Origin of the sequence: Lentzea californiensis (assembly GCF_024648825.1) — a bacterium.
Taxonomy (GTDB): Bacteria; Actinomycetota; Actinomycetes; order Mycobacteriales; family Pseudonocardiaceae; genus Lentzea; species Lentzea californiensis.
The window spans coordinates 1-115343 of record NZ_JANBBE010000007.1 but is presented as its reverse complement, the minus strand read 5'-3'; the positions used below and the strand labels follow the sequence as shown (position 1 = coordinate 115343).

The 115343-nt window shown below is 70.8% G+C and carries 80 protein-coding genes and 3 pseudogenes (1 of these 83 running past the window's edge); 48 read left to right on the top strand and 35 right to left on the bottom strand.

Features of this window, described 5'->3' with window-relative positions; genetic code table 11:
• Both prcB and prcA read left to right on the top strand, forming a co-directional pair.
• A protein-coding gene (gene prcB / locus LX88_RS24960; protein ID WP_258950246.1) for a proteasome subunit beta crosses the window boundary here: on the top strand, positions 1-202 show its final stretch. The gene continues 647 nt to the left of window position 1, outside the view; 202 of the gene's 849 nt are visible here — the last part of the coding sequence; the start codon falls outside the window, past its left edge; its stop codon occupies positions 200-202.
• A gap of 34 nt (positions 203-236) precedes the next feature.
• Positions 237-1007 (top strand): proteasome subunit alpha, encoded by a 771-nt coding sequence (prcA, locus tag LX88_RS24955; RefSeq protein WP_258950245.1) that lies wholly within the window; start codon positions 237-239, stop codon positions 1005-1007.
• 408 nt (positions 1008-1415) lie between these two features.
• On the opposite strand, the gene LX88_RS24950 is transcribed toward prcA, so the two are convergent.
• Complete coding sequence (locus LX88_RS24950) at positions 1416-2048, bottom strand: alpha/beta hydrolase (protein WP_258950244.1); 633 nt, start codon at positions 2046-2048, stop codon at positions 1416-1418.
• 288 nt (positions 2049-2336) lie between these two features.
• On the opposite strand from LX88_RS24950, the gene LX88_RS24945 reads away from it, so the two are divergent.
• Positions 2337-2879, top strand: a complete 543-nt coding sequence (locus LX88_RS24945) for a GNAT family N-acetyltransferase (RefSeq protein WP_258950243.1) — start codon at positions 2337-2339, stop codon at positions 2877-2879.
• Here LX88_RS24945 and LX88_RS24940 read toward each other — a convergent pair.
• On the bottom strand, positions 2869-3477 hold the full coding sequence (locus LX88_RS24940; protein ID WP_258950242.1) for a maleylpyruvate isomerase family mycothiol-dependent enzyme: 609 nt from the start codon (positions 3475-3477) through the stop codon (positions 2869-2871). The two genes, LX88_RS24945 and LX88_RS24940, sit on opposite strands and share 11 nt — an antisense overlap.
• Positions 3478-3555: 78 nt before the next feature.
• Here LX88_RS24940 and LX88_RS24935 point away from each other — a divergent pair, with 78 nt between their 5' ends.
• Both LX88_RS24935 and LX88_RS24930 read left to right on the top strand, forming a co-directional pair.
• Entirely contained in the window at positions 3556-3975 is a 420-nt protein-coding gene (locus tag LX88_RS24935; RefSeq protein ID WP_258950241.1) for a MarR family winged helix-turn-helix transcriptional regulator, read from the top strand.
• Positions 3976-3980: 5 nt separating this feature from the next.
• Positions 3981-4808: a hypothetical protein gene (locus tag LX88_RS24930; protein ID WP_258950240.1), complete on the top strand. Its 828-nt coding sequence runs from the start codon at positions 3981-3983 to the stop codon at positions 4806-4808.
• Here LX88_RS24930 and LX88_RS24925 read toward each other — a convergent pair.
• Genes LX88_RS24925 through LX88_RS24910 form a run of 4 tightly spaced genes read right to left on the bottom strand, consistent with a single transcriptional unit; the run spans position 4805 to position 10001 of the window.
• The gene (locus tag LX88_RS24925) at positions 4805-6325 is read right to left on the bottom strand and encodes a glycerol-3-phosphate dehydrogenase/oxidase (RefSeq protein WP_258950239.1); all 1521 of its coding nucleotides are present in this window, start codon (positions 6323-6325) and stop codon (positions 4805-4807) included. The two genes, LX88_RS24930 and LX88_RS24925, sit on opposite strands and share 4 nt — an antisense overlap.
• Positions 6318-7793: a glycerol kinase GlpK gene (gene glpK, locus LX88_RS24920; RefSeq protein ID WP_372511413.1), complete on the bottom strand. Its 1476-nt coding sequence runs from the start codon at positions 7791-7793 to the stop codon at positions 6318-6320. Before glpK ends, LX88_RS24925 begins: the two co-directional genes overlap by 8 nt.
• 44 nt (positions 7794-7837) lie before the next feature.
• Positions 7838-8596, bottom strand: coding sequence for an IclR family transcriptional regulator (locus LX88_RS44375; RefSeq protein ID WP_258950237.1), 759 nt, complete (start codon positions 8594-8596; stop codon positions 7838-7840).
• A gap of 40 nt (positions 8597-8636) precedes the next feature.
• On the bottom strand, positions 8637-10001 hold the full coding sequence (locus tag LX88_RS24910; RefSeq protein ID WP_258950548.1) for a bifunctional phosphatase PAP2/diacylglycerol kinase family protein: 1365 nt from the start codon (positions 9999-10001) through the stop codon (positions 8637-8639).
• Positions 10002-10117: 116 nt separating this feature from the next.
• Between LX88_RS24910 and pafA the strand changes: the two genes are divergently transcribed.
• From pafA to LX88_RS24840, 14 genes are all read left to right on the top strand, one after another.
• Complete coding sequence (pafA, locus tag LX88_RS24905; RefSeq protein WP_090070241.1) at positions 10118-11476, top strand: Pup--protein ligase; 1359 nt, start codon at positions 10118-10120, stop codon at positions 11474-11476.
• Positions 11477-11570: 94 nt separating this feature from the next.
• A complete protein-coding gene (locus LX88_RS24900; RefSeq protein ID WP_258950236.1) occupies positions 11571-12572 on the top strand; it encodes a beta propeller repeat protein in 1002 nt (333 codons plus the stop codon).
• A gap of 13 nt (positions 12573-12585) precedes the next feature.
• Positions 12586-13224 (top strand): uridine kinase family protein, encoded by a 639-nt coding sequence (locus tag LX88_RS24895; protein ID WP_258950235.1) that lies wholly within the window; start codon positions 12586-12588, stop codon positions 13222-13224.
• Between the two features lie 58 nt (positions 13225-13282).
• The gene (locus tag LX88_RS24890; RefSeq protein ID WP_307791079.1) at positions 13283-14134 is read left to right on the top strand and encodes an alpha/beta fold hydrolase; all 852 of its coding nucleotides are present in this window, start codon (positions 13283-13285) and stop codon (positions 14132-14134) included.
• 61 nt (positions 14135-14195) lie between these two features.
• Positions 14196-15161: a helix-turn-helix transcriptional regulator gene (locus tag LX88_RS24885; RefSeq protein ID WP_258950234.1), complete on the top strand. Its 966-nt coding sequence runs from the start codon at positions 14196-14198 to the stop codon at positions 15159-15161.
• Positions 15158-16138 (top strand): helix-turn-helix transcriptional regulator, encoded by a 981-nt coding sequence (locus LX88_RS24880; protein ID WP_258950233.1) that lies wholly within the window; start codon positions 15158-15160, stop codon positions 16136-16138. The genes LX88_RS24885 and LX88_RS24880 overlap by 4 nt, the downstream gene beginning before the upstream one ends.
• Positions 16139-16147: 9 nt before the next feature.
• Positions 16148-16420 (top strand): bacteriophage holin, encoded by a 273-nt coding sequence (locus LX88_RS24875; protein WP_258950232.1) that lies wholly within the window; start codon positions 16148-16150, stop codon positions 16418-16420.
• A complete protein-coding gene (tatA, locus tag LX88_RS24870) occupies positions 16413-16703 on the top strand; it encodes a Sec-independent protein translocase subunit TatA (RefSeq protein ID WP_258950231.1) in 291 nt (96 codons plus the stop codon). The genes LX88_RS24875 and tatA overlap by 8 nt, the downstream gene beginning before the upstream one ends.
• A gap of 112 nt (positions 16704-16815) precedes the next feature.
• Positions 16816-17724 (top strand): twin-arginine translocase subunit TatC, encoded by a 909-nt coding sequence (tatC, locus tag LX88_RS24865; RefSeq protein ID WP_258950546.1) that lies wholly within the window; start codon positions 16816-16818, stop codon positions 17722-17724.
• Entirely contained in the window at positions 17721-18581 is an 861-nt protein-coding gene (locus tag LX88_RS24860) for a diacylglycerol/lipid kinase family protein (RefSeq protein ID WP_258950230.1), read from the top strand. The genes tatC and LX88_RS24860 overlap by 4 nt, the downstream gene beginning before the upstream one ends.
• A gap of 45 nt (positions 18582-18626) precedes the next feature.
• Complete coding sequence (gene htpG, locus LX88_RS24855) at positions 18627-20471, top strand: molecular chaperone HtpG (protein WP_258950229.1); 1845 nt, start codon at positions 18627-18629, stop codon at positions 20469-20471.
• Between the two features lie 515 nt (positions 20472-20986).
• Positions 20987-23728, top strand: coding sequence for a DEAD/DEAH box helicase (locus tag LX88_RS24850; protein ID WP_258950228.1), 2742 nt, complete (start codon positions 20987-20989; stop codon positions 23726-23728).
• 109 nt (positions 23729-23837) lie between these two features.
• Positions 23838-24545, top strand: a complete 708-nt coding sequence (locus LX88_RS24845) for a DUF4333 domain-containing protein (RefSeq protein ID WP_258950227.1) — start codon at positions 23838-23840, stop codon at positions 24543-24545.
• A 107-nt stretch (positions 24546-24652) separates the two neighbouring features.
• Positions 24653-25822, top strand: a complete 1170-nt coding sequence (locus LX88_RS24840; protein ID WP_258950226.1) for a GNAT family N-acetyltransferase — start codon at positions 24653-24655, stop codon at positions 25820-25822.
• Here LX88_RS24840 and LX88_RS24835 read toward each other — a convergent pair.
• Positions 25819-26763 (bottom strand): 5'-3' exonuclease, encoded by a 945-nt coding sequence (locus tag LX88_RS24835; RefSeq protein WP_258950225.1) that lies wholly within the window; start codon positions 26761-26763, stop codon positions 25819-25821. The two genes, LX88_RS24840 and LX88_RS24835, sit on opposite strands and share 4 nt — an antisense overlap.
• A gap of 150 nt (positions 26764-26913) precedes the next feature.
• On the opposite strand from LX88_RS24835, the gene LX88_RS24830 reads away from it, so the two are divergent.
• Complete coding sequence (locus tag LX88_RS24830) at positions 26914-28035, top strand: M24 family metallopeptidase (protein WP_258950224.1); 1122 nt, start codon at positions 26914-26916, stop codon at positions 28033-28035.
• Positions 28032-28478 (top strand): Lrp/AsnC family transcriptional regulator, encoded by a 447-nt coding sequence (locus LX88_RS24825; protein WP_258950223.1) that lies wholly within the window; start codon positions 28032-28034, stop codon positions 28476-28478. Before LX88_RS24830 ends, LX88_RS24825 begins: the two co-directional genes overlap by 4 nt.
• Before the next feature lie 55 nt (positions 28479-28533).
• Here LX88_RS24825 and LX88_RS24820 read toward each other — a convergent pair whose 3' ends face one another.
• From LX88_RS24820 to LX88_RS24770, 11 genes are read right to left on the bottom strand one after another with little or no spacing between them, the layout of a single operon-like run.
• Positions 28534-29130, bottom strand: coding sequence for an ATP-binding cassette domain-containing protein (locus LX88_RS24820; RefSeq protein ID WP_258950545.1), 597 nt, complete (start codon positions 29128-29130; stop codon positions 28534-28536).
• Entirely contained in the window at positions 29127-29702 is a 576-nt protein-coding gene (locus LX88_RS24815; protein WP_258950222.1) for an ATP-binding cassette domain-containing protein, read from the bottom strand. Before LX88_RS24815 ends, LX88_RS24820 begins: the two co-directional genes overlap by 4 nt.
• A 20-nt stretch (positions 29703-29722) precedes the next feature.
• Positions 29723-32167: an ABC transporter permease gene (locus LX88_RS24810; protein WP_258950221.1), complete on the bottom strand. Its 2445-nt coding sequence runs from the start codon at positions 32165-32167 to the stop codon at positions 29723-29725.
• A gap of 39 nt (positions 32168-32206) precedes the next feature.
• Positions 32207-32851, bottom strand: coding sequence for a VOC family protein (locus LX88_RS24805; protein WP_258950220.1), 645 nt, complete (start codon positions 32849-32851; stop codon positions 32207-32209).
• Positions 32848-33717, bottom strand: a complete 870-nt coding sequence (locus LX88_RS24800; RefSeq protein ID WP_258950219.1) for a hypothetical protein — start codon at positions 33715-33717, stop codon at positions 32848-32850. The genes LX88_RS24805 and LX88_RS24800 overlap by 4 nt, the downstream gene beginning before the upstream one ends.
• Positions 33718-33752: 35 nt before the next feature.
• A complete protein-coding gene (locus tag LX88_RS24795; RefSeq protein WP_258950218.1) occupies positions 33753-34745 on the bottom strand; it encodes a proline racemase family protein in 993 nt (330 codons plus the stop codon).
• A complete protein-coding gene (locus LX88_RS24790; protein WP_258950217.1) occupies positions 34742-35635 on the bottom strand; it encodes a dihydrodipicolinate synthase family protein in 894 nt (297 codons plus the stop codon). Before LX88_RS24790 ends, LX88_RS24795 begins: the two co-directional genes overlap by 4 nt.
• The gene (locus tag LX88_RS24785) at positions 35632-36930 is read right to left on the bottom strand and encodes an NAD(P)/FAD-dependent oxidoreductase (RefSeq protein WP_258950216.1); all 1299 of its coding nucleotides are present in this window, start codon (positions 36928-36930) and stop codon (positions 35632-35634) included. Before LX88_RS24785 ends, LX88_RS24790 begins: the two co-directional genes overlap by 4 nt.
• Positions 36927-37109 (bottom strand): 2Fe-2S iron-sulfur cluster-binding protein, encoded by a 183-nt coding sequence (locus tag LX88_RS24780; protein WP_308203457.1) that lies wholly within the window; start codon positions 37107-37109, stop codon positions 36927-36929. Before LX88_RS24780 ends, LX88_RS24785 begins: the two co-directional genes overlap by 4 nt.
• Positions 37106-38185, bottom strand: a complete 1080-nt coding sequence (locus tag LX88_RS24775; RefSeq protein WP_258950215.1) for an NAD(P)/FAD-dependent oxidoreductase — start codon at positions 38183-38185, stop codon at positions 37106-37108. Before LX88_RS24775 ends, LX88_RS24780 begins: the two co-directional genes overlap by 4 nt.
• Before the next feature lie 27 nt (positions 38186-38212).
• Positions 38213-38758 (bottom strand): helix-turn-helix domain-containing protein, encoded by a 546-nt coding sequence (locus LX88_RS24770; RefSeq protein WP_258950214.1) that lies wholly within the window; start codon positions 38756-38758, stop codon positions 38213-38215.
• A gap of 30 nt (positions 38759-38788) precedes the next feature.
• Between LX88_RS24770 and LX88_RS24765 the strand changes: the two genes are divergently transcribed.
• Entirely contained in the window at positions 38789-39175 is a 387-nt protein-coding gene (locus LX88_RS24765) for a hypothetical protein (RefSeq protein WP_090070280.1), read from the top strand.
• A gap of 13 nt (positions 39176-39188) precedes the next feature.
• Here LX88_RS24765 and LX88_RS24760 read toward each other — a convergent pair whose 3' ends face one another.
• Positions 39189-40058, bottom strand: a complete 870-nt coding sequence (locus LX88_RS24760; RefSeq protein ID WP_258950213.1) for a DUF4231 domain-containing protein — start codon at positions 40056-40058, stop codon at positions 39189-39191.
• Positions 40059-40176: 118 nt separating this feature from the next.
• Between LX88_RS24760 and LX88_RS24755 the strand changes: the two genes are divergently transcribed.
• From LX88_RS24755 to LX88_RS24745, 3 genes are all read left to right on the top strand, one after another.
• Positions 40177-40344 (top strand): carbohydrate-binding protein, encoded by a 168-nt coding sequence (locus tag LX88_RS24755; protein ID WP_258950212.1) that lies wholly within the window; start codon positions 40177-40179, stop codon positions 40342-40344.
• Positions 40345-40354: 10 nt separating this feature from the next.
• Positions 40355-41170 (top strand): ankyrin repeat domain-containing protein, encoded by an 816-nt coding sequence (locus LX88_RS24750; RefSeq protein ID WP_258950211.1) that lies wholly within the window; start codon positions 40355-40357, stop codon positions 41168-41170.
• Between the two features lie 69 nt (positions 41171-41239).
• On the top strand, positions 41240-42070 hold the full coding sequence (locus tag LX88_RS24745) for an oxygenase MpaB family protein (RefSeq protein WP_258950210.1): 831 nt from the start codon (positions 41240-41242) through the stop codon (positions 42068-42070).
• A gap of 3 nt (positions 42071-42073) precedes the next feature.
• Here LX88_RS24745 and LX88_RS24740 read toward each other — a convergent pair whose 3' ends face one another.
• Positions 42074-43075: a hypothetical protein gene (locus LX88_RS24740; protein WP_258950209.1), complete on the bottom strand. Its 1002-nt coding sequence runs from the start codon at positions 43073-43075 to the stop codon at positions 42074-42076.
• A 19-nt stretch (positions 43076-43094) separates the two neighbouring features.
• Positions 43095-43859 carry an alpha/beta fold hydrolase gene (locus LX88_RS24735; protein WP_258950208.1) on the bottom strand — a complete coding sequence of 255 codons (765 nt, stop codon included), beginning with the start codon at positions 43857-43859 and terminating at the stop codon, positions 43095-43097.
• 95 nt (positions 43860-43954) lie between these two features.
• On the opposite strand from LX88_RS24735, the gene LX88_RS24730 reads away from it, so the two are divergent.
• Positions 43955-45451, top strand: a complete 1497-nt coding sequence (locus LX88_RS24730) for a chitinase (RefSeq protein ID WP_372511409.1) — start codon at positions 43955-43957, stop codon at positions 45449-45451.
• A 59-nt stretch (positions 45452-45510) separates the two neighbouring features.
• On the opposite strand, the gene LX88_RS24725 is transcribed toward LX88_RS24730, so the two are convergent.
• A complete protein-coding gene (locus LX88_RS24725; RefSeq protein ID WP_258950206.1) occupies positions 45511-46152 on the bottom strand; it encodes a thiaminase II/PqqC family protein in 642 nt (213 codons plus the stop codon).
• 69 nt (positions 46153-46221) lie between these two features.
• Between LX88_RS24725 and LX88_RS44370 the strand changes: the two genes are divergently transcribed.
• Positions 46222-46548 carry a DUF6204 family protein gene (locus LX88_RS44370; protein ID WP_258950205.1) on the top strand — a complete coding sequence of 109 codons (327 nt, stop codon included), beginning with the start codon at positions 46222-46224 and terminating at the stop codon, positions 46546-46548.
• A 65-nt stretch (positions 46549-46613) separates the two neighbouring features.
• On the opposite strand, the gene LX88_RS24715 is transcribed toward LX88_RS44370, so the two are convergent.
• A complete protein-coding gene (locus LX88_RS24715; protein ID WP_258950204.1) occupies positions 46614-48743 on the bottom strand; it encodes a pectate lyase-like domain-containing protein in 2130 nt (709 codons plus the stop codon).
• Between the two features lie 104 nt (positions 48744-48847).
• Between LX88_RS24715 and LX88_RS24710 the strand changes: the two genes are divergently transcribed.
• Together LX88_RS24710 and LX88_RS24705 are read left to right on the top strand one after the other, a co-directional pair.
• Positions 48848-49345, top strand: coding sequence for a helix-turn-helix domain-containing protein (locus tag LX88_RS24710; RefSeq protein ID WP_258950203.1), 498 nt, complete (start codon positions 48848-48850; stop codon positions 49343-49345).
• Entirely contained in the window at positions 49338-49907 is a 570-nt protein-coding gene (locus LX88_RS24705) for an SRPBCC family protein (RefSeq protein ID WP_258950202.1), read from the top strand. The genes LX88_RS24710 and LX88_RS24705 overlap by 8 nt, the downstream gene beginning before the upstream one ends.
• On the opposite strand, the gene LX88_RS24700 is transcribed toward LX88_RS24705, so the two are convergent.
• On the bottom strand, positions 49880-51082 hold the full coding sequence (locus LX88_RS24700) for a D-arabinono-1,4-lactone oxidase (protein WP_258950201.1): 1203 nt from the start codon (positions 51080-51082) through the stop codon (positions 49880-49882). The two genes, LX88_RS24705 and LX88_RS24700, sit on opposite strands and share 28 nt — an antisense overlap.
• Before the next feature lie 96 nt (positions 51083-51178).
• On the opposite strand from LX88_RS24700, the gene LX88_RS24695 reads away from it, so the two are divergent.
• A complete protein-coding gene (locus LX88_RS24695) occupies positions 51179-51856 on the top strand; it encodes a methyltransferase family protein (protein WP_258950200.1) in 678 nt (225 codons plus the stop codon).
• 181 nt (positions 51857-52037) lie between these two features.
• Here the strand turns inward: LX88_RS24695 and LX88_RS24690 are convergent, their stop codons facing one another.
• Together LX88_RS24690 and LX88_RS24685 are read right to left on the bottom strand one after the other, a co-directional pair.
• A complete protein-coding gene (locus LX88_RS24690; RefSeq protein WP_258950199.1) occupies positions 52038-52820 on the bottom strand; it encodes a siderophore-interacting protein in 783 nt (260 codons plus the stop codon).
• Positions 52817-55075 (bottom strand): ATP-binding cassette domain-containing protein, encoded by a 2259-nt coding sequence (locus tag LX88_RS24685; RefSeq protein ID WP_258950198.1) that lies wholly within the window; start codon positions 55073-55075, stop codon positions 52817-52819. Before LX88_RS24685 ends, LX88_RS24690 begins: the two co-directional genes overlap by 4 nt.
• A gap of 92 nt (positions 55076-55167) precedes the next feature.
• Here LX88_RS24685 and LX88_RS24680 point away from each other — a divergent pair, with 92 nt between their 5' ends.
• From LX88_RS24680 to LX88_RS24670, 3 genes are all read left to right on the top strand, one after another.
• Positions 55168-55941: a TetR/AcrR family transcriptional regulator gene (locus LX88_RS24680; protein ID WP_258950197.1), complete on the top strand. Its 774-nt coding sequence runs from the start codon at positions 55168-55170 to the stop codon at positions 55939-55941.
• Positions 55942-55987: 46 nt separating this feature from the next.
• On the top strand, positions 55988-56350 hold the full coding sequence (locus LX88_RS24675; RefSeq protein ID WP_258950196.1) for a hypothetical protein: 363 nt from the start codon (positions 55988-55990) through the stop codon (positions 56348-56350).
• A gap of 120 nt (positions 56351-56470) precedes the next feature.
• A complete protein-coding gene (locus LX88_RS24670; protein WP_258950195.1) occupies positions 56471-58018 on the top strand; it encodes an outer membrane protein assembly factor BamB family protein in 1548 nt (515 codons plus the stop codon).
• On the opposite strand, the gene LX88_RS24665 is transcribed toward LX88_RS24670, so the two are convergent.
• Entirely contained in the window at positions 57998-60577 is a 2580-nt protein-coding gene (locus LX88_RS24665) for an AfsR/SARP family transcriptional regulator (protein ID WP_258950194.1), read from the bottom strand. The genes LX88_RS24670 and LX88_RS24665 overlap by 21 nt on opposite strands.
• A 31-nt stretch (positions 60578-60608) precedes the next feature.
• Entirely contained in the window at positions 60609-61685 is a 1077-nt protein-coding gene (locus LX88_RS24660) for an epoxide hydrolase family protein (protein ID WP_258950193.1), read from the bottom strand.
• 43 nt (positions 61686-61728) lie between these two features.
• Between LX88_RS24660 and LX88_RS24655 the strand changes: the two genes are divergently transcribed.
• Together LX88_RS24655 and LX88_RS24650 are read left to right on the top strand one after the other, a co-directional pair.
• A complete protein-coding gene (locus LX88_RS24655; RefSeq protein ID WP_258950192.1) occupies positions 61729-62664 on the top strand; it encodes a helix-turn-helix transcriptional regulator in 936 nt (311 codons plus the stop codon).
• A 233-nt stretch (positions 62665-62897) separates the two neighbouring features.
• Positions 62898-63557, top strand: a complete 660-nt coding sequence (locus LX88_RS24650) for a PP2C family protein-serine/threonine phosphatase (RefSeq protein ID WP_258950191.1) — start codon at positions 62898-62900, stop codon at positions 63555-63557.
• A 10-nt stretch (positions 63558-63567) separates the two neighbouring features.
• Here the strand turns inward: LX88_RS24650 and ku are convergent.
• Positions 63568-64353, bottom strand: a pseudogene (ku, locus tag LX88_RS24645) (non-homologous end joining protein Ku); the annotation flags it as partial.
• Between the two features lie 77 nt (positions 64354-64430).
• On the opposite strand from ku, the gene LX88_RS24640 reads away from it, so the two are divergent.
• Positions 64431-64925 carry a metallophosphoesterase family protein gene (locus LX88_RS24640; protein WP_258950190.1) on the top strand — a complete coding sequence of 165 codons (495 nt, stop codon included), beginning with the start codon at positions 64431-64433 and terminating at the stop codon, positions 64923-64925.
• Here the strand turns inward: LX88_RS24640 and LX88_RS24635 are convergent.
• The 3 genes from LX88_RS24635 to LX88_RS24625 are packed head-to-tail and all read right to left on the bottom strand — an operon-like array spanning position 64915 to position 71114.
• Positions 64915-65664: an esterase/lipase family protein gene (locus LX88_RS24635; RefSeq protein WP_258950189.1), complete on the bottom strand. Its 750-nt coding sequence runs from the start codon at positions 65662-65664 to the stop codon at positions 64915-64917. The genes LX88_RS24640 and LX88_RS24635 overlap by 11 nt on opposite strands.
• 36 nt (positions 65665-65700) lie before the next feature.
• Positions 65701-68568 (bottom strand): discoidin domain-containing protein, encoded by a 2868-nt coding sequence (locus tag LX88_RS24630; protein ID WP_258950188.1) that lies wholly within the window; start codon positions 68566-68568, stop codon positions 65701-65703.
• Positions 68562-71114, bottom strand: coding sequence for an NPCBM/NEW2 domain-containing protein (locus LX88_RS24625; RefSeq protein WP_258950187.1), 2553 nt, complete (start codon positions 71112-71114; stop codon positions 68562-68564). The genes LX88_RS24630 and LX88_RS24625 overlap by 7 nt, the downstream gene beginning before the upstream one ends.
• Positions 71115-71233: 119 nt before the next feature.
• On the opposite strand from LX88_RS24625, the gene LX88_RS24620 reads away from it, so the two are divergent.
• From LX88_RS24620 to LX88_RS24600, 5 genes are all read left to right on the top strand, one after another.
• Complete coding sequence (locus LX88_RS24620; protein ID WP_258950186.1) at positions 71234-71524, top strand: hypothetical protein; 291 nt, start codon at positions 71234-71236, stop codon at positions 71522-71524.
• A 1-nt stretch (position 71525) separates the two neighbouring features.
• Complete coding sequence (locus LX88_RS24615; RefSeq protein WP_258950185.1) at positions 71526-72821, top strand: sensor histidine kinase; 1296 nt, start codon at positions 71526-71528, stop codon at positions 72819-72821.
• A complete protein-coding gene (locus LX88_RS24610) occupies positions 72818-73471 on the top strand; it encodes a response regulator transcription factor (protein WP_090070322.1) in 654 nt (217 codons plus the stop codon). The genes LX88_RS24615 and LX88_RS24610 overlap by 4 nt, the downstream gene beginning before the upstream one ends.
• A gap of 61 nt (positions 73472-73532) precedes the next feature.
• On the top strand, positions 73533-74876 hold the full coding sequence (locus LX88_RS24605) for an SLC13 family permease (protein WP_258950184.1): 1344 nt from the start codon (positions 73533-73535) through the stop codon (positions 74874-74876).
• An 8-nt stretch (positions 74877-74884) separates the two neighbouring features.
• On the top strand, positions 74885-76021 hold the full coding sequence (locus LX88_RS24600) for a glycerate kinase family protein (protein WP_258950183.1): 1137 nt from the start codon (positions 74885-74887) through the stop codon (positions 76019-76021).
• Here LX88_RS24600 and LX88_RS24595 read toward each other — a convergent pair.
• Complete coding sequence (locus tag LX88_RS24595; RefSeq protein WP_258950182.1) at positions 76011-76622, bottom strand: hypothetical protein; 612 nt, start codon at positions 76620-76622, stop codon at positions 76011-76013. The genes LX88_RS24600 and LX88_RS24595 overlap by 11 nt on opposite strands.
• Before the next feature lie 19 nt (positions 76623-76641).
• Here LX88_RS24595 and LX88_RS24590 point away from each other — a divergent pair, with 19 nt between their 5' ends.
• The 6 genes and pseudogenes from LX88_RS24590 to LX88_RS24565 all read left to right on the top strand — a co-directional run bounded on the left by LX88_RS24590 (position 76642) and on the right by LX88_RS24565 (position 113897).
• Complete coding sequence (locus LX88_RS24590; RefSeq protein ID WP_258950181.1) at positions 76642-76806, top strand: hypothetical protein; 165 nt, start codon at positions 76642-76644, stop codon at positions 76804-76806.
• Between the two features lie 645 nt (positions 76807-77451).
• Complete coding sequence (locus tag LX88_RS24585) at positions 77452-77655, top strand: MbtH family protein (RefSeq protein WP_258950180.1); 204 nt, start codon at positions 77452-77454, stop codon at positions 77653-77655.
• A gap of 418 nt (positions 77656-78073) precedes the next feature.
• Entirely contained in the window at positions 78074-79405 is a 1332-nt protein-coding gene (locus LX88_RS24580; protein ID WP_258950179.1) for a serine hydrolase domain-containing protein, read from the top strand.
• A gap of 117 nt (positions 79406-79522) precedes the next feature.
• Positions 79523-93136, top strand: a pseudogene (locus tag LX88_RS24575) (non-ribosomal peptide synthase/polyketide synthase); the annotation flags it as partial.
• Between the two features lie 14 nt (positions 93137-93150).
• Positions 93151-112686: a non-ribosomal peptide synthase/polyketide synthase gene (locus tag LX88_RS24570; RefSeq protein WP_258950177.1), complete on the top strand. Its 19536-nt coding sequence runs from the start codon at positions 93151-93153 to the stop codon at positions 112684-112686.
• On the top strand, positions 112683-113897 hold the full coding sequence (locus tag LX88_RS24565) for an MFS transporter (protein WP_258950176.1): 1215 nt from the start codon (positions 112683-112685) through the stop codon (positions 113895-113897). The genes LX88_RS24570 and LX88_RS24565 overlap by 4 nt, the downstream gene beginning before the upstream one ends.
• A 42-nt stretch (positions 113898-113939) precedes the next feature.
• On the opposite strand, the pseudogene LX88_RS24560 reads toward LX88_RS24565, so the two are convergent.
• Positions 113940-114125: pseudogene (locus LX88_RS24560) on the bottom strand (histone-like nucleoid-structuring protein Lsr2); the annotation flags it as partial.
• A gap of 165 nt (positions 114126-114290) precedes the next feature.
• On the opposite strand from LX88_RS24560, the gene LX88_RS24555 reads away from it, so the two are divergent.
• Positions 114291-114719 (top strand): DoxX family membrane protein, encoded by a 429-nt coding sequence (locus LX88_RS24555; protein WP_258950175.1) that lies wholly within the window; start codon positions 114291-114293, stop codon positions 114717-114719.
• Between the two features lie 46 nt (positions 114720-114765).
• Here the strand turns inward: LX88_RS24555 and LX88_RS24550 are convergent.
• Positions 114766-115343 (bottom strand): PASTA domain-containing protein (locus LX88_RS24550; RefSeq protein ID WP_258950174.1); only part of this gene is annotated, 578 nt, incomplete at its 5' end.

Genomic DNA, 115343 nt, shown 5'->3' with positions numbered 1-115343 from the left:
CGCGATCCGTTCCGTCGTCGAAGCCCTCTACGACGCGGCGGACGACGACTCGGCGACGGGCGGCCCGGACCCGGTCCGCCGCCTCTACCCGATCGTGGTCACCATCAACGGCGCCGACGGTGCCGTCGAGGTGCCGGAACCCCAGGTCGCCACGATCGCCGACGCGGTCGTCGAAGGCCGCCGGTCCCGCCCCGCAGGCTGAGTCCCCCACAGGTTCGACGTCAGGAGCACCACCCATGACGATGCCGCTGTACGCATCGGCGGAGCAGGTGATGCGCGACCGCTCGGAGTACGCCCGCAAGGGCATCGCCAGGGGTCGCAGCGTCATCGTGCTCAAGTACGCCGACGGCATTCTCTTCGTCGCGGAGAACCCCTCCAGCACGCTGCACAAGGTCTCGGAGATCTACGACCGCATCGGCTTCGCCGCGGTGGGCCGCTACAGCGAGTTCGAGAACCTCCGCCAGGCCGGGATCCGGTTCGCCGACGTCCGCGGCTACCAGAACGACCCGCGCGACGTGACCTCCCGTTCGCTGGCGAACGTCTACGCCACGACCCTGGGCACGTACTTCACCGAGCAGATCAAGCCCTTCGAGGTGGAGATCGCCGTGGCCGAGGTGGGGGACTCCTCTGCTTCCGACACGTTGTACCGGCTGACGTACGACGGGTCCATCGTGGACGAACCCCAGTACATCGTGATGGGCGGCGCCGTCGACGCCCCCAACACGGCGTTGAAGGAAGCCTTCGCCGACGGGTTGTCGTTGGCTGAGGCCGTTTCTGTCGCGGTCAAGGCTTTGTCGGCTGGGTCGCCTTCTACCGGGAACGGGGCTGCCGAGTTGCTTCCGGCTGCCAAGCTGGAGATCGCGGTGTTGGAGCGGGCTCGGCCTCGGCGGGCTTTTCGGCGGATTGCCGGGGCTGCTTTGGATGCGCTTTTGCCTGCTCCTGTGAAGGACGGCAAGAGTGTTGAGGATGTTGAGCTGCCTTCGGATCCTGAGGGTGAGTCCAAGTAGGTTTGTGCGATTGGCCCCTGGCTTTTGCTGGGGGCCTTTCGCGTTTCCGCGACCTTGTGGGTGGGTCACCTTGCGGGCGGCGGGCTTGCGGTTGCGTGCGTTTTCCTGGGGCTCTGCCCCGGACCCGGCAATCTGATCAGGGGGTCCGCGCCACGGGTGGGTTGATGGCACGCCTGTTGCGTTGGGCGGCTGCCTGTTGCTTAGAGGGTTGCGGTGGCGGTGGGGTCCCATCACGAGCCGAGCCACGAGCGGGCCACACCTGAGGGGTGAGGTCAAGTCGACGAAGAGCGTGTCGGCTTGACCTCACCCCTCAGGTGCAGCAAGAGCTGTGGCGCGACTCGTGATGGGACCCCACCGCCCTTGCCTTGCGGTAAGGACAGCTCGCCTTCGGCTTCGCGGGTGAGTTGGCTACCTCGCGTAGTTCGCCAGTAGGTTCGCCAGCTCGTTCGGTTTGCTCAGTGAGGCGCAGTGGCCTGCGGCCAGTTCCACCGGCTCTACGCCCAGGCGGTCGGCTACCACTTTGCGCATGAAGTCCGGGGTGAAGAACCGGTCTTCTGTGCACAGGATGAAGTGCGTTGGTAGGTCTGGCATCTTGTCCAGCGGCCACGGCTTGGCCATCGAGTTCTCGGACATGCCGCGTTCTCGTTTTTGCGCTTCCGCTGTCAGGTCTGGCGGGACGTCGTGGAAGAACTTGTCGTCCAGGCCCGAGTCGGTGTAGCCGGTGTTCTCCCACCAGTCGCCTGGGGTTTCGCCTGGGGCGGGGAGCATTGCCGTTACGTAGACCAGGGCTTTGGCGTTGATGGCGGCTGCGGCGATCGGGGCCACGAAGCCGCCGAAGGAGTGGCCTACCACCACTACGTCCTCTGTGGACGGTAGGGCGTCTGTCAGCGTTTGTGCCCAGTCTGTGAGGTCTTTTGCCTCGTCTTCGATGGGGAGGTCTGGGGCGACGACTGTGTGGCCCTTGGCCTGCAAGGCTTCTGCTACCAGGTGCCACGACCAGCCTACGTCGCCCCCTCCGTGCGCTATGGCGAAGGTGGTCATGGGGGGAGCCTAGGCGCGGCGCTCGGCTGGTAGGCGGGAACTGGTGAAGAGGCTGCGTCCAGAGGCCGCCTGGTTCGGCAACGTCGACGCCCGGCGTTGTGTCCCTGGCAATTGGTGACGCGGAAACAAGCGTGCGAGCGGTCCTCGCATCAGGGAGCCTGGGTCGTGCCGGGGATGTCCGGCGGGCAGTGGACTGGGGGGCGAGTGGTGGACGCCGCACGGGGGCGACCAGGGGAAGTGCGCTTGCTGGGATCATCGGGCAGGTCCAGGGGCACGCCGGGACCGCCGGTGGAAATCAGGGACTACGAGCCGGACGACGAGGCGTCCTGGCTGAGGTGCCGGGTGCTCGGATTCCTCGCGACGAACTACTTCGACGACGTCTGGCAGGCCAAGCGCCGCACGGACCTGGAACTCGTCGCGCTCGACGGTGCCGAGGTGGCCGGAATCCTGGACGTGTCGGTGCCCGGCGCGGAGGCCACGATCGGCACGGTGGTGGTGCATCCCGATCGCCAGGGCGAGGGGATCGCGACGGCGCTGCTCGCCGAGGCGGTGCGGCGGCTGGAGCGGTTCGGGGCGCGGACGCTCGACGCCTGGACTCGTGAGGACGGGCCCGCGCTGAACTGGTTCGAGCGCAACGGTTTCACGGAGTCGGAGAGTTGCCTGCACGTGCACGCGTCCGCCGACGAGCTCGGCACGGTGCTCACCGCTAAGCACGGGCTGGTACCGGTCGGGGCGTTCCTGCACGCCCGGATCGAGCGGGAAGCCGAGATGCGCGAACGGTTCGAGCGCGTTCACGTGTGCCGCAGGATGGTGCGCGAACTCAGACCGTGATGCCGGTCAGCCTTGGGATCGTCGCGGTGCGCCCGGCGAGCAGCATCACGAGCGCCTCGATCGGGCCGCTGATCTCGGCTCCCTCGCCGACGGCCCAGTCGGTGTCGGTGGCGACTAGCCGGTGCCCGGCCAGCTTGCGGCGCGCGTGGAACGGGAACCCGATCCGCCACAGGTCGTCCGCCGCGACCACGGCGGCGTCGAGGGGCATGTGGCGCTCCACGCCGAGCGGCAGCGCGATGTCCTGGGTGTGGACCATGGTGTCCATCAGCGCGTTCTTGAGCGACTGGCCCGGCGCGAGACGGTGGAGCCCGACGGCGCCGCGCAGTTCCGCGACGAGTTCGGCGGCCGGTCTGCGTGCCTCCTCGCGCGCGGTCTGGTCGACCATGCGGTTGAAGCTGCCGCGAGCCCGGACGAACGCCTTGAACGCCGTGCCGGCGCTGACCCGGTGTGCGAGCGACAGGTGGGCGGCGACCTCGCGCACCGTCCAGCCCTCGCAGAGCGACGGGTAGGTCCACTCGACGTCGGTGAGCCCGGCGAGCAGGTCCGCGGTCGCCGCGCGTTCGGAGTCGATCGTCTGCCAGATCTTCGTCTCGTCCATCGCCCTCTCCTCTTGATTTAGTTCGATAGGCTGACTACTTTAATCAGAGCATCTGACTAAAACAAGAGGAGCCAACGGGTGAACATCGGGCTGCTGCTCTTCATCCCGAGCCGCGAGGTGGAGAACCGGATCCTGGCCGCGGTCGTCGCGGCGGGGTTCGAGGTCACGCAGGCGCAGGCGCGGGTGCTGATGCGCGTCGGCCGGGACGGGACGCGGCTGACCGAGCTCGCCGAGGCCGCCCAGGTGACCAAGCAGACCGCCGGGTTCCTGGTGGACCAGCTCGAGAAGGTCGGCTACGTCGAACGCGTGCCCGACCCCACCGACGGCCGGGCACGGTTGGTGCGCGTGACCGACAGGGCGAAGGAGGCCGTTCCCGTCGCGAACGCGGAGATGGCCAGGATCGAGGCGGAATGGGAACAGCACATCGGCAAGCGCCGCATGGGTCAGCTGCGCGAGGCGCTCGAGATGCTCGGCGAGATCACCGATCCGTACCGCTGACCCGCGTGGTGCCGGTGCCGTTCGACCCGGTCGCGCTGACGACGGCCGCGGTCTACCGGGTGGTGTCGGCGGGGGAGCCGGCGTTCGTGAAGGTCCTGCGGCGGCCGCACGTCCCGGACGAGTTCAAGGACGTGGTGGGCGATCTTCCGTGGCGCGACGAGGTGGAGTTCCTGCAGTCGGACTTCGTGCTGCCACCGGGGATGCGCCGGCCGCGCGTGCTGCGGGTGGACGACTTCGGCGACCGGATCGCGTTGTGGCTGGAGGACGTGCGCTGCGCGGACGTGGAGTGGGACCTGCCCCGCTTCCGGCGGGCCGCGCTGGGGCTCGGCCGCTGGGCGGGGCGCAGGTTCGGTGGCGCGCCGGGCAGGGCGTTGCGGGTGCTGTACGAGGGAAGGCTCGTGCGGGACGCGTTCCTGCGGCCGCACTGCTCGGCCCTCGCGGAACGGATGCCGGGGCTCCTGGCACGGCTCGAAGCGCTGCCCCAGGCGAACGGGCACAACGACGCGTGCCCGCAGAACCTGCTGGTACCGCTCGACGACCCGGAGTCGTTCGTGGTGATCGACGTGACCTGGCAGTGCCCGAACCCGGTCGGTGCGGACCTCGGTCAGCTGCTCGTGGGGCTCGCCCAGGCCGGACGGATGGCCGTCGCGGACCTGCCGCCCGTGCGTGAGGCGATCATCGACGCCTACCTCGACGGGCTCCGGCTCGAACATCGCGCTGTGTCACGGGAAGAGGTCGTGCTCGGCTGCGACGGGACGCTGGCGCTGCGCAGCGCGTTCCACTCGGCACCCGAACTGGCCGACTACCTCGTGGAACGCGCCATGGTTCTCTAGGAGGCGAGCAGCTCCGACACCCGCGAACGCACCTCGGGGGAGTCGAGTCCGCGCACCATCACGGTGGTGCGGCGGCGCAGCACGTCGTCCACTTCGGACGCCCACTCGGTGCGGCGGGCGTGCTCGACCTGGGCCCAGATGTCCGGGCCGTCCGGGTGGACGCGCTCCAGCAGCGCCGGGTTCTCCAGACCGAGGGCGACGACCTCGTGCGACGTCGTGCCGTAGTGCGTGGCGAGGTGGCGGACCACGTCGTCGGGCAGCGCGGCGAAAGCGTGGCCCAGCACGGAACCCACGGTGTCGGGCTGCGCCGAGCCGGGAAGCGCGACGCCGTCCAAAGGCCCGTCGAAGGTGCGGCCGAGCTCGGCGTTCACGCGTGCCAGGACGGTGCCGCCGATCTTGCGGAACGTCGTCCACTTGCCGCCGGCCACGCTGATCATGCCGCCGGAGCCCGCGGTGATCACCGTCTCGCGCTTGGCGTGCGAGGTGTCGCCGGGGCCGCCGGGCAGGACCCGCAGGCCGGCGAACGTGTACGCGATCCGCGAACGGTCCAGACCGGACACCGCGACGCCCGCCTCGCTCAGGATCTGGTCGATGTCGGCGTCGGTGCACGCGACGGCGGCCGGGTCGCCCTCGTAGGCCTCGTCGGTGGTGCCGAGCAGGAGGTGGCCCTCCCACGGGATCGCGAACGACACGCGCACGTCGTCGACGGGGATCGTCAGCGCGGCCTTCCACTCCGAGGTCTGCTTCAGCACCAGGTGCGAGCCCTTGGACAGGCGGATCGACGGGTCGGCGGCCGGGTCCTCCATGCGCCGCAGCACGTCGAGCCACGGGCCGGTCGCGTTCACGACGACCTTCGCGTCCACGCCGAACTCGCCGAGCGAGTCGCGCAGGTCGACACCGGTGACCTTCGATCCGGTCTTGCGCAGGCCCACGACCGAGATGTGGTTGAGCAGCACGGCGCCGGCCTCGGCGGCGGCGCGGGCGGCGGTGATCGCCACGCGGCTGTCGTTCATCTGGTGGTCGTAGTACATCGCGGCACCGCGCAGACCGTCGGCGCGCAGGTCAGGCACCCACTCCACAGCCCTGCGCGCCGACAGCACCTTCCCCATGCCGTCGCCGAAACCCGACAGCGCGGAGTACAACGTGACGCCCGCACCCAGCACGAACCGGCTGTGCGGGCCGCCCTTGTAGACGGGGACGAGGAACGGCAGCGGGCGCACCAGGTGCGGGGCCAGGTGGTCGCCCAGCGCGCGGCGTTCCTTGTGGTTCTCGTGCACCATCGGCACCGCCGACGGGCCCATCGCGAGGTAGCGCAGGCCGCCGTGCACGAGCTTGGACGACGCGGACGACGTGGCGCCCGCGAAGTCGCCGCCCTCGACCAGCGCGACCCGCAGTCCTGAACGGGCCGCGGCCCACGTGGTCGCGATGCCCAGGATGCCGCCGCCGATCACGACGACGTCGAACTTGCCGTGCTGCAGCTCTTCACGAGCCCTGTCGCGCTGAGAAAGGTCAGTCATCGTCCTCGTCCATCCACCCGACGGTCCGCTCGACCGCCTTCTTCCACTTCCGGTAGCCGCGAGCCCGCGCCGCCGGTTCCATCGACGGCTCCCACTCAGCCGCCTTGTGCCAGTTGGCTTTCAGTTCTTCGGTGCCGCTCCAGTAGCCCACCGCGAGACCGGCCGCGTACGCCGCGCCCAGGCACGTCGTCTCGGCCACGATCGGGCGCACCACCGGCACGTCCAGCACGTCCGACAGGAACTGCATGAGCAGGTTGTTCGCCGTCATGCCGCCGTCGACGCGCAACGTCGTGAGGTCCACACCGGAGTCGGCGTTCATCGCGTCCACGACCTCGCGGGTCTGCCACGCCGATGCCTCCAGCACGGCCCGTGCGAGGTGCCCGCGCGAGATGTAGCCCGTCAGGCCGGCGATCACGCCACGCGCGTCGCTGCGCCAGTGCGGCGCGAAGAGGCCGGAGAACGCGGGCACGAAGTACGCGCCGCCGTTGTCGTCCACCGTGCGCGCGAGAGTCTCGATCTCGGCCGCCGACGAGATCAGCCCGATCTTGTCGCGGAACCACTGCACGAGCGCGCCCGTCACCGCGACGGCGCCTTCCAGCGCGTACGCCGCCGGCTCGTCGCCGATCTTGTACCCGACGGTGGTCAGCAGGCCGTTCTGCGAGTGCACCGGCTGGTCACCGGTGTTGATCAGCAGGAACGCGCCGGTGCCGTAGGTGCACTTGCCCTCACCGGGCTCGAAGCAGGTCTGGCCGAACAGCGCGGCCTGCTGGTCGCCGAGCGCCGACGCGACGGGCACGCCCTCGTAGGTGCCGTAGACCTCGGAGGAGGAACGGATCTCGGGGAGCATCTCGTGCGGGACGTCCATCGCGTCCACCAGCTCCTGGTCCCAGTCGAGGGTCTCCAGGTTCATCAGCATGGTGCGCGAGGCGTTCGTGACGTCGGTGACGTGGCGGCCGGTCAGGTTCCAGATCAGCCAGGTGTCCATGGTGCCGAACAGGACCTCGCCGCGTTCGGCCCGTGCGCGCAGGCCTTCGACGTTGTCGAGCAGCCACCGCAGTTTCGGACCGGAGAAGTAGGTCGCCAGGGGCAGGCCGGAGCGCTCGCGGAACCTGTCCTGGTCGCCGAGCTGCCTGATCAACGCGTCCGTGCGCGTGTCCTGCCAGACGATCGCGTTGTGCACGGGCTCGCCGGTCGCCTTGTCCCACACGACCGTGGTCTCGCGCTGGTTCGTGATGCCGAACGCGGCGATGTCGCCCAGCGAGAGAGACGCGTGAGAGAGGGCGTCGCGCACGACGGCCTGCACGTTCGTCCAGATCTCGGACGCGTCGTGCTCCACCCAGCCCGGCTTCGGGAAGATCTGGCGGTGCTCGCGCTGAGCGACCGACACGATCCCGCCGGCCTGGTCGAACACGATGCACCGGGACGAAGTCGTGCCCTGGTCTATCGCCGCGATGTAAGCCACGTGCACTCCCTTGTGCGAACCATTCGACAATGTCGAACGATTCCACAGTACTACCAGGAGAGCCCGCCGAGCTCCCTCGAAACGCTGCGAGCTGCCTCACGTACGTAGGACACGAGCTCGAGGCGCGGCGGCAGATCGGGTGAGTCGCACAGCCTCTCGACCGGCCCGGAGATGCCGATCGCCCCGACGACCACACCTCGCCTGTCTCGAATCGGGGCGGCCACGGACGCCTCGCCCTCGACGAGTTCGTGCAGGTCGTAGGCCCAGTCGCGGTCGCGGACGACGTTCATGTCGGCGTGCAGCTGCTCGGGATCGAGCGTGTGGCGGGTGAACGCCTGCAGGTCGCCGTCGGGCCAGTTGTCGCCGAACGCGACCAGGGCCTTGCCCAGCGCCGTCGCGTTCCACGGCAGCAGGGCGCCGGTGTCGAGCGTCTGCCGGCTGTTGTCCGGGCGGAACACGTGGTGCACGACGAGCACGTGCTTGCCGTGCATCACGCCGATGCGCACTGCCTCGCGCGCCCGCATCGCCAGGGTGTCCGACCAGTTCAACGCCTTGGCGCGCAGCTCGTTGCCGTCGAGGTAGGAGGTGCCGATCTGGAACAGCGCGGCGCCCAGGCGGTACTTGCCGCCCTCGACCTCCTGCTCGACGAACCCGACCTCCTGCAACGTCCGCAGGATGCCGTGCACTGTTGGTTTCGCGAGGTCGAGGGCGCGCGCGATCTCGCCGACGCTCAGCTGGTGCGCGCCGCCGTGCGCGAGCAGCTTCAGGACCTCGGCCGCGCGCTGGATGGACTGAATGGGACCGGGCACGCACCCCACTCTAGCTGCGTCTGTTCGACAATGTCGAACACTAGGGACGATAGATTCCCAGTGCGGCCGCACGCGAACGGAACTTGAAGTGGTTGGCCCGCTCGCGCACCTCGCCGTCGGTCGCGATCGAGATCGGTGCACCGTGCACCTCGACGTTCAGCGAGGCCACCTCGAGGTGCTTGTACATGCGCGAGTGCTCCAAAGCGCCGAGCAGCGCTCCCAGGAAGAACCTGGTCCGCGAGTACTTCCGGTCTGCCCGGACGTAGCGCACGTCGAGCAGGCCGTCGTCGAGCCGCGGCCGCATCGTGGGGGCGAAACCCTTCGGCCGGTACGGCCCGTTGCCCACGAACAGCAACCAGACGAGGTGCTTGTCGCCGTCGATGGTGATGTCCAGCGGCTTGGCTCGTTGCAGCACGCGGAACAACGCCATGCCCGCCGCCGGCCACTTGCCCCAGCGCTTCTCCAGCTTCTCGCGGATCCGCACCATGTCCGGGTAGCCGCCCAGCGACGCCGTGTTCACGAACCACTGCCCGTTGACCTGCGCCATGTCCACCCGCACACCCACGCCGTCCGCGACCGCCTGCGCCGTGTCGTGCAGGCCGGTGATGCCCACGTCCCGCGCGAAGTGGTTCAGCGTGCCGGAGGGGATGAGCACCAGCGGGAGGTCGCGTTCGGCGGCGATGGCGGCCACGGCGGCCACCGTGCCGTCGCCACCGGCCACACCCAGCGCTTTCGCGTCCGGCAGGTCGTCGAGCTCCTCGACCGAGACGATCTGCGCCTTGGGCCACTCCTCGGTGATCTGCGGCGTCGGGTCCGGCCCGATGCCCGAGAACGGGTTCACCACCACGACCAGCCCGTCACCGTCCTGCAACGACGTCAGGTCGGCGTGCTCGTAGGCCGAGGCGGGCTCGTTCATCCCGAGCGGCCACCACCGGCGCGTCAGCATCGCGGCACCGACGCCCACGGCCGCGCCGGCCGCGACATCCGTCGGCCAATGAACGCCCGTGTGAACGCGTGAATAGGCGACGGCGGCGGCGATCGGTGCCACCACCACGCCCGCTTTGGGTGATTCCATCGCCACCGCCGTGGCGAAAGCGGCCGCTGACGCGGAGTGACCGGACGGGAATGACGAGGATGTCGGCCGCTTCGACAGCCTGCGTCGCATCGCGAGCAGATCGGCGGCGGGCCGGCGGCGCGGGAAAAGCGACTTCCCGACCAGGTTCGCGCTGGCAGAGGCCCCGGCGATGGCCGCAAGGCCTCTCATCGCACCACGCCGGTACGGGCCTTTCCTCGTCGCCAGAATCGCCGCGATGACGAACCACAGCAGACTGTGGTTGGCGGCTTTCGAAAGCCTCTTCAAACCGGTGTCGAGCCTGCTCGGACGTAGTCCGGCCGAGGAGCTCATGAGCTTCTTGTCGAGAGCGCTGACCCGTTTCCACACGCCACCGACACTAAACCGCAACCGGCGTGCCGCCCGAACGGATCACCCTGCTCCGCCTGGGAGTCGCCTACTGTTGAGGCATGCAGCGGCGGATCTTCGGCATTGAGACAGAATTCGGGGTGACCTGCACCTTCCACGGGCAGCGTCGTCTGTCCCCGGACGAGGTCGCGCGGTACTTGTTCCGCCGCGTCGTCTCGTGGGGACGTTCTTCCAACGTCTTCTTGCGCAACGGCTCCCGGCTCTACCTCGACGTCGGCTCCCACCCGGAGTACGCGACGGCCGAGTGCGACGACCTGGCACAGCTCGTCACGCACGACAAGGCCGGTGAGCGGATCCTGGAGGACCTGCTCGTCGACGCCGAGCGCAGGCTCGCCGACGAGGGCATCGGCGGGGACATCTTCCTGTTCAAGAACAACACCGACTCGGCGGGCAACTCCTACGGCTGCCACGAGAACTACCTGGTCGCACGGGCCGGAGAGTTCTCCCGCATCGCGGACGTGCTGCTGCCGTTCCTGGTCACCCGCCAGCTCATCTGCGGCGCCGGCAAGGTGCTGCAGACCCCGCGCGGCGCCGTGTACTGCCTCTCGCAGCGCGCCGAGCACATCTGGGAGGGCGTGTCGTCCGCGACCACCCGGTCCCGCCCGATCATCAACACCCGCGACGAGCCGCACGCCGACGCCGAGCGCTACCGGCGCCTGCACGTCATCGTCGGCGACTCGAACATGTCCGAGGTGACGACGCTGCTGAAGGTCGGCAGCGCGAACCTGGTGCTCGAGATGATCGAGCAGGGCGTCCAGTTCCGCGACTTCTCCCTGGACAACCCGATCCGCGCGATCCGCGAGATCAGCCACGACCTGACGGGCCGCCGCACGGTGCGCCTCGCGGGCGGCAAGGAAGCGTCCGCGCTCGACATCCAGCGCGAGTACTTCGAGAAGGCCGTCGAGCACTGCGCCAAGCGCTCACCGGACCCGATGGCGGAGCGCGTCCTCGAGCTGTGGGGCCGCACCCTCGACGCCGTCGAGGCGCAGGACCTGACGAAGATCGACCGCGAGATCGACTGGGCCATCAAGAACCGCCTGATGAACCGGTACATGGAAAAGCACAACATGGACCTGTCCAACCCGCGCATCGCCCAGCTCGACCTCGCCTACCACGACATCCGCCGTGGCCGTGGCGTGTTCGACCTGCTGCAGCGCAAGGGCCAGGTCGAGCGCGTGACCGACGACGGCGAGATCGAGGCCGCCAAGGACACCCCGCCGCAGACCACGCGGGCCAAGCTGCGCGGTGACTTCATCGCCGCCGCGCAGGCCGCCGGTCGCGACTTCACCGTCGACTGGGTGCACCTCAAGCTGAACGACCAGGCGCAGCGGACCGTGCTGTGCAAGGACCCGTTCCGGGCGGTCGACGAACGCGTGGAGCGCCTGATCTCGTCGCTCTGATCGAACGATGCCGAGGGGCGCGCTCCGGACCGGAGCGCGCCCTGACCGCCGATCGGGGCTAGGAAGCGATCACCGGCTCGACCAGAGTGGCCACATGAGGATCATCGCGGCGGCACTCGCCGCACTCCTGGTTCTTCCCGGGGTGGCGTCGGCGACGGACACCTACTGGGACCTGAAGCCGACCGGTACCGACGCACGGTTCAGAGGCCTGTCCGCGGTCAACGGCCAGGTCGCGTGGGTCAGCGGCTCGAAGGGCACCGTCCTGCGCACGACGAACGGTGGCCGGACGTGGGACTCCGTGGGCCCGCCCGGCACCGAGGCGCTCGAGTTCCGCGACATCGAGGCCTTCGACGCGCGCAACGCCGTGGCGCTGTCCATCGGCGAGGGCGAGTCGTCGCGGATCTACCGCACGTCCGACGGCGGTAAGAGCTGGCAGGAGGAGTTCCGCAACACCGATCCGAAGGCGTTCTACGACTGCGTGGCGTTCTTCGACCGGTTCCGCGGGCTCGCGCTCAGTGACCCTGTCGACGGCAAGTTCCGGGTCCTCAGGACGTGGGACGGCGGACGGTCGTGGCACGTCGACGACCCGAAGGGCATGCCGGACGCGCTGCCGGGCGAGTTCGCGTTCGCGGCGTCCGGGCAGTGCGTGACGACCAGCGGCAACCACGCGTGGATCGCGACCGGCGGCGGCGCGAAGGCACGGGTGCTGGAGTCGCGCGACGGTGGCCGGTCGTGGAAGGCGAGCGAGGTGCCGCTGCCGTCCGGTGAGGCGGCGGGGGTGTTCGCGGTGGCGTTCAAGACGCCCTGGCGCGGTGTGGCGATCGGTGGCGACTACCTGAAGCCGACCGACCCGACGCCCGCGTTCGCGACCAACGACCGTCGCGGGTGGACGGCGGGCAAGCAGGCGCCCGTGGGATACCGGTCCGGTATCGCCTACCGCGGCGACGGCCTGGTCGCGGTCGGTCCGTCCGGGACGGACACCAGCAGGGACGGCAAGACCTGGAAGATCGCGGACACGGGGAGTTTCGACACCGTGGACTGCGTCGGGCACACCTGCTGGGCGGCCGGCGAGAAGGGGCGGGTCGGCCGCACCTGAGGGGAGACGGGGAATGCGTCTGCATCCTGGTGAGCCCGAGGCCCCGGGCTGGCGGGTCGTGCAGCTGACCGACGTCGTGCGGCGACTGCGGGAGGAGGCGTCCGGTGTGACCGGGCGTCCCCTCCTCGTCGCGATCGACGGGCGCGGTGGTGCCGGGAAGTCCACTCTCGTCGAACGGTTGCGGAGCCTCGTTCCGAGGTCCGGGGTGGTGCACACCGACGACGTCGCCTGGCACCACGCGTACTTCGACTGGGGAGGTCTGCTGGTCGAGAACGTCCTGGTGCCCCTTCACCGGGGCGAGGCGGTGGAGTTCCGGCCGGTGGCCTGGGCCGAGCACGACCGTCCCGGCGCGATCGAGGTCGTGTCCGGGATGGACTTCGTGTGGATCGAGGGCACCGGCGTCATCCGGGAGCAGTGCGCTCCGTGGATCGACGCCTCGATCTGGGTGCAGGGTGACCTGGACGAGCAGGAACGCCGGCTGTCCGCCCGCGACGGTGACTCCGCGGAGCAACGACGGCACGTCACCGCGTGGCTGGCCGAAGAGTTGCCGTTCCTGCTGCGCGAGCAGCCGTGGCGCAGGGCGACCGTCGTCGTCGCAGGTACGAGTGGACTCCGCCACGATCCCGAGTCCGAGATCGTCGTCGCGGTGTAACGCCCGCGGGACCTCCGGCGAAAAAGCACGTGTCGGCCGCTCCCGCGTGGGGTAGCCGATGCAGGTGTTCGACGGATTCTCGTTGCGTTGCAGGGACGTTGGCGAGGCCAATCTGCGAGTGAGGACCGGTGGTGCAGGGCCACCGGTCCTCCTCTTGCACGGACACCCTCGAACCCACACCACCTGGCACCGCGTCGCGCCACTGCTCGCCGAGGACCACACGGTCGTGTGCCCGGATCTGCGCGGTTACGGCGAATCCAGCAAACCCGGTGACTACTCGAAACGCGCGATGGCCCGCGACTTCGTGAACCTGATGCAGGGGCTCGGTCACGAGGAGTTCGCCGTGGTGGGGCACGACCGCGGGGCCGCCGCGGCGATCAGGCTGGCGCTCGACCACCCGGACCGCGTCACGCACCTGGCCGTGCTGGACGGGCTGCCCATCGGCGCTCACCTGGCTCGCGCGGACGCCCGGTTCGCCCAGGCCTGGTACCACTGGTTCTTCCTGGCCCGGCAGGAACTCGCCGCCGCGATGATCAACGAGAACCCCGACCTCTGGTACGGCGGCCGCTACCACGACACCCCGCTCGCGATGGGCGTGGAGAACTGGGCCGACTTCCAGCGGGCGATCCACGACCCCGAGACCGTGCTCGCGATGTGCGGTGACTACCGGGCCGGGCTGGAGGTCGACCGCCACCACGACGAGGAGGACCTGGCCGCCGGACGCAGGATCACGTGTCCCGTGCTCGCCCTCTGGTCGGCCGAGGACGACCTCGGCGAGCTGTACGGAGACCTGGCCGCGATCTGGGCCGAATGGGCCGACGACGTGCGGGTTCGTTCCCTCGACTGCGGGCACCACATGGCCGAGGAAGCACCCGTCGAACTGGTCCGCGAGTTACGTGCGTTGTTCTGAACGGACCGTTCACAACAGGCGGTGGTGAGGTTTCGGCGCGCGCACGCGTTAGGGTCTGTCCGTGGCCATCGCACGTGCCGAACGCCTTGTCAACCTGGTGCTGTGCCTGCTGTCGACCCGTCAGTACCTGACAGCGGAGCGCATCCGCGCCATCGTCCCCGGCTATCACGAAGCGCCGACGGACGAGGCGTTCTTCCGCATGTTCGAACGGGACAAGTCCGAGCTGCGCGATCTCGGCGTGCCGCTCGAGACCGGGCGGCAGTCCAACGCCGAGGGAGCGGAGGACGGCTACCGGATCGCGCGGCGCGACTACGAGCTGGGCGACATCGACCTCGAACCCGACGAGGCCGCCGCGGTGGCGCTGGCCGCCCGGCTGTGGGACTCCCCGCAGCTCACGGGCGCCGTGCACGGCGCGTTGATCAAGCTGCGGGCCGCCGGGGTGGACGTCGACCAGGACACGCCCGCGGCCGTCGAGCCCAAGGTGCGGGCCAACGAGCCCGCGTTCCCGCCGCTGCTGGCAGCCGTGCAGGCGGGGCAGGTCGTCGCGTTCGACTACCGCAAGCCGCCACCCGGCGGGCAGAAGGAACGAACGGTCGAACCGTGGGGCGTGGTCGCGTGGCGCGGCAAGTGGTACCTCGTCGGCTGGGACCGTGAACGCCAGGACACGCGGTGCTTCCGGCTCTCCCGCGTCGTGGGCGCGGTCCGGACCGTCGGCAAGCCCGGCGCCTTCGCCGTGCCCGAGGGCACGGACCTGATGAGCCTCATCGCGCGCACGCAAGCCGATCCGCACCACACGGCGCCCGCCAAGATCTGGGTGGCCAAGGACCGGGCGCAAGGGCTGCGGCGGCACGCGAAGGTCGTCGAGGAACGCGACGGCGGCGACGTCGTCGAGATCGACCTGAAGTTCCCCGACTCGGCGGCCAAGTGGCTCGCCGGGTTCGGGCCCGACGTCGTGGTGCTGGAGCCCGAGGTCCTGGCCAAGTCGGTCCGCGACCGCCTGCAGGGTGCACTGGAAGGAGCGCGGTGACCGCGTCGAACGAACGGCTGCCGCGGCTGCTCGCACTCGTGCCGTACCTGCTCAACCGGCCCGCGATCACCGTCAAGGAGGCCGCGGCCGACTTCGGCATCACGCCCAAGCAGCTGCGCAAGGACCTCGAGCTGCTGTGGATGTGCGGCCTGCCCGGTTACGGGCCGGGCGACCTGATCGACCTGTCGTTCGAGGGCGAGACGATCACCGTCTCGTTCGACGCGGGTCTCGACCGGCCGCTGCGCCTCACCGCGGCCGAGGCGGCGTCGCTGCTGGTCGCGTTGCGCGCGCTGGCGGACACACCGGGCGTCGTCGACACGGACGCGGTGCGGCGGGCGCTGGCCAAGATCGAGGCGGCGGTCGGCAAGGCGCAGCCGGCGGGCATGGTCGTCGGGCTCGGCGGGTTCGAACGCGGGGAGACCGCGGAGGTCCGTGAGGCCGTACAGGGCGCCGTGAAGCGTGAACGAGCTGTGCGCATCCGTTACTACTCGCAGTCGCACGACGCGATGAGCGACCGAGTGGTCGATCCGATGCGTCTGCTGCTCGTCGAGGGACGCGGCTACCTCGAAGGATGGTGCCGTTCGGCGCTCGGCGTGCGCCTGTTCCGGCTCGACCGCATCGACGACGTGCAGGTGCTCGACGAGCCGTCGTCGCCTCCGCCGCACGCCCAGCTGACTGATACATCGGAGGGGTTGTTCCACCCGAGGGACACCCAGAAGATCGCGGTCCTCCTGCTCGAACCGGACGCGCACTGGGTCGCCGAGTACTACCCGGTCGACCACGCGGCGGAGCTCTCGGACGGCCGCACGCGTGTCCTCATGCGCTACGACGACCCGTCCTGGATGGTTCGCCTGCTCCTCGGGCTCGGCGGCGACGTGCACGTCGAAAAGCCGTCGGAACTCGCGGAGGAGGTTGTTCGCCAGGCGGCAGAGGCATTGCGCCGGGCAGATCACCTGCTGTCCACCCAAGACGTATAACGTGTGCTTGTGCCGTCCACACCGACCCTGGCGCTGATCGCGCTCGGCCTGATCGTGCTCGTCGCGATCGCGATTCGAGTCATCCGATCCTTGCGTCGATTCGCCCGCGCCCGCACTCTGGTGGGGGGCGGGGTCGGCAACGGAGTCGGTCTGCTCAAGGCGCGATCCGCGGCGCTGAAGGTGGCCATCGCCGAACGGCGGCCAGACGAACAGGCCCGCACCAGGGCAAACCCCGCGTACGATCGTCGTAGCGGGGCAGACAGGAGGATCACCAATGGGTAACCTCGGACCCACCGAGCTGATCATCATCGCTGTGGTGATCATTCTGCTGTTCGGTGCGAAGAAGCTTCCCGACATGGCCCGTTCGCTCGGCAAGTCGGCGAAGATCTTCAAGGCTGAGACCAAGGGCCTGCGCGACAACCAGGACGCGGACGACGCGCCGGTGCAGCAGCAGCCCGTGCAGCAGCCGGTCCAGCAGCTCCCGCCCGCCCAGCCGCAGCCGGTGCAGCAGCCCCAGGTCGCGCCTCCCATCGAGCAGACCACCCAGAACAAGGCGAACAACTGACCTTCCGGTCTCCTGACTTGTAAGGACGGTCGACGCGGTGGCAAGTCCGTTCCGGTGGGTCGCTGAACGCCGGGAACGCGGCAGGCGCCGTCGGGGCAACGCCGACGGCACGATGTCGCTCAAAGAGCACCTCTACGAGCTGAGGTACCGGCTCGGTCTGGCGATGCTGGTCATCAGCCTGGGTGCCATCTTCGGTTTCATCTGGTTCCAGGTGAGGCTCGGCCCGATCCCGTCGCTGGGTGACATCCTGACGGGCCCGTACTGCCAGCCGGACCTGGAGAAGTACCGCGCGAAGATCACCAACAACGGTGAGTGCGCGCTGCTGCAGACCGAGCCGTTCGAGATCTTCCTCGTGCAGTTGCAGGTCGGTGCGGCGGCGGGTGCGGTGCTGCTCAGCCCGTTGTGGCTGTACCAGATCTGGGCGTTCATCACGCCCGGCCTCTACCAGAAGGAACGCAAGTTCGCGCGCGTCTTCGTCGGCGCCGGCGCGCTGCTGTTCGTCGCGGGCGCGGTGCTCGCCTACCTGGTGGTGCCGGAGGGCTTGAAGGTCCTGCTCGGTTTCGGTGGCGACAACTGGGTCACGGCGCTCACCGGTAGCAAGTACATCAACTTCGTCATCACCATGCTGTTCATCTTCGGCGTGAGCTTCCTGCTGCCGCTGGTGGTGGTGATGCTCAACCGCGCGGGCGTGCTGTCCTACGAGCGGCTGGCGAAGTGGCGGCGCGGCCTGATGATGGGCCTGTTCGTGTTCGCCGCGATCGCGACGCCGGGCACCGACCCGATCTCGATGGTCGTGCTGGCCCTCGCGCTGTCGGTGCTGTTCGAGATGGCGATCCAGCTCTCCCGCGTCCACGACAAGCGCAAGGCGAAGCTCCGCAGCGCCGAGGGCTGGGACCAGCTCGACGACGACGAGGCGGCGCCGTTCAACTACGTGGCGTCCGACGCCGACGGCAACGACCCCGGTGAGAAGGCCATCGCCTCGGAGCCCCCGAAGCGCGTGAACTACGACGACGCCACGTGACGCGGGCCGCCTTACTTGTCTGCCCCGCGTCGGGCAAGGGGCGGGCGGCCCGGATGGCCGGGTCGACCGCCGCGGCGCTGAGGCCGCACGTGTCGTCGTTGACGCAGCTGGTCGCGAACGACGCCGAGGGCACGCTCGCGATGGCGCGCCAAGCCGTCGAGGACGGTGTCGACCTGCTGGTCGTCCTGGGCGGTGACGGAGCCGCCCACCTGGGCGTCCAGGCGGTCGCGGGCACGTCGACGGCGCTGGGCATCGTCCCGGCGGGCACCGGCAACGACCTGGCCGCGGCCGTGGGCTCGCAGTCGGTCGAGGACGTCGTGCACGGCACCCGCAGGCAGCTCGACCTCGGGCGGTTGTCGACGGGGCAGTGGTTCGCGACGGTGCTGTGCGCCGGGTTCGACTCCGCGGTGAACGAGCGGGCGAACGCGATGCGCTGGCCCGCCGGTCCGCGCCGCTACGACCTGGCGATCGTCGCGGAACTCGCGTCGCTGAAGCCGGCGCCGCTGGTCGTGACCACCGAGTCCGGGACGTTCGAGCTGGACGCCACGCTGGTCGCGATCGGCAACACGCCGAACTACGGCGGCGGCATCCCCGTGTGCCCCACGGCCGACGCCGGCGACGGGTTGTTCGACGTCACGGTCGTCGAGGGCGGCAGCCGCACGATGCTGGTCCGGATGCTGCCGACGCTGCGCACGGGCAAGCACACCGAGCACCCGGCCGTGCGGACGTTCCGCGCGCGTGAGGTCTCGCTGTCCGGCGGCAACGGCTGGATCGCTTACGCCGACGGCGAACGCCAGGAGGCGTTGCCGATCACGGTTCACACGGTTCCCGGCGCCCTCACGGTCGTGGGTCGCTAAATTATGGGGCTGTTCGGTCCGTTCCACTGTTTTCGGTAGGGATTCATGGAGACTCTGCAGTTCCAGTCCGAGGCGCGTCAGCTGCTGCAGCTGATGATCCACTCGATCTACTCGAACAAGGACACGTTCCTGCGAGAGCTGGTCTCGAACGCCTCCGACGCGCTCGACAAGCTGCGGCTGGAGTCGTTCCGCGACAAGGACATGCAGGTCGACGTCGACGACCTGCACATCGTGATCGAGTCCGACCCGGCCGAGCGCACGCTGACGGTGCGGGACAACGGCATCGGCATGACGCGCGAGGACGTCGTCCGGCTCATCGGCACGATCGCGAAGTCCGGTACCGCGGAGTTCCTGAAGCAGCTCAAGGAACAGCAGTCCGGCAGCGCGTCCGACCTGATCGGCCAGTTCGGCATCGGCTTCTACTCGTCGTTCATGGTGGCGGACAAGGTCACCCTCGTGACGAAGTACCCGCACGCCGAGAAGGGCGTGCGCTGGGAGTCGACCGGCGAGGCCACGTACACGATCGACGACGTGGACGACGCCCCCCAGGGCACCTCGGTCACGTTGCACCTCAAGCCGTCCGACGACGAGGACCGGCTGCCGGACTACACCGAGCCGGCGAAGATCCGCGAGATCGTCAAGCGCTACTCGGACTTCATCACCTGGCCGGTGCGCCTGGGCGGCGAGGACATCAACTCGCGCAAGGCCCTGTGGGCGCGCCCGGCCTCCGAGGTGACGGAGGAGGAGTACGCCGAGTTCTACCGGCACATCAGCCACGACTGGAACGCGCCGCTCGAGACCATCCGCATGCAGGCGGAGGGCACGTTCGAGTACCAGGCCCTGCTGTTCCTGCCCGCGCAGGCGCCGATGGACCTGTTCATGCGCGACGGCAAGCGCGGCGTCCAGCTCTACGTGAAGCGCGTCTTCATCATGGAGGACTGCGCCGAGCTGATGCCGGAGTACCTGCGCTTCGTGAAGGGCGTAGTCGACGCGGCGGACCTCTCGCTGAACGTCTCGCGCGAGATCCTGCAGCAGGACCGCCAGATCCAGCTGATGCGCCGCCGCCTGGTCAAGAAGGTGCTGTCCTCGATCAAGTCGCTGATGGGCACCCGCCCGGACGACTACGCGAAGCTGTGGGGCGAGGTCGGCGCGGCCCTGAAGGAGGGCCTGCTCTCCGACTCGGACAACCGCGACGCGATCCTGGAGGTCTGCTCCTTCGCGTCCACGCACTCCGACGAGTCGCTGACCACCCTCGCCGAGTACGTCTCCCGGATGAAGGACGGCCAGGAGCACATCTACTTCATGACCGGCGACTCACGCGTCGCCGTCGAGAAGTCGCCGCACCTGGAAGCGTTGCGCGCCAAGGACTACGAGGTGCTGATCCTCACCGACACCATCGACGAGATGTGGGTCGACTCCGTCCCCGCCTTCGACGGCAAGACGTTCCAGTCCGTCGCCAAGGGCCAGGTGGACCTGGAGACCGACGAGGAGAAGTCGGCCAACGAGGCCAAGACCGCGGAGTTCGGCGACCTGCTCACGTGGATGAAGGAGCAGCTGGAGGACAGCGTCAAGGAGGTCCGCCTCTCGTCCCGCCTGACGACCTCCCCGGCGTGCGTCGTCGGTGACTCGTACGACATCACCCCGACTCTGGAGAAGATGTACAAGGCGATGGGGCAGGAGCTGCCGAAGATCAAGCGGATCCTGGAGCTCAACCCGTCGCACCCGCTGGTCGAGGGCCTGCGCAGGGCGTTCGCGGCCGGCGAACGCGACGGGCTGGCCGACACCGCGGAGCTGATCCACGGGCTGGCGCTGCTGGCCGAGGGCGGCGAGCTCGCGGACCCGTCCCGGTTCGTGAAGCTGGTGGCGGACCGGGTGCAGCGCACGTTCTGACGCTGGTGGTTGCCTTGCGGGGCGGCTTGCAGGCGCGTGGTTGCCTTGCGCGGGTCGTGACGGAACTGCGCGGGGTTGCGATCGGGGCTGACCTCGAGAGGGCGGGATGCTGCCTCAAGGTCAAGCCCCAATCGCGTTGCGGCCCCGAACCGCTACCCGGTCCTGAAGGTTCAGACGGCTCGCTTCGCATCGCCACGTCAGGTTGGCGGCGTGGTCACCATGCGAGGGCCGGCGCCGGTTGGCACCGCGCGGGTCGGGTGCGGTGGCGGGCGCCGGTTCCAGCGGAGGATCGCCTGCCATGCGGATGGTCGCCTTGCGAGGGTGGTCGCGCGAGGCGACGGAACTGTGAGGGCGGGCGTCTGCCGTACGACCGCCCTCGCGCGCAAGTCGGCGCCTGGCGCAAAACCGCAGGTAGAGAGCAATGTCCGCAGGACATCGCCCTCTATTACTTCAGTGAAGTCTGAAGTTAATCTATCTCGGCGGCGATTGTCGGTGTGATGTGAAAGCCTGAAGGGGTGTCAAGTGCTTCGCGGTCCCCGGCCGAGGCCTACGCCCACTCCCGGCGCAACGCCCAGCGGCCCAAGCTGACCGATTTCCTGTCCGTGATCTCGTTCGAGCTGGACCCGTTCCAGCGCCAGGCCTGCGAGGCCCTGGAGGACGGTCACGGAGTGCTCGTCTGCGCCCCCACCGGTGCCGGTAAGACGGTGGTGGGCGAGTTCGCCGTGCACCTCGCGCTGACCGAGGGCCGCAAGTGCTTCTACACGACGCCGATCAAGGCGCTGAGCAACCAGAAGTTCGCCGACCTCACCGCGCGGTACGGGGCGGACAAGATCGGCCTGCTCACCGGCGACACGAGCATCAACGGCGGTGCGCCGGTCGTGGTCATGACGACCGAGGTGCTGCGGAACATGCTGTACTCGGGTTCGTCCACTCTGGACGGACTCGCGTACGTCGTGATGGACGAGGTGCACTACCTCGCGGACCGCTTCCGCGGGCCGGTGTGGGAGGAGGTCATCCTGCACCTGCCGGAGCACGTGCAGGTGGTCGGCCTGTCCGCGACGGTCAGCAACGCCGAGGAGTTCGGCGAGTGGCTGGTCGAGGTCCGCGGCGACACCTCCGTCGTGGTCGACGAGCACCGGCCCGTGCCGCTGTGGCAGCACATGATGGTGGGCAACCAGATGCTCGACCTCTTCGAGGGCGACCAGACGCACGCGCGGATCAACTCCCAGGTGCTGCGCAAGACCGAGGAACTGGTGCGGTACCACGTGCCGTTCAGCCGCGGGCGCAACCGCAGCGGTGGCCCTGGGCGGCCGGCGCGCAACAGCGGGTTCAAGCCGACTTCGCGCATCGACATGATCCAGCGGCTCGACGCGGCGTCGTTGCTGCCCGCGATCGTGTTCGTGTTCAGCCGTGCCGGCTGTGACGCGGCGGTCACGCAGACGGCGCGGGCGGGACTGCGGCTCAACTCGGCGGAGGAGACCGAGCTGGTCCGCCGGATCGTCGACGAGAAGACGCGCGACCTGCCCGAGGCCGACCTGACGGTGCTCGGCTACTGGGAGTGGCGCGAGGCGCTGGAGCGCGGCATCGCGTCGCACCACGCCGGGCTGCTGCCCGCGTTCAAGGAGACGGTCGAGGAGCTGTTCGTCCGCGGCCTGGTCAAGGTCGTGTTCGCCACCGAGACGCTCGCGCTGGGCATCAACATGCCCGCGCGCACGGTCGTGCTCGAAAAGCTCGTGAAGTACAACGGTGAGGCGCACGTCGACCTCACCCCAGGCGAGTACACGCAGCTCACGGGTCGTGCGGGGCGTCGCGGCATCGACATCGAGGGGCACGCGGTCGTCGTCTGGCAGCCGGGGATCGACCCCAAGGCCGTCGGCGGGCTCGCGTCCACCCGCACGTACCCGCTGCGGTCGTCGTTCCGGCCGGGCTACAACATGGCCGTCAACCTCGTGCACCAGCTCGGCGCGGCGTCCGCGCGCGAGATCCTGGAGCAGTCGTTCGCGCAGTTCCAGGCGGACAGGTCGGTCGTGGGGCTCGCGCGCCGCATCGAGCGCAACAAGGAGGCGCTCGCCGGCTACACCGAGGCGATGACGTGCCACCTGGGCGACTTCAGCGAGTACGCGGCACTGCGCCGCCGCATCGGCGACCGGGAGAAGCAGCTCTCGAAGCAGAACACGAACTCGCGGCGCATCGAGACGGCCAAGTCGCTCGAGCGGCTGCGCAAGGGCGACGTGATCGCGGTGCCGTCCGGGCGCCGCAGCGGCCTCGCCGTCGTCGTCGACCCCGGCCTCGAGCCGATGGGCGAGGCGAAGCCGCTGGTCGTCACCGAGGACCGCTGGTCGGGCCGCCTGACGTCGGCGGACTTCCCGTCGCCGGTCGAGGTGCTGGGCCACATCCGGCTGCCCAAGCAGGTCGACGTGCGCTCGCCGAAGTCGCGTCGCGACCTGGCGTCCACGATCCGCAACACGGGCATCACGGTGCCGTCGCGCGGCCGCAGGCAGACCACGGCGGACGACGACCCCGAGCTCGCGACGCTGCGCCGTGCCCTGCGCGCCCACCCGTGCCACGGCTGCGACCAGCGCGAGGACCACGCCCGGTGGGGCGAGCGGTACCACCGGCTGCTGGCCGAGAACCAGCAGCTGGAGCGCAAGGTCGCGGCGACGACGCACTCGCTGGCGCGCCAGTTCGACCGCATCCGCGCGCTGCTGCGCGAGCGCGGCTACCTCAGCGAGTCCGAGGAGGTCACCGCCGACGGCAAGCGTCTGACCAGGCTCTACAGCGAGTCGGACCTGCTCGCCGCCGAGTGCATCCGCCACGGTGTGTGGAAAGGCCTCAAGCCGGAGGAGCTCGCCGCCGTCGTGTCGTCGCTGGTCTACGAGGCGCGCCGGGACGGTCCCGTCGAGGCCCGCCTGCCGCAGGGCCCGGTGGCCGACGCGATGCTCAAGACCGTGCGGCTGTGGGCGGAGATCGAGGACGACGAGCGCCGCCTCAAGCTCGAACGCATCACCCGCCAGCCCGACCCCGGTTTCGCCTGGCCGGTGTACCGCTGGGCGCGCGGCGAGTCGCTGGAGAAGGTCCTGAGCGCCGCCGAGGCCGGCGGCAACGAGCTCGGCGCGGGCGACTTCGTGCGCTGGTGCCGGCAGGTGATCGACCTCCTGGACCAGATCCGCGAGGTCGTCGGCCGCCAGGACCCGGTCGGCGCGGCCGCCGCCAAGGCCGTCGACGCGCTGCGGCACGGAGTCGTGGCGATGATGTGACCCCGAGTTGTGACCCAGCCCTGACGAAGGTTTTGCGAGTCGGAGTAAAGACTGACGTCAACGGTGTGATTGGATTTCGCCGCAACGTCGTACACACGGAGGTCGACTGATGAGCAGCCCGTACGGACCGTCCGGAGGGAACGATCCGCAGCAGCCGTGGGGCCAGCAGCCGCAACCGCCGCAGCAGCCTTATGGAGGCGGTTTCCCTCCCGGCACCCCGTCTGGCGGCTTCCCGGCGCAGAACCCGGGACAGAACCCGTACGGCCCGCCGCAGCCCCAGCCGGGCCAGCAGCAGCCGTACCCGGGTTTCGACCCGTCGCAGCAGCAGACGCAGCAGTACGGCGTGCCCGGTCAGCAACCGCAGTCGAACCCGTACGGCACTCCTGCCCAGGACCCGTACGGTCAGCAGACGCAGCAGTACGGCATGCCTGGCCAGCAGCAGCCCAACCCGTACGGCCAGCAGCCGGGCTACGGCCCGCCGATGCCGCCGAAGAAGAAGTCCAGCGCCGCGATCTGGGTGGCGGCGGTCGTCGTCGTCCTGCTCGTGGGCGGCGTGCTGTTCACCGGCTTCGTGTCGCCGGCCTTCTTCAAGAAGAAGATCTTCAACAACACCGAGGTCCAGAAGGGCGTCGTCCAGATCCTGAAGGACGAGTACAAGATCTCGGACGTCGGCGCGGCGACGTGCACCGGTGAGAACGAGGTCAAGCCCAACACCTCGTTCGAGTGCAAGGTGCAGGTCGGCGGCAAGGACAAGAAGGTCAAGATCGTCGTCAAGACCGAGGACGGCGAGTACGAGGTCGGCCAGCCCACCGGCTGATCCCGGTTCCTCCCGGAAGGCGTCCCCAGGATCTCCTGCGGGGCGCCTTCCGTGTCTCGCCGGAAACTGAGGTGCGTTCGCCGCCGCCCTGAGCGACGATCGCGGGCGTGACGGAGATCCGCGTTCTCACCGACGAAGCGCAGTACCGCGCCCACAACACGCTCTTCCGCCGGGCGATGCACTGGGGCCCGCCCACGGACGAACAGTGGCCGGTGACGCTGCCGTCCTACGAGTCCGGCCGGGTGCTGGCGGCGTTCGAGGGCGACGAGATGGTCGGCACGACCCAGACGTTCGCCGGGGCCATGGTGGTACCTGGTGGTGCCGTCGTGCCGCACGCGGCTGTGTCCCGCGTGGGTGTGCGTGCGGACTACACGCGCCGTGGCGTGCTGAGCGGCCTGATGCGCGAACAACTCTCGACGCTCTCGGAACCCGTCGCGACGCTCCGAGCGTCGGAGGGCCGTATCTACGGCCGTTTCGGTTACGGCCTCGCCGGACGAGTGCGGTTCCTGCGGATCGACGCGCACAAGGCCGTCATCCCGGGCTCGCCGACCGGCCAGGTGCGGATGGTCGACCCCGACACCTCGGACAAGCTGCTGCCGGAGCTGCACGCCGAGTTCGGCCTCGACCGGCCGGGACAGATCTCCCGCTGGCCGGGCTGGTGGGCCAGGGCGCTGGACCGCAAGACCGAGGCCGAGAACCGCGTCACAGTCGTCCACAGTGGACCAGACGGCGACGACGGCTACGTCCGCTACAAGGTGTCCGAGGACAAGGAGTTCAACCACCACATGGAGGTCGACGACTTCGCGTGGGCCAACGCCGACGCGTGGCGTGACCTCTGGATCTACCTGATGAGGCTGGACCTGGTCGACACCATCGAGGTCGACGCCGCACTCGACGACCCGCTGCACTGGCTCTTCGAGGACCCGCGCGTCGTGTACACGAAGGACGTCTACGACCAGATCTGGCTGCGGCTCGTGGACGTTCCGCGCATGCTCGCCGCCCGCACCTACGGCAGCGCCGGCCCGGTCGTCATCGAGGTGCGCGACAAGCTGCTGCCCGCCAACGACGGCTGCTACCGCGTCTCGCCCGACGGTGCCGAACGCGTCGAGTCGAAGCCCGACATCACGATCCCGATCGACTTGCTCGGAGCCGTCTACCTCGGCGACACGAAGTTCTCCGACCTCGCGGCCGCCCAGCGGATCGAGGGTTCGCGGTTCGCGGAGGCCGACGCGTTGTTCGCCGGCCCCGTCGCCCCGCTCTGCTCGACCTTCTTCTAGATCCGCCGCTCCATCGCGTTCACCAGGCGCGGAACGGAACTGCCCAGGCCCCAGCGCTGCGTGAGCTCGCGCAGCCGCTCGGGGTCGGCGGGGACGCGCGGCACGTCGTCGGCGCGGTCCAGCACGACCGGGGCGTCGAGCGCGGTCCGGACGACCACGGGCGCCACCGCCAGGTAGTCCTCGGCCGCGATGAGGGCGTTGCGGGCCTTGGTGGTGAGCTTGCGGTCCATCGGGTCGGTCACGGCCTTGAGGACGGCGTCGAGCGAGCCGAACTCGGTGATGAGCTTCGCCGCGGTCTTCTCGCCGATGCCCGCGACTCCCGGCAGGCCGTCGGACGGGTCGCCGCGCAGCACGGACATGTCGGCGTACGCCGAGCCCGCGTTCTCCACCGGCAGCGAGTACTTGGTGGCCAGTTCCTCGGGGCCGAGGACCTCCGCCTTGCTCCAGCCGCGGCCGACGTAGACGACGTGCACGGGAGTCGGCTCGAAGCGCACTACCTGGAACATGTCGCGGTCGCCGGTGACGACCTCGACGGGCGACTTCTTCTCGCGGTGGGCGAGGGCGCCGATCACGTCGTCGGCCTCGTGGCCGGCGGCCTCGGCGGTGCAGATGCCGGCGGCGTCGAGCACGTCGAGGATGATCGGGATCTGCGGCGTCAGCGTGTCCGGCACCTCCTCCGAACCGTCGGTGGCGTCCTGGGCGACCCGGTGCGCCTTGTAGGTCGGCAGTGCCTTCACCCGGAACTCGGGGCGCCAGTCGGCGTCGAGGCAGGCGACCAGGCGGGCCGCGCCGCGTTCGGTGATGACGCGGGCGATCGTGTCGACGAACCCGCGCACGGCGTTGACGGGCGTGCCGTCGGGCGCGGTCATCGAGTCCGGCAGCGCGTAGTACGACCGGAAGTAGAGGCTCGCGGAGTCCAGCAGCACCAGGGGAGAGCTCACGAGCGAACAAGCTACTAGTTTCCTGGCCCGCGAGTTCGCCGAGGCTCAAGGCCACGCGGGGACCTTTCGTACTCTCATGCGGTACGGGAGGTCCCCGCGTGCCGTCAGGCGGCAGGCGAGCGGTGGTGTCCACGCACTAGGCTTTCGGTCATGGCAACGATCACCGGGCCCATCGACGTGTCCGCGCTGCGTGCGCGGCTCGACCGCGCTTCCGCCGCCGCCGAGCAGGCGGGCGTCGACGCCCTCCTCATCTCGCCCGGCTCGGACCTGCGGTACCTGATCGGTGCCGGTGGCGACTCCTTCGAACGCCTCACCTGCCTCGCGCTGCCCGTGGGCGGCACGCCGACGCTGGTCGTGCCGAAGCTGGAGCAGCCGGGGTACGCGGCCATCCCGACCGACGAGCTCGGCGTCGAGGTCGTCACGTGGGTCGACGGCGAGGACCCGTACGCGCTGGTCAAGGCCGCGCTCAAGGGCAGTAGGACGGCCGTGGCGGACATGATGCCGGCCCTGCACACCATCAAGCTGGGCCAGGCGATCGGCGGCACGCAGTCGCTGGCCGGCCCGATCATCCGCGAACTGCGCATGCGCAAGGACGCCGCCGAGATCGACGCCCTGCGCAAGGCAGGCGCCGCGATCGACCGCGTGCACGCGCGCATGGGCGAGTTCCTGCGCGTGGGCCGCACCGAACGCGAGGTCGCGCACGACATCGCGCTCGCGATCGTCGAGGAGGGCCACACCGTCGCCGAGTTCGTGATCGTCGGCTCCGGCCCGAACGGCGCGTCCCCGCACCACCGCGACTCCGACCGCGTGGTCGAGGCGGGCGAGGTCGTCGTGATCGACATCGGCGGCCCGGTCGCCGAGGGCTACAACTCCGACTCGACCCGCACCTACGTGATGGGCGAGCCCACTTACGACGACGTCCGGGACACCTACGCCGTCCTGCAGGCCGCTCAGCAGGCCGCCGTGGACGCCGTGAAGCCCGGCGTGACCTGTGAAGAGGTGGACGCCGCCGCCCGCACCGTCATCGCGGACGCGGGCTTCGGCGAGTTCTTCGTCCACCGCACCGGCCACGGCATCGGCCTGGACGTGCACGAAGAGCCCTACATCGTGAGCGGCAACTCGCTGCCGCTCGAAGCAGGCATGGCGTTCAGCGTGGAGCCCGGCATCTACCTGCCCGGCCGCTGGGGCGCCCGCATCGAGGACATCGTGGTCGCCATCCCGGACGGCGTCGAGTCCTTCAACAACCGACCTCACGACCTGGTGGTGCTTTGACCCTCGAGCAGATCGACAGAGCGATACTGAAGGAACTCGCCTCGGACGGCCGGTGCAGTTTCACCGACCTCGCCGAACGCGTGGGCCTGTCCGTCTCGGCCGTGCACCAGCGCGTGAAGCGCCTCGAACAGCGCGGCATCGTGAAGGGCTACGCGGCCCGGCTGGACGGCGCCGAGATCGGCCTGCCGATGTCCGCGTTCATCTCGCTGTTCCCGATCAACCCGGCCGAGCCGGACGACTACCCGAAGCGCCTGGAGCACCTCCCGGAGATCGAGGCCTGCTACTCGGTGGCGGGCGACGCCTCCTACGTCCTGCGCGTCCGCGTCAGCTCACCGGTCGCGCTGGAGGAGCTCCTGCAGAAGATCCGGGAGTCGGCGAACGTGTCGACGAGGACGACCGTCGTGCTGTCCACGCCGTACGAGGACAGGCCGCCCGCGGTCTGACGGAGGCCTGCTCGCTGCGGTGGGGAGAACCCGCCGCAGCACCGGCCGGAAGCCGTCAGCGGACCTGTCCGCCGTCGAGCACCAGCACCCGGTCGGCCACGGCGTGCACGGCGTCGTGATGGGTGGCGATCAGCACCGCGGCGCCCTCGTCCGCGACCCGCCGCAGCAACCCGACCGCGGCCTCGGCGCTGGCGGCGTCCAGGTGCGCGGTGGGCTCGTCGGCCAGCAACGCCGAAGGCCGCGCCACCACGGCGCGCGCCAGCGCCGCCCGTTGCTGCTGCCCGAACGAGACCTGCCCCGGATACCGGCCGCCCAGCTCGGAGATCCCCAGCTCCGCCAGCAGTTCGCCCACGCCGTCCACGTCCCGCCCCGCGAGCCGCAACGGCAGGGCGACGTTCTCCTCCAGCGTCAGCTCGGAGGCCAGCCCGAGCGACTGCGGCAGAACGGCGCACGCGGACCACGAGGCGAGTCCGGGCAGCACCGATCCGCTGTCCGGGAAGTCGAACCCGCACAACAGGGACAGCAACGCGGTCTTGCCCGACCCGGAGGGCCCGCTCAGGGTCACCAGCTCGCCGGAGGAGACCGCCAGGTCCACCCCGCGCAGCACGGACACGCCGCCGAAGGCCCGGTGCACCCCGGCCGCCCGGATCATGACGCGGCCAGCGGAACGCACAGGTCCGCCAGCGCCACCAGCCGCGGGTCGTGCGACGCCACCACGGCCGGCACCGGCAGCGAACGGAGAGTCTCCAGCACGAGATCGGCCGACCGCGCGTCGAGCTGCGAGGTCGGTTCGTCGGCCACCACGACGGAAGCCCCGCGGGCGAGCGCGCACCCGAACGCCAGACGTTGTTGCTGGCCACCGGAAAGAGCACCGATCCGCCAGGTCGCGGACCCGCCCAGCCCGAGCCGGTCCAGCAGCGAGAGGTCCGCGGCACCGGCCGCGCGCAGGTTCTCACCCACGGTCAGGTGCGAGATCAGGTTGTCGGCCGGGTTCTGGAAGACGACCGCGATCTCCTTGCTCCGCAACACCCGCAGCTCCGACCACGACAACGACGAGGTCGGCACGTCGTGGACGTACACCTCGCCGAGCGAGGGGCGTTCGACCAGCGAGAGGACGCGCAGCAGGCTCGACTTGCCCGAGCCGGACGGACCGGACAGGACGGTGAGGCCGGGCGCGATCGACAGCGACACGTCCGCGACGGCGTGCACGGAACCGTAGGTCACCCCTACGCCACAAGCACGGATCACCTGAGCAGTTCTCCCATCCGCGCGGTGCGCACACCGCGCAAAGCAAGCCAGGCCGCCACGACGACCACGAGTGCGCCGCACGTCATCATCGACCCCAGCAACGGCAGCAGGTCCGGCAGCATCGGCGCCGGGTTCAGCCAGGGCGCGGGGTCCAGGCGCGGTACGGCCGCCCCGGCGCTCACGAACGAGGCCACCACGCCGATTCCCATGGCCAGCAACGCCAGCGCGCCCAATTCCATGAGGTGGCTCGACCACAGCACGGACGGGCGCATGCCCATGCGGGTCGACAGCGCGCCGGAGACGGCGTTCTGACGGCGGCGGACCTCGATGGCCAGCAGCAGCGCCACGGCGGCGACCACGGCCAGGACGACACCGATCGCCGCCACGAAGCCGAAGGTCCACTCGACGGTCAGGAACGGCAGGCCGTCGAGGACACGGGCCCGGTCGGCGACGTTCGTGTAGTGGATGCCGTCGGCCTGCAACGCGGAAGTCAAGGCGGACAACGGAAGCGTCGACCACAGGTGCCACGAGCCGACCTGCTCGGCGGCGGGCACCGAGTCACGGGCGACGACGTACCCGCGGGTGCCGAGCTTCGGGAACGACGGCAGCGCCGCCACGGGTTTGAGCAGCGGCAGGCCGGCGATCTGGATCTCCTGGTCCGCCGAGCGGCCGATCCGCAGGGCGGGCGCGACCTCGCCGGTGCGCTTCAGGCCCGAGAGCAGCGAGCGCACCCCGGCGGCGTCACCGAGCACGGCGGCGTCGGTGAACGTCGCCGGGTCCACGACCAGCGCACCCGTGCTCACCCCGACGAGAGTCGTCTTGCCCCGCAACAACGACGGCAGCGCGACCCGGCCCAGCGCGACGTCCTGCGATACCTGCACCGTGCTGTTGGCGCCGACGAACACACCGGACTTCGAGTCGAGCGCCGACTGCTGCGCCCCCGCCACCGCGCTGCCGACGGCGATGGTGCCGACCGCCAGCACGCCCACGAGCAGCACGCCGGTCACCGGCCCCGCGGCGGCGGCCAGGCGGCGCAACGCGAGCTGCGCGGCCGGGACCCGCCACCACTGCACGTGGTGCGACCACCCCAGCGACCAGCGCAGCAGCCGCGTCGCGAGCAACGCCGCCGCCAGCACCACGAGCAGGGGGAACGCCAGCGCGGCCACGTCGACGCGGGGCAGCGAACCGGGCTTCAGCGACGTGCCGAGTCCGTTGTGGGACAGGCGGACCCACGCGAGCACGGCCAGCCCGGCCACGACCAGTTCCCACGGCACGAGCCCCAGCCGCCGCGAACGGGCCTTCCGCTGGAACGTCCGGTGCGCACGCCAGGCCGCCACCAGCACCGTCACGGCGAGGCTCAGCACCACCACGGCCAGCACGAACCCCAGCGCCACCCAGAGCGTTCCGGGAGCCAGCACGACACCCGGCGCGTACAGCGGCAGCAGCAGCCGCGCGGCCACCAGCCCGAGCACACCGCCCAAGACGAGCGGCAGCCCCAGCTCCAGCACGCCGCGAAAGCCCAGCGACAACGGACTCGCCCCGCGCACCCACAGCAACCGCAGCTCGGAATGCCGCCGCTGCGCCCACTGCACGGTCACGGTGCCCACGCCCGCGAGCCCCACGAGCACGCTGATGATCACCAACGGCAGCAGTGCGGAGGAGACGTTGCGCTCCGAGGTCCGCGCCGCCACGACGGCGCCGGACAGCAGATCGGTCCGAGTCAACGGCAGGCCGAGCGCCGCCAGCCGTGCGTTGCCCTTGTCCCGCAACGCCTCCGCCTCGGCGAGCGTCGACGGCGCCTCCGTCGGGAAGCGCAACGACACCATGGCGTTCGAGGCGAACTCCGGCGGCAGCGCGGAGAGGTCGTCCGCGGAAGCCACCCAGATCACCGACGTGCTGGCGCCGTCGCCGGCCAGCGGGTTCGGCACCACGGTCTTCGCCTCGGAGCACCACCACCCGTCCACGGGCTGCGTGAGGTCGGCGTAGATCGCGGTCACCACCAGCGAGGACCCGGTCAGCCGGTCGCCGATCTTCACCTGGGCAGCCGTCGCGATCGTCTGCGGCACCCACAACCCGGTGCCGCCGCCCCGCACCGCGGTCAGGTGCGACAACGCGTCCGGCCGATAGCCGAACCGGCCGTAGGTCGCGATGCCGCCGAAGTCGGGCCGGCCGATCCGCGAGTAGGCCCCGCCCAGGTCACTGCGCGCCGCCAGCGAGACGGCCGTGGACAGCGGGAGCCCGTCGCCGTCCAGCGACGGATGCACGTAGTGCGGGCACATCCGGCTCTGCTGGTAGGCCAGAGCGGCGCTGCCCGCGGCGGAGGAGTGCAGGGCGGCCGCGGCCACCACGAAGCCCAGCAGCAAAGTCGTCGCGATGCTCACGACCAGCGTGAGCGGACTCGACAGCGCCGCCCTGGGCGCGGCTCTCCACGGCAACTGCACCTGCGCACGCTAACCGCCGTTCCCCGGTTTGGGGAGCCTTCAGGAGGTAACGGAACACATGACCCCGAACCGGGCGCCGAACGGATCGACGAGCACCGCGATCCTGCCGACTCCGTCCAGGTCGTGGGGTGCGAGGAGCACCGGCACCGAGGCCGCCACCTGATCCACATCGGCCACCTCGAAGTACGGCAGCCAGAAGGCCTGGGAGTCCGCGACGATCGCCCCGAACATCCGGCCCTCAGCCGTGCCCGCGGGCTGCAGGAACTGACCAGGAGCGCCTGGGATCACCCGGATCTCCCAGGAGAACAGCGAGCGGTAGAAGTCAGCGGACACCGTGGGGGCGGGGGAGTGGAGCTCCAGCCACGTCAGCGACCCCGGGACCGACACCGCGCCGAGCCCGGCGGGGCGCTGCCACACGCCGAACTCCTCACCGTGCGGGTCGGTCAGCCGGACCTCCGCGGCGGGCGAGGTCCCGGCGAAGTGGACGGTCCACGAGCCGGGCCTCGAGGTCACGTGCCCGGCGACCGCCCGGCCGGCGCAGGTGAAGACGCCGGTGCCCGGGGTGTCGAGCGGCCGGTACTCCCAGCCGAACACGCCGCTGTAGAACTCGGCCGCCTTCGCCTCGTCCGAGGTGCCCAGGTCGATCCAGGCCGGCGCTCCGGGGACGTACTCAGTAGTGATCAATCAGGCCACCTCCAGCGGATACCTACCCAGTTCACCGACACGTCAGTCTCGAAGTGGTGCACGGAGTTCGTGTGGTCCGGCACCAGGTCGATGGTCCGGTGCGGTTCCTGCTCCTCCCAGTCCTGCAGGTACACGTGCGGGTCGACGGGCAGCGCAGCCGGGTCGAAGTGCACCTCGATCAGGCTCTGCGCGAGGAAACAACGCACACCGTGCGCGTACTCGATGCTGTCGAGCCGCGTGGCGTCGTGCGCGACGAACTCGAAGACCCAGGTCTCGCCTTCCCGCAACGGCTTGTCGAAGAGCAGCTCGTGGACGACCACGCGCTCGGCCTCGTGCCGCGTGGACCGGCCGAGACGACAGTTGCGGACGGGTTCCTGCCGCAGCTGCGCGGTCTCCACCGAGTCGTCGCAGAAATAGTGCGAGTAGAACCTGTCGACGCCGTCGTTGCGTGCACGGACGACCATCTGCGCGTGGACGCGGGAGGCGTGCCGTTCCGCGTCCACGAAGACCCTGTCGTGCCGGGAGAGGACCTCCAGGTCGTTGGCGTTGAAGCCGGGCATCATGCCGGGCACGACGTCCGGCCAGCCGCTCGGGCCGGTGTGCTCCAGCAGGGCCAGCAACGAGCGTGGCGGCACGTCCAGCAGTTCTTCGAGCACCGCCACGGCCTTGAGCGACTTCGGGGAGACCGGTCGCACCCGGCCCTGCTGCCAGTCGCTCAGCGTCGACAGCGCGACGGCCACGTCCTGCTGCCCCAGGCGCAGCCGGAGCCGTTCCAGCGTCAGGCCACGCCGGCGGATGGCCGCGCGCAGCGCCGAGTGGAACGGTCCGATGCGCAGCAGCGCTTCCAGGCTGGGCGTCGTTGTCACGGACTTGACTCTAGTGACAAGCCCCGGCGGCCTGCCTAGAGCGCGAAGCCCTCCGGGAACGGATCGGTCTCGTCAAGGAGGTACTGGCCCATGCCGGTGATCCACGCCCGTCCGGCCACCGTGGGCACGACGGCCGTGCGGTCGCCGAGCGCGACCTCCTCCAGCAGCCGGCCGACGAACCTCGTGCCGATGAACGACTCGTTCACGAAGTCCTCGCCGATGCCGAGCTCACCGCGGGCGTGCAGCTGAGCCATCCGCGCACAAGTGCCTGTGCCACAAGGTGATCGGTCGAACCAGCCGGGGTGGATCGCCATCGCGTTGCGCGAGTGGGCACTGTCCTGGCCGGGCGCGACGAACTGGACGTGCTTGCACCCGCCGATCGCCGCGTCCACGGGGTGCACCGGCCGGTTCACCACGTTGATCTCGTCCATGATGGACAGTCCGGCGGCCAGGATCCGGTCCTTCTCCGCGCGGTCGAACGGGATGCCCAGGTCCGCGAGCGGCACGATCGCGTAGAAGTTACCGCCGTAGGCCATGTCGTACCGCACTTCGCCGATGCCGGGCACAGTCACCACGGCGTCCAGTTCGTGCGCGTACGCCGGGACGTTGCGGATCGTCACGAGCTTCGTGCGGGTGTCGTAGTCGGCGAGCACCAGTCCGGCCGGGGTGTCCAGGCGCACGGTCGTGACAGGTTCTGTCATCTCGACCATGCCGGTCTCGACCAGCACGGTGGCGACGCCGATCGTGCCGTGCCCGCACATCGGCAGCAGGCCGGAGACCTCGATGAACAGCACGCCCCAGTCCGCGTCCTGGCGGGTCGGCGGCTGCAGGATCGCGCCGCTCATGGCCGCGTGCCCGCGCGGCTCGTTGACCAGCAGCTTCCTGATGTGGTCGTGGTTCTTGATGAAGTTCAGCCGCTTCTCGGCCATGGTCTCGCCGGGGATCACGCCCACCCCGCCCGTGATCACCCGCGTCGGCATGCCCTCGGTGTGCGAGTCGACGGCGCTGAAGTACTTGGAGAACCTCACGACGTCGCCAGCTTCATGTCCGCGTCGACCTGGGCCAGCTGCTCGGGGCTCAGCGGGCCGCGCGGGGGACGGCACGGACCGCCGTAGCGGCCGACGTAGTCCATCGAACGCTTGATGGCCTGCACGAACTCGGTGCGCGAGTCCCAGCGGAACGCCGGCACGAGCTTCTCGTACAACGCCCGCGCCTCGTCGAGGCTGCCCTCCAGTGCCAGGTCGAACAGCTGCTTGCTCTCGGCCGGGAACACGTTGGGGTAGCCCGCGAACCAGCCCGTCGCGCCCATCAGCAGGCTCTCCAGCACGACGTCGTCCGCACCCGCCACGACGGTGAGGTGCGGGGCGGCCGCGCGGATCTCCAGCACGCGCCGGACGTCGCCGGAGAACTCCTTGACCGCCACGACGTTCTCGATCTGGCCGAGCTCGGCCAGCAGGTCCGGCGTCAGGTCGACCTTGGTGTCGATCGGGTTGTTGTAGACCATGATCGGCAGCCCGGCCTTCGCGACCTCGCGGAAGTGGTGCACGACCTCGCCGCGGTTGGCCCGGTACATCGTCGGCGGCAGGCACAGCACGCCGTCCGCGCCGTCCTCGGCCGCGAGCTCGGCCCAGTGCCGGGCCTGGTGCGCGCCCACGCCGTGCACGCCGATGACCGCGATGCCGCGCCCCTTGACCGCAGCGATGGCGGTCTGCGCGACCTCACGCCGTTCCGCGTCGGTCAGCGACGAGTACTCGCCCAGCGACCCGTTCGGGCCGACGCCGCGGCAGCCGCTGTCCACGACCCACCGGCAGTGCTCGGCGAACTTCTCCAGGTCGGGACGGAGCCCGGCCGGGGCCTTAGGGTCTTCCGCGTAGGGCAGCGCGGTGGCGACGATGACGCCGTCGAGGCGTTCGGTCATGACTTCTCCTCCGGGAGTGCGGCGAGTTCGCCGAGGGGGATCGGGACCGCGATCACGCGGCGCTGGCCGTCGAACGGGACGCCGGTCAGGTCCGCGGCGTTGCGGCCGCAGATGCGGCCCTGGCAGCGGCCCATCGCGACACGGCTGCTGAGCTTGAGTTCGCGCATGCTCACGGCATCGGTCAGGTCTTCGAGGCGGACCTTCTCGCAGCGGCACACGGTGGTGTCCGGGTCGAGCCACGTCTGCCAGCCCGGCTGCACTGCGTGCGCCCTGGCCAGGGCCTGGGCGAAGAGGCGGCCTCTGCGCACGGCTTCGACGGCCTTCGCGGGCGGGTCCTGTCCCGCCGCGGCGGCTCCGGCGATGACGCCTTCGGCCTCGGCGAGGTCGGCGCCGCCGATACCGGTGACCTCACCGGCCGCGTAGACGTTCTCGACCGACGTCCGCTGGCGTTCGTCGACGTCGTAGAAGTCGCCGGTGCGCCGGGCGTCCGGCAGGAGGTCGGTGCGGGGCAGGAAGCCGTAGCCGATGCAGACGAGGTCGGCCTGCACGGTGCGGTGGCTGACCGGGCGCCATTGGCCGTCGAGCTTCGCGACGGTCACGCGGTCACCGTGCTTGGCGATCACGGCGCTGCGGGTTTCCAGTCGTGGCAGCACTTTCCGGTAGCGCGCGAGCTCGCCGATCTTGTGCCGGTTCGCGGTGATCGCCCTGGCCTCGCGGAGCCACCTGGTGGGGGAGGACGCCTCGTAGACGCCGACGAGGGTGGCGCCCAGGTCCTGCAGCGCGGTGGCGACGGGCAGCAGGAACGGGCCGGTGCCCGTGACGACCACGCGTTCGGCCAGCGTGACGCCCTGCTTGGCGAGGGCCTGGGCGGCGCCTGCGGTGATGACGCCGGGGCCGTCCCAGCCGGGGAAGGGCAGGGGGCGGTCGTAGGCGCCGGTGGCGATGATCAGCGCGTCGAACCTCAGGCGGCGCGGACCTGGGGCGAGACGAGACGTCTCGTCTTGTGAAAGCCGCTCGCGATCAAGCGCGCCATCCCAGCCGGAATCCGCGAGACGAGACGTCTCGTCTCGCGGAAGGTCGGTCCGCCTGACGTGGAGCACGTCGCCCTCGACCAGCCAGGCCTCGGTGTTCTTGAGGTGCGTGACCCCGGCGTGGCCGAACCTGGCCCGGCCGCGCAGGTACTGGCCGCCGGCCTCCGGTTCCGAGTCGACCATGACGACCGAGGCGCCCGCGTCGGCAGCTGTCCGGGCGGCGGCCATCCCGGCGGGGCCAGCGCCCACGACCACGATCCTCATGACGTCGTCCTGATCACGTCGCCGTCGCGCAGCGGGTGGCGGCACGCGCGCACCTCGGGCACGCCGTTGATCTCCGCGACGCAGCCGAAGCACACGCCGATGCCGCAGAAGTACCTGCCGGGCAACAACTCCGCGACGTGCGCGACCTCGCGCGGCAGGCCGTTGAACGTCACCTTCACACCATCACCTCGGGCCGGTCGACGCGGAACGGGCGGGGATCCACCAGGGGGTCCTCGCCGGTGAACAGCTGGGCGAGCAGGCGTCCCGTCGCCGGGGCGAGACCGACGCCCGCGCCCTCGTGGCCGGTGGCGTGCCACAGGCCGGGCGTGCGGGGGTCCTCGCCGATGATCGGCAGGTGGTCCGGCGCGTACGGGCGGAAGCCGCCGTACGCGCGCATGACCGGAACGTCGGACAGCATCGGGAACATGGCGATCGCCTTGCGCGCCAGCGCTTTCAGCACCTTGGTCTCGATCGTGTCGTCGAAGCCCTTGCGCTGGCGGCTCGATCCGATCAGCACGGTGCCGGCCTGCGTCGACTCGACCACGCCGGACGTCTGGAGGTCGGCGTCGCCGCTCGCGACGGCGCCGACGTAGTCCGCGTCGTAGACCTTGTGCCGGATCGTGCCGGGGATCGGCGTCGTCACGAGCACGACGCCACGCCGGGGCAGCACGTTGACGCCGAAGTTCCCGGCCCACGGGCCGGTGGCGTTGACGACCGCGCCGCAGCTGATCACGCCGTCTGCCGTCATGACGCTCCGTCCGTCCGTCTTGGACACCTCGGTGCGCCTGACCTCGATGCCGCGCAACAGGGTCCGGGTGGCCTTGACCGGGTTGAGCTGGGCGTCCTGCAGGTAGTGGACGGCGGCGGTGATTTCCGGGTTGAGGTGCGGCTCGCGGGCCAGCGCGTCCGCCGCGGTGATCTCGCAGGCGTCGACGCCGGCCGCGCGCTGGGCGGCGGCGAAGGCCTGCAGCGGGACGACGGCGCCGGAGGTCGTGGCGACGACGAGTCCGCCCTTCTCCTCCCACTCGGCGTCTTCCGCCAGTTCCGGCCACAGGTCGCGGCTCGCCAGGGCGAGGCCGAGTTCCGGGCCGGGCTCCTTGTCGCTGACCAGCACGTTGCCCTCACCGGCCGCGCTGGTGCCCGACGCCGGTCCGTGGCGGTCGACGACGAGCACACCGAGGCCGCGCGCCTTCAGGGCCTGGGCGCACGCGGCCCCGATGATGCCCGCGCCCATGACCACGACGTCCGGCTGCATCGCCACCTCCGTTCAATAGAATGAACGTTAGTGCTTCGGATACTCCAGCACCAGTACCGAGCTGACCTCATCACCGACGGTCTCGTACGAGTGCGGCATCGAGCCGGGGAAGCAGACGTAGTCGCCCGGTCCCAGCTCGTACGGCGCGTCCACCGGGCCCACGCGCAGCCGGCCGCTCGTGACCAGCACGTGCTCCTTGCCGGGATGACCTTCGCTGGTCTGCGTCGCGCCGGGCCGGACGCGCTGGTCGTAGATCTCCAGCACGGTGTCCCCGATGTCCATCCGCCGCATCAGTCGCAGGTCGACCGCGTTGCTGCTGAGCACCTCGACGTCACGGGCACGCACCAGCACTACGTCCGGCGTCGTCCGCTCGGTCACCAGCTCCGACACTGGCACGTCCAGAGCGTTCGACAAACTGAACACTGTTTCGATCGTCGGGTTGCCCGCGCCGCTCTCCAGCTGGGACAGCGTGCCCTTGGCGATGGACGACCGCCGCGCGAGCTCCGACAGCGACAGCCCGCGTTGCTCGCGGAACGCCCTGATGTTGGCGCCAAGCACCTGACCCGCACTCATGGTCGCTGATCGTTGCATAGGCTTGCGCCCATGACTGCGTACACGGAGGTGGAGGGGCAGACCCTCCGCACGGCCGTTTTCGGTGCCATGGTGCTGGTGTCCACTGCGGACCCCGGCTCGGTCGACGAGGAGAGCCAGGCCGGCGTCAGGGCCATCACGCTGCTCTCGGACGACCTGCGCGCCATCATCGCCGCCGCCCCGCCCTCGTTGCCGAAGGGCTCGACGTCCGAAGTGGAGTCCGGTGTCCTGGCCGCGCTGCGGGACTCCGTGGCGATCATCAACGCCCACGAACCACGCGACGTGGCGATCTTCCGCGCCGCCGTGTCCGAGATGTGCCGCTCGGTGGCCGGTGCGGACGGCGAGGTGGCGGCCGCGGAACGCGCGATGGTGACCAAGGTCGTCGAGGCGCTCGGCTGACGGGACGCGCCGGTCAGGTCGCGCTGGGCCGCGTCGCGAGCCAGGTGGAGTGCTCCTTGCCGATCACGGCCTCGGCCTCGGCGACCGTGGCGGCCCAGTCGCTCTCGAGGGCGTGGGGGAGCCGGCGGTAGACGTCGGCGAGCTCGCCGGCCGCCGCCGCGTAGCCGACGCTGAGGTTCTCGTACTGCCGCAGCGCGATCCACGCGGCGCCGCCCGCGACGGCCGCGGCCATCACGCCGGACAGGTCGACGTCCCAGACGCCGTTGATGCGCAGGATGGCGAAGACGATCGCGACGAGCTCGCCGACGATCATCAGCACGCGGAACACGTTCGCACGGGTCTCGTTCATCGCCGACCTGTCGCGGTACCACTGCAACTGCGGTCGCACGCGGGCTTCGCGGTAGGTGGTTCTGCGCTCGTCGAACGGCTTGGTCCGCAGCTCGGCCATGACCTGCTCGCCCGCGTCGTTCGCGCTGGTGAGCATGACCTCCCTGCGGTGGTCCCTGACCGCGGCGGCGATGGCGAGGTCCAGTTCCCCGCGGGGGTCCTGGACGCCGCCGTGGAACGGCTCGCCCGCCACGGCGTAGCGCCACGCCAGCGACTTCACCCGTTCGGCGACGGTCCGTCCCGCGTTCCACTTCAGCTCCGGGTGCATCACCCACAGCAGCAGTTCGCCGAACAGGGCGGTGAGGAACCCGCCCAGCGCCACCCACGCCCAGACGTCGACACCGGTGCCGCCGATCTGCCACTTGAACGCACCGCCCACCGCCGCCACCACCGCGCCGATCAGCCGCACCCGGCTGAACAGCAGCGTGAGCCGCTGTCCGAGCCGGGAGACCGCCTCCGCGTCGTGGTAGAAGCCGGGCAGGTGCTCGTCGTTCATCCGGGTCCTGCTCTCGTGCGCCGAAGTTGATCGTGGTCAGCCCAGGCTTGATTATCACGGCGGCGACCGTCCGCGCGGGTGATCTTGGAATGCTCCGATGAGTTCGCGGTCGTAGTTCGTGACGGTCAACGAGGGTGCACCGGTCGAGGTCGAGGTCGACGGGGTCGGCAACAACACCCCTTACGTGGCCGAGATCCCGGTGACGTTGAACGCCGGCGCCAACACCATCAGGTTCGGCAACGACACCGCCGGTGCTCCCGATCTGGACCAGATCGCGCTCGCCTAGGCTCGGCACCATGGGGGATGACTGGCTTTCGAAGTTGCATTGGGCGGCGGAGTTCGAGTCGGCACAGGAGGTCGCGGCCGCGATCGCGCAGGCGGACGACGTCGACGCGGTGGACGAGGAGCGCACGGCGTTGTGGCGTGCCGTGCACGCGAGGAAACCCGAGAACGTCCGCTTGCTGCTCGCGGACGGTGCTGATCCGGAGCTGCCCATGATGTCCGGGTGGTCGCCGGCCCGGCTCAGCCTCACCACGGACCACCCGTTGCCGGCCGGGGAGGTCCTCACCGGTGAGGAACGCGCCGCAGTCGAGGAACGCGACCGGCTCGTCGCGGCACTCGGCGGCGCACCCGGCGACGACGGCTTCAGCCTGGCGTGCGTCGCGGGGGTGGACGCTGAGACCGCGGTGCGCCTGCTGGAGGCGCAACTCGTCGAGGCGCCCGGCGACGAGGCCGAGGAGGACGTGCTCGGCGTGACGACCGTGCCCGGCGGGTGTGTGCTCGTGCAGCCGGACGGCTACGCGGCCGCGATGCCGGGTGTGCTCGACCGGCTGTCGGCGGGCACCGTCGCGTACGGCATGTACGCCAACCCCAAGAGCGGCAACCAGGGCAGCGTCCACCGCGACGGCGAGACCGAGGAGTGGGACCTGCATCCCGGTGGCGGCGTCGCGGAGGAAGAGACGTCGGCGGACGTGTTGCTGGCGCACCTCTACCTGGACGAGCCGGTGGCGTTCTGCCTCGCGTTCGCGGGCCTGCGGCCGACGGACGCCCGCGCGGTCACCGCACCGGATCTGTGGCTGCGCCTTCCCGAACGGGACGACTGGGACTCGTGACCGGTCCGCTGAAAGGCACCCTGCGTGCGCGGGGTCCCTTTCTCAGGAACCGTCGCGCATCATGGGGTGATGCTGGAGGCGTTGCGGCGGCAGGTGAGCCAAGGACTTTTCGAGAAGGTCGTGGGTCCCGAGCGGGAGGAGCACGCGCGCAGGATCCACGACGCGCCTGGCCCGCGGTTGTTCGCGGACGACCGGCCGATCCGGCACGTGCACGCCGATCACGCCATGTTCATCGGCGGGCTGCGGGCGTTGCTGCTGCAGTCGTTGCACCCGCTGGCGATGGCGGCGGTGGCGCAGCACTCCGACTACCTGACCGATCCGTGGGGCCGGTTGCAGCGCACGAGCCTGTTCGTCGGCGTCACCACCTACGGCACCGCCGAGGACGCGCTGAAGGCCGTCGAACGGCTCGGGCGCGTGCACCGGCACATCCACGGCACCGCGCCGGACGGCCGCCAGTACCGCGCCGACGACCCGCACCTGCTGGGGTGGGTGCACGTGGCCGAGGTCGACAGCTTCCTGCACTGCCACCGGCGTTACGGCGAGAAGCCTCTCGACGACTACGACGGGTACGTCGCCGACATGGCGGTCGTCGCCGACGCCATGGGCATCCCCGACCCGCCGCGCACGACCGCCGAACTCGAAGCGAAGCTCAACTCGTACCGGACCGAGCTGAGGGGCACGCCCGAGGCCAGGGAGGCGGCGAAGTTCCTGCTCCTCAAAGCCCCGCTGCCACTGCTGGCGCGCGGGCCGTACGCGATCCTGAGCGCCACCGCGGTCGCCACGTTGCCCGTGTGGGCGCGGATTCCGCTGCGGCTGCCCTACCTGCCGATCACGGAGGCCACCGGCGTTCGGGTCGCGGGACACGCGTTGATGCGCGGCCTGCGGTGGGTCACCGGGTGAGGGTCAGCGGAAGTCGCTGAGACGGAACGCGGCGAGCATGTCCCTGGTGCGGTCGCCCTTGTAGTCGAACGACGCCTCGACACCCACCCAGCCGCGGAACCGGGCGTCGTCGTCGAGGATCTGCAGCATCGGCTTGACGTGGGAGTTCCGCTTGTAACAGAACTCGTTGACCTCGCCGACGTCGGTGAGGCAGCTGCACCAGTGCCACCGGGTGTCGCGGCGATCGCTGTTCGAGATCCGCATGACGTAGTACTGGATCGAGCGGTCTGTGTTCGTCGCCTTGCAGCCTGCCGTGCAGGAGCTTTCCGCCTGGGGCTGCAGGTAGGTCAGGCACCACGACGTGGTGGTGCACGTGCTGTGGTCCCGAGGCGTGATCTTGGAGGGCGGGCTGGTGAACGGCCCGCCCCGCTCCCAGCCCTGGGAGTCCTGGTCGAGATCGCCGGGATGTGCCTGCACGCTGGACATCTGGCGGCGGACGTTCAGCGGGGTGTTGCTGCCGTAGCCGTAGCCGATCGTGGCCAGGGCGTTGGAGCGGAAGTCGAGCCGGGCGAGCTTGGTGTCGGGACTCGTGACGATCGTCCACTGCTCGTTCCACCCGGCGACGTTCCAGGTGATGTGCAGCTGGTCCCCGTCGATCCGGTAGTTGCCGTCGTTGTCCTCATGGGGAGCGCCGCCGAAACCGCCCGCCGTCATCACCTCGCAGGCGCGCACCCGCGGCCTGTCCGGCGTCAGGGACGTGGTCGAGCACGAGCTGTCCGGCGTGAGCCCGGTGCCCTGCCGTGCGACCGGTTTGCTCTGCTGCCACAGGTAGGTGTTCGCGCGCACCTTGCCGTCGGCGGTGAAGGTGTAGTCGCTCAGCCGCGTCCAGTTGGCCGTGCCCGTCTTGAACGAGCCGCGCGAGACGACGAAGTAGGCCTTGCCGCCGGGCAACGCGGCGGCCGAGGCCGGAGCGGGCAGGAACGTGAACAGGGACAGGATGAGAAGAACGATCGGTGCCTTGCGCATGCATCCCCCCAGAGACGAACTAGCTCTCCAGGAAGTCGACCACAAGCGGCGTCGCTTCGCTCGCGAACTCCTCGAAGTAGCCGTGTCGTGCGCCCTCGACCAGGTGCATGCGAGCGCCGGGGATGCGTGACGTGATCAGGGGAGCGTTGGCCGTCGGGTTGAAGACGTCCTCGGTGCCGTGCACCACCAGGGTGGGCGCGGCGATCGACGGCAGCACGGCCCACGCGTCGTGCTCGGCGCTCGCGAAGAGGTGGCGCTTGCGCGCGTACGGCGGCATCTGCGGGTCGCCGAGCGTGTTGTACGGGCCGCGGTAGGCCGGCGTGTACATCAGCTCCTCCAACGCCCTGCGCGCTTTCATCGGATCGACCTGCGCCAGCGACTTGCGCACCTCGGCGCTGCGCTCGATGCCGTGCGTGCCACCGGGGGAGGTGCAGCCCAGCACCAGCCGATCGACGTGCTCGCCGTGCTCGGCCGCGATCCACTGCGCGATCCGCCCGCCCATCGAGGTGCCGTAGACGTGCGCCCTGCCGATCCCCGCGTCGGCCAGGATCGCGACGCAGTCCGACGCGAACGTCCGCGTGCTGTACGGGACGTCAGGCTTGTCGCTGGAACCGGTGCCGCGGTGGTCGGTGACGATCGTCGTGAACCGCGCCGAGAAGTCCTCCCGGACCTGTGACCACCAGCGGGACGAGTTCGACTGGCCCGCGATGAGCAGCAGCGGAGGTCCGGAGCCCTCGATCGAGTAGAAGAGCCGGGTTCCGTCGGCGGCACGAGCGTGGGGCACGACCCGACATCCTAGAACCTTGACTTCCTGATAGGTGGTCTAGTCCAATTCGGGGTGACCCCCTGCCGGCCGCCAACGCGTGAGGGATGGAACCCATGCTGTTGTTCGCTCGAATATCCGCGGTGGCCGCACTGGTGCTCGGCACCGTGATCGTGAGCCTCGCCCCCGCCAGTGCCGCCGGAGTCACGGCGACGTTCGCCAAGAACGGCTGGGCCACCGGCTACACCGCGACGGTGACGATCAAGAACGAGACCAGCGCGGCCATCAGCTCCTGGAAGGTCGAGTTCGACTACCCGGCCTCGACCACCGTCGGTGCCTACTGGGACTCGCTGCTCACCAAGAGCGGCAACCACCACACCTTCGCCAACCGGGAGTACAACGGCTCCGTCGCGCCCGGCGCCAGCGTGACGTTCGGCTTCAATGCCGCCGGCACCGCCGACCCGTCGAACTGCGCGATCAACGGCGCCGCGTGCACCGGAGGCACCGGTCCGACGACCAGCTCGACCACGAGCACGACGACGACCACCACGACCACAACTACTACGACCACCACCACGACCGGTCAGCCGCCCACGGGGCAGTTGCCGCGCAAGGTGCTCGTCGGCTACCTGCACGCCAGCTTCGCCAACGGCTCCGGCTACATCCGCATGAAGGACGTGCCGGACGAGTGGGACGTCATCAACCTCTCGTTCGCCGAGCCCACCAGCGCCACGAGCGGTGACCTGCGGTTCAGCCAGTGCCCGGTCGCGGAGTGCCCGAACGTCGAGTCCGAGGCCGAGTTCATCGCCGGCATCCGCGCCCAGCAGCAGAAGGGCAAGAAGGTCAACATCTCCATCGGCGGCCAGAACGGCCAGGTCCGGCTGGAGACCACGGCGGCGCGCGACGCGTTCGTGCGTTCGGTCGGCGCCATCATCGACAAGTACGGCCTGAACGGTCTCGACGTCGACTTCGAGGGCCACTCGCTGTCGCTGAACCCCGGCGACCTCGACTTCAGGAACCCGACCACGCCCGTGGTCGTGAACCTGATCTCGGCACTGCGGACGCTGAAGTCCCGCTACGGGGCCGACTTCGTGCTCACGATGGCGCCGGAGACGTTCTTCGTGCAGGTCGGCTACCAGTTCTACGGCGGCACGGGCACCGGTGACGCGCGCACGGGCGCGTACCTGCCGGTGATCGAGGCCATGCGCAACGACCTGACGTTGTTGCACGTGCAGGACTACAACTCCGGACCCGTGATGGGCCTGGACAACCAGTACCACAACATGGGTGGCGCGGACTTCCACGTGGCGATGACCGACATGCTGCTCGCCGGGTTCCCGGTGCGCGGTGACACGTCGAAGGTCTTCGCGCCGTTGCGCCAGGAGCAGGTCGCGATCGGCCTGCCCGCCGCGATGTACGCGGGCAACGGGTTCACCTCCGTCGCGGACGTCCAGACCGCGCTGGACTGCCTCACCAAGGGCACCCGGTGCGGCAGCTACAAGCCGAAGGGCGTGTACCCCAACCTGCGCGGCCTCATGACGTGGTCGATCAACTGGGACAGGTACAACAACTACGAGTTCTCCAAGGCCCACCGGGCCTATCTGCCCCGATGATCAGTTGATGAGGGGAGCTTTCATAAACCTGAGGTTTATGAAAGCTCCCCTCATCAAGGTCAGGCCAGGGTGGACCAGAACTGCAGTTCGTACGCCTGCAGCAGGCGGCCGTAGCGCCACGCGTGCTTCGGCTGCCAGCCCGCGTCGAGCGAGGCCTGGATCGCGGCGATCGCACGCTCCTCCAGCTGCGGCGCGGGCGTGGCGAAGAAGTCGACGAACGCGCACGCCTCGTCGCCGAACCCGTAGTGCTCGCGCAGCCCCTTCGCCATGCGCGCGCAGTACCCGCCCCACGCGGTGAAGTTCGCCAGGATCGCGAGGATCACGTCCGCCGGGTCGCCGTTGAGCGCCATCCACGCCTGGTACGCGGGGTAGGCCTGGCAGCCGGGGAACGGTTCGTAGTTCTGGAAGTCCTTGGCGGACATGCCCGACGCCTCGGCCAGCGCCGGCAACATCGGCAGCACCAGCTCCTCACCGCCCGCGAGCAGCGTGAAGAACGCCCGCGCGTTCGGTTCCTCTGCCTTCGAGGCCAGCGCCAGAAATGTTCGCCAGTCCGACGACACGATGTGGTTCTCTTCCGCGGCGAACGTCTGGATCACGGCGCGCGGAGCCTGCCCGGTTTCGATCAGCTTCACCACGAGGTTGTCGTGGTCACCGGGGTGCAGCTCCGTCCGGATGCGCGTGACCAGCTCTTTTGCGTTCATGGTCCCGATTCTTCCGCACGGGGGAAATCGTTCGCCAGACCGGCGTGGGATCAGGCAGCATCTTCGCTCGTGGCTGAACACACCTACCGAGTACTCGTCCGCGGACGCTTCGCCGACCTCACCGACGACCAGCGCGCGACGTTGCGGGACCGGCTCGCGGGCTTCGACTTCATGCGGGACGCCGGCTTCAGCGAAGAGGGCGCGCTGACCTACGACGAGAAGCTCGACTTCTTCAGCTACCGCGTGATCCTCACCGCCGCCGAGAAGCCGGACGACGCGGGACTGCGCCGGGCCTCGACCGCGCTCGACGCGCTGGGCGTCGACTTCAAGGGGCTGAAGGCCAAGGTCACCGACATGGACGAGATGAAGATCAACCGGCCGAAGCGGCTGGGCTGACCCGCGGGAACGGCCCCGCACTCCGGAGAGTGCGGGGCCGTGGGTGCAATCGGTTCAGTGCGTCATCACGGGTAATTGGCCAGGTAGGCCTCGGTCGACCCGGCGGTCGCCGTGCCGCCCGAGTTGTTGACGATCCGCTGGATGGTTCCCTTGCCGCCCAGCGACACGGTCACCATGCTGTGCAGCTTCACGCCGGGGGTGTTCGGCACCTCGAACGCCCGGTCGGCGACCACGGCCGGGTTCGCGTTCATGAAGGCGTAGCTGCCCAGACCCCACGCCTCGTGCGTCGTGACGTTGTTGGAGACCTTGTACGCCGCGTAGCCGCGAGTGGAGCCGTTCATCCACGCCGCCTGGTTGGGCACCTCGTACGGCATTTCGTTCTGGTAGAAGTAAGTCCGGCCGCCCTGGCCGTTCCAGATGGTCTGGTACTTCTGGTAGTGCTCGACGAACAGGCCGTACATCGTCACGTTGTTGCCGTTGACGACCAGGCCGGTGTCGGCCGTGTTGAGGTCCCAGCCGACGCCGACGGAGTGGTCGCCCCGCCAGAGCCACAGGTGATCACCGATCACGTTGTGGCTGTTGACCACCAACGAGGTCGCGGCCCGCCCGACGGCCGAGCCGCCGATGCGCGCGTAGACGTCGTGCAGCGAGGTCGGGTTGGCGGAGTGGTCGGCGTTGCTGCCCGGCGCGCCGACCTGCATCAGCAGCGGCGAGTTGGTCGGGGCCGCGTCGACGAGGATGCCGGCGATCTTCACACCGTCCACATCGGCCACGTCCAGTGCCATGTTTCCGTTGATGGGCATGACGGTCGCGAGACCGAGGCCCAGCACGACGGTGTCGGGGCGGGTGACGCGGATCGGCTCGGACACCTGGTGGATGCCCGGCGTGAGCAGCAGGTGCTTGCCGGCCGCGAGCTGCGCGTTGATCGTCGCCGCGGAGGTGCCCGGCTTCGCGATGTAGAACTGCGACAGCGGGATGTTCGTGCCCTGCTGGTTGCCCGACGCCCAGGTGGTACCGCTGGTGTTGGAGCGCAGCGCCGGGACGAACACGTTGTAGTTGCCGCCGCCGTCGACGTTCAGGAACGGCTTCTCCCGCACGACCGGGGTCTGCGCGACGTTCGTGTACGGCGGTTCCGGGAACGAGGTCTGCGGCGCGTTGCGCGCACCGACGAACACCATGTTCCAGTTCTCACCGGTCCACGAACCCCACTCGGTGTTGCGCGAGAGCCACTGCTGCTGTGATCCGGAGCGCACCTGGCCCGTGACCACGGAGTCGGCCAGGAAACCGCCGCTGGACCAGCCGTTGTCGTCGAGCTGCATGTTGCCGTAGGTCTTGGTGCGGCGCATCGCGGACGCCTGCGACACGGCCCAGGTGTTGGTGCCCGACGGCGGCCGGATCGCGAGGTTCTCCGCGCCACGCCAGAAGTTGTGGGTCGCGTTGCCCTGGAACCAGTCGGCCTCGACGTGCACCTGGCCGTTGATCGTCACGCCGTCCGGCAGCATGCCCAGGCCGAGGACCTGGGTGAAGAAGCCGATGTTGACGTCGACGTTGTAGTTGCCGGGCTTGAACATGATCGCGTACCGGCGCGCGTCGTACTGGCCCTCCTCCTGCTGGCGGAAGACGTCGTCGAGCCGCGCCTGGATGGTGGAGGCGGGCATCGACGGGTCGAAGACGAGCACGTTCGGGCCGAAGTCGGGCTGGCCGGGCTGCTGCGTGCCGCCGGTGAGGCGGAAGAGCTGCGCGTTGGTCCCGTTGCAGGTGTACTGGACCAGCTGGACGTCACCGGTGGACGCACCGGGCACGTCGAGGCACTTGGCGCTGTTGCGGTTCACGAACCGGTAGGTGTCCGTACCGACCTGTTCGGGGCGCCATTGCTGGTTGTTCGCGTTGAACGACTGCCACATGTGGACAGCCGCGTTGTCCGCGACCGAGACGTTCGAGACGTCCCAGACCTGACCCTGGCCGACGGTGAAGTACCCGTCGCTCGTGGGCGTGAAGGTCCAGGTCTGTCCCGAGCATCCTTGTTGGCGGAGCTGCGCGCCGTTGGCCGTTCCCAGCGACTCCACGCACTTTCCGCTGCCGACGTTCGTCACTTGATAGGCGGTTCCGGGCACCACGTCGGCCTGCGCCGCGACCGTCCACACAGGAACGATCGCCGCTGCTGCCAACGCTGCCACCAGCAGGGGGGTTCTCACGGCCCCAGGGTGGGGCGATTTGTTGCAACCGTCAACGAACTTACCTGTTTCCGGTCGCGTTCCGGTATTGACAAATCAATTTGTCAAATGGGACTGTGCTAGGCGTGGAGCTGTCGCCGTTGCGCCTGTCGCTGCTGGAGCTGTTGAAGTCGCCCGCCTCGGCGACGCAGCTCGCGGCGGCTCTCGACCTGCCCAGGCAGCGGGTCAACTACCACGTGCGGGCCCTGGAACAGGCGGGACTCGTCGAACTGGTGGAGGAACGCCAGCGGCGTGGCTGCGTCGAACGCGTCCTGCGCGCGAAGCCCGGCCGCGAGATCGCCGCCGACGTTCAAGACCAGTTCGCCGCGACGCACCTGGTGTCCGTCGCCGAGGACACGGCCCGCGAGGTCGAACGGATGTCGGGTGCCGCGGCCGACGCGGGAAAGCGCTTGCTCACGTTCACCGTGGAAGCGACGGTCCGCTTCGGCGCGCCCGGCGACGTCCACGAGTTCACCAGCGACCTGGCCGAAGCGGTGCGGCAGATCGCGTTGAAGTACGACACCGACACAGGCCGCCCGTACCGGGTGGTCACGATGGGCCATCCCGGAGTAGCAGATGAGTGACGAAGGCGTCCGGATCGAGATCACCGTGGCCGCACCGGTCGACGAGGTGTGGCAGTCGTTCCGGGACAAGGAGAAGGTTCGCCACTGGCACGGCTGGGACGCGCCGGAGCTCGACGCCGAGATCGAGGAGATCTTCTTCGCCAAGGCCGAGGTGGACGGCACCACGCTGATCGTCCAGGGCCACGACACGTTCACGCTGTCCCCTGTCGACGAAGGCACGCGGATCGTGCTGACCCGCGCACCCAAGGGCACCTCACCCGAGTGGGACGACTACTACGGCGAGATCACCGAGGGCTGGATCACCTTCCTGCACCAGCTCAAGTTCGTGCACGAGTTCCACCCCGGCGAGGAGCGCCGGACGTTGTTCTGGCCGTCCGAGGTCGATCTCGGCGTGAACGGCGAGCCGTTCTTCGAGTCCGAGAACCAGCGCGGTGTCGTCGTCGAGGAGTTCGGTCCCGGCCTCGTGATCACCAGCGCGACGCTGACGGTCGTGACGACCTACGGGTTCTCCGACGAGGAGCTGGAGGCGCTGCGTCAGAAGGGCCCGGCCGACCCGAAGTAGCGGGTCAGGAACTCGTTGCGGAAGACGCCTTTCGGGTCGTGCTCGCGCAGCAACGCCCGGAAGGCGTCCCACTGCGGGTAGCGCGCGGCCAGCAGGGCCGGCGGCACGGTGAAGAGCTTGCCCCAGTGCGGCCGCGGCGCGATCGCCTCCTCCAGGCGGGGCAGCAGCCGCAACACGGCGGGGGTGTCCGGCACCCAGGTGAAGTGGATCGCGACGCTGTCGCGGTCGAAGGCGGGGCTGAGCCACTGCGGTTCGGCGTCGATCGTGCGGATCTCGCAGGTCTGCACCAGCGGCGAGATCACCGTCGACATCTCTGCCAGCGCCCGCAACGCCGTCACCGCGCGGGTCCGCGGCACGAAGTACTCGGTCTGCAGCTCCTCGCCGACGGACGGGGTGAACTCGGCGCGGAAGTGCGGCAGCCGCTCGTGCCACGGGCCGGGCACGCCGCCCTGCAGCGTGCAGCGGGAGGCGGGCTGACCGGGCACCGGGTGCGCGGGCTCGGACGCCGGCCTCCCGGGGAAGGCGAACTCCTCGTCGCCCACGCGGTGCTTCGTCCACAGCGTCGCGCCGCCCTGCCAGTCGACGAACGCGCTGACGCTGTACGCGCCGTCGAAGATCTGCTCCAGCCGCACGAGCAGCGTCGTCCAGGCGACGTCCTCGTAGACCGTCTGCGCGACCTGGAACGACGGCACCACGTCCAGGGTCACGGTGGTGACGACGCCGAGGCCGCCCATCGACACGACCGCGCCGGGGGACGTCAGCTCGACGACCGAGCCGTCACCGCGCATGACCTCGACGGACCGCACGGCGCCGGCCAGCGACCGGGACCCGGAACCGTGGGTGGCGGTGGTGATCGCACCGGCCACGGTGATGTGCGGCAGCGACGGCAGCGTGTGCAGTGCGAGGCCCGCCGCCTCCAGCCGGACGGCCAGTGAGGCGAGCGTCATGCCCGCGCTCACCCGGACCGCGTGGCCGGACACCTCGAAGACCTCGGGCATGGCCGCCAGCGACACCAGCGTGCCGGTCGTGTCGGCGATCGTGCTGAACGAATGTCCCGAACCGACGACGTGCACGGCCGATGAGCCGCGCACGAGTGCACGCAGGTCGTCGGCCGATGCCGGGGCCACGGCCTCGGCCGAGCTGAAGGTGACGTTGCCGGCCCAGTTGGTCCTCATATGCACACGTTAGGCGCCATAGCGCCGTGAGTCATCCTCGCTATTGCTTCAGTGTTGACAGAAATCAGGTTGCCCGCGGTGGCAGGGTGGATCCACGTGGACACCGACGTACAACGGCTTCGACAGATGTCCGGGCTGATCACGCCAATGGTGCTCCGGGTCGCCGTGACCCTGGGACTGCCGGATCGCCTGCGCGACAACCCCGCCACCGCCCGCGAACTCGCGCCCGAACTCGAGGTCGACCCGCTCGCACTCGACCTGCTCCTGGCCCACCTGACGACCCTCGGTGTGGCCGAACGAACAGCCTCGGGCTACCGCACGACGGACCTCGGCGCCCTGCTCGGCGCCGGTGCGGGCAACGGCCTGAACAACCTGCTGCACCACGACTCCGCCGCCGGACGCGCCGATCTGGCGTTCGTCGACCTGGTCCACAGCGTCCGCACCGGCGAACCCGCCTACCCGGTGCGCTACGGCCAGGACTTCTGGACCGACCTGGCCGCGCGGCCGCACCTGCGTGAGGCCTTCGACCGGCAGATGAACGACCGCATGCGCGACTGGATCCCGCTGGTCGTCTCGAACTTCGACTGGTCGAGGTTCGGCACGCTCGTCGACGTGGGCGGCGGGCACGGGAGCCTGCTCGCCGCGAACCCTCTGATCCGCGGGTGTGGCGTTCGGCGGAGCGGCTGGTACGGTTGGCGCGCCCGTTCGGCGGTAGTCAAGTCGGCGGGTCTACCGCCGGGCTGGTGGGATGTCAGGTCTGTGGAGCTTGTGTAGGACCGTGGGCGGTACACCGTCCCTTGCTGGTAAGCCAGGCGGCAGCGGGCTGTGAAGCAGAAAACTCGACCCGCGAGGGAAGAATCTCCCTGCTTCAGCTGGGAGAGAGGTCAAGCTCGTGCACTTCGGCGGGCGCGCGCGACCGAAGGCTCGGTGACGGCCGCACGCAGCCTGCTGGAGTTCACTCGCTGAGCGCGGCGATCCGTTCCTGGGCCTCGGCGAGGTCGTCGGAGGTCGGGTCGTCGTCCTGGGTGAGGGCGCGCCGCCAGTAACCGGCGAACTCGATGTCCTTCTTGGACACTCCCTGACCGACGAAGTGCCTGCGCAGCGAGCGAACCGCGGAAGCCTCGCCGCCGAGCCACACCCACACCGACGGCGGTACCTCGGCCGCCGTCACCACCGAGACCAGGTCCTCCCCGGCGCTGCGGTGCACCCACCGCACGCCGGGGACGTCCTGTTCCTCCGCCGGGTCCGCGACCTCGACGAACACGAGCCGTTGCTGTGCTTCAGGAAGCAACTCCAGCAGCGAGCCGATCGCGGGCAACGCCGTCTCGTCGCCCGCGAACACCAGCAGGTCCGCGATGCCGAGCGGCCGGGCGTAGTCGCGCGACGGTCCGAACCTGCCGATGACGTCACCGGCTCGGGCGGTGGTGGCCCAGCGGGAAGCCGGTCCGCTGTCGCCGTGCAGCACGAAGTCGACGGTCAGCACGCCCTCGCTCAGTGACCGGACGGTGAAGCCGCGCATCCACGGCCGTTCGGGCTCGGGCATGGCCAGGTAGGCCTGGTACCAGGTGCCGACGTCTGCGGCGTCCGACACGTGCGCCGATCCGCCCGGTCGCGGGAAGAGCAGCTTGAGCTGCTGGTCCGGCCAGGTGCCGATCTCGTGCAGGCCGGGGCCGGTGAACGTCATCCGCGTCATGCGCGGGGTCAGCGGCGCGACGGAGGTCACCGTCAGCAGGCTCACGACAGGTACTCCTTCAGGTGCCGCGCGGTGAGCGTGTCCGAAGTGGACACCAGGTCGCCCGGCGTGCCGGAGAAGACGACCTGGCCGCCGTCGTGGCCCGCGCCGGGACCCATGTCGACGATCCAGTCGGCGTGCGCCATCACGGCGAGGTGGTGCTCGATCACGATCACCGTGTTGCCGGCGTCGATCAGCTGGTCGAGCAGCCCGAGCAGCTGGTCGACGTCCGCGAGGTGCAGGCCGGACGTCGGTTCGTCCAGCACGTAGGTCGAGGCCTTCTCCGCCATGTGGATGGCGAGCTTGAGCCGTTGCCGTTCGCCGCCGGACAGCGTCGTGAGCGGCTGGCCGAGCGAGAGGTACGACAGGCCGACGTCGTGCAGGCGGCTGAGCACGGCGTGGGCCTGGCCGGAGGGGAAGAACTCGCGCGCCTCGGCGACGGACATGCCGAGCACCTCGCTGATGTTCTTGCCCCGCAACGTGTAGCGCAGCACCTCGGGGGTGAAGCGCTTGCCCTCGCACTTCTCGCAGACCGTGGCGACGCCGGCCATCATCGCGAGGTCGGTGTAGACGAGCCCGATGCCCTTGCAGTTCTCGCAGGCGCCCTCGGAGTTCGCGCTGAACAACGCGGCCTTCACGCCGTTGGCCTTGGCGAAGGCGGTCCTGACCGAGTCGAGCAGGCCGGTGTAGGTGGCGGGGTTGGAGCGCCGCGAGCCGCGGATCGGCGACTGGTCGACCGTCACGACGTCCGGGCCCCTGCGCAGCGACCCGTGGATCAGCGACGACTTGCCGGAGCCCGCGACGCCGGTGACGACGGTCAGCACGCCGAGCGGCAGGTCGACCGAGACGTCCTTGAGGTTGTTGGTGCGGGCGCCGCTGATCGTCAGGAAACCCTTGGGGGAGCGGAACTCCGGTCGCAGCTTGGCCCGGTGGTCGAGGTGGCGGCCGGTCAGCGTGCCGGACGCGCGCAGTCCGGCCACGTCGCCGCTGTAGCAGAGGTGACCGCCGTTGAGGCCCGCGCCGGGACCGAGGTCGACGACGTGGTCGGCGATCTCGATCGTCTCTGGCTTGTGCTCGACGACGAGGACCGTGTTCCCCTTGTCCCGCAGGAGGAGCAGGAGGTTGTTCATCCGCTGGATGTCGTGCGGGTGCAGGCCGACGGTCGGTTCGTCGAAGACGTAGGTGATGTCGGTGAGCGAGGAACCGAGGTGCCGCACCATCTTCACGCGCTGCGACTCGCCGCCGGACAGCGTGCCGGACTCGCGGTCGAGCGAGAGGTAGCCGAGGCCGATCTCGACGAGCGAGTCGAGCGTGCCCCGCAGCGTGGCGAGCAGAGGTGCGACGGACGGGTCGTCGATGGCGTGCACGAACTTCGCGAGGTCGCTGATCTGCATCGCGCAGCAGTCCGCGATGTTCAGGCCGCGGATCTTCGAGTTGAGCGCGGCCTCGTTGAGACGGGCGCCCTTGCAGCTGTGGCAGGTTGCGAACGTGACGGCCCTGTCGACGAACGCTCGGACGTGCGGCTGCATCGCCTCGCGGTCCTTGCTCAGGATCGTGCGCTGCAGCTTGGAGATCAGGCCGTCGTAGGTGACGTTGGTGCCGCCGATGTTCAGCTTCGTCGTCGGCTTGTAGAGGAAGTCGTCGAGCTGCTGCTCGGTGAACGCCGAGATCGGCTGGTCGGCGGGGTAGAGGCCGGAGTTCGCGAGGACCTGCCAGTACCAGGTGCCGACGCCGTAGCTGGGAGCGTCGATCGCGCCGTCGTTGAGCGACTTGCTCCGGTCGACGATGGCGTCCACGTCGATGGTGGTGACCTTGCCCAGGCCCTCGCAGGCCGGGCACATGCCCTCGGGCAGGTTGAAGCTGAACGCGCCGGAAGTGCCGACGTGCGGCTCGCCCAGACGGCTGAAGACGATCCGGAGCATCGTGTGCGCGTCGGTGGCGGTGCCGACGGTGGAGCGGGAGTTCGCGCCCATGCGTTCCTGGTCGACGATGATCGCCGCGCTCAGGTTGTGCAGCGCGTCCACGTCGGGGCGGCCGATCGAGGGCATGAAGGATTGCAGGAACGCGGTGTAGGTCTCGTTGATCATGCGCTGGGACTCGGCCGCGATCGTGCCGAAGACCAGCGAGGACTTGCCGGAGCCGGACACGCCGGTGAAGACCGTCAGCCGGCGCTTGGGGACGTCGAGCGACACGTCCGCGAGGTTGTTCTCCCTGGCTCCGCGGACCTGGATCACGTCATGGCTGTCTGCGACAGCGTTCAAGGCTGCTTCCCCCTGCGTAATTTCAAAGCGGCTTCTTTATGCCGTAAAGTATCGACCGGCAAGGTTACTTTACGTTGTAAGGAGTCGCAACCGTGGTCGTCTACGCAGGTCAGGGCGACCCGCGCCGGTCCATCGAGCTGCTCTGGCGGGCGTCGGTCGCGGAGAAGCGTCCCGGCCCGAAGCCCGGGCTGAGCGTGGACGCGATCGTCGACGCGGCCATCGAGGTCGCCGACGAGCAGGGCATGGCGTTCTCGATGCGCGCGGTGGGGGAGCGGCTCGGTCGCACGGCCATGGCGCTCTACACGTACGTGCCGGGCAAGAACGAGCTGGTCGACCTCATGTACGACCGCGCGATGGCCGAGCTGCCGGCGTCCTACCCGCTCGACGACGGCTGGCGGCCCGCCGTCACGCGCTGGGCGCACGACATGTGGGAGTTCTACAGCCGTCACCCGTGGATGCTGCAGGTGTCGCAGGCACGCCCGGTGCTCGGCCCGCACGAGTTCGCGGTGACCGAGGCGCTGGCGGCGATCCTGGTGACCACCGGCCTGCCCGGCCGTGAGCTGCGCGGCATCGTCGGTGCCGTCAACTACTTCGTGCGCGGTGCCGCGCAGACCGTGTCCGAGGCCCGTGCCGCGGGTGGCGCGACCGGGGAGGGCGACGAGGAGTGGTGGTACGCGCGGTCGGCCGTGCTGCTGGAGATCGAGCCCGACCTGGAGAAGAAGTTCCCGATGCTGCACGTGCTGGAGAGCGACAGGGAACCCGTCGATCCCGAGCTGCCGTACCTGGAGAACGACGCCGTGAAGAACTTCCGCAGCGGGTTGAAGGTCCTCCTCGACGGTGTCGAGGCCGCTGTAGCGAAATCGTGACGAAGTCCGGACGTGCACAGCACACGGGCTCGATGAGATCGTCGCCATGGCAATCGTCAGAGTCCTTGTGGCCGTCGCGTGCGCCCTGGTGCTGACAGCGCCGAACACGGCGGCCGCTCCCTCGCAGGACGACCACCGCCCCGCAGCCATGACGATGAGGTACCAGGCCGGAGATCTCGTCGCGGTGGTGCACGCGCCGCGCGCCCTCGTCGGTGTGCGGCCGCTGGTGTTCACCCACGACGTCTCCGCCACGGTGCTGGTGCGGCGCGGTGCCGTGGTGGTGCTGGTGCACGATCCGTCGTCACTGACGCGGCACCACGAGCTGTGGCGTGAGGTGAGTGCGGGCACCGGGCCGCTGGCGGAGCGGTTCGGCGGGTTCGCCGGCCACTTCGTCGTGGCACAACCGTGACGGCGTCCGGGCGTCGACGTCGTGACGCATCAACCGATCGGTTAACCCTGAAGGAGACTTTGGGGGGACGTTTCGTTCTTCCGCCACTGCCAGGCTGGGTGGCGGAAGGGGGAAAATTCCATGCTCAGAACAACTGCGCTGCTCACCGCGGCGCTCGTCGTCCTGACCGCGTCACCCGCCACCGCGCACGCCGGCGGCGACTGGACCGGGTGGGCGAAGGACCTCGACGGTACGCGGCACCAGGCCGCCGAATGGCGGATCAACGCGGGCAACGCCGGGAAGCTCCAGCTGAAGTGGGCGTTCGCCTACCCCAAGGGCGACTACAACGGCGTCCGCAGCCAGCCCGCCGTCGTGGGCGACACGATCTACTTCGGCGGCCCCGACGGGAAGTTCTACGCCCGTGACGCGCGCAGCGGCCGGTCCCGCTGGGAGTTCGCGCTTCCGCAGGCCGACCGGTACGCGTTCAACTCCGACGGTCCCACCGTGGCCGACGGCAAGGTGTTCTTCGGGGACAGCGCGAGCAGGTTCTTCGCGCTCGACCAGCGCACCGGGCGCCTGAAGTGGCAGGTGCAGCTCGACACCGGCATCGCGTCGATGACCACCAGCTCACCGATCGTCCACAACGGACTGGTGTACGTCGGCACCTCCAGCAGCGAGAACGTGCTGCCGAACACGCACGCGTGCTGCACGTTCCGCGGTCACATCGACGCCTACGACATCGACACCGGTGCGCTGGTCTGGCGCCACTACACGGTGCCGGAACCGGTCGAGGTCGGCACGTGGCCCAACGGCGCCAAGCGGTTCGAGCCGTCCGGTGTCGGTGTGTGGAGCTCGCCGGTCATCGACCGCAGGACCGGCACGCTCTACGTCGGCACGGGCCAGAACTACACGGGCAAGGGCGGCGAGTTCGACTCGCTGCTGGCGCTGAACGCCCGCACCGGCGCGGTGAGGTGGACCAACCAGGTCACCGACGCCGACACGTGGCGCGACGCGTGCAACCAGCCCGACGCCGAGGGCTACTGCCCGGGGCTCAAGGACGGCACCAACCTCGACTACGACATCGGTGCCACGCCGAACCTCTTCACCGTCAACGGCCGCCGGCTGGTCGGCGTCGGCCAGAAGTCCGGTGTGTACCACGTGTTCGACGCGTCGACGGGGCAGGTCGTGTGGCGTCGTCAGCTCGGCGTGCCGCTGCCCAGCGGTGGCATCTCGGGCATCCAGTGGGGGTCGAGCTTCGACGGCAAGCGGCTCTACATCGCGACCTACTACGCCGGTCCCGGCAAGCTGTTCGCGGTGGATCCCGGCACCGGCACCGTTCTGTGGGAGACCCCGGCACCCGCCGACGGCTGCTCCACGGGCGGTGCGGCCGGTCAGCCCGGGTGCTACCAGGCGCACGGCGTACCGGTGTCCAGCTCTCCCGGCGTGGTGTGGCTGGGCGCGCTCGACGGCAAGTTCCGTGCCTACAACTCGAAGACCGGCCAGATCATCTGGGCGCACGACACCATCCAGGACGTGCGCGGTGTCAACGGGCTGACCGGGCGCGGCGGCACGCTGGCCGGGCCCGGTGCCGGTGCGGTGGTGTCGGACGGCATGGTCTACGTGCAGTCGGGTTACTCCTCGGCCTACGAGAACCCGCACGGCCACGTGCTACTGGCCTTCGGCCTGTAGCTTCACGCGCACCTCGTCGGCAGGCAGGCCTGCCTGGGTGCGCAGCTCGACCGCTTTGCGCCAGGCCTCCCGGGCCAGCTCGGCGGCACCCGCGGCAGCGTGGGTGTCGCCGAGCTGTTCGTACGCACCGGCTTCGAGTGGGAGGTCGCCGCCGAGCCGGAACATCTCCGACGAGCGGGTGAACGCCTCGGCGGCCCTCGCGTGGTCGCCCAGCCCGAGGTAGCCGGTGCCCAGGTTGTCCCACGCCTCGGCCTGGCCGATCAGGTGGTCCATCTCCCGCCATCTCAGCATCGCGCGCTCGGCGTACTCGATCGCCTCCGCGTACTCGCCGAGCTTGCCGTGGCCCCACGCCAGGCCGGTCAGCGCGTTGGCCTGGCCGTAGGAGTCGCCGCACTGCTCGAACAACGCGAGCCCGCGCCGCGTGTGCTCCATCGCCTCGCCGATGCGGTCGTCCGGGCACAGCATCGCGATGTTCAGCAGCACCCCGGCCTGGCCGGCCGGATTGCTCTCGTACACCTCGAACGCCCGGTTCAGCGCGGCGGTGGCCTCCTCGGGCCGGCGCATGCGGCTCAGGCCGCGGCCGAGGTTGATCAGCGTGCGGCCGAGGCCGTCGGCGTCGTCGAGCTGTTCCACGGCGGCGACCGCGAGTTGTTGCGACGTCAGGAGGTCCTGGTAGTGGGCCTGGCGGTCCAGGACGTCGGCGAGCGACCAGCCCATCAGCCACGTCTGCGCCGGTGTGCCGTGGGGCATCGCCGCCATCAGCGCCGGGTGCTCGGCCAGCAGCCACGCCAGCGCTTCCTCGTGCGTGCCGAACCGCAGGCCCACGACGCCGGGAGCCGGTGGCGGGGTGGCCGGGCGGTGGCGGCTGGGCGTGTACACGACACCGGCCTCGACGGCCGTCAGCGCGAGGTGGTCGAGCAGCCGGTGCAGGGCCTCGTCGCGTTCGCCGGCGAGGGCCAGTTCAGCCGCGTAGTCGCGCAGCAGGTCGTGGCAGGTGAACCGGCCCGGCTCCGGCTGGTCGATCAGGTTCGCCGTCGCGAGCTCGGTGAGCAGCGCCTCGGTCTCCCGCACGTCCAGCGCCGCCAGTGACGCGGCGCCGGCGAGGCTGATGTCCGAGCCCGGCATCAGGCCCAGCAACCGGAACAGCCGCAGCGCCGCGGGGCTCAACGCCTTGCAGGAGTGGGAGAACACCGAACGCAGGTCCGCCGTGACGTCATCGTCGTCGGCGAACGCGTCGAGGTCCGCCAGCTCGTCCGCGAGCGCCGCCAGCGGGAACTCCGGCTGCGTCGCCGCCCGAGCACCTGCCACCGCGAGGGCGAGCGGCAGGCGTGCGCAGCGGCGCACCACGGTGTCGACGGCGTCCGGCTCGGCCCGCGCCCGGTCGTGCCCGATCCGGGCGGCCAGCAGTTCGCGGGCGTCCTCCGGCGGCAGCAGGCCCAGCGGCAGGGCCTTGGCGTGGGCCGGTCTGAGCGAGGTGCGGCTCGTGATCACCACGTGCGCGCTCGGCGAGCGCGGCAGCAGCGGCTCGACCTGCTCGGCGTCCGTCGCGTTGTCCAGCAGCATGAGCACCCGCTTGTCCGCGAGCGCGTCCCGCAGCAGCGCCGACTGCCCCGCGAGGTCGTGCGGCACCTGGGACCGCGGCACGTCGAGCGCCGAGAGGAACCGCAGCAGGGCGTCACCGGGGCTCACCGCGGCGCCGCTCGGGCCGAAGCCGTGCAGGTTCACGTAGAGCTGGCCGTCGGGGAACCGGTCCATGGCCTGGTGCGCCCAGTGCACGGCCAGCGAGGTCTTGCCGACCCCGCCGGTACCGGTGATCACCACGACGCCGTTCGGTGCCTGGTCGAGTTCCGCGAGCTCCAGCGCCCGGCCGGTGAACGGCTTGGGCGCGGCCGGCAGCTGGCGCGGTGCCGAGGCCGCCTGCAGCCGCCGGTGCAGGGTCGCGAGGTGCCGCGACGGTTCGGCGCCCAGCTCGCCGGCGAGCCGGGCGCGCACCAGTTCGAAGTGCCGCAACGCCTCCGCCGCGCGTCCGCTGCCGTGCAACGCCTCGATCAGCTGGGCGGCGATCCGCTCGTCCAGCGGACGGCCGGCGGCCAGGGCGTGCAGTCCGGGCACCAGCTCCGCGTGCTCACCCCTGGCCAGCCGCTGGTCGGCGTGGTCGAGCCGGGCCGCGAGCAGCTCGTCCGCGAAGTCCGCGCGCAGCTGCCGGGCCCACGGCGTGTCCAGTGTGGACAGCGGCTCGTCCCGCACGAGTGCCAGCGCGTCGGTCGTCCTCCCGGTACGCACCAGGTGCCGGAACAGGTGCAGGTCGATCTCCAGCGGGTCGACCCGCACCACGTACCCGTTGCCGTCGCGCTCGATCAGGCCGGGCAACGTCTGCCGCAGCCTGGTGAGCCACGTCTGCATCATCGCGCGAGCCCGCGGTGGAGGGGTGTCGCCCAGCACGCGTTCCACCAGCTCTTCGGCTGTCACGACCTGGCCCGCGCCGGCGAGCAGCACGCCGAGCAGCGCACCTACACGGGTCGGACCGAACTCGGTCGTGCCGAAGATCGTGTACCGCACGGTGATCACCGTAGCCGCTCCGGCGACACCCTCACAAAAGAAACGCCTCTCGCAGTTCCGCGACCATCAGCTCCGGCACCTCCAACGCGGCGAAGTGCCCGCCCCGCGGCATTTCGGTCCACCGCACGATGGTGTGGTTGCGTTCGGCCATCCGCCGGATCGGCACCCCCACGTCGTGCGGGAACACCGCGACCGACGTCGGTGTCGCGGACATCGGTTCCAGCTCGCCCCACGTCTCGTCCCCCTCCTGGTAGTACCGCGCCGACGAGCCCGCGGTCCGGGTGAACCAGAAGATCGACGCGTTCGTCAGCAGCGCGTCGAGGGGTACCCCGATCTCCGGGTCGCTCCACGTGTGGAACGCCCATTCGATCCACTCGAGCTGGGCGAGCGGCGAGTCGGTGAGCGCGTGCGCGACCGACTGCGGCCGGGTGCTCTGCATCGACACGTACCCGAACTGCTCGAACTCGTACTGGAAAGCCTTTTCCACGGACCGCCGCTCGGCGTCGACGCTCATGTCCGCCGTCTCCTGGGTGACACCGGCGGAGAAGATCTGGTTGACGTGGACGGCCTTCACCTCGTCCCGCATCCCGAGCTGACGGGTGAGCACGGCGCCGAAGTCGTAGCCGTGCGCGAGATAGCGGTCGTAGCCCAGGCGTCGCATCAGCTCGGCGACCACGCCGGCCACGCGCGGGATGGTCCAGCCGAGCTCCGCGGTGGGACCGGAGAACCCGAAGCCCGGCACGGACGGGATCACGAGGTGGAAGTCGCGGCTGAGCGGTTCGACCATCTCCTCGAACGCGAAGCACGTCGTCGGCCAGCCGTGGGCGAGCAGCAGAGGTTCGGCGTTGGCTTTGGGGCTCCGCACGTGCAGGAAGTGCAGCGGGGTGCCGTCGATCTCGGTGACGAACTGCGGGATCTTGTTGAGCCGCCGTTCCCGCTCGCGCCAGTCGAAGTCGCGCCAATGGGCCACGAGCTCCCGGAGGCGGTCCTGGGGTGTGCCCTGGGCCCAGCTCGCGCCCACCGGTTCGCTGGGCCAGCGGGTCTGGTCGAGGCGGCGGTGCAGGTCGTCGATCTCGGACTGGGGGATGGCGATCTCGAACGGCTTCATGCCGGCGACGCTAGGGCGCCTGTAGGACAGTTATGGTCCTGCAGTGGCCTCTGCCCGTCTGCTGAAGTTGCTCGGTCTGCTGCAGTCGCGCCGTGAGTGGTCCGGTTCGGAGCTCGCGGACCGGTTGGGCGTCACCACGCGCACGGTCCGCCGTGACGTCGACCGGCTTCGTTCGCTGGACTACCCCGTGCACGCGTCGATGGGCACGTCCGGCGGCGGCTACCGGCTCGGGCCGGGCGCGCGGTTGCCGCCGTTGCTGCTGGACGACGACGAAGCCGTGGCCGTGGCGGTGGGGCTGCGGACCGCGAGCGGCATCGAGAACATCGGTGAGACGGCCGTGCGCGCGTTGTTGAAGGTCGAGCAGGTGCTGCCTTCCGCGCTGCGGCACCGGGTCGCGGCGCTGGAGATCGCGACCGTGCCGCACACCTCGGCGCCCGCCGCGGTCGACGCCGGGCTGCTGACCCTGGTCGGGACGGCCTGCCGCGACCGGCAGCGGATCCGGTTCGGCTACGCCGGGCACTCGGGGGAGGAGTCGCAGCGCGAAGCCGAGCCGCACCGGCTCGTGACGTGGGGTCGGCGCTGGTACCTGGTCGCCTGGGACCTGATGCGGGAGGACTGGCGGACTTTTCGACTCGATCGGATGAACGTGCGGACCCCGTTCGGGGCTCGTTTCACACCCCGTGAGATCCCGGGCGGCGACGCGGGGGCGTTCGTGGCGGCGCGCGTGGCCGATCGGTGGCCGGTGCAGGGCGTCGTACGACTGAGCGTGCCCGCCTCGGAGGCCGTGGAGTGGCAGAGCTATGGCGAGGTTTCGGCTGTGGACGAAACCTCGTGCCACGTGCGGGTCGGAGGCGAGACGATGGAGGACGTGGTGTTCATGCTCGCGAGCATCACCGTCGAGTTCGAGGTCGTCTCCCCGCCGGAGCTGTCCGCCGCGTTGCTCCGGGCGGCGAGCCGGTTTCGCAGGGCGGCGAAGTAGTGGCGCGACTCGGAACGTTGGCGAGGTAATCCACGCTCAGCAGGGCGCCTCGCGGCGCCGCCCCCACGCCCCCGTACGACCAGTACGAGGACGTGGGGGCGGCACCACGATGCACCCGTCTGACCGCACATTCCCCCGGCAACCTTCCAAGCCACACCACTAGAGAACTTCTCAGGGTCCTGACAGCAGACTCTCAGGCGCGCAGGGCTTAGTGGAGGTCAGGGAGGTCCGCCATGCTGATCGATCACACCAGGCCACTGGACACGGTTCCGCTGGGCACCGCGCTCACCGTGACCCACACGTCAGAGCGTGGACCGCGCAGATACAACGCCGATGCCTTCGCCGTGGGCCGCCGCACGTTCGTGGTCGCCGACGGAGTGGGTGACTCCGCGGCCGCCGCCGAAGCCGCGTGGGCCGCCGCACGTGCCGCGGCGTTGCTGACCGACCCGGTCGCCGCGATCCTCGCCGCCCGCGACGCCCTGCAGGTGCACTCGGGTGACGCCGTGATCGTCGTGGCCACGGCCCGCCCGGACGGCGGTTTCACCGTGGCGTGGGCAGGCGACGCCCGCGCGTACGCCTCCGACGGCTCGGACCTCGTCCAGCTCACCACCGACCACACGGTCGCCGAGTACTTCCGCGAGCGCGGCATCAAGCCCGAACCGCGGCTGGAACACGTCGTCACCAACACCGTCCGCCACGCGACACCGGAGAACATCGGCCGTGCGGCGACACGGGCTGCCCGGCTCGCTCTCGTGTCCGACGGTGTCTACGGGCCGTTGGGGCACAACGGGATCGAGGCGATCATGTCGGGGCACGCCACGGCGGAGCGTCTGGTGCGTGCGGCCCTGTACGCCCGCGGCACCGACAACGCGACGGCGCTCGTGGTCAGCTGACCTTCTTGCCGCGCTTCTTCTTGCTCGCCTCGACGCTGCGCTGCAACGCCTCCATGAGGTCCACGACGCCGGTGGCCTCCGCGGGCTCGTCCTCGACCTTGACCTTGCGGCCCTTCTGCTTGGCCTTGATCAGCTTGTTGACCCGCTCGGTGTAGGTGTCGCGGTAGTCCTTGGGCCGCCAGTCGTCGGCCATGGACTCGACCAGCGACACCGCCATGTCGAGCTCCTTGCCGCGTGGCGCCCGGCCCTCCGGCGTCACGTCCAGCACGTCCTTCGGCTTGCGGATCTCGTCCGCGAAGAACAGCGTGTGCACCGCCAGGATGCCGTTGTCCTCGGTGAGCGCGGTCAGGTACTGCTTGCCGCGCATGACGAACATCGCGATGCCCGCGCGGTTCGTCTTCTTCATCGCCCGCGCCAGCAGCAGGTACGGGCGGGAGAACTCGGGCTTGGCCGGCCCGAGCCAGTACGTCTTCTGGAAGTGCACCGGGTCGATCTCGTCGATGTCGACGAACGCCTCGATGTCGAGGGTGCGGCTGCGGCCCGGCGCGATCTCGTCCAGTTCCTCGGGCTCCACGACCACGTACTCGCCGTTCTCGACCTCGTGCCCCTTCACGATCTTGTCGTAGGGGACCTCACGGCCGGTGCGCTCGTTGACGCGCTTGTACCGGATGCGGTCGGACGTGCCGCGCTGGAACTGGTTGAAGTGCACGGTGTGGTCCTCGGTGGCGCTGTACAGCTCCACCGGGATGCTCACGAGTCCAAAACTGACAGAACCGCTCCAGATCGCCCTCGCCATGCAGGTCAAGTACCCACCACACGCCGTGGTTACTCGTCGATCGGCTTTCGTCACTCGCTCTTGCTACCGTGACGGGCGTGAGAGTCGTGGTGCTGTCCGACACCCACGCGCCGCGGTTCTGGAAGCGGTGCCCACCGGCCGTGGCCGAGCACTTGCGGTCAGCCGACCTGATCCTGCACGGCGGGGACGTCTGCGTCGCTCCCGTGCTCGACGAGCTGGCGCAGTACGCGCCCGTCATCGCCGTGTGCGGCAACAACGACGGGCCGGACGTGGTGGCGTGGGGCGCGCCGGACGTGGTCGAGTCCGACATCGAGGGCCTGCCGTTCGCGATGATCCACGACAGCGGCCAGAAGACCGGCCGGATGGCGAGGATGCGCCGCCGGTTCCCCGCCGCGCGGCTCGTCGTGTTCGGGCACTCGCACATCCCGTGGGACGAGCAGGAGGACGGCGTCCGCGTGTTCAACCCCGGCTCGCCCACGGACAAACGGCGTCAGCCGCACGGCACGATCGGGCTCCTGCAGATCGAGGACGGCGTGCTGCTCGACGCCCGGATCGTGCCGGTCACGCGTTGACCCCGGCGTCCCGCCGTGCCCAGGCCGCGAGCCGCGGGCCGAGCACCTCGTAGACGTGCGGGTCGAACCCCATGCCGGTGTGCGTGCTGCTCACCTCGACGCATTCCGCGTACGGGTCCTGGCACAGCTCCCACGGCACAACGCCGTCCAGGCGCGAGAAGATGGAGATCGCGGGGACCTGCAACGGTTCCGCGAGCGCCTTGATGTGCTCGTCGAAGCACGGCCCGCTCAGGCAGTCGTCGTCGAGCAGACCCGGCACACCCGCGGCGGCGAGGCGGGCCAGCAGCCGGGCGACGCGCAGGACGCTGGGATGCGCGCCCAACGGGTCGAGCACGGGGCTGGCCAGCATCACGAGGCCCTGCACGAGATCGGGACGCCGGGCGGCGACCAGCCGCGCGAGCCAGCCGCCGCGGCTCTGGCCGAGCAGCACCACCCGGCGGCCGGTGAGCTCGGCGTGCTTCTCGGTGCTGTGCACCAGTTTCGTCAACAGCTCCGTGGTGCAGCCGACGGTGAACCCGACTCCTGAACGGGCCGGACGGTACCCGCGGGCGTGCAGCCACCACGACGCGGGAGACAGACTGGCCTCACCCGCGCCGAAACCCGGCACGAGCACGACGCCGAGTCCGTTGCCCTGGTGCGGTTCCACGCTCCGCCACACCGGGTGGCGCAGCAGCCTCGGCACGTCCCACACCGCCCTCACCACGCTCTCACGTGTGGCGGATCGCAACCCGTCGAACATGACTGTGGGTTGCCGACCGAATGCCGCCTAAACCCGTTATCGCCGCACCACGACAGCGCGCAGCGAGGCGTGCCCCGGCCGCCACCCGGTCGACACAGCGACGTACCTCGAGGTGGTGGCCGAGCCGTAGGTCTTGCCGTCCACGCTGTACGTGACGGTGTGCGGCGGCAGCGTGCCGTGCGTCCACTGCAGACTGACGTCGCCGATGGCGTGCACGGCGCCGAGGTCGACCACCATGCGGCCGTCGCGGCCCGGCGTCCATGCGGTGTGCTGCTCACCGTCCACAGCGGCGGCGGGGTCGCTCATGCCGGGCGGCAGCACGGAGTTCGGGAACGTGACACACCCGAGCGCGAGGTCGTCGATCGGGAACGGCCGGACGCCCGGCATGCTGACCGTGCGCCCGGCACGGCCCAGCACGACCGGCAGGCTGCGGCCGTCGCGGTGGACCAGCACGAACATCGCCGGGCCGCCGCGGAACGTGACCCGCTGCGCGTCGTGCACGACGGCGGTGATGCCCGGCGGGATGCCTCGGGCGGTGAACCACGGCGCCTCGACCCGTGCGGTGGCGGCGGGCAGGCTGAGCGCGTACTCGGTGCCGTCACGGGTCGTGACCTGCGTGCCCCGGTACAGCCGGGTGCCGCGCAGGCGGACGGTCCCGGTGACGTCGGCGCCGGAGAGGTTGAAGAGGCTGAGAAACCCGTCCGCGGTGCTCGCGCGCACTCCCGCGGGGCACTGCGGCGCCGGTTCCGCCGCGACCGCGCGCAGGTCCGCCCGGACGTAGCCCTCCACGATTCCGGCCGGCACGGTGATCGTGTCGCCCTGCACGGTGATCGGCTCGGCCGACCGCGCGACGAACCCGGCCCGGCCGTCCACGTCGAGCCAGCCCGCGGTGCCGAGGTCCGGGCGCGGGTACGTGGCCACCGTCGTCCACGTGGCGCCGTCCGCCGACGTCTCGATGCGGTAGGCGCCCGCTGCCGCTGTCTCCCACCGCAGGCGCACGCGGTCCACGGTCGTGGCGGTGCCCAGGTCGACGGCGATCCAGCTGTCCGCGCGGCCGCGTTCGGCACGGGCGACCGCCCAGCGCGTGGCCGGATCACCGTCGGCCGCCTTCGCCGGTTCGTAGCCGGGATCGAACGACGACGCCGTCACCGTCCCCGGACCCACCTCGAACTCGAACAGCGAGTAGCCGTAGGTGGGGTGCGGGGTGACGCCGGTCATGCGGACGTGGCGGGCCGTCGTCGCCGGGAACGTCAGGTCGTCGACCCGGAACCCTTCGCGCGCCGGGACCGTGACGCGTCCCGCCGCTCCCGTGTAGGTGCGGGAACCGCTCAGGCCGGGCATCCCGGCCATCGCGAGGTTGTGCACGCCGACCCGGCCGGGGCGGGGCAGCGCGCACACGATCGTGCCGGTCGGCAGGGTGGCGGTGCCGGCGAACCCGTCCGCGAACCGCAGCAGGCCCGCCGTGGCGTCGAAACCGTCGCGTACCTGCTGGTAGGCGACGGTGGTGCGCCCGGTGACGGCCGCGGGCGGCAGCAGCATCGGGGTCGCGCCGCTGATCTTGAACAGCCAGTCGTCGTGCGCCGGCTGCCACGCGAGCTTCGTGAACCCCGGCTTGGTCACCGTGCCCGCCCAGGCCGCCGCCGACTGGTGCGTCAGCAGACCGGGGTCGGCGCCGTGGTCGATCGTGATCGCCGCGCGGGTGAAGAACTCCTGCTCGGACACCGGTTTCGCGGGCGGCCGCAGTTCGTGCAGCAGATAGGAGATCGCGAGCTCCGCGCGTGCCTCCGGCTCGTACTTGGCCTCACCGGAGAACTTCGCCAGCCGGTGGACCGGCGGATGTGCCTGGTAGGCGAGCAGCCGGGACGCGAGCGCGGCCTCGGCGCGGGCGGCCATCGGGTCGCGCAGGACGGTGGAGCGGAACGCGAGCGGGATGACGTCACGGCCGTAGAGGTGCTCCCGGTCGTTGACCATCGGCATCAACGGCTCACCGGCGTCGCTCATCGTGGCGAGGATGGTGCGCCACAACAGTTCTCCGTTGGGCTGCCTGGTCAGCACCTCGGGCAGCGGCCGTCCGGCGAGCAGGAAGTGCACGGCGTTGCGGCCCGACGTGCGCCAGAGCTCCTCCTGGTAGTGCGGGCCGAACGAGCCGTGGTTCTCGACGATGAACGTGTCGTGCAGGTTGGACGCCGTGTTGGCGGAGATCGGTAGACCGTCCACTGTGGAGGCGTTGGCGAGGTCGGCGGCGGGAAGGCCCGCCTCGTTGCGGCTCCACCGGCAGAACGCCTCCCGCCAGCCCGGTCCGTCGCCGTGCCAGGCCAGGCCGGGCGCGAGTGCCTGGGCGTAGACGCCCATCTCCTCCAGCTTCGTGTCGCCCCGGTGGCCGCCGAGGAGCCCGTTCGGCGTCCAGCTGCCGGAGCGCGGGTCGTTGCCGGTGCCGAGCGACGTCGTGTACTCGGCCTGGCCGCGGGCGATCGCCTCGACGTTCGCGCGGGTGGCCGCGTCGAGGTCCGGCCAGAGCAGCCGGGCGGCCAGCACGAAGTAGGACTGGAAGGTGGTGTCCCAGAACAGGGTCTTGCCCCACTCCGTGCCGCCCGCCAGCACGTTGCTCGCCGCGAAGTGCCTGATCGTGGCAAGCGTGTGGTCGCGCAGAACGTCCTTCTCCACGCCCGCCAGAGACGCGTCGTAGCTGCCCCTGGTGAGCAGGACGGCGTTGCCGAGCACGACCGCGAACCCGAAGTCGGTGCGCCGGTAGCGTCCGGCCGCGGCGTCGTACTGCGTCTCGGCCCACCTCGTGTGCCTGAGCAGCACCTCGTAGTAGGTGTCCTTCAGTTGCGCGACGGAGACTTTCGGCGCGACCGTCAGCACACCCGTGGCGTAGAGGAACGTTCTGCGGTTGATCAGCATGTCAGGGCTGCCTCCGCCCAGTCGGCGTGGTCGAAGTTGCGGCCGTCGCCGCCGTCGGTGACGCGGAGGCTGAGCATCCGGACGCCGCTGACGTCGACGTCGATCGGCACCGCCGCGCCCTTGCCGCTGATGACCCCGCTGTCGTACAGGGGTTTGTCGTCGCCGAACACCTGGAACACCACCGAGCCGGGCTGTTCGGTCTCGTCGTCGAGGCCGATCTTCGCCGCGAGGCGTTCGCAGCCACGGCCCAGGTAGACCGAGACCTCGGACGGCGCGTGCGTGCCGAGGCCCTTGGCGTAGGTGACGCCGCCGATGGACAACGCCGCGCCGTCACCGCCGGTGTTCTCACCGTTGGACCTGTCCCGTTCGACCGGGCCCCAGCCGTTGGTCTCGCTCATGAACGGCAGATCGCTGACCTGCGCGCCGTTCGCCGGTGCCGGAGGAGGCACGAACGCCTTGACGGCCTGCTCGACGTGCACACCGGAACCGAAGGTGGCGACGACCGGCAGGTCCACCGGGCCGACCCGCGTTCCGGCGGTGAGCCGCCAGCGCCCGCTGATCGACTCGCCCGGCGCGAGCGAGCGGCGCTGGACCGCGGCGCCCGTGACGGACCAGCCGTCGGGGGCGGTCGCCGTCAGCTTGACGTCGCGGATCTCCTCGTCCCCGTTGCTCAACGTGCCGGAGACCTCGATCGCCGTACCCGGCGGGGTGTCGGTCGTGCCGGCGGGCTCGACGGTCAGCGTGGTCTTCGGGACCTGCCGGATCGGCTGGTCGCACGTCCGCAGGCCGGGCCGGTAGCGGCAGACGACCGCCGCGAACCCCCCGTTGCGCTTCGCGGGCACGCTCAGGGTGTCGGTGTTGCGCAGGACCTGCGTGTCGCGCACGACGTCGGCCCTGGTGGCGGGGTCGCGGACGGTCTCGACCAGCCACTGCCCGCCGCCGAGGAAGCTCAACGGCGCCCGCAGCGTGCGCTCCTGGGTGGCGATGCCGCCGACGAACCACCTGTCTCCGTTGCGACGCGCGACCACCGCGTGCGAGTCCGGGTCGCCGTCGAGCAGCCGGGTCTCGTTCCAGACCGTCGGGACCTGGTCGAGGTAGCGCAACGCCTGCGGGTGCCGTTCGTAGGCCTCGGGTTTGTCCGCGAAGTGCGTCCAGCCCGACTCGTAGACGACCGGCAGCGCGACCTCGTGCGCGATCGACGCCTCCTTCGTGCCGACTTCGAGCGACACGGGCGTGTAGTCCATCGAGCCGGCGACGTTGCGGGTGAAGAACTGCACGGGGTTGTTCGCGGCGGGCGGGTAGTTCTCGGCGCCGCGCACGGCCTCCATCGTGAGCACGTGCGGCCACGTGCGCGCCAGGCCGTGCGGGATGGTGGAACCGTGGAAGTTGACCATCAGCTTCAGGCCGGCCGTCTTCTGCAGCACCGCGTCGTACCAGCGGTAACGGTCCTGCGAGTCGGACTCCATGAAGTCGAGCTTCACGCCCTTCGCGCCCCACTGCTTGATCCTGGGCAGCACGGTGTCGCGTTCCTGGGCGGTGTCGAGATCGCTCCAGTGCAGCCACAGCAGGATCTCCACGCCCTGCGCGCGGGCGTAGCGGATGAGCTCCGGTACCCACGCGGCGCTCCAGCCCTCGTCGACCAGCGCGTACTCCCAGCCGTTGCGGGCGGCGAAGTCGACGTACTGCTTCTGCCGCGCGAAGTCGCTGGGGCTGGAGTGCTCGCTCAGCCACGACCACGCGACCTTGCCCGGCTTGACCCAGCTCACGTCCGCGAACTTCGCCGGGCTCGCCAGGTCGTCCACGAGGGTGGACGTGCTCACGGTGCCCAGGTCGCCGACGATCGCGGTGCGCCACGGGGTCGTGCCGGTCGAGGTGACCTGCGCGTCGGCCAGCACGACCTGGAAGCCGTCGCCGCTCTTGCGCAGCCTGCTGCCCGCGTACCTGCCGTCCACATCGGATTCGGTGAGCAGCGCGAAGTCCTGCCCCGTCTGGAACAACGACGGGTAGCCGAAGTCGCCGGTGGCCTCACCCGCGGTCGTGCGCACGCGGTTGGCCTCGTACCAGGCGTTGTAGGGGAGCAGCCACGCCTTCGAGTCGGCGGCGACGCTGAAGGCGGACGCCTCCGCCGTGACCGTCGCCGGCGCGGGCAGCACGTATCGGTAGGCGACGCCGTCCGCCGCGGCGCGCACGACCAGGTCGAAGCTGCCGGCGGCGTTGCGGAAGCCGAACTTCGCCTCGGTCATGCGGGCGGAACGGTGCAGCCGTTTGCCGTGGGGCATCGTGTAGTGATCGATGACAACGCGGTCACTGCGCCCCGTGAACGTCAGGCCCTCGGTGAGATCCGCGGTGGTCGTGGTGAGGCCGACGCGCGCCGGCCTGAGTACGGTTCTGCCCTGCCTGCTCACGTCCAGGGTCAGATTTCCGCTGTTCAGAGACAGTCTCGCGGTGACCTGGCCCGGTCCGGCCACAGTCCAGCCGGTCGGCGCGGCCGTGGCGGGCACGGCGGGCAACAGCAGGGCGAGCACGAGTACGAGCAGTCGTGACATCGTTGTCAGCTCCTGGGTGTGGGACCGCTCTCATCGTGTTGGTCCGCTCGTTCCCGGTCAAGGGGCTGATGGTTATCAGTCGATTTGCGGACAGATGAAGAGATCTTCATCTTGGTCTCATGCGGTACTTCGCGAGGGACGGCAGGCTCGGTCGCATGCTGCCGTCCGCCCGCACCGGCACGGTCCTCGTGGCCGTGCTCAGCGTGGCGTGCGCGCTCGCGGCGGTGCTGCTCGTGCTGACCGTGGTGCGGCCGGTGCCACCGGACGTGCGCACGCCGGAAGTGCGGATAGGACGCTCCGCTCCGCCGGCGACCTCCTCGGTGGTGCCCACGCCGGGGCCGGTGCTGCCCACCCCGGGGTCGGTGCTGCCGCCGCCACCGCCGGGCGATGACGACGACGAGGACGACTGACGTGCCCGCACGCGTGAAGATCATGTGCTGGCTCCTCGGCCTGATGACGCTCGTCCTCGCGACCGTCGTGGTCGTGGTGTGGCGCCTGCTGCTCGTCGACGTGGACGACCGCGTCAACCGGGCCCTGGAGCAGGAGACCACCGAGTTCGGCGCCTACGCGGAGACCCACGCCGGTGACGCCGGCGCCGTCGCCGAGTCCCACCTGCGCCTGCAGTACCCCGACGAGCACGAGCTCCACCTGGCCGTGCTGTCCGGCCGGGTGCTGGTGCAGCGCTCCGAGGTGACCTACGCGCTGGAGCACGACCGCGCCGTGCTGGGCGCGATCACGTCCTCCGGTGCGCCGTGGGGCGTCGCGGCCACCCCGGCCGGACCGTTCCGGTGGGCGAAGGTGCACACTGTCGCGCCGCAGGAGATGTGGTTCGTCACCGGCTACTTCGAGGATGGCGTGCGAGCGCCGGTGCACTCGACGGTGCGCGTCCTGGTGCTGGTGTCGCTGGCCGGTCTGCTGATCGCCGCGCTGATCGCGTGGTTCGTGGCCGGGGTGGTCCTCGCCCCGATCCGGGTGGTCCGCCAGGCCGCCGCCGAGATCACCGAGGACGACCTCACCCGCCGCATCCCGGTGTCGGGCAACGACGACGTGGCGGCACTGGCGAAGCAGTTCAACTCGATGCTCGACCGCCTCGACCGCTCGTTCCGCCTGCAACGCCAGTTCCTCGACGACGCCTCCCACGAGCTGCGCACCCCGATCACCATCGTGCGCGGCCACCTGGAACTGCTCGGCGACTCGCCGCAGGAACGCGCCGAGGTGGTGCGGCTGTGCACCGACGAGCTCGACCGCATGGCCCGCCTGGTCGAGGACCTGCTGCTGCTCGTCAAGTCCGAACGCCCGGACTTCCTGCGTCCCGTCACCGTGAGCCTCCCGGAGCTCACCAGCGACATCGATGCCCACCTGCGTGCCCTCGGCGACCGCCGCTGGGTGCTCGACTCGATCGCGGAAGGCGAGGCCGTGCTGGACCCGCAACGCGTCACCCAGGCCGTTCTGCAGCTCGCCTCGAACGCCGTCCGCCACACCACCTCGGGTGCGACCATCCGCTTCGGATCCTCTGTGGACTCCGTCGTCTCCTTCTGGATCGCCGACACGGGGCCAGGTGTGAGCGACGAGTCGTTGCTCTTCTCGCGGTCCACCGGCCTCGGCCTGCCGATCGTGAAAGCCATCGCCGAAGCGCACGGAGGCGCGGTGCGGGTGAGCTCGGTGGCGGGCGAGGGCGCGACGTTCGTGGTGGAGGTGCCCCGATGACCGGCCGGATCCTGATCGTCGAGGACGAGGCGCGCATCGCCTCGTTCGTGGAGAAAGGCCTGCGGGCCAACGGCTTCACCACGTCCGTCGTGGCGTCCGGAGCGGACGCGCTGTCGTGGGCCGCCTCGTTCGACCTGGTGGTGCTGGACATCGGCCTGCCCGACCTCGACGGCTTCTCGGTCCTGAAAGCCCTGCGCGAGCAGGGCGTGGCCACCCCGGTGATCATCCTGACCGCCCGCGACTCGGTGCACGACACCGTGGCGGGGTTGTCCGGCGGCGCCGACGACTACATGACCAAGCCGTTCCGCTTCGAGGAACTGCTGGCGCGCGTCCGGCTCCGCCTGCGCCCGCCCGGCGTGCCCGAGGCGACCGTGCTCACCGCCGGTTCGCTGTCGCTGGACCTGCGCACCCGCCAGGCCGTGCTGCCGTCCGGCTCGGTCGACCTCACCGCCCGTGAGTTCGCCCTGCTGGAGCTGTTCCTGCGGCATCCGGGGCAGGTGCTGGTGCGCGAGCAGATCCTGTCGCACGTGTGGGGGTACGACTTCGACCCCGGCTCCAACGTGGTCGACGTGTACGTGCGGTCGTTGCGGCGCAAGGTCGGCGCGGAGCGGCTGGAGACGGTGCGCGGCATGGGGTACCGCTTGGTGTAGATGAAAGCTCCTTCATCCGGGCCTCACCTGTGGGTCAGGGTGGCCGCGCAGGATCGTTCTCGTGATCCTGACGCTGGTGGTCTTCGCGGTGGCGGTGGTGCTGTGGACGTGCACACCGCTGGACGACACGTTCGTCGCCCTGGCCGCCGTCGTGGCCCTGCTGCTGTTCGGCGTCCTGCCCGCCTCGGCGCTGGCGGTGCTGGGCGGTTCCACGACGTGGCTGCTCATCGCCGCCTTCGTGCTGGCCGGCGGGGTGTCGGCGTCGGGCCTGCCCGCGCGCCTGGCCACCTCGCTGGTGGGCCGTGCCCGTTCGGTGCGCGGGCTGATGCACCTGACCGCGTTCGCGTTGCTGCTCACGGCGTTCTTCGTGCCGTCCACCTCGGGCCGTGCCGCCCTGACCCTGCCGGTCCACCGGGCTCTGCGGGTGAACGCGCGGGTGTCGCGGGCGCTCGGGGTGCTGTTCCCGTCGGTGATCCTGCTGACCGCGGTGGCGACGCTCGTGGGGGCGGGGGCGCACCTGATCACCAGCGCGTTGCTGGAGCAGGCGACGGGACAGGGGATCGGGTTCGGGCAGTGGATGCTGCTCGGGCTCCCGCTCGCCGTGGTCAGCGCGCACGTGACAGCCGAGGTGGTGTTGTGGCTGTTCACGACCCGTGCGGACCGCGCGGAGGCGTTGGCCGGCCAGGCTCGGCCGCTGGACGCGAGCGACGAGCCCACGGTCCGGTTCGCAGCGCGGAGCGAGGGTCCCCTCCCAGGGGACCCCTGTTCTAGTTCTCCCAGACAGCACCGACAGTTTTCCAAGCTCACCAGGCCCGAGATCACCTCCCTGGCCATCGTCGGCGTCGTCTCCGCGGGGTGGCTCACCGAGTCCTGGCACCACGTCCCGCCCGAGGTCACCGCCCTCGCCGGAGCCGTCGCCATCACCGCGCCACGCCTCGGCACCACGACGCTCAAAGCCGCGTTCGCCGACATCCCGTGGTCGCTCCTGCTGTTCATGGCCGCCACCACGATGCTCGGCTCGGCCCTGGTCAGCTCCGGCGCGGCCCACACCCTCGCCACCCTGGTCAGCCCGTCGCACCTGCTGCCGACCGTGATCGCGGTGAGCCTCCTCGCGCACCTCCTCATCCAGTCCCGCTCGGCCCGCTCCTCGGTGCTGGTGCCGATCGTCATCCCGCTCGCCGCGGCCGCGGGCATGAACCCCGCCGCCCTGGCGTTCGCCTCCACCGCGGCCGCCGGTTTCTGCCACACCACCACGGCGTCCGCGAAACCGGTCGCCCTCTTCGCCGGCGCCTACCAGCCGCGAGATCTGCTGAAGCTCTCCGCGGTCCTGGCGCCGATCACCGGCGCACTCGTGCTCGCCTGCGCCGTTCTCCTCTGGCCGCACCTCGGCCTGCCACTGAAATGAGGTCACCGATGCGTTTCCTGGTAGCTCCCAGCGGTTTCAAGGAGTCCCTGGACGCCTGCGACGTCGCCGACGCGATCGCACGAGGCATCTACCGCGTCGTGCCCGGCGCCATCGTGGACAAGGCGCCGCTCGTGGACGGTGGCGAAGGCTCGGCCCGAGCGCTCGCCGAAGCCACCGGCGGCACCCTCGTCCCCGCGCTCGTCACCGGTCCCGTCGGCGAGGAGATCCCGTCCCACTTCGCGTTGCTCGGCGGGCCCGGTCCCCGCACGGCCGTGGTCGAGATGGCCGCCGCGGCAGGGTTGCGGCTCGTCCCGAAGCACCATCGCGACCCGGCGACCACCACCACGTACGGCGTCGGTGAGCTCATCCGCGCCGCGCTGGACCTCGGCGTCGACCGCATCCTGGTCGGGTGCGGCGACTCCGGCACGTCGGACGGCGGCGCGGGCGCGTTGCAGGCACTGGGAGCCCGCATCACCGGCGCGCACGGCCGCGAGATCGGCCGCGGGGGAGCGGCCCTGGCCGGCGCCACCGCGCTCGACCTGTCCGAAGTGGACCCGAGGCTCGACAAGGCCGAGATCACCGTGGCCTGCAACCAGCACAACGTCCTGTGCGGAGACCGGGGCGTGGCAAGGGTGTTCGGCCCGCAGAAGGGCGCGACACCCGAGCAGGTCGAGCTGCTCAGCGACGCTCTGGACAACTGGGCCGACCTGCTCGGCCCCGGCGTCCGCACCATGCCGGGCGGCGGCGCGTCCGGAGGGCTCGGTGCCGGCCTGCACGCGCTGGGTGCCACGCTGCTGCCGCGCTTCGACGTCGTCCTGGAGCACTCCGACCTCGACGCCCGCCTGCCGGACGCCGACCTGGTGATCACCGCGGAAGGCGCCATCGACGGCCAGACCCCGCACGGCAAGGTACCCTCGGAGGTGGCGCGCCGGGCCAAGAAGCACGGCAAGCCCGTCATCGCGCTCGCCGGCACGATCGGGGAGAATGCCCGCGCCAACCACGACGCGGGCATCGACGCCTACGCCAGCATCATCGCCGCGCCCGTCACGCTGGACACCGCGATGGCCAGAACGGCGGAGCTCCTCACCGACGCCACGGAGCGCACGCTGCGACTGCTCCTCGTCGGCGCGGCCCTCACACGATGATCTCGACCTCCTTGCGGAGCTGGGCGCCGTCCAGCAGTTCGAGGTCGTCGCCGCTCCAGAAGCGGCCGGGGTCGTACCAGTTGGGCCGGCGCCTGGGCAGCAGCCCCATCTCCTCGTACGTGACGGCCACGATCTCCGCGCAGAACGCGCTCTCGATGGTCGCGTCGCCCTTGGGCCCCAGCGGAACCCGCCCGCGCAGCCACCGCGAGGCGAGCTTGGCGGTGGACGGGAACGGCGTGCCGTCGAGCCGCGCCACCGTCCGCAGCGCCGCGTCCTCCATCTCGCGCGTCACCTCGTGGTCGAGCTGCCGCAACCAGGCCCGCTGCTTGTACTTGTCGTGCCAGGTCACGACCGCGTCGCGCAGGTCGTGCAGCTGCGCACCGCGCTGGTGCGTGCCGCTCCACACGTCCTTCAAGGACTTGCCGAGCTCGGCGTGCCACATCAACGGCGGCATGTCGTCGATCACGATCGCCATGCCGACGTGGTTGACCGGGCTGTTCGTCATGGCCTGGATCGCCCGGTCCGCCGCACTGCGCCCGCGGAACACCCACACGTCGCCGGTGCGGGTCATCTCCACGGCTTGGTCCAGTGTTGTCGCCATGGGCCAGTAGCCTAGGCACATGAAGCTGTGGAAGGTGATCGGTATGGCCGCTTTCGCGGGTGTCGCGGCGAGCGGCGTGGTCGTCGCCCGCAACCAGCGCCGCCGCGCCGCCTACACCCCGGACCAGATCAGGGAGCGCCTGCACGAGCGGCTGGCCGAGGCGTCCGCTCCCCGTCCGGAATGAGCCGGTAGGCCACAAAGGACGCCACGGCCGGCAGCGCGGCGGCCACGAGCGCGGTGGCCCGCATCGCCTCGGTGAAGGTGCCCGTGCGCGATCGCAACGGCACTTTCGCGGCTTCCTTTCCTGGTGAAGCGGAAGCAGGAAGAACGACGCGGCCAGCTCCACAGTGGATTGTCTGATCCCGGAGGTCGCATGCGCGTCTCCTGTGCCGGCGCGGGCCTGATCCTGTCGGAGGCGACCCGCCGCCTGGTGCGCGGCCACACCGAGACGCATCAATCCAATGTGGAGAGTTGGTCGCGGCGCGCGTTTGTCACATGTGTTGTCCCGCAGTGCTCGAGTGCCAGGGTCTATTGGCAGTTCGTGTCCGAGCCGTTGCCGGGCGGTGTAAGAAGTAAGTAACTCTCGGGTAGCGGACCGTTCCCTTCGCTGAAGTCGGTTAAACATACAATTACTTGATGTCCAGATAATGGTCAATTGCGATGCTCCTTTTGGCGGTGTGTGCTGCAGATGCGGAACGACACTGTTATCTTCTGTTGCGGCAGGCCGCTGGTTTGCGCATGAGGTTTCTCCTCGGCGTTCGCCGATCACTCTGACTCCGGAGAGTGCCGGTCCGTGCCTGATGTCCGACGACGAGAAGGAGAGAGAGCCGTGTCCGATGTCGCCTACCAGGTGCTGGTCAACGACGAGGAACAGCGTTCGTTGTGGCCTTTGGGAAAAGAGCTTCCTCAAGGGTGGCGCAGCGAGGGCAAAGAAGGGTCGCGGCAGGAGTGCATGGACTACGTCGACGCCGTGTGGACCGACATGCGGCCCCGTAGCCTGCAGGAACGCATGGCGGCGGACGGGAACGGCTGATCTTCCGGCGTGCGATGACCTAGGGCGTGATCTCGTCCCGGTGGGTTCCTCTACGGCCCTGCTAAACCTGGCGCTTGGGTGAATCTCCTCCGTCACTGCGGACTCTGAGTCGTCATCATTGATATTCGATGAGTTCACCGGGTGTGTTCTGGAACTTCGTATCCTTTGCTCGACATAGTCGTTGAAGTTACTGCGTCACGGTCGGGGTGCGAGCCTCGACTCGATTCTTTCTGGTGTGGAATCCGGCGGTCGCAGGCGGAGGTGGGCGCATGAGTTGTCGCTCTGTTTCGAGAATTGCGGAACCAGCTGCGGCCGCTATCCATTGCGTCCGGCAAGATCGAGGCCGGATCCGATGACCGTGTCCTGAGTCACAGGTCGAAAGACGTTCAGGAAATCACGAAAGGTGGACGGAGAGGAAATGGTGGACCACTTACGCGAGGTGCTGGAACGGTCGGCCCGCCGCAACGAGGTGCCCGGTGCGCAGCTCGTCGTCTGGTGCGGTGGTGAGGCCTGGGAGTTCGAGTTCGGCGAAGAGCGGCACGGCACAGGTCGCGGGGTGAGACGCGACAGCAAGGTGCCCATCGGCTCCATCACGAAGACCTTCACCGCGACCCTGCTGATGGTCCTGGTGTCCGACGGCGACGTCGACCTGGACGAGCCGGTCGTGGAGTACCTGCCGGAACTGCGGCAGACGCTGGGGGACAACGCCGAGGCACTCACCGCCCGCCAGTTGCTCAGCCACACCGGCGGCCTGCCCTCGGACGTCGTCGCCCCGCCGGCCGGCAGCCGGGTGGCGCTGGCCGCTTCCGTGCAGGACGTCGTACAGCCGCCAGGGACGGGCTTTTCCTACTCCAACACCGGATACGCACTCGTCGGCCGCCTGATCGAGGTCGTGACCGGCATGAGCTGGGAGGAAGCGGTCCGCACGATCCTGCTCAAGCCGCTCGACGTCGACCTCGGCTTCATCGCGGGTCCTGACAGCCCCGGCCTCCCGACGGCGAGCGGCCACACCGTCAACCACGCCCTGCGCCTGATCCGTCCCGTCGAGCAGGACCTGACGCCGGTCGAGGCGCCCGCGGGCGGGCTCGCCGCGAGTGCCGCCGATCTGGTCGAACTCGCGCGGATGCACCTCGATCCCCGGCACGGCGGCATCGATCCCGGCCTGGTCACCCCCGAACACCTCGCCGAGATGCGCAGGCCGGTGCCCGGCGCGGACCCGTTCGGTCTCGCCGACGGCTGGGGTCTGGGCCTCGCGCTCTTCCGCGGCAACGGCACCGGCTGGATCGGCCACGACGGCACCGCCGACGGCACCTCCTGCCACCTGCGGCTGAACCCCGAGACCGGCACGATCGTGGCCCTGACCGCGAACTCCGCCACCGGTGCCGCCCTCTGGCGTGACCTGTTGCCCGAACTGCGCGCGGCGGGCATCGACCTCGCCGACAGCGCCGCGACGATCAACGCCGAGCCGCGCACGTCCATCCCGCGCGAGTGCACCGGCACGTACGTCAACGGCGACACCGCGTTCTCCGTGGTGGTCGAAGGCGATGAGCTGCACCTGGTCGTCGACGACGAACCGGCCGCGCGGCTCGCGGTCCACGACGGGTTCGTCTTCTCCGTGACCGACCTGGCCAACGGCGCGACCGGCCACCCCGGCCGCTTCCTGCGAGACCCCCGCAGCGGCCGGATCGACCGGATCCAGATCGGCGGACGGGTCGCGGGCCGCCGGCACCGCGAGCGCGACGTGGCCTGACGGCCCGCCGCGGTTCCGCACTCCTTTCCCCTCTCCCTGCACCTGTGGCGCTGCTGCGCGCCCGAAAGAGGTTGGACGGCGATGACGCTCCCCGACACCGTGCCCGCGACCAAGCAGGCCGGCAGTCCGTTCCGCGCCGGGCAGCGCGACTCCGTGGTCGGCCTGTTCGCCGAACAGGTCCGGCTCACCCCCGGCGCTGTGGCGGTGCTCGCCGACGACGGCGAGCACACCTACGCCGAGCTGGACACACGCTCGGATCAGCTCGCAGGGCGCCTGCTCCGGCTGGGAGTCCGGCCGGAACAGCCGGTCGGCGTGCTGCTGGAGCGTTCGGCCGACCTCGTGGCGGGTCTGCTCGCCGTGCTGAAGGCCGGTGGCGCCTATGTGCCGCTGGACGCCCGTGCGCCCGACCAGCGGATGTCGGCCGTCCTGGCGGAGGCCGGGGCGTCGGTGCTGCTGACCGACGACGCGTGGAGGGGCGTCGCGGAACGCGTTCACGACGGCCACGTGCTGGTCGTGGGCGAGGACGCAGCGGGGGAGACCGTGCCCGGTGCGGTGGTGCACGGGGACAACCTGGCGTACGTCGTGTTCACCTCGGGGTCCACGGGCGTGCCGAAGGGCGTGGCGGCGCGGCACCGCGACGTGGTGGACCTCGCCCGTGACAAGCGGTTCACCGGTGGCGCGCACGACCGCGTGCTGGTGCATTCACCGGTGGCGTTCGACGCCTCGACCTACGAAATGTGGGTGCCGCTGCTCAACGGCGGCAGTGTCGTGATCGCTCCTCCCGGCGATGTGGACGGACAGGTCCTGCGGAAGGCGATCAACGAGCACGGCATCACGGGGCTCTTCGTGACCTCGGGCCTGTTCCGCGTGCTGGCGCAGGACGACCCCGCGTGCCTGGCGGGGCTGCGCGAGGTGTGGACCGGCGGTGACGTGGTGCCTGCCGCGGCGGTGCGGCGAGTGCTGAAAGCGTGTCCGGGCACCACCGTGGTGGACGTCTACGGTCCTACCGAGACCACCACGTTCGCCACCTGCCACCCCCTGCCCGATCTCGGCGTGGTGCCCGACGTCCTGCCCATCGGCACGGCACTGGACGGCATGCGGCTGCACGTGCTGGACGACGACCTGGACCTGGTTCCCGACGGGGAGACCGGTGAGCTGTTCATCGCGGGCACCGGCCTCGCCCGCGGTTACCTCCACCGCCCCGGTCTGACCGCGGACCGCTTCCTGGCCGACCCGTTCGGCGCACCGGGTGAACGCATGTACCGCACCGGCGACCTGGTCCGCTGGACGCCGGACGGCACCGTCGACTTCGTCGGCCGCGCCGACGACCAGGTCAAGATCCGCGGTTTCCGGGTCGAGACCGCCGAGATCGAGGCCGTGCTGGCCGAGCACACCGACGTCGCGCAAGCCGCTGTGCTGGCGAAGGTGGATCAAGGCGGCGTCAAGCGCCTGGTCGCCTACGTCGTCGCGGCCGGCTCCACGGCACCCTCCGACGACGAGCTGCGGGCAGTCGTCCTGCGTTCGCTGCCCGACTACATGGTGCCGTCGGCGTTCGTCGCGCTGGACCGGCTTCCGCTCAACACCAACGGAAAGGTCGACCGCAAGGCGCTGCCCGAACCGGACTGGGGCCTCGACCGGCGTGACAGGCACGTCCCGCCGCGCACCCCCGCCGAACGCGCCGTCGCGCGGGCGTGGGCAGAGGTGCTCGCGGTCGCTCCCGGCCGGGTCGGGGCGCAGGACGACTTCCTGTCACTGGGCGGCGATTCGATCCAGGCGTTGCGGGTGGTGTCGCGGCTGCGCACGGCGCTGGACGTGCCGTTGTCCACCAGGGACCTGATGGACGCGCGGACCGTGGCCGGTCTCGCCGTCCTGCTCGCCGACCGCCTGCCCATCGCGGCGGACGACCGGATCACCCCGGTGCCGCACGACAGCGTGTTGCCGCTTTCCCCCATGCAGCAACGTTTGTGGCTGCAGCACCGGCTCGACCCCACGGCCACCGACTACAACACCGGTGTCGGCCTGCGGTTGCGCGGTCCGCTCGACCTCGACGCACTGCGAACCTCGCTGGATGCGCTGGTCGAACGGCACGAGGTCATGCGGACCACGTTCGAGGAGGCCGACGGCCACGGCGTGCAGGTCGTCGCCGCACACGCGACGGTGCCGCTGCGCGTGGAGGACCTCTCCGGTGTCGCGCCCGCCGACCGGGACGACGCCCTGGAACGGTTGTGCGCGCAGGAGCTGACCACGCCGTTCGACCTGCGGGGCGGACCAGTGGTCCGTGCGGTGCTGGCCAGGCTGGCTGACGACGACCACGTCCTGCTGCTCGACCAGCACCACGTCGTCACCGACGGCTGGTCGGTCCGGCTGCAGGTCGATGACCTGCTCGAGCTGTACCGGTCCGCTGCCCGAAGAACCACAGCCGACCTGAAGCCGTTACCCGTGCGCTACGGCGACTTCGCGGCGTGGCAGCGGGACCGCATCGAGGACCCCGCCGTGGCCAGCGAGATCGACCACTGGCGACGCGTCCTCGCCGATCTCGAACCCCTCGACCTGCCCACCGACCGGCCCCGTCCCGCCCAGCGCACCACGGCGGGTGCCGTGCACCGCGAAGCCCTGCCGGAACGGCTGGTGCAGCGGCTGGCCGAGGTCGGCCGCAACGGCGGCACCACCCTGTTCACCACGCTGGCGGCGGCTGTACAGCTGTTGCTGGCCCGCTACACCGGCAGGCGCGACGTGGCCGTGGGCACCGCATCCGCGGGACGGGGCCGACCTGAGCTCGACGACCTCGTCGGGTTCTTCGTCAACACACTCGTGCTGCGGTCCACAGTGGACCCGGCCGTGTCGTTCGAGCGGTTCCTCGCCGACGTCCGGGAAACCGTGCTCGACGCTTTCGCCCACGACGAGATCCCGTTCGACCGGATCGTCGACGAACTGCGACCGGACCGCGACCCCGGCCGCACCCCGCTCGTGCAGGCGCTCGTCGTGCTCCAGCAGGAAATGGTGCGGCCGCAGACGGTCGACGCGTTGAGCGTCACCGAGCACGACCTGCCTCGCCCGCGCGCACGGTTCGAGCTGCTGATCGAGTTCTGGCCGCGGGACGGCTCGCTGGACCTGTCCCTGGAGTACAACACCGACCTGTGGGACGCCGCCACGATCGAGCGGATGGCCGGCCACCTCAAAGTTCTGCTGGAAGCCGTCGCCGCCGGCCCTGACCGGCCTCTGGGCGAGCTCCCGCTGCTCGGAACGCAGGAACGCCACCAGGTCCTGGAAGCGTTCAACGACACCGCGAGCGGCCGGTCCCCGGCCACGATCACCGCCCTGTTCACCGACCAGGTCCTGCGCACTCCCGACGCCGAGGCCGTCGTCGCCGGCGGCACGTCGCTGACCTACGCCGAGCTGGACGCCCGCGCCAACCGCCTGGCTCACCACCTGCTGCGCCACGGACTGCGCGCCGAGGACCCGGTGGCCCTGCTGCTGAGCCGTTCCGCCGACCTCGTGACAGCCGAGCTGGCGGTGGTCAAGGCGGGCGGGGCGTACGTGCCGCTCGACACCAGGGCGCCCGCCGAGCGGCTGGCCGTGCTGCTGGCCGGAAGCGGTGCCGGCGTCCTCCTCACCGACCGCACCTGGATCGCCACCGCGGAAGAGGTCCACGACGGGCGCGTCGTCGTGCTGGACGCCGAGGACCTGACCGGGGAAACGGCCATCGCACCGGACGTGGTGCCGCATCCGGATCAACTTGCCTATGTCATGCACACCTCGGGATCCACCGGCGTGCCCAAGGGCGTGGCCGTGCGGCACCGCGACGTCACCGACCTCGCGCGTGACCGGCGATTCGCCGGCGGTGCGCATAGCCGGGTCCTATTGCACTCCGCGCCCGCGTTCGACGCCACCACCTACGAGCTGTGGGTGCCGCTGCTCAACGGTGGCACCGTCGTGGTCGCCCCGGCGGGGGACCTGGACGCCGGCCGCATCCGCGATCTGGTCACCGGCCACGGCCTCACCGGGCTGTGGCTGACCGCCGGCCTGTTCCGGGTCATCGCGCAGGACGACCCGGACTGCCTGACCGGGCTGCGCGAGGTGTGGACCGGCGGCGACGTCGTGCCCGCACCCGCGGTCCGGCGCGTGCTGAGCGTCTGCCCCGGCATCGCCGTGGTCGACGGCTACGGCCCCACCGAGACCACCACCTTCGCCACCTCGCACCGCATGGCCGACGCCGGCGCCGTCGGGGACGTGGTGCCCATCGGCCGCCCGCTGGACGGCATGCGCCTGCGCGTGCTCGACGACACCCTGTCGCCCACGCCGATCGGTGTGCCGGGCGAGCTGTTCATCGCGGGTTCCGGTCTGGCGCGCGGGTACGCGGGCCGGCCGGGGCTGACCGCGGCACAGTTCGTGGCCGACCCGTTCGGTGTGCCGGGGGAGCGGATGTACCGCACCGGCGACCTGGTGCGGTGGCAGGCCGACGGCACGGTCGAGTTCGTCGGACGCACCGACGACCAGGTCAAGATCCGCGGGTTCCGCGTCGAGCCGGGCGAGGTCGACACGGCCTTGTCCGCGCACCCCGCCGTCGCCGGGTCGGTGACGGTCGTGCGCGCCGACGACACCGGGCGCAGGCGGCTGGTCACCTACCTGACCGCGGTGGACACCGCGCCCGAAGTGGCGGTGCTGCGGGAGTTCCTCGGCCGCGGGCTACCGGACTACCTCGTGCCCTCCGCGTTCGTCGTCCTGGACGCGTTGCCGCTCAACGCGAGCGGCAAGGTCGACCGGCACGCCCTGCCGGACCCGGTGTGGGCCGCCGCCACCGCCACGCACGTCGCGCCCGCCGACGGACCGGAGGCCGTGCTGGCCGGGATCTGGTCGGCACTGCTCGGCGTCGGCCGCGTGGGAGCCGGCGACAACTTCTTCGAGCTCGGCGGTGACTCCATCCTCAGCATCCAGGTGGTGTCGCGCGCCCGCCAGGCGGGACTCGCCCTCACCCCCGGCGACCTCTTCCGGCACCCCACCGTGGCGGGTCTCGCGGCCGCGGCGGCCGTCGCCGGACCCACCGAGGCCGACCAGGGACGGGTGGTCGGCGACGTGCCGCTCACCCCGGTCCAGCGGTGGCTCTTCGCCACGAACCCCGGCCACCCCGAGCACTTCAACCAAACCCTGACCGCCGAGCTGGCCCACGACGTGGACACCGACGCGCTGCGCCGGGCTTTGACGGCGTTGGTGGAGCACCACGACGCGCTGCGGATGCGGTTCGAACGCACGGATTCCGGGTGGCGGCAGCACAACGCGCCGGTCGAACGGGCCGAGTTGCTGACCACACAACGCTCTGCGGCGTTCGACCTCGCGACCGGCCCGTTGCTGCACGCCGAGTTGGAGCGCCCCGAGGGGAAGCACCTGGTGCTGCACCTGAGCGTGCACCACCTCGTCGTGGACGGCGTGTCGTGGCGGGTGCTGCTGGAGGACCTCGTCACGGCCTACGACCAGGCCGCGCGCGGCGAGCCCGTCCGGCTGGCCGCCAAGACGACGTCGTTCCGGGACTGGGCGCACCGGCTCGCGCGGCACACCGCCGACGGCGGGTTCGACGACGAGCGCGACCACTGGGCCGCGACCGCCGAGGCGGACCGGTCCCTGCCCGTCGACCACGACGGCCCCAACACCGCCGGATCCACCCGCGCCGTCTCGGTCCGGCTCGACCGCGAGACCACCAAGGCGTTGCTGCAGGACGTGCCCGGCGCGTACCGCACGCAGGTCAACGACGTGCTGCTGAGCGCGCTCGGCCGGGTGCTGGCCGGCTGGACCGGCCGCCGGCGGGTGCCGGTGGACCTGGAGGGCCACGGCCGCGAGGACGTGCTCGACGGTGTCGACCTCTCCCGCACGGTCGGGTGGTTCACCTCGATCTTCCCCGTCGCACCGGACGTGCCCGACGGCGACTGGGGCACGGTCCTCAAGTCGGTCAAGGAACAACTGCGTTCAGTGCCTCGCAAGGGAATCGGCCACGGCGCCCTGCACGAGCCCGGCACCGGTGGCCCGCAGATCAGCCTCAACTACCTCGGCCGGCTCGACTGGGCGGGCGTGGAGGGCGGCGTGCTGCACGCCGTGCGCGGCACCCTGGAGCTCGCCAGCGCACCGGAAGCGCCGCGCCCGCACCTGCTCGACGTCGTCGGCGCGGTCGAGCACGGCTGCCTCGACCTCACCTGGTACTTCAGCGACCGGGTGCACGACGAGGCGACCGTGCGGGGCCTGGCCGACGCGATGGCCACGGCGTTGAAGGAGATCGTGGCTCACTGCGGCCGGCCGGGCTCCGGCGGCCGTACGCCGTCGGACTTCCCGTTGGCGCGCCTGGACCAGGCCGCGGTGGACCGGCTGGCCGGTGACGGCCGGGACGTGGAGGACGTCTACCCGCTGACGCCGATGCAGGCGGGCATGGTCTTCCACGGGTTGATGGACGGCGCGACCACCGGCGCGTACTTCAACCAGGTCCGCTTCCGGCTCTCCGGTGTGGCCGACCCGCGCGCGTTGGGTGAGGCCTGGCAACGGGTCGTGGACCGCAATGCCGTGCTGCGCAGCGAGGTGGTGTGGGACGGGCTGGCGGAACCGCTGCAGCTGGTGCGCCCTCGCGTCACCCTTCCGATCATCCACCTCGACTGGAGCGACCTCGACGAGCAGGACCAGGACGAGCGGCTGCGCGCACTGCTGGACAGCGATCGTGCCGCCGGGCTGGACCTGGCCACCGCACCGCTGATGCGGGTGGCGCTCGCCCGGCTGTCGGACGACGAGGTGCTGGTGCTGTGGACGTTCCACCACGTCCTGCTCGACGGGTGGAGCGCGGCCCAGCTGTTCACGGAGGTCTGCGAGCACCACGCGGCCATCACCCGCGGCGCGTCCGGGCCTGCCTCGGCCCGGCCACTGTTCCGCGAGTACCTGCACTGGCTGGAACGGCAGGACAGCGCACAGGCCGAGCAGTACTGGCGGCGGGTGCTCGACGGCTTCGACGAGACCACCCCGCTGCCCTTCGACCGCCGTCCGGTCGACGCGCACCGGGCGCAGTCCGGTGGCACCGTCCGGTTCGAACTGTCCGCCCGCGGCACCGAACGGCTGCGCGAAGCGGCCCAGCGCAACGGTTTGACGGTGAACACCGTGGTGCAGGGCGCGTGGGCGGTGCTGCTGGCCCGCTACGCCGGCACGTCCGACGTCGTGTTCGGCACCACCGTGTCCGGCCGGCCCGCTGATCTGCCGGGCGTCGAGTCGACGGTGGGCATGTTCATCAACACCGTGCCCACCCGAGTCGCCGTCGACCGCGGCCGGGACCAGCTGTCCTGGCTGCGGGACCTGCAAACCGCCCAAGCCGAGGCGCGGCGGTTCGAACACGTGCCACTGGCGCGGTTGCGCGGGTGGAGCTCGTTGCCCGGCGGCGCGAACCTGTTCGACAGCATCCTGGTGTTCGAGAACTACCCGTTCGACGAGAACGCCATGGCCGCGCACGGCCTGCGGCTGCACGACGTGTACGCACACGAGCCCACCAACTACGCGCTGACCGTCGTCGTGTCACCCGGCCCGCGCCTCGTGGTCGAGCTCGACCACGACCCGGCCCTGTTCGACGAGCCCACGGTGCACCGGCTCGGCCGGCACCTGCGGATGCTGCTGGATGAGGTGCTGGCGGACCCTGCGCAGCCACTGGGCGAGCTGCGGTTGCTCGACGCCGCGGAACGCGAGCAGGTCCTCGTGGAGTGGAACCCGGCCGGCCGGGACTTCCCGGCCGGCACGCTGCCCCGGCTGTTCGCTGAGCAGGCCGCGCGCACGCCCCACGCCGTCGCGGTCACCTGCGAGGGCGAGCACCTGACCTACGCCGAGCTGGACGCCCGCGCCAACCGGTTGGCGCACATGCTGATCGAGCACGGCGCGGGGCCGGAGCGGTACGTCGCGCTGCGGTTGCCCCGCTCGACCGACCTGGTCGTGGCGGTGCTGGGCGTGCTCAAGTCCGGCGCGGCCTATCTGCCGATCGACCCGTGCTACCCCGAGGACCGGATCGCGGGCATGGTCGAGGACACCCGCCCGGTGGCCGTGCTGACGGAGCTGCCGGACCTGTCCGGCCGGCCGTCCACTGCGCCGGAAGTGGCGCTGCGGCCGGAGAACCCCGCGTACGTCATCTACACCTCCGGCTCCACCGGCAAGCCCAAGGGCGTCGTCGTGCCGCACGCCAACGTGGCACGGCTGTTCTCCGCCACCGACTCCTGGTTCGGGTTCGGCGCCGACGACGTGTGGACCCTGTTCCACAGCTACGCCTTCGACTTCTCCGTGTGGGAGCTGTGGGGTCCGCTGCTGCACGGCGGGCGGCTCGTGGTCGTTCCGCACGAGGTGTCGCGGTCGCCGGGCGAGTTCGCCGCGCTGCTGGCACGGGAACGGGTCACGGTGCTCAACCAGACGCCGTCGGCGTTCTACCAGCTGATCGCCGAACAGCCGACGGACCTGTGCCTGCGGTACGTCGTCTTCGGCGGTGAAGCGCTGGACGTGCGCAAGCTGTCCGCCTGGAACGGTCCCGGCGAGCTGATCAACATGTACGGCATCACCGAGACCACCGTGCACGTCACGTGGACGCCCGCTGACGGCACCGTCGGCGAACCGATACCGGACCTGCGCGTGTACGTACTCGACGAGGACCTGCGGCCCGTGCCGCCCGGTGTCGTCGGCGAGATGCACGTCGCCGGCGCGGGACTGGCGCGCGGCTACCTGAACCGGCCGGGCCTGACCGCGTCCCGGTTCGTCGCCGACCCGTTCGGCGCACCCGGATCGCGCATGTACCGCACCGGCGACCTGGCCCGCTGGAAGGACGGCCGGCTCGACTACCTCGGCCGGGCCGACCACCAGGTCAAGATCCGCGGCTTCCGCATCGAGCTCGGCGAGGTCGAGGCCGCGCTCGAAGCACACCCCGGCGTGACCGCGGCGGTGGCCGACGTCCGCGAGCACGCCGGGCGCAAGGTCATCGTCGGCTACGTCGTCGGTGGCCACGGCGTCGACCTGCGCGGGTTCCTGGCGCGGACCCTGCCCGACCACATGGTGCCCTCGGCGTTCGTGCACCTGGACCGGCTCCCGTTGACCGGCAACGGGAAGCTCGACCGCAAGGCGCTGCCCGCGCCGGAGTGGGAGACGTCCGGCGCCCGGCACGTCGAGCCGCGCACGGAGGCCGAGCGCGTGCTCGCGGACATCTGGGCGCAGGTGCTGGGGCTCGACCGGGTCGGCGTCGAGGACGACTTCTTCGAGCTGGGCGGTGACTCGATCATCAGCATCCAGGTCGTGTCGCGGGCCCGGCAGGCCGGGTACGGCCTGGCGCCGCGCGACCTGTTCACCCACCCCACGGTGGCCGCGCTCGCCGCGGCCGTGCCCGCTGTTGCCGCCGAGGAGGGCGTGCCGCAGGGACCGGTGGTCGGCGGGGTTCCGCTGACGCCGATCCAGCGCTGGTTCCTCGACGCGGAACCGCCGCGTCCCGAGCACTTCGACCAGTCCGTCCGGGTCGAGTTCGCCGACGCGGCCGACCCGGTGGCGTTGCGGAGGGCGTTGGCGGGTCTGGTGGAGCACCACGACGCGCTGCGGATGCGGTTCGAACGCACCGGCTCCGGCTGGCAGCAGCACACCCCGCCGGCCGAACCCGTCGACCTGCTGTCCGAAGTGGATTCAAGCTTCGACCTGAGTCGCGGGCCGCTGCTGCGGGCCACGCTGCTCACGTCTCGCACGCTTCTGCTCACCGCGCACCACCTGGTGGTGGACGGCGTGTCCTGGCGGGTGCTGCTGGAGGATTTGGAGACCGCCTACCTGCAGGCCCTGCGCGGCGAGGAGGTCGTCCTCAGGGCGAAGACCACGTCGTTCCGCGAGTGGGCGCACCGGCTGGCCGCGCACACCGCCGACGGCGGGTTCGACGACGAGGCCGGGCACTGGGCGGGCGTCACCGGTGATCCCGCCGTGCCCGTGGACCGCCACGGCACCGGCACGACCGGTTCCGTACGCGGTGTCACCGCCGAACTGGACACCGACCTGACCAGGGCGCTGCTGCAGGACGTGCCCGCCGTGTACCGCACGCAGGTCAACGACGTGCTCCTCAGCGCGCTGGGACGAGTGCTGGCCGGGTGGACGGGCCGGGACCGGGTCCTGGTGAACCTGGAGGGCCAAGGCCGTGACGGCGACTTCCTGGACGGCGTCGACCTGTCCCGCACGGTCGGCTGGTTCACCTCGGTGTTCCCGGTGGCGCTCGACGTGCCGGCGGGCGACTGGGGCGAGGTGCTGAAGGCGACCAAGGAACGGCTGCGCGCGGTGCCCCGGCGCGGCATCGGGTACGGCGCGCGGTACGGCGGAGTGCGGCCGTCGGTCGCGTTCAACTACCTCGGGCAGTTCGACGGCGCGGCGGGCGGCACGGTGTTCCGCACGACCGGCGGCCTGACCGCCGACGCCGCCCCCGACACACCCCGCCACCACCTGCTCGACGTCGTCGGAGCGGTGGAGGAGAAGCGGCTCCGGCTCACCTGGTACTTCAGCGACGAGGTGCACGACGAGTCGACCGTGCGTGCTCTGGCCGAGGCGATGACGGTGGCGCTGCGGGAGATCGTGGCGCACTGCGCCCAGCCCGGTGTGGGTGGGCGGACGCCGTCGGACTTCCCGCTGGCGGGCCTGGACCAGGCCGCGGTGGACCGGCTGGTCGGTGACGGCCGGGAGGTAGAGGACGTCTACCCGCTGACGCCGATGCAGGCGGGCATGGTGTTCCACAGCCTGTCCCACGGCCATGAAGGCCTCTACACCGAGCGGATCTCGTTCGTGCTCGACGGTGTCACCGACATCGAGGCGCTGGCTCGCGCGTGGCGGGAGGTCGTCGCACGGACTCCTGTCCTGCGCAGCCGCGTCGTGTGGGAGGGCGTCGACCGGCCGGTGCAGGTGGTGTGCCGCGACGTCGACCTGCCCATCTCCGCCACGCCGGACGACGAGGAACTGGATCTCGGTACCGCGCCGCTGATGCGACTGGCCCTGGAGCGCGAGTCGGACACGGCCGTGCGGGTCGGCTGGACGTTCCACCACGTGCTGCTCGACGGGTGGAGCACGTTCCAGGTGCTCAGCGACGTGATCGCCGGCTACGCGGCCCTCACCGCCGGATGCGAGCCCGAGCTCCCGTCCCGCCGCCCGTTCGGCGACTACCTGCACTGGCTGTCCACACAGGACTCAGATGCAGCGGAAACGCATTGGCGGCAGGCGCTTCGCGGGCTCGACGGTCCGACGCCACTGCCGCTCGACCGGCTCGCCGAACCGGGCCACGCCACCCGCACGGCCGCGTGGACCACGATGACGCTGCCCGGCGACGAACTGCGCGACTTCGCGCAGCGCAACGGGTTGACGCTCAACACCGTGGTGCAGGGCGCGTGGGCGTTGCTGCTCTCGCGCTACAGCGGGCAGAGTGACGTGTGCTTCGGTTCCACCGTGTCCGGCCGCCCGGCCGACCTGCCGGGCGCCGACGCGATCACGGGCATGTTCATCAACACCCTGCCCGTGCGGACAGCGGTCGTGGAGGACGAACCGGTCGCGGTGTGGCTGCGGCGGCTGCAGGCTGCCCAGGCCGAGGCCAGGCGGTTCGAGCACGTGTCGCTCGCGGACCTGCAGGCGTGGAGCGGCACCGAGCTGTTCACCAGCATCCTCGTCTTCGAGAACTACCCGATCGACGAGGCCGTGACCCACGGCGTCACCGTGCGCGACCTGGACGCCGTGGAGACGACCAACTACCCGTTGAGCCTGGGTGTCCGCCCCGGCGCGGAGCTGGAGTTCCGGCTCAGCTACGACCCGGCGCTGTTGGACCTCACCACGGTCGAGCGCGTCGCCGGCCACCTGGCCGCGGCGCTGCTCGGCCTGACCGCCGACCCCGGCCGGGCGGTGGGCGAGGTCGACGTCCTCGGCGACGCCGAGCGGCGGCTCGTACTGCCGGAACGAGTCGAGACCACCGTCCCGGACGCGACTGTCGCCGAGCTGTTCGCCGCTCAGGTGGACCGGACTCCCGACGTGACGGCCGTGGTCGCGGGCGACACTTCGCTCACCTACGCCGGACTGGACGGCCGCGCGAACCGGTTGGCACAGCGGCTGATCGCGCTCGGCGTGCGTCCCGAGGAACGCGTCGGGGTGCTGCTGCGCCGATCGGCCGACGTGGTGGTCGCGGTGCTCGCCGTGCTCAAGGCGGGCGGCGCGTACCTGCCGCTGGACAGCAGGGCGCCGGTGGAACGCCAACGGCTGGTGCTGGAGCAGGCCGGGAGCCGGGTGCTGATCACCGACTCGGACGTCGTCCCGTTCGACGGGCACGTCGTGGTTCCCGACGGTGAGAAGTCGGCCGATCGGCCTCAGGCGGTCGTGCACCCGGACGGCCTCGCCTACGTGGAGTTCACCTCCGGCTCGACCGGCACGCCGAAGGGCGTGGCCGTGCGGCACCGGGACGTGGTCGCACTGGCGCTGGACTCCCGGTTCGACGGGCCCGCCCACCGCACGGTGCTCCTGCACTCGCCGCTGGCGTTCGACGCGTCCACCTACGAGCTGTGGGTGCCCTTGCTGCGCGGTGGACGAGTGGTCGTCGCACCGCCGGAAGACCTCGACGCGGCGGTGCTGCGCGACCTGGTCACCGCACACGGTGTGACGGCGTTGTGGCTCACGGCGGGCTTGTTCCGGGTGCTGGCCCAGGACTCGCCCGGCTGTCTGGCCGGCGTGGCCGAGGTGTGGACCGGCGGCGACGTCGTTCCCGCGCCGGCGGTCCGCCAGGTCATGGCGGCCTGTCCGGGCCTGGTGATGGTCGACGGGTACGGGCCGACCGAGACCACGACGTTCGCGACAGCGCACCGGATGGCCGGTCAGGTGCCCGACACCGTGCCCATCGGCACCGCGCTGGACGGCATGGCCACCTACGTGCTGGACGACCGGCTGCGACCGGTGCCCGTCGGGGTGCCCGGCGAGCTGTACCTCGCGGGTGCCGGTCTGGCCCGCGGGTACCTCGACCGGCCCGGCCTGACCGCGTCCCGGTTCGTCGCCTGCCCGTTCGGCGCGCCGGGGGAGCGGATGTACCGCACCGGCGACGTCGTGCGGTGGCTGCCGGAAGGCGTGCTGGAGTTCGCCGGCCGCGCCGACGACCAGGTGAAGCTGCGCGGGTTCCGCATCGAGCTCGGTGAGGTCGAGGCGGTGCTGGGCCGCCACCCCGGCGTGGGCGGGCTGGTCGTGGTGGTCCGCGAGGACGCGCTCGGCGGCAAGCAGCTCGTGGCCTACCTGGTGCCCGCCGACTCCGGCCGTGAGCCGGACCCGGGAGACCTGGCCGCCTTCGCCGGGCGGACCCTGCCCGACTACATGGTGCCCTCGGTGTTCGTCGTGCTCGACGCGCTGCCGTTGAGCGCCAACGGGAAGGTCGACCGGGCCGCGCTGCCCGCGCCGTCCGCCCCCGTGCCCGCCGCGCGGTACGTGGCCCCCAGGACCGACACCGAACAGGTGATGGCCGGGATCTGGGCGGAAGCGCTGCGCGTGGACCGGGTCGGCGTCGAGGACGACTTCACCGCACTCGGCGGGGACTCGATGCGCAGCCTGCTCGTCACGTCCCGCTGCCGTGCCGCGTTCGACGTACCGCTGACACCGCACGACGTCCTCACCGCCCGCACGGTCGCCGAGCTGTCGCGGCTGGTCGAGGAGAAGATCCTGCTCGAGCTCGAACGACTCGCGCTCGATGACGGCGCCACCCCGAACCTGTGAGGAGACACCACACCATGTCGTCGTCGATCGAGGACCGCATCGCCGCACTGCCCCCGCACCTGCGGGAGCAGATGCGCCGCCGCCTCTCCGGCCGCTCCGAACAGGCCGACGCCATCAGGCCGGCCGACCGATCGCAGCCGTTGCCGTTGTCGTTCCCCCAGCAGCGCCTGTGGTTCCTCGACAGCTTCCAGCCCGGCGGCTCCGGCTACAACAGCGCTTTGTCCCTGCGCCTGACCGGGCGGCTGGACATGCCCGCGCTGACCGCGGCGCTGAACGGTCTGGTGGCACGCCACGAATCGCTGCGCACGACGCTCGACGAGGTCGACGGCGTCGGCGTGCAGGTCGTGCACCCGCCGTTCGACCTCGCCGTGCCCGTCGTCGAGTCCCGCGACCCCGGCGCACTGGACGAGCTGCTGACCGAGGAGTACTCCCGCCCCTTCGAGCTGCGCCGCGGCCCGCTGGTGCGGGCGCTGCTGGTGCGGCTCGCCGAGGCGGAGCACGTGCTGCTGGTCACCGCGCACCACGTCGTCACCGACGGCTGGTCGATGGGTGTGCTGACCGAGGAACTGGGTGAGCTGTACGGCGCGGCGGTCGAGGGACGGGAGGCGGCGCTGCCCGCCCTGCCTCTGCAGTACGCGGACTTCGCCGCCTGGCAACGGGAACGGCTCTCCGGTGACGCGTTGCGCGGCCAGCTCGACCACTGGACGCGGCGGCTGACCGGCACCACCCCGCTGGAGCTGCCGACCGACCGGCCCCGGCCGCCGGTGCGCACCGCCAACGGCGCGGCGCACCCGTTCACCGTTCCCGCCCCGACCACCGCGGCGCTGCGCGAGCTGGCCCACGAGCGCGGCACGATCCTGTACTCCGTGCTGCTGGCCGGATGTCAGGCGTTGCTGGCCCGCTACGCCGGGCAGGACGACGTGGCCGTGGGCACCGTGACCACCGGTCGCGGCCGGCCTGGCCTGGAACGGCTGGTCGGTTTCTTCGTCAACACCGTCGTGCTGAGATCCACAGTGGACAGCCGGGTCGGCTTCACCGAGTTCCTGGACCAGGTCAAGGAGAACGTCAAGGAGGCGTTCGCCCACGACGAGGTCCCGCTCGAGCACCTGGTCGATGCCGTGCGCAAGGACCGCGACGTCAGCCGCAACCCGTTGTTCGACGTGATGGTGCTGCTGCAGAACGCCGAGGGCACCCCGCCGCGGCTGCCGGGCCTGGAGGTCGAACGGGTCGGGCTGTCCCGCCGCGACGCCATCTTCGACCTGACCATCGAGTTCCAGGAGCGGGACGGCCTCCTGGAAGGTCTGGTGGAGTACAACACCGACCTGTTCGACGCCACCACGGTCGAGCGCTTCGCCGACCACCTCGTGCGGTTGCTCGACGGCGTGGCGACCGGACCGAGCCGGCCCCTGGGCGAACTGCCGTGGCTGTCGGACGCCGAACGCGACCAGGTCCTGGTGGGCTGGAACGACGCCCGTCGCGCGCCAGTCGAGGGCACGATCTCCGGCCTGTTCGCCGAGCAGGTGCGCCGAACGCCGGACGCAGCCGCGGTCCTCTCCGACGACGTGGTCCTCACCTACTCCGAGCTGGACGCGAGGGCCAACCGGCTCGCCCGCCGGTTGATCGGCCTCGGCGTGCGGCCGGAGGACCCGGTGGGGCTGCTCGTAGAGCGGTCCGCCGACCTGGTCGTCGCCGAACTGGCCGTGGTCAAGGCCGGCGCGGCGTACGTGCCGCTCGACGGCCGCGCTCCGGCCGAGCGGATGAAGCGCGTGCTCGCCGACTCCGGGATCACGGTCCTCATCACCGATTCCGCGAACGAGAAGGTGGCCGCGTCCGTCCACGCCGGACAGATTCTGCTGCTCGACGGCGACCGGTCCGGTGCGGCCGATCCCGCGGTGGTGGTGCACCCTGACCAGCTCGCCTACGTCATGCACACCTCGGGGTCCACCGGTACGCCCAAGGGCGTGGCCGTGCGGCACCGCGACGTGGTGGCGCTGGCGCTGGACTCCCGCTTCGACGGCGGCGCGCATGACCGCGTGCTGCTGCACTCGCCGTCGGCGTTCGACGCCTCCACCTATGAGCTGTGGGTGCCGTTGCTGCGCGGCGGCCAGGTCGTCGTCGCACGTCCGGGCGACGTGGACGCCGACGCGATCCGGCACGCTGTCGCGCACGGTGTGACCGCGATCTGGTTGACCGCAGGACTTTTCCGGCTCGTCGCCCACGAGGCGCCCGAGGCGTTCGCCGGGCTGCGCGAGGTGTGGACCGGCGGTGACGTGGTGCCCGCCGCGGCCGTGCGCGGTGTGCTCGACGCGTGCCCCGGCCTGACCGTGGTCGACGGCTACGGCCCGACCGAGACGACGACGTTCGCCACGTCGTTCCCGATGACGGACGCCGTGCCCGACGTGATCCCCATCGGCCGCCCGCTCGACGGCATGGCCGCCTACGTGCTGGACGAAGGGCTGCGGCCGGTGCCCGTGGGCGTGCCCGGCGAACTGTTCCTCGCGGGCGCCGGCGTGGCCCGCGGCTACCTCGGACAGCCCGGTCTGACCGCCGAGCGCTTCCTGCCCGACCCCTTCGGCCCGCCCGGCTCCCGCATGTACCGCACCGGTGACGTCGCCCGGTGGCGCGCGCACGGGGTGGTGGAGTTCGTCGGCCGTACCGACGACCAGGTCAAGATCCGCGGCTTCCGCGTCGAGACCGGTGAGATCGACGCCCTGCTCGTGCGCCACCCCGGCATCGCCCAGTCGATCACCGTCGCCCGCGCCGACGACGGCCGCAAGCAGCTGGTCGCCTACCTCGTGCCCACGGTGGACACCGTCCCGGAGCACGCCGAACTGCGCACGTGGCTCACCCGCGAACTGCCTGACTACATGGTGCCGTCGGCGTTCGTGGCGCTGGACGCGCTTCCGCTGAGCGGCAACGGGAAGGTCGACCGCCGCGCGCTGCCCGCACCCGAGGCCCGCCCGGACGGCGCGGCCCGCCACGTCGAGCCCACCACGCCCGTCGAACGGGAGCTGGCCCGCGTCTGGGCCGAGGTGCTGCGCGTCGACCGCGTGGGGATCGAGGACAACTTCTTCGAGCTGGGCGGCGACTCCATCCTCAGCATCCAGCTCGTCGCCCGCGCTCGCCGGGCCGGACTGCGGTTGTCGTCCAAGGACGTCTTCCTGCACCCCACGGTCGCCGAGCTCGCCACGGCCGTGACGGCGGTCGTCGACCGCGCGCCGGACGCCCCCGTCGCGGGGCCCGCGCCGCTGACGCCGATCCAGGAGTGGTTCTTCGACACCGCGCCCGCGAGTCCGCACCACTTCACCATGTCCACCCACGTGGAGCTGGCCCCCGGCCTCGACGAGCAGGCGCTGGCCACCGCCGTGGACGCCGTCGTGGCGCATCACGACGCGCTGCGCGCCCGTTTCACCCGCGATGGCGACCGGTGGGTCCAGGACGTCGCACCCACCGCGCCGACCGGTGTGCTGCGGGTGCGCGACCTGTCAGGGCTGGACGAGGAGACCGCGCAGGCCGAGGCACTCGCCGCCCGGTCGAGCCTCGACCTCGCCGCGGGCCCGCTCGTGCGGGCTCTCCTGTTCCGCCTGGGAGAAGGCCGCTCGCGGTTGTTCCTGACCGTGCACCACCTCGTCGTAGATGGCGTGTCCTGGCGCGTGTTGCTCGACGACCTCGAGACCGCCTACCACCAGGTGACGCGTGGCGAACCGGTCGCGCTGGAGCCCGTGACCACCGCGTTCGCCACGTGGGCTCGCCGCCTGGCCGACCGCGTGCACGCGGGCGAACTGGACGCCGACCTCGACCACTGGGCCGGCTTCGCCGCGTCAGCTCCCGCCGACCTCCCCGTGGACCGCGAGGGCGATCCGGCCGAGGACGTCCGGGCGGTCACCGTGCGGCTGGACCGCGCCGAAACGGACGCGCTGCTGCACCAGGTTCCGGGCGTCTACCGCACGCAGGTCAACGACGTGCTGCTCAGCGCGCTCGGCCGGGCGCTGGCCGACTGGACCGGCCGCGACCGCGTGCTCGTCGGCCTGGAGGGCCACGGGCGCGAGGACGTGCCCGACGACCTCGACGTGTCCCGCACCGTCGGCTGGTTCACCAGCCAGTTCCCCCTCGCCCTGCAGGTGCCCGCGGGGGAGTGGGGCGGTGTGCTGAAGTCCGTCAAGGAGCAGGTGCGCGCGCTGCCGCGCCGCGGTCAAAGCTATGCGGCACTGCGTTACCTGGCCGCCCCGGACTCCCCGGCGGCCGCCCTGCGGGACGACCCGCACCCGCTGATCAGCTTCAACTACCACGGCCAGTGGGACGTCGCGGCCGGCGACGACGGGCTCTACCGGGCTCGGTGCGCCCCGCTCGGCCGGGACACCGCTCCCGGCAACGCCCGCGCGTACCTGATCGACGTCGTCGGCCTGGTGGAGAACGGTCGTCTCGAGCTCACCTGGCTGTACTCCGGGCGCGTGCACGACGAGTCGACCGTGCGGGCCGTCGCCGATGCGGTGGTGCGCGGGTTGGCGGAGATCGTGGCGCACTGCGCCGAGCCGGGTGCCGGTGGTCGTACGCCGTCGGACTTCCCGTTGGCGCGCTTGGACCAGGCCGCTGTGGACCGGCTGGTCGGGGCGGGTGACGAGGTCGAGGACGTCTACCCGCTGACCCCGCTGCAGGAGGGGATGCTGTTCCACGGCCTGGCCGACCCGTCGTCCACCGCCTACTTCGACCAGGTGCGCCTGCGGTTGACCGGTGTCGGTGACGAGCGGGCCCTCGCCACCGCGTGGCAACGCGTCGTCGACCGCACGCCGGTGCTGCGCGGCGCGCTGGTCTGGGAAGGCGTCGAACGGCCGGTCCAGGTCGTCCGGTCCCTGGTGGACCTGCCCTGCTCGTTCCACGACTGGCGCGAGCTGTCCGAAGAGGACCGCGAACGCGAACTGGACGTGCTGGCGGCGCAAGGCCTCGACCTGCGTCGCGCGCCGCTGATGCGGATCGACCTGGTCCGGCTTTCCGACGACGAGGTGCTGCTCGTCTGGACGTTCCACCACGTGCTGCTCGACGGGTGGAGCCTCGCGCAGGTCTTCGCCGAGGTGTGCGAGCAGTACCGGGCGATCACCGAGGGCCGCGCGCCGGAGGTGGTCACGCGACGGCCGTTCCGCGACTACCTGCGTTGGCTGGACGCGCAGGACCGGTCCGAGGCCGAACGGCACTGGCGCGAGGTGCTGGCGGGCTTCTCCGCGTCCACCGCGCTGCCCTACGACCGCACACCCGCGCGCGACCACGCCACCGAGTCCTCCACGGTGGTTCCCGTGGCGCTCACAGCCGAGCAGACCGACCGGTTGCGCCGCACCGCCCGCAGCCACGGCCTCACGGTCAACACCGTGGTGCAGGGCGCGTGGGCGTTGCTGCTGTCCCGCTACAGCGGCGAGTCCGACGTCGTGTTCGGCACGACCGTCTCCGGCCGCCCCGGCGAACTGCCGGGCGTCGAGCAGATGGTCGGCCTGTTCATCAACACCGTGCCGGCCAGGGTCACCGTGCGCGCCGACGCCGACACCGCGACCTGGCTGCGGGACCTGCAGGCCGCGCAGACCGAGTCGCGGCGGTTCGACTTCGTGTCGCTGGCGGAGCTGCGGTCGTGGAGTGACGTGCCCGCGGGGGCGTCGTTGTTCGACAGCGCCGTGGTGTTCGAGAACTACCCGCTCAACGACGTCACCGAGGTCGGCGGCATCCAGGCGACCGATGTGCGGGCACGCGACACGACCAGCTTCGCGCTCACCCTCAGCGCCGTTCTCGACGAGCGGCTCCACCTCGACCTCGCCTATGACCCGCACCTGTTCGACGCTGACACGGCCCGGAACCTCGCCGACCGCCTGCTCCTGCTCGTCGACGCCATCGCCGCCGACTCCGGGCGAACGGTGTCGGAACTGCCGCTCATGACCGACGACGAACGCCGCCAGGTGGTCGTGGACTGGAACGCCACGGCCGGTGAGGTGCCGGAGGCGACGGTCATGGACCTGTTCGAGGCGCGTGTGCGGTCGATGCCGGAAGCCACCGCGTTGGTGGTGGGGGATCGGTCGTTGTCGTTCGCGGAGTTGAACGCGTGGGCGAACCGGGTGGCGCGGGCTTTTGTGGCGTCGGGTGTGGGTCCGGAGCGGCTGGTGGCGTTGTCGTTGCCGCGGTCGGTGGAGTTCGTGGTGGCGTTGCTGGCGATCTGGAAGGCCGGTGGTGTGTACCTGCCGGTCGACCCGTCGTTGCCGGCCGACCGCGTGGGGTTCCTGTTGCGGGACGCGGAACCCGTGCTGGTCGTGCGTGACGCGCTGCCCGCGGCCGACGACTACGGCTCAGGCGACCTGAAGCCCGTCGGCGCGGAGCACGCGGCCTACGTGATCTACACGTCCGGTTCGACCGGGCGGCCCAAGGGAGTGGTGGTCGAGCACCGCAGTCTGGTGAACCTGCTGGTGGCCCACCGCGAGGGTTTCGTCCGGGGCGACCGGTTGCGGGTGGCGTTGTCGGCGGTCTTCTCGTTCGACACGTCGCTGGAAGGCCTGGTGTTGCTGGCCGACGGTCACGAGTTACACGTGCTGGACGACGACGTGCGGCTCGACCCGTCCGCGTTGGTGGCCTACGTCGTGGACCGGCATATCGACTTCATGGACCTGACCCCGTCGTACGCGCGGCAGTTGGTGGAGGCCGGGTTGCTCGACGGTGAGCACCGGCCGAAGGTGTTGATGCTGGGCGGGGAAGCGATCGGTGAGGACCTGTGGCGGCGGCTGGCCGACGTGCCGGGTACCGCGAGCTACAACTTCTACGGTCCGACCGAGTCCACAGTGGACGCGCTGTCCTGCCGGATCGCCGGTGACGGGCGCCCGGTCGTGGGACGGCCGCTGCGCAACCTGCGGGCTTACGTGCTGGACGAGGACTTGCGGCCTGTGCCCGTTGGCGTGCCGGGGGAGCTGTACCTGGCCGGTGCGCAGCTCGCACGCGGCTACCTCGGCCGTGCGGGTCTGACCGCGGACCGGTTCCTCGCCGACCCCTTCGGCGGACCGGGTGAGCGCATGTACCGCACCGGTGACCGGGCGCGGTGGCTGGCCGACGGCACCGTGGACTACCTGGGCCGCACCGACGACCAGGTCAAGATCAGGGGCTACCGCATCGAACCCGGCGAGGTCGAGGCCGTGCTGACCCAGCACCCCGGCGTCGACGAAGCCGTGGTGATCGCCCGCCAGGACGACGGGCATCAGCGGCTCGTCGCCTACGTCACCGGTGCCGGGAAGGCGGACCTGCGGGTGTGGCTGGCGGAACGGCTGCCCGACTACTTCGTGCCCTCGGCGTTCGTGGCACTGGACGCGATCCCGCTCAACGCCAACGGAAAGGTCGACCGCCGCGCCCTGCCCGCGCCCGACTTCACCTCGGCTCGCACCGAGCACGTGGCACCGCGCACGGACGTGGAGCGCGACGTGGCGGTCATCTGGTCCGAGGTGCTGGGCGTGCCGGGCATCGGTGTGCGGGACAACTTCTTCGAGCTCGGTGGCGACTCGATCCTCAGCATCCGGGTGATCTCCCGGCTGCGGGCCGCGTTCGACGTGGAGATGTCGCCGCGCGCCCTGTTCAGCCACCCCACCGTCGCCGGGATCGCCGCACTGGTCGCGGAGTCTGCAGAGGCCCGGCTGGCCGAGATCCCCGTGGTGCCCCGTGACGGCGGACTGCCGCTGTCGTTCGCGCAGCAGCGGCTGTGGTTCCTCGACGAGTTCGAACCCGGTGGCGTGGAGTACCTGACGCCGTCGATCCTGCGGCTGCGCGGTCAGCTCGACGTCGGTGCGCTGAACGCGGCGCTGACCGCGTTGGTCGCGCGGCACGAGTCGTTGCGCACCACCTTCGAGACCGTCGACGGACGTGGTGTGCAGGTCGTGCACCCGCCCAGCCCGGTCGAGGTGCCGGTGCTCGACGTGTCCGAAGAGGAGTTGTCACACGTCCTGACCCGCGAGACGACCACGCCGTTCGACCTGCGGCGTGGCCCGCTGGTGCGGGTGCTGCTGGCCCGTCTGGGCGCTGACGACCACGTGTTTTCCCTGGTACTGCACCACATCGTCACCGACGGCTGGTCCAACGGCGTGCTGCTCGGTGAGCTGGGCGCCTGCTACGAGGCCGCGACGTACGGCAGGGACGCGAAGCTCCCGCTGCTGCCCCTCCAGTACGCCGACTACGCGGTGTGGCAACGCAACGCGTCCACGGAGGAGGCGCTGGAGGAGCACCTGGCCCACTGGCGGCGTGCGCTCGACGGCGTGCGGCCGCTGGAGCTGCCCACCGACCGGCCTCGGCCGGCTGTCCGCGGCAAACAGGGCGCGCTGGTGCATTTCCAGGTGCCCGCCGAGGTCACCGACCGGCTCAAGGCACTGGCCCGTCAGCAAGACGGCACGCTGTTCATGGCACTGCTCGCCGCGTGCCAGGTGCTGTTCGCCCGGTGGTCGGGACAGCGGGACGTCGCCGTCGGCACGGTCGTCTCCGGCCGCGACCGCACCGAGCTGGAGGGCCTGGTCGGGTTCTTCGTCAACACGCTGGTGCTGCGCGCGGACGTCGACCCCCACCGGGGCTTCGGGCCTCTGCTGGGCCAGGTCAGGGAGACGGTGCTGGACGCCTTCGCCCACCAGGACGTGCCGTTCGAGCGGGTCGTGGACGAGGTGCACCCCGTGCGCGACCCCAGCCGCACCCCGCTGTTCCAGGCGATGGTCGTACTGCAGAACATCACCGACGACGAACCGCGGCTGCCCGGCCTGCGCGTCGAGGAGATCCCGCCGCCGTCGGTCGCGGCCGGCTTCGACGTGTCGTTCCAGTTCCAGGAGGTCGACGACCGCCTGGAAGCGGTGCTGACCTACGACACCGCTCTGTTCGACGCTGCCACGGCCGAGCGGATGGTCGCGCACGTCGGCGTGCTGCTCGACGGCGCGACCGCCGACCCCGGCCGTCCCGTGGCCGACCTGCCGCTGCTCACCGACGACGAGCTGCGGCACGTGCTGGAGGAGTGGAACGACACTGGCACCACCGGTCCGGCACCGGCCTATCACGAGGTCTTCCAAAACTGCGCCGGCTGCACGCCTGATGCGACGGGTCTGGTCGACGGTGGCCGGTCGTGGACCTTCGCGGAGGTCAACGCCCACGCCAACCGCATCGCCCACCACCTGATCGCCCAGGGCGTCGGGCCTGAGTCGCTGGTGGCGCTGGCGCTGCCCCGGTCGGCCGAAATGGTGTTCGCCGTGCTGGCCGTGCTCAAGGCGGGCGGCGCGTACCTGCCGCTCGACCCGGAGCACCCGGCCGAGCGGATCACCTGGGTGCTCGACGACGCCCGGCCGGTGCTGGTGGTGGCCGCGGACGACAACGTGTGCGGCGGGCTGCCGCTCGTGCGGCTGGACGACCCCGCCGTGGCCGCCCGGCCCGCCACCGACCCGGCCGATGCCGACCGCACGGCACCGCTGCGGCCGGAGCACGCCGCGTACGTGATCTACACGTCCGGCTCCACCGGCCGTCCCAAGGGCGTCGTGGTCGAGCACCGCAACCTCGCCGCGCTCGTCGCCGACCACCACGCCCGCCTGCTGCCCGATGACGGCGTGATCTTGCGTGGCATAGCCACTGCCGCCTACACCTTCGACGCCTCCTGGGAGGGGCTGCTCCTGCTCGCCGCGGGCCACGAGCTGCACCTGCTCGGCAACTCCGTCCTGCTCGACCCGCGGGCCGTGGTCGAGTACGTCGCGCGGCAGCGGATCGACTTCCTCAGCTGCACGCCGTCGTACCTGCAGCAGCTCCTGCCGGAAGGGTTGCTGGCGCACCGGCCGCGTCTGATCGCGCTGGGCGGCGAGGCCGTCGGCGAACCGTTGTGGCGTGCGCTGGCCGAGGCCGACGGCGTCACCGCGTTCAACCTCTACGGTCCCACCGAGTGCACGGTGGACTCGGTGTGGACGGAGATCACCGACCGGGACCGGCCGGTGATCGGCACGCCGGGTCAGGGCCTGCGTGCCTACGTGCTCGACGCCGGGCTGCGGCCCCAGCCGGTCGGCGTGCCCGGCGAGCTGCACCTGGCGGGCGACCAGGTGACCCGCGGCTACCTGCACCGGCCGGGCCTGACCGCAGACCGGTTCACCGCCGACCCGTTCGGGTCGCCCGGCAGCCGGATGTACCGCACCGGCGACCTGGCCAGGTGGACCGCCGGCGGCGTGCTGGAGTACCGCGGCCGGGCCGACGACCAGGTCAAGATCCGCGGCTACCGCGTCGAACCGGGCGAGGTCGAGGCCGCTCTGCTCGGCCTGCCCGAGGTGGTGGAGGCCGTGGTGGTGGCCCAGGAGCTCGAGCCGGGCACGCACCGCCTCGTCGGTTACGTCGTGGGCGCGGCCGACGCGGACGACCTGCGCACGCGGTTGAAGCAGCGGCTGCCGGACTACCTGGTGCCGTCGCTGTTCGTGCTGCTCGACGAGCTGCCCAAGACCGACAGCGGCAAGGTCGACCGGCGCGCACTGCCGGCGCCCGGCGCGACCGCCGGGCACGGGCAGGACTTCGTGCCGCCGCGCACCGCCGCGGAACGCGAGCTGGCGCGGATCTGGGCCGAGGCGCTGCGCGTGGACCGCGTCGGCGTGCACGACAACTTCTTCGGCCTGGGCGGCGACTCGATTCTGAGCATCCAGATCGTGTCCCGGGCCCGTCAGGCAGGCCTGGAACTGGTCACCAAGGACGTGTTCACCCACCAGACCATCGCCGAGCTGGCCACCGTCGTCCGCACCCGCGTTCCGGCTGCGGCCGAGCTGCCGCAGATCGCCGGACCGGCACCGCTCACGCCGATCCAGCGCTGGTACCTCGACTCGAACTCCGGCGACCCGCACCACTTCACCATGTCGATGCACCTGGAACTGGCAGAGGACGCCGACCCGGTGGCGCTGGCGGTTGCCCTGAACGCGGTTGTGGCGCACCACGAAGGTCTGCGCACCCGCTTCACACACGTGGACGGCGACTGGGTGCAGGACGTCACCGACACCGCGGTCGAACTGGAGCACCATCCGTCCACAGTGGACGAACAAGCGGTGATCACGGCCGCCCAGGCTGGATTGGACATCACCCACGGCCCGGTGATGCGCGCACTGCTGTTCTCCGGAAGGCGGCTGTTCCTTGTAGTCCACCACCTCGTCATGGATGGCGTGTCCTGGCGAATCTTGCTCGGTGACCTGGAGACCGCCTACCGCCAGGCCGTGGCGGGCGAGCGGATCGACCTGGCGCCGGTCGGCACCCGGTTCACCCAGTGGGCGCACCGGCTGACGGAGCACGTGCGGTCGGGTGCGTTCGACGGCGAACTGCCGCACTGGACCGCCGCACTCGACGCGGCGGGCGAGGTACCGGTGGACCGCGGTGGACCCAACACCGCGGGTTCGACGCGGGTGGTGTCGGTGCGACTGGACCGCGAGCGTACCGACGCGTTGCTGCACCGCGTGCCGGACGCCTACCGCACGCAGGTCAACGACGTGCTGCTCAGCGCGCTCGGCCGCGCACTGTCGGAGTGGACCGGGCGGGACCGCGTCGCGGTCACCATGGAGGGTCACGGCCGTGAGGACGTGCTCGACGGCGCCGACGTCTCACGCACGGTCGGCTGGTTCACCACCCAGTACCCGGTGGCGCTCACCGTGCCGGCCGGCGACTGGGGCGCGGTGCTCAAGTCGGTGAAGGAGCAGCTGCGGGCCGTACCCGGCCGGGGTTTCGGGTTCGAGGCGTTGCGCCAGCTCGGTTCGGCCGGCGATCTCGCCGGGACCGCGCTGCCACCGGTCAGCTTCAACTACCACGGCCGGTGGGACGTGACCGCAGCCGAGGAGGGCTTGGTGCGCGCCCGGCTGGACACCCCGGCAGCCGACGCCACGGACAGCACGCGCCCGTTCCAGCTCGACGTGGTGGGCGGTGTGGAGGACGGCGAACTGGTCCTTTCCTGGTTCTACTCCGAACACCTCCACGACGAGTCGACCGTGCGCACCGTGGCCGATGCGGTGCTCGACGGGTTGGCCGAGATCGTGGCGCACTGCGCCGAGCCGGGTGCCGGTGGCCGCACGCCGTCGGACTTCCCGTTGGCGCGCTTGGACCAGGCGGCTGTGGATCGACTGGCCGGTGACGACGTCGAGGACATCTACCCGCTGACCCCGCTGCAGACCGGGATGTTGTTCCACACGCTGGTGGACGACACCTCGACGGCGTACTCGAACCGGTTCCGGCTGCGGCTGTCCGGGGTGTCCGACCCGGACGCGCTGGCGGAGGCCTGCCGTCGCGTCGTGGACCGCACACCGGTGCTGCGTGGCGGTGTGGTGTGGGAAGGCGTCGAGGCACCGGTGCAGGTCGTGCGCCGGCGAGTCGACCTGCCGATCACCCAGCACGACTGGCGCCACCTGCCCGCTGACGACCAGGAGGCCGCGCACAGCACGGTGGGCGGCGAGGAACTGGACCTCACCAGGGCCCCGCTGCTGCGTCTGGCCATCGCCAGGCTCACCGACGACGAGGTCACGCTCTTCTGGACCGCGCACCACGTCCTGCTGGACGGGTGGAGCTTCGCGCAGGTGCTGGCCGAGATCTGCGAGCAGTACACCGCCCTCGTGGGCGGCCGGGAGCCGGAACTCGCGCCACGGCGGCCGTTCCGGGACTACCTGCGGTGGCTGGCCGACCAGGACACCGCGGCGGCCGAACGGCACTGGCGGCAGGTGCTCGCCGGCGTCGAGGCGCCGACCTCGCTGCCGTGGGACCGCTCGCCCGTCCAGGCGCACCGCGCCGAGTCCAGCGCGACCGTTCACGTGGCGCTGGACGTCGACCGGTCGGCCGGCCTGAACCGGGTCGCCCGCGCCTCCGGGCTGACGGCCAACACGGTGGTGCAGGGCGCGTGGGCGTTGCTGTTGTCCCGCTACAGCGGCGAGTCCGACGTCGTGTTCGGCACGACGGTGTCCGGCCGCCCGGCGGAACTGCCGGGGATCGGGTCGATGGTCGGCATGTTCATCAACACCGTCCCCACCCGCGTGCGGGTCGACCCGCACGCCTCGGTGCTGCCGTGGCTGGCGGAAGTGCAGGCCGCGCAGATCGAGTCGCGGCGGTTCGACTTCGTGTCGCTGGCGGAGTTGCGGTCGTGGAGTGACGTGCCCGCGGGGGCGTCGTTGTTCGACAGCGCCGTGGTGTTCGAGAACTACCCGCTGGACGACCTGCTCGACGCCGGCCAGGGCGTCCGGGTCCTCGACGTCGAAGGCGCCGACACCACCAGCTTCCCGCTCGCCCTCAGCGCCAACTTCGGCGACCGGCTGCGGCTCGAGCTGGACTACGACCCGCGCCTGTTCGACGCCGGCACCGCCGAGCGCGTCGCCGCGCACCTCGTGGTGCTGCTGGAAGAACTGGCGGCCGACCCGGACCGGACGCTCGCCGAGCTGCCGCTGATGACCGGCGAGGAACGCCACCGGGTGCTCGTGGACTGGAACGCGACGGCCGGTGAGGTGCCGGAGGCGACGGTCGTGGAGCTGTTCGAGGCTTGGGCGCGGTCGGCGCCGGAGGCCACCGCACTGGTGGTGGGGGACCGGTCGTTGTCGTTCGCGGAGTTGAACGCGTGGGCGAACCGGGTGGCCCGGGTCTTCGTGGCCTCGGGTGTGTGCCCGGAGCGGCTGGTGGCCTTGTCCCTGCCACGATCGGTGGAGTTCGTGGTGGCACTGCTGGCGATCTGGAAGGCCGGTGGCGTGTACCTGCCGGTCGACCCGTCCCTGCCGGCCGACCGCGTGGAGTTCCTGCTGCGGGACGCGGACCCCGTGCTGGTCGTTCGCGGATCGCTGCCCCCGTCCGACGCCCAGGAGTCCGGCGACCTGGCTCCGGTGCGCCGCGACCACGCCGCCTACGTCATCTACACCTCCGGTTCCTCCGGGCGGCCCAAGGGAGTGGTGGTCGAGCACCGCAGTCTGGTGAACCTGCTGGTGAACCACCGCAAGGACTTCGTCGCCGCGGCCGGTGGCCGGTTGCGGGCAGGCTTGTCGGCGGTGTTCTCGTTCGACACGTCGCTGGAAGGCTTCGTGTTGATGGCCGACGGTCACGAGCTGCACGTGTTCGACGACGAGCTGCGCCTCGACCCGCCCGCGCTGGTGCGGTACGTGGTCGATCAGCGAATCGACTTCCTGGACCTGACCCCGTCGTACGCGCGGCAGCTCGTGGAAGCCGGATTGCTCGACGGTGAGCACCGGCCGAAGGTGCTGATGCTGGGCGGGGAGGCGATCGGTGAGGACCTGTGGCGGCGGCTGGCCGACGTGCCCGGTACGGCGAGCTACAACTTCTACGGCCCGACCGAGTCCACAGTGGACGCCTTGTCCTGTCGCATCACGCCCGATTCCCCTGTCGTGGTGGGTCGTCCGCTGCTCAACACGCGTGCCTACGTGCTGGACGAGGACCTGCGACCGGTGCCCGTCGGCGTGCCGGGGGAGTTGTACCTGGCCGGTGTCCAGCTCGCCCGCGGCTACCTCGGCCGTCCTGGCCTGACCGCTGACCGGTTCCTCGCGGATCCCTTCGGTGGGCCGGGTGAGCGGATGTACCGCACCGGTGACCGCGTGCGGTGGCTGGCCGACGGAACCTTGGACTACCTGGGCCGGACCGACGACCAGGTCAAGATCCGTGGTTTCCGCATCGAACCCGGCGAGGTCGAAGCCGTGCTGACCCAGCACCCCGACGTCCGCGAAGCCGTGGTGATCGCACGGCAGGACGACGGACACAAGCGGCTCGTCGCCTATGTCACCGGTGCCGACAAGGCGGACCTGCGAACGTGGCTGGCCGAGCGGCTGCCCGAGTACCTGGTGCCCTCGGCGTTCGTGGCACTGGACGCGATTCCGCTCAACGCGAACGGGAAGGTGGACCGCCGCGCCCTGCCCGCACCGGACCTGCGGGCCGACGTCTCGGCCTACCGCGCCCCGCGCACCCCGGCCGAGGAGCTGGTCTGCCGCATCTGGGCCGACGTGCTGGGCGTGCCGCGGGTCGGGCTCGACGACAACTTCTTCGAGCTGGGCGGTGACTCCATCCTCAGCATCCGGGTCGTGTCCCGGCTGCGCGCCGAACTGGACGCGCCCGTGTCGCCGCGGGAGTTGTTCAGCTCGCCCACCGTCGCCCGGCTGGTCCAGGCGATCGGGGCCGGGACGGGCGCGGCGGACGACGTCATCCCGCGGGTGCCGCGCGACGGCGGGTTGCCGTTGTCGTTCGCACAGCAGCGCTTGTGGTTCCTCGACCAGTTCGAGCCGGAGAGCACCGACTACCTGTCGCCGTCGCTCCTGCGGCTGCGCGGTCACCTCGACGTCGACGCCCTGAACGCGGCGCTGACCGCGCTGGTCGAGCGGCACGAGTCGTTGCGCACCACCTTCGACAGCGTGGACGGCCACGGCGTGCAGGTCGTGCACCCGCCCCACCGCGTCGAGGTGCCGGTGCTCGACGTCCGCGGCGGCGAGGACGGCCTGCACGAGGCGCTGGCGCGGGAGAGCACCCGGCCGTTCGACCTCGCTCGTGGCCCGCTGCTGCGTCCGGTGCTGCTGCGCGTCGCCGGGGACGACCACGTGCTCCTCCTGCTGGCGCACCACATCGTGACCGACGGCTGGTCCAACGGCGTGCTGACCACCGAGCTCAACGTGCTCTACCGCGGGGGCGACCTGCCCGAGCTGCCGATCCAGTACGCGGACTACGCGGCGTGGCAACGGGAACGGCTGACCGGACCGCTCGCGGACGAGCAGCTCGCGTTCTGGCGGGACCGGCTGGCCGGCGTCACCCCGCTGGAACTGCCGACCGACCGGCCCAGGCCCGCGGTCCGCACGAACCACGGTGCGGTGCACCTGTTCACGCTGCCCACCGAGGTGGCCGACGGGCTCAAGGCGTTGGCGCGCCAGCAGAACGGAACCCTGTTCATGGCGCTGGTCGCCGCGTGCCAGGTGTTGTTCGCCCGCTGGTCACGGCAGGACGACATCGCCGTGGGCACGGTGGCCTCCGGCCGTGAACGCGCGGAGCTCGAAGGCCTGGTCGGGTTCTTCGTCAACACCCTCGTGCTCAGGTCCACTGTGGACGGAAGCGGTTCGTTCCGCGAGTTCCTCGGCGAGGTGCGGGGCACCGTGCTGGACGCGTTCGCCCACCAGGACGTGCCGTTCGAGCGCGTGGTGGACGAGCTGCGACCGGACCGCGACACCAGCCGCACGCCGCTGTTCCAGGCGATGGTGATCCTGCAGAACACCCCCGACGCCTCGCCGGACCTGCCGGGCCTGCACATCGAGGACCTGCCGCTGCCGGTGGTGGCGGCCAACTTCGACCTCACGTGGGAGTTCCAGCAGGACGAGGACGCCCTGCACGCGGCGGTCAACTACAACACCGACCTGTTCGACGCCTCGACCGTCGAACGGATGGCCGGGCACCTGCGCGTGCTGCTGACGGCCGCGGTGGCCGACCCCGACCGGTCGTTGGCCGACCTGCCGTTGATGGACGTGGAAGAACACCGGAACGTCCTGCACGCGTGGAACGACACGGCGCACGCCGTGCCCGACGCCACCATCACGGACCTGGTCGAGCTCCAGGTGGCACGGACTCCGGAGGCCACCGCGGTGGTGGACGACGGTGCGAAGTGGACGTACGCCGACCTCAACGCCCGTGCCAACCGCCTGGCGCACAACCTGATCGCGCAGGGCGTCGGCCCCGGCCGGTACGTCGCGATCTCGTTGCCGCGCTCCGCGGACCTGCTCGTCGCGGTGCTGGCGGTGCTCAAGGCGGGCGCCGCGTACGTGCCGATGGAGCCGGACCAGCCCGCCGGCCGGGTCGCGTTCGTGCTCGACGACGTCCGGCCGGTGCTGGTCCTCGACGCCCCGGACCTCGTGCGCACCACCGGCGGCCGGGAGGACAACCCCGGCGACCACGACCGCGTCGCACCGCTGACCACCCGCGACCCGGCGTACGTGATCTACACGTCCGGGTCGACCGGCCGGCCCAAGGGCGTCGTCGTCGAGCACCGCTCGGTCGTCAACTACCTGGCCTGGGCCACCGAGGCCTACCCCGGCCTGCGTGGCGCGGCGGTCCTGCACTCGCCGGTCTCGTTCGACCTCACCGTCACGACGCTGTTCGGCCCGCTGCTGGCCGGCGGCCGCATCGTGGTGAGCGACCTGGACGAGGACGCGGTTCCGGTGGAGCAGACGGCGTTCCTCAAGGCCACGCCGAGCCACCTGTCCCTGCTGGCCGCCGTGCCGGCGCAGCTGTCACCGACCGGTGACCTCGTCGTCGGCGGCGAGCAGTTGCTGGGCGCCGTGGTGGACGAGTGGCGGCGGGCGAACCCGACCGCCGCCGTGGTCAACGAGTACGGTCCGACCGAGGCGACCGTCGGCTGCATGGAGCACCGCGTCGAACCCGGCGAACCGCTGGCGCCCGGAGCCGTGCCGATCGGCCACCCGGCCTGGAACCACAGGCTCTACGTCGTGGACGACCTGCTGCGGCCGGTGCCGGTCGGGGTGCCCGGTGAACTGTGCATCGCGGGCGACGGCCTCGCCAGGGGCTACCTCAACCGGCCGGGCCTCACCGCGACGTCGTTCGTGGCGTGCCCGTTCGGCGAGCCGGGGGAGCGGATGTACCGCTCCGGTGACCTGGTCCGCAGGCGTGCCGACGGCGTGCTCGAGTACCTGGGCCGCATCGACGACCAGGTCAAGATCCGCGGGCACCGCGTCGAACCGGGCGAGGTCGAGTCCGCGCTCCTGCGCCACCCGCGGGTGGCCGAGGCCGCTGTGGTGGCCGTGGACAACGCTCAGGGCCACGCCCGCCTGGTCGCGTACTTCGTCGCCGGCAGCGAGGTGGGCACGGCCGAGCTCCGCGCGTTCCTGGCCGAACGCCTTCCCGCGTACATGGTGCCGTCCGCTTTCGTCGCGCTGTCCGTCCTGCCGGTGACGCCCAACGGCAAGCTCGACCGGGCGGCGCTGCCCGCTCCGGAACCCGCAGCCGGTGACGAGGGTGAGCACGTACCGCCGCGCACGCCCGTGGAGAGCGCGCTCGCCGAGATCTGGGCGGCCGTGCTGGGCGCCGGCCGCGTCGGGGTGCGGGACAACTTCTTCGAGCTGGGCGGTGACTCCATCCTGGTGATCCAGGTGGTGTCCCGCGCCAGGAAGGCCGGGCTGGCACTGACCACCAAGTCCTTGTTCCGCAACCAGACCATCGAGGCGCTCGCGCCGTTCGTCACCGAGCTGGAGACCGAACCGGTGGACACCGCCGAGGTCGTCGGCGACGTTCCGCTCACGCCGATCCAGCGCTGGTTCTTCGAGACGCGCACGGTCGCGCCGCACCACTACGCCCAGTCCATGCTGCTGGAGCTGACCGCGGACCTGGACGAGGACGCGCTGGAAAAGGGTTTGGCGGCCGTGGTGGCGCACCACGACGCGCTGCGCATGCGGTTCGAGCACGCCGGCGGCGAGTGGCGCCAGCACAACGCCCCGGTCGAGCCGGGCGGCGTGCTGGAACGGTACGACCTCAGCTCGATCGGGGAGCCGGAACGGCAGGCGCACCTGGTGAAGATCGCCGACGAGGCCCACGCGGGCTTCGACCTCGCCGCCGGTCCGCTGTACCGGTTCGTGCTGTTCCACGCCGGCGACATGCCGTCGCCACTGCTGTTCCTCACCGTGCACCACCTCGTCGTGGACGGCGTGTCCTGGCGGATCCTGCTCGACGACCTCGACACCGGCTACCGGCAGGCCGTCCGCGGTCAGGCGGTGGACCTCGGTGCGAAGTCGACGTCGTTCCGCGACTGGGCGGACGGCCTGGCCCGGCACGTCGCCGGGGGAGCGCTGGACCACGAGCTGGACCACTGGGCGGCCGCACTCGACGCCGCTCCGCTGCCCGTCGACCACGAGCGGCCGGCACCGGGTACTCCGGCGGCCGAGGTGCACGTGGTGCTCGACGAGCAGAGCACCGACGCGTTGCTGCACGACGCACCCACGGTCTACCGCACGAGGATCAACGACGTCCTGCTCGCCGCGCTGGCCTGTGCGCTGTCCCGGTTCACCGGACAACGAACGGTGTCGCTCGACATGGAGGGCCACGGCCGCGAGGACGTGCTCGGCGCGGACCTGTCCCGCACGGTCGGCTGGTTCACCACGCTCTACCCGGTCAGGCTCGCGCTGCCGGACGACGGCGCCACCTGGCGCGACGTGGTCAAGGCGGTGCGCAGGCAGCTGCGCACGGTGCCGGGCAACGGGTTCGGCTTCGGGGCGCTGCGGCACCTGGGCACACCGGACGCACGGGAACGTCTCCGCGGTGAAGGGCCGCAGGTGGTGTTCAACTACCTCGGCCAGTCCGGCAGCACCACCGACCAGGCCGGCGACGGGCTCTACCGGACCGTGCTCGACCCCGTCGGGCAGGACGGCGACCCGACCGACCGGGGACCGCACCTGCTGGAGGTGGTCGGCGGCGTGGCGGCCGGTGAGCTCCGCTTCACCTGGCACTACCAGCCGGACCGGCACGACGAGGCCACGGTGCGGCGGGTGGCGGAGGACTTCCGCGACGCGCTGCGCGGTATCGCCGCGGACTGCCGGAGCGACCGATGACCACGTCGCTGTCGCGCAACCGCGACTACCGGCTGCTGTGGGCGGGGCAGGCCCTGTCCGAGGCGGGGGCGAGCGCGTCGACCATCGCGCTGCCCCTGCTGGTGCTCCTGCTCACCGACTCCGCGGCGGCGACCGGCCTGGTGCTGGGCGCCTCCGCCGCCGCTCAGCTGGTCGTCGGCCTGCCCGCCGGGGCGCTGGTCGACCGCTGGAACCGCAGAACGGTGATGCTCGTCTGCGAAGCCGTGCAGGCGTTGGCCGTGGCCGTCCTGGTGATCGGCCTGTGGTGGGACGCCATCGGCGTGGAGCACGTGGTGCTGGTCGTCATCGTGCTCGGTGTCTGCAGGGCCCTGTCGGAGCCTGCGGAAGAGGCCGTGCTGCCCGCCATCGTGCCCGAGCGGCACCTCTCGGACGCGGTCGCGATGAACGCCGCGCGCGGCTATCTCGGGCAACTCTCCGGCACGGCGCTGGGCGGGGTGTTGTTCGGCCTGGGCCGGTGGCTGCCGTTCGCCGTGGAGGCGGTGACGCACGTGGCGACGTTCCTGTCGCTGCTGTTCATCCGCGTTCCCCCGCGAGAGCGGGAGCCGGCGCCCTTCAGCCGTTTCCACCGCGAGATCGGCGAAGGCCTGCGCTGGGTGTGGACCCAGCCGGTGGTGCGGGTGGTCGCCTTGTGCGCGGTCGGCCTCAACCTGTTCTTCCAGGCGTTCTACCTGCTGATGATCGCCATCGCGCACCGGGAGGGCGTGCCCGCCGGGCAGATCGGGATCATGGGTGCGATGCTCGGCATCGGCGGCATCTTGGGCGCACTGGTGGCGCCGCGGCTGCACCGGACGCTGCGACCGCACCGGGCGATCGTCGGCGTGTTCTGGGTCATCACCGCCCTGATCCCGCTCGCGCTGTTCGTCGACCCAGGGATCCCCACGGGCGTGCTCTTCGCGGCCGCCGCCTTCCTGGCCCCTACCGCGAACACCACCATCACCACCTATCAGCTGCTCCTCACACCCGACGAGCTCCGCGGCAGGCTGAGCAGCGTGATGGGCGTCGCGCTGGGCGTCGCCGCGATCGCGGGCCCCGCCGTCGGCGGTGTGCTGGTCGACTTCCTGACGCCTGCGCAAGCCATCCTCACCTGCGCCGCGGGCAGCGGGGTGCTGACGGTGTTCGCCACCGTGAACCCGACTCTGCGGAGGTTCTCCCGTGAAGAGGCGGTGGAGTGACCATCACCGAGGACGGAACGCGCGCTTGTGAACCGTGCCCGGCCGGCCGCCGGTCTGGCGGGCGTGGGCGACGAACTCTCGCAGTCTCGCCCGCAGGTCATCTGCGTTCCCCGCGCTGAGATCGATCGAGTACGTCACTCCGTCAAGACCGAAGTGCACCGTCTCGAGGTCCTCCGCTGTGCTGCCGTCCAGGTCATCGATGAGGTGGACGAGGGACTCTTGTGCCATTCGTTGCCTCGCAATGCCTGAGCGGAACTGGCGGGGAGTGGTCCAGGCCGGCACTTGAGGGGCACCCATCGCGAACTCAGTTGTCGTCGAGCGTGCGATGTCACAATTCAGCGCTGAGCGAACGGGCTTTACCTCTACGAAACTGGAGGTTCGAGGATTGTCCGCATGACCAAGACCTTCAGGTACATCAACGTTGTCGTGCGTGTGTTGTTCGGAGCGCTGTTCGCGTTCTCCGGGTTCACCGGGTTGTTCGGGATCGGTTCGCAGTCGACCGATGGCATGTCGGCCGAGGCGGTCGCGTTCGCCACGGCGCTCGGCGAAAGCGGGTTCGTCATGCCCGTGGTCAAGGTTGCCGAGCTGGTAGCCGGGATCATGTTGCTGGTCAACAGGTTCGTGCCGCTCGCGCTGGCTTTGCTGGCGCCGCTGGTGGTCGGTGTCTTCGGGTTCCACCTGCTGCTGGAGCCCAGCGGGGCGGTGATCGCCGTGGTGCTCGCGGTGGTCGAGATCTACCTGGCGTGGGTCCACCGGGATGCGTTCGTGCCGATGTTGCGGCCTGCCTACTCGCAGGAGATGTCGTCGTTGTCCCGGTCGTAGACGTCCGTGCCCGGTCGCGCGACGACACCGCCGAACGCGAGGGGCGTCAGCCGGGATGCGGCACTCCAGGAGCGGGAGGCGGCAAGATCGCGGCAGGGGAAAGCGGCTCCGGCGGAGCTGTCGTCGTGGGAGGCAGGACGGGGCCGCTGCTGACGGAGAGCGTCACCGGCGCGCCCCGCAGGGAGAAGCCTCGCAGCGACTGAGCGACCACGGCGCCCCGCGGCTTGGGTGAGCTGATGGACACGGTCCTCACCTGGTAACCCGCGTCGCGCAGCATCGCCGACGCCTTGCTGATCTCCGAGCCGACGACGTCCGGCACCGTCAGCCCGGGATCGCCGTGGACATAGCGCTCCTCGACCTGCGGCAGGGGTTTCTCCGGCAGGTCGGCGTGCACCTTCGTCATCGTGTCGAACCAGGTCGCGGCGGGCACGGTGCCGCCGTAGATGTTGCCCTCGGGGCACAGTCGCGGCGGTCCGCCGCCGATGCAGATGCCCTTGGGCGAGGTGCTGTCGTTGAACACCTGGACGGCGGCGGCGTAGTCGGGGGTGGCTCCCAGGTAGGCCGCGGACTTGTACTCCTCGGTCGTCCCGGTCTTGCCCATCATCGGGCGCTTCCAGCCCGCCT

Coding starts and splice junctions, on each gene's coding strand:
- prcA (WP_258950245.1), top strand. CDS start 237: ATGACGATGCCGCTGTACGCATCGGCGGAGCAGGTGATGCGCGACCGC.
- LX88_RS24950 (WP_258950244.1), bottom strand. CDS start 2,048: ATGACCACCTTCGCCATAGCGCACGGAGGGGGCGACGTAGGCTGGTCG.
- LX88_RS24940 (WP_258950242.1), bottom strand. CDS start 3,477: ATGGACGAGACGAAGATCTGGCAGACGATCGACTCCGAACGCGCGGCG.
- LX88_RS24925 (WP_258950239.1), bottom strand. CDS start 6,325: ATGACTGACCTTTCTCAGCGCGACAGGGCTCGTGAAGAGCTGCAGCAC.
- LX88_RS24910 (WP_258950548.1), bottom strand. CDS start 10,001: ATGAGCTCCTCGGCCGGACTACGTCCGAGCAGGCTCGACACCGGTTTG.
- pafA (WP_090070241.1), top strand. CDS start 10,118: ATGCAGCGGCGGATCTTCGGCATTGAGACAGAATTCGGGGTGACCTGC.
- LX88_RS24900 (WP_258950236.1), top strand. CDS start 11,571: ATGAGGATCATCGCGGCGGCACTCGCCGCACTCCTGGTTCTTCCCGGG.
- LX88_RS24895 (WP_258950235.1), top strand. CDS start 12,586: ATGCGTCTGCATCCTGGTGAGCCCGAGGCCCCGGGCTGGCGGGTCGTG.
- LX88_RS24890 (WP_307791079.1), top strand. CDS start 13,283: ATGCAGGTGTTCGACGGATTCTCGTTGCGTTGCAGGGACGTTGGCGAG.
- tatA (WP_258950231.1), top strand. CDS start 16,413: ATGGGTAACCTCGGACCCACCGAGCTGATCATCATCGCTGTGGTGATC.
- tatC (WP_258950546.1), top strand. CDS start 16,816: ATGTCGCTCAAAGAGCACCTCTACGAGCTGAGGTACCGGCTCGGTCTG.
- htpG (WP_258950229.1), top strand. CDS start 18,627: ATGGAGACTCTGCAGTTCCAGTCCGAGGCGCGTCAGCTGCTGCAGCTG.
- LX88_RS24845 (WP_258950227.1), top strand. CDS start 23,838: ATGAGCAGCCCGTACGGACCGTCCGGAGGGAACGATCCGCAGCAGCCG.
- LX88_RS24830 (WP_258950224.1), top strand. CDS start 26,914: ATGGCAACGATCACCGGGCCCATCGACGTGTCCGCGCTGCGTGCGCGG.
- LX88_RS24820 (WP_258950545.1), bottom strand. CDS start 29,130: ATGATCCGGGCGGCCGGGGTGCACCGGGCCTTCGGCGGCGTGTCCGTG.
- LX88_RS24790 (WP_258950217.1), bottom strand. CDS start 35,635: ATGACCGAACGCCTCGACGGCGTCATCGTCGCCACCGCGCTGCCCTAC.
- LX88_RS24785 (WP_258950216.1), bottom strand. CDS start 36,930: ATGAGGATCGTGGTCGTGGGCGCTGGCCCCGCCGGGATGGCCGCCGCC.
- LX88_RS24775 (WP_258950215.1), bottom strand. CDS start 38,185: ATGCAGCCGGACGTCGTGGTCATGGGCGCGGGCATCATCGGGGCCGCG.
- LX88_RS24770 (WP_258950214.1), bottom strand. CDS start 38,758: ATGAGTGCGGGTCAGGTGCTTGGCGCCAACATCAGGGCGTTCCGCGAG.
- LX88_RS24765 (WP_090070280.1), top strand. CDS start 38,789: ATGACTGCGTACACGGAGGTGGAGGGGCAGACCCTCCGCACGGCCGTT.
- LX88_RS24760 (WP_258950213.1), bottom strand. CDS start 40,058: ATGAACGACGAGCACCTGCCCGGCTTCTACCACGACGCGGAGGCGGTC.
- LX88_RS24750 (WP_258950211.1), top strand. CDS start 40,355: ATGGGGGATGACTGGCTTTCGAAGTTGCATTGGGCGGCGGAGTTCGAG.
- LX88_RS24745 (WP_258950210.1), top strand. CDS start 41,240: ATGCTGGAGGCGTTGCGGCGGCAGGTGAGCCAAGGACTTTTCGAGAAG.
- LX88_RS24740 (WP_258950209.1), bottom strand. CDS start 43,075: ATGCGCAAGGCACCGATCGTTCTTCTCATCCTGTCCCTGTTCACGTTC.
- LX88_RS24730 (WP_372511409.1), top strand. CDS start 43,955: ATGCTGTTGTTCGCTCGAATATCCGCGGTGGCCGCACTGGTGCTCGGC.
- LX88_RS24725 (WP_258950206.1), bottom strand. CDS start 46,152: ATGAACGCAAAAGAGCTGGTCACGCGCATCCGGACGGAGCTGCACCCC.
- LX88_RS24705 (WP_258950202.1), top strand. CDS start 49,338: ATGAGTGACGAAGGCGTCCGGATCGAGATCACCGTGGCCGCACCGGTC.
- LX88_RS24700 (WP_258950201.1), bottom strand. CDS start 51,082: ATGAGGACCAACTGGGCCGGCAACGTCACCTTCAGCTCGGCCGAGGCC.
- LX88_RS24675 (WP_258950196.1), top strand. CDS start 55,988: ATGGCAATCGTCAGAGTCCTTGTGGCCGTCGCGTGCGCCCTGGTGCTG.
- LX88_RS24670 (WP_258950195.1), top strand. CDS start 56,471: ATGCTCAGAACAACTGCGCTGCTCACCGCGGCGCTCGTCGTCCTGACC.
- LX88_RS24660 (WP_258950193.1), bottom strand. CDS start 61,685: ATGAAGCCGTTCGAGATCGCCATCCCCCAGTCCGAGATCGACGACCTG.
- LX88_RS24650 (WP_258950191.1), top strand. CDS start 62,898: ATGCTGATCGATCACACCAGGCCACTGGACACGGTTCCGCTGGGCACC.
- LX88_RS24635 (WP_258950189.1), bottom strand. CDS start 65,664: ATGTTCGACGGGTTGCGATCCGCCACACGTGAGAGCGTGGTGAGGGCG.
- LX88_RS24630 (WP_258950188.1), bottom strand. CDS start 68,568: ATGCTGATCAACCGCAGAACGTTCCTCTACGCCACGGGTGTGCTGACG.
- LX88_RS24625 (WP_258950187.1), bottom strand. CDS start 71,114: ATGTCACGACTGCTCGTACTCGTGCTCGCCCTGCTGTTGCCCGCCGTG.
- LX88_RS24620 (WP_258950186.1), top strand. CDS start 71,234: ATGCGGTACTTCGCGAGGGACGGCAGGCTCGGTCGCATGCTGCCGTCC.
- LX88_RS24610 (WP_090070322.1), top strand. CDS start 72,818: ATGACCGGCCGGATCCTGATCGTCGAGGACGAGGCGCGCATCGCCTCG.
- LX88_RS24600 (WP_258950183.1), top strand. CDS start 74,885: ATGCGTTTCCTGGTAGCTCCCAGCGGTTTCAAGGAGTCCCTGGACGCC.
- LX88_RS24595 (WP_258950182.1), bottom strand. CDS start 76,622: ATGGCGACAACACTGGACCAAGCCGTGGAGATGACCCGCACCGGCGAC.
- LX88_RS24590 (WP_258950181.1), top strand. CDS start 76,642: ATGAAGCTGTGGAAGGTGATCGGTATGGCCGCTTTCGCGGGTGTCGCG.
- LX88_RS24580 (WP_258950179.1), top strand. CDS start 78,074: ATGGTGGACCACTTACGCGAGGTGCTGGAACGGTCGGCCCGCCGCAAC.
- LX88_RS24570 (WP_258950177.1), top strand. CDS start 93,151: ATGTCGTCGTCGATCGAGGACCGCATCGCCGCACTGCCCCCGCACCTG.
- LX88_RS24565 (WP_258950176.1), top strand. CDS start 112,683: ATGACCACGTCGCTGTCGCGCAACCGCGACTACCGGCTGCTGTGGGCG.
- LX88_RS24555 (WP_258950175.1), top strand. CDS start 114,291: ATGACCAAGACCTTCAGGTACATCAACGTTGTCGTGCGTGTGTTGTTC.